General features: G+C 62.2%; 100 protein-coding genes and 1 other RNA gene (2 of these 101 only partly in view). 49 read left to right on the top strand and 52 right to left on the bottom strand.

Going from position 1 to position 114,916, the window contains the following annotated elements:
* From ACFQ95_RS04930 to ACFQ95_RS04915, 4 genes are all read left to right on the top strand, one after another.
* Nucleotides 1-1,310 carry the 3' portion of a GTP cyclohydrolase II gene (locus ACFQ95_RS04930; protein WP_422829700.1) on the top strand. Its footprint begins 16 nt before the window's first position, so only the last 1,310 of its 1,326 coding nucleotides appear in the window; its start codon lies off the left edge, out of view; the stop codon is at nt 1,308-1,310.
* Between the two features lie 56 nt (nt 1,311-1,366).
* On the top strand, nt 1,367-2,587 hold the full coding sequence (locus ACFQ95_RS04925; RefSeq protein ID WP_422829699.1) for a URC4/urg3 family protein: 1,221 nt from the start codon (nt 1,367-1,369) through the stop codon (nt 2,585-2,587).
* 31 nt (nt 2,588-2,618) lie between these two features.
* Nucleotides 2,619-3,248, top strand: a complete 630-nt coding sequence (gene upp / locus ACFQ95_RS04920; protein WP_422829698.1) for a uracil phosphoribosyltransferase — start codon at nt 2,619-2,621, stop codon at nt 3,246-3,248.
* Nucleotides 3,249-3,493: 245 nt separating this feature from the next.
* Nucleotides 3,494-4,438: a BMP family protein gene (locus tag ACFQ95_RS04915; protein WP_422829843.1), complete on the top strand. Its 945-nt coding sequence runs from the start codon at nt 3,494-3,496 to the stop codon at nt 4,436-4,438.
* A 148-nt stretch (nt 4,439-4,586) separates the two neighbouring features.
* Here the strand turns inward: ACFQ95_RS04915 and ACFQ95_RS04910 are convergent, their stop codons facing one another.
* Genes ACFQ95_RS04910 through ACFQ95_RS04900 form a run of 3 tightly spaced genes read right to left on the bottom strand, consistent with a single transcriptional unit; the run spans nt 4,587 to nt 6,680 of the window.
* Complete coding sequence (locus ACFQ95_RS04910; protein WP_422829697.1) at nt 4,587-5,690, bottom strand: diguanylate cyclase domain-containing protein; 1,104 nt, start codon at nt 5,688-5,690, stop codon at nt 4,587-4,589.
* Between the two features lie 10 nt (nt 5,691-5,700).
* Nucleotides 5,701-6,309 (bottom strand): chemotaxis protein CheC, encoded by a 609-nt coding sequence (locus ACFQ95_RS04905; RefSeq protein WP_422829696.1) that lies wholly within the window; start codon nt 6,307-6,309, stop codon nt 5,701-5,703.
* Nucleotides 6,306-6,680 carry a response regulator transcription factor gene (locus ACFQ95_RS04900; RefSeq protein WP_422829695.1) on the bottom strand — a complete coding sequence of 125 codons (375 nt, stop codon included), beginning with the start codon at nt 6,678-6,680 and terminating at the stop codon, nt 6,306-6,308. Before ACFQ95_RS04900 ends, ACFQ95_RS04905 begins: the two co-directional genes overlap by 4 nt.
* Nucleotides 6,681-7,015: 335 nt before the next feature.
* Between ACFQ95_RS04900 and ACFQ95_RS04895 the strand changes: the two genes are divergently transcribed.
* From ACFQ95_RS04895 to ACFQ95_RS04855, 9 genes are all read left to right on the top strand, one after another.
* The gene (locus tag ACFQ95_RS04895; protein WP_422829842.1) at nt 7,016-8,485 is read left to right on the top strand and encodes an ABC transporter ATP-binding protein; all 1,470 of its coding nucleotides are present in this window, start codon (nt 7,016-7,018) and stop codon (nt 8,483-8,485) included.
* The gene (locus ACFQ95_RS04890; protein WP_422829694.1) at nt 8,482-9,543 is read left to right on the top strand and encodes an ABC transporter permease; all 1,062 of its coding nucleotides are present in this window, start codon (nt 8,482-8,484) and stop codon (nt 9,541-9,543) included. Before ACFQ95_RS04895 ends, ACFQ95_RS04890 begins: the two co-directional genes overlap by 4 nt.
* The gene (locus ACFQ95_RS04885; protein ID WP_422829693.1) at nt 9,540-10,463 is read left to right on the top strand and encodes an ABC transporter permease; all 924 of its coding nucleotides are present in this window, start codon (nt 9,540-9,542) and stop codon (nt 10,461-10,463) included. The genes ACFQ95_RS04890 and ACFQ95_RS04885 overlap by 4 nt, the downstream gene beginning before the upstream one ends.
* Nucleotides 10,464-11,933, top strand: a complete 1,470-nt coding sequence (locus ACFQ95_RS04880) for a GntP family permease (protein ID WP_422829692.1) — start codon at nt 10,464-10,466, stop codon at nt 11,931-11,933.
* A 25-nt stretch (nt 11,934-11,958) separates the two neighbouring features.
* Nucleotides 11,959-13,233, top strand: a complete 1,275-nt coding sequence (locus ACFQ95_RS04875; RefSeq protein ID WP_422829691.1) for an amidohydrolase family protein — start codon at nt 11,959-11,961, stop codon at nt 13,231-13,233.
* A 79-nt stretch (nt 13,234-13,312) separates the two neighbouring features.
* Nucleotides 13,313-14,023: a glutathione binding-like protein gene (locus ACFQ95_RS04870; RefSeq protein WP_422829690.1), complete on the top strand. Its 711-nt coding sequence runs from the start codon at nt 13,313-13,315 to the stop codon at nt 14,021-14,023.
* Nucleotides 14,024-14,178: 155 nt separating this feature from the next.
* Nucleotides 14,179-17,136, top strand: coding sequence for a C1 family peptidase (locus tag ACFQ95_RS04865; protein WP_422829689.1), 2,958 nt, complete (start codon nt 14,179-14,181; stop codon nt 17,134-17,136).
* 112 nt (nt 17,137-17,248) lie between these two features.
* On the top strand, nt 17,249-18,265 hold the full coding sequence (locus ACFQ95_RS04860) for an NAD(P)-dependent oxidoreductase (RefSeq protein WP_422829688.1): 1,017 nt from the start codon (nt 17,249-17,251) through the stop codon (nt 18,263-18,265).
* Nucleotides 18,262-19,077: an amidohydrolase family protein gene (locus ACFQ95_RS04855; RefSeq protein WP_422829687.1), complete on the top strand. Its 816-nt coding sequence runs from the start codon at nt 18,262-18,264 to the stop codon at nt 19,075-19,077. The genes ACFQ95_RS04860 and ACFQ95_RS04855 overlap by 4 nt, the downstream gene beginning before the upstream one ends.
* A 60-nt stretch (nt 19,078-19,137) precedes the next feature.
* Here ACFQ95_RS04855 and ACFQ95_RS04850 read toward each other — a convergent pair whose 3' ends face one another.
* From ACFQ95_RS04850 to ACFQ95_RS04820, 7 genes are all read right to left on the bottom strand, one after another.
* Nucleotides 19,138-20,022 (bottom strand): NAD-dependent protein deacetylase, encoded by an 885-nt coding sequence (locus ACFQ95_RS04850; protein ID WP_422829686.1) that lies wholly within the window; start codon nt 20,020-20,022, stop codon nt 19,138-19,140.
* Nucleotides 20,023-20,085: 63 nt separating this feature from the next.
* Nucleotides 20,086-20,391, bottom strand: coding sequence for a putative quinol monooxygenase (locus tag ACFQ95_RS04845; protein ID WP_422829685.1), 306 nt, complete (start codon nt 20,389-20,391; stop codon nt 20,086-20,088).
* A gap of 242 nt (nt 20,392-20,633) precedes the next feature.
* Entirely contained in the window at nt 20,634-22,079 is a 1,446-nt protein-coding gene (gene cls / locus ACFQ95_RS04840; protein WP_422829684.1) for a cardiolipin synthase, read from the bottom strand.
* Between the two features lie 95 nt (nt 22,080-22,174).
* Entirely contained in the window at nt 22,175-23,386 is a 1,212-nt protein-coding gene (locus ACFQ95_RS04835) for an alpha/beta hydrolase family esterase (RefSeq protein WP_422829683.1), read from the bottom strand.
* Nucleotides 23,387-23,510: 124 nt separating this feature from the next.
* Nucleotides 23,511-24,971, bottom strand: a complete 1,461-nt coding sequence (gene sbcB / locus ACFQ95_RS04830) for an exodeoxyribonuclease I (RefSeq protein WP_422829682.1) — start codon at nt 24,969-24,971, stop codon at nt 23,511-23,513.
* Between the two features lie 25 nt (nt 24,972-24,996).
* A complete protein-coding gene (gene rnhA / locus ACFQ95_RS04825; RefSeq protein WP_422829681.1) occupies nt 24,997-25,446 on the bottom strand; it encodes a ribonuclease HI in 450 nt (149 codons plus the stop codon).
* Nucleotides 25,447-25,477: 31 nt separating this feature from the next.
* On the bottom strand, nt 25,478-26,281 hold the full coding sequence (locus ACFQ95_RS04820) for a class I SAM-dependent methyltransferase (protein ID WP_422829680.1): 804 nt from the start codon (nt 26,279-26,281) through the stop codon (nt 25,478-25,480).
* Between ACFQ95_RS04820 and gloB the strand changes: the two genes are divergently transcribed.
* Nucleotides 26,280-27,062 (top strand): hydroxyacylglutathione hydrolase, encoded by a 783-nt coding sequence (gene gloB / locus ACFQ95_RS04815; protein WP_422829679.1) that lies wholly within the window; start codon nt 26,280-26,282, stop codon nt 27,060-27,062. The genes ACFQ95_RS04820 and gloB overlap by 2 nt on opposite strands.
* On the top strand, nt 27,059-28,576 hold the full coding sequence (locus ACFQ95_RS04810; protein WP_422829678.1) for a transglycosylase SLT domain-containing protein: 1,518 nt from the start codon (nt 27,059-27,061) through the stop codon (nt 28,574-28,576). Before gloB ends, ACFQ95_RS04810 begins: the two co-directional genes overlap by 4 nt.
* 31 nt (nt 28,577-28,607) lie before the next feature.
* Here ACFQ95_RS04810 and ACFQ95_RS04805 read toward each other — a convergent pair whose 3' ends face one another.
* From ACFQ95_RS04805 to dnaX, 6 genes are all read right to left on the bottom strand, one after another.
* On the bottom strand, nt 28,608-29,450 hold the full coding sequence (locus tag ACFQ95_RS04805; RefSeq protein WP_422829677.1) for an ABC transporter permease: 843 nt from the start codon (nt 29,448-29,450) through the stop codon (nt 28,608-28,610).
* 4 nt (nt 29,451-29,454) lie between these two features.
* Nucleotides 29,455-30,285, bottom strand: coding sequence for an ABC transporter ATP-binding protein (locus tag ACFQ95_RS04800; RefSeq protein WP_422829841.1), 831 nt, complete (start codon nt 30,283-30,285; stop codon nt 29,455-29,457).
* Between the two features lie 43 nt (nt 30,286-30,328).
* Nucleotides 30,329-31,315 (bottom strand): ABC transporter substrate-binding protein, encoded by a 987-nt coding sequence (locus ACFQ95_RS04795; RefSeq protein WP_422829840.1) that lies wholly within the window; start codon nt 31,313-31,315, stop codon nt 30,329-30,331.
* 215 nt (nt 31,316-31,530) lie between these two features.
* On the bottom strand, nt 31,531-32,121 hold the full coding sequence (gene recR, locus ACFQ95_RS04790) for a recombination mediator RecR (protein WP_422829676.1): 591 nt from the start codon (nt 32,119-32,121) through the stop codon (nt 31,531-31,533).
* Between the two features lie 25 nt (nt 32,122-32,146).
* Nucleotides 32,147-32,479: a YbaB/EbfC family nucleoid-associated protein gene (locus tag ACFQ95_RS04785; RefSeq protein WP_422829675.1), complete on the bottom strand. Its 333-nt coding sequence runs from the start codon at nt 32,477-32,479 to the stop codon at nt 32,147-32,149.
* 42 nt (nt 32,480-32,521) lie between these two features.
* Entirely contained in the window at nt 32,522-34,492 is a 1,971-nt protein-coding gene (gene dnaX, locus ACFQ95_RS04780) for a DNA polymerase III subunit gamma/tau (RefSeq protein WP_422829674.1), read from the bottom strand.
* Nucleotides 34,493-34,600: 108 nt separating this feature from the next.
* Here dnaX and ffs point away from each other — a divergent pair.
* An RNA gene (gene ffs / locus ACFQ95_RS04775) (signal recognition particle sRNA small type) lies at nt 34,601-34,697 on the top strand.
* Between the two features lie 120 nt (nt 34,698-34,817).
* On the opposite strand, the gene ACFQ95_RS04770 is transcribed toward ffs, so the two are convergent.
* Nucleotides 34,818-38,681 (bottom strand): hypothetical protein, encoded by a 3,864-nt coding sequence (locus ACFQ95_RS04770; protein WP_422829673.1) that lies wholly within the window; start codon nt 38,679-38,681, stop codon nt 34,818-34,820.
* Between the two features lie 141 nt (nt 38,682-38,822).
* Nucleotides 38,823-40,130 carry a TIGR03862 family flavoprotein gene (locus ACFQ95_RS04765; protein ID WP_422829672.1) on the bottom strand — a complete coding sequence of 436 codons (1,308 nt, stop codon included), beginning with the start codon at nt 40,128-40,130 and terminating at the stop codon, nt 38,823-38,825.
* A 288-nt stretch (nt 40,131-40,418) separates the two neighbouring features.
* Between ACFQ95_RS04765 and trxA the strand changes: the two genes are divergently transcribed.
* The 5 genes from trxA (at nt 40,419) to ACFQ95_RS04740 (ending at nt 45,940) form a co-directional block, all read left to right on the top strand.
* On the top strand, nt 40,419-40,751 hold the full coding sequence (trxA, locus tag ACFQ95_RS04760) for a thioredoxin TrxA (RefSeq protein WP_422829671.1): 333 nt from the start codon (nt 40,419-40,421) through the stop codon (nt 40,749-40,751).
* 185 nt (nt 40,752-40,936) lie between these two features.
* A complete protein-coding gene (gene rho, locus ACFQ95_RS04755; RefSeq protein ID WP_422829670.1) occupies nt 40,937-42,199 on the top strand; it encodes a transcription termination factor Rho in 1,263 nt (420 codons plus the stop codon).
* 134 nt (nt 42,200-42,333) lie between these two features.
* Nucleotides 42,334-42,606, top strand: coding sequence for a type B 50S ribosomal protein L31 (locus ACFQ95_RS04750; RefSeq protein ID WP_422829669.1), 273 nt, complete (start codon nt 42,334-42,336; stop codon nt 42,604-42,606).
* A gap of 185 nt (nt 42,607-42,791) precedes the next feature.
* Nucleotides 42,792-44,543, top strand: a complete 1,752-nt coding sequence (locus ACFQ95_RS04745; RefSeq protein ID WP_422829668.1) for a hypothetical protein — start codon at nt 42,792-42,794, stop codon at nt 44,541-44,543.
* A gap of 44 nt (nt 44,544-44,587) precedes the next feature.
* On the top strand, nt 44,588-45,940 hold the full coding sequence (locus ACFQ95_RS04740) for an MATE family efflux transporter (protein ID WP_422829839.1): 1,353 nt from the start codon (nt 44,588-44,590) through the stop codon (nt 45,938-45,940).
* Here the strand turns inward: ACFQ95_RS04740 and phoR are convergent, their stop codons facing one another.
* The 7 genes from phoR to pstS form a co-directional block, all read right to left on the bottom strand.
* Nucleotides 45,941-47,302 carry a phosphate regulon sensor histidine kinase PhoR gene (gene phoR / locus ACFQ95_RS04735; RefSeq protein ID WP_422829667.1) on the bottom strand — a complete coding sequence of 454 codons (1,362 nt, stop codon included), beginning with the start codon at nt 47,300-47,302 and terminating at the stop codon, nt 45,941-45,943. It abuts the gene before it with no gap.
* A gap of 45 nt (nt 47,303-47,347) precedes the next feature.
* Nucleotides 47,348-48,085, bottom strand: coding sequence for a phosphate regulon transcriptional regulator PhoB (phoB, locus tag ACFQ95_RS04730; protein WP_422829666.1), 738 nt, complete (start codon nt 48,083-48,085; stop codon nt 47,348-47,350).
* Nucleotides 48,082-48,780, bottom strand: a complete 699-nt coding sequence (gene phoU, locus ACFQ95_RS04725; protein ID WP_422829665.1) for a phosphate signaling complex protein PhoU — start codon at nt 48,778-48,780, stop codon at nt 48,082-48,084. The genes phoB and phoU overlap by 4 nt, the downstream gene beginning before the upstream one ends.
* Nucleotides 48,781-48,793: 13 nt before the next feature.
* Nucleotides 48,794-49,573: a phosphate ABC transporter ATP-binding protein PstB gene (gene pstB, locus ACFQ95_RS04720; RefSeq protein WP_422829664.1), complete on the bottom strand. Its 780-nt coding sequence runs from the start codon at nt 49,571-49,573 to the stop codon at nt 48,794-48,796.
* A gap of 23 nt (nt 49,574-49,596) precedes the next feature.
* The gene (gene pstA, locus ACFQ95_RS04715) at nt 49,597-50,481 is read right to left on the bottom strand and encodes a phosphate ABC transporter permease PstA (RefSeq protein WP_422829663.1); all 885 of its coding nucleotides are present in this window, start codon (nt 50,479-50,481) and stop codon (nt 49,597-49,599) included.
* The gene (pstC, locus tag ACFQ95_RS04710) at nt 50,478-51,443 is read right to left on the bottom strand and encodes a phosphate ABC transporter permease PstC (protein ID WP_422829662.1); all 966 of its coding nucleotides are present in this window, start codon (nt 51,441-51,443) and stop codon (nt 50,478-50,480) included. Before pstC ends, pstA begins: the two co-directional genes overlap by 4 nt.
* Before the next feature lie 110 nt (nt 51,444-51,553).
* Nucleotides 51,554-52,597, bottom strand: a complete 1,044-nt coding sequence (gene pstS / locus ACFQ95_RS04705; RefSeq protein ID WP_422829661.1) for a phosphate ABC transporter substrate-binding protein PstS — start codon at nt 52,595-52,597, stop codon at nt 51,554-51,556.
* A 345-nt stretch (nt 52,598-52,942) separates the two neighbouring features.
* Between pstS and ACFQ95_RS04700 the strand changes: the two genes are divergently transcribed.
* Together ACFQ95_RS04700 and ACFQ95_RS04695 are read left to right on the top strand one after the other, a co-directional pair.
* Nucleotides 52,943-54,457 carry an exopolyphosphatase gene (locus ACFQ95_RS04700; RefSeq protein WP_422829660.1) on the top strand — a complete coding sequence of 505 codons (1,515 nt, stop codon included), beginning with the start codon at nt 52,943-52,945 and terminating at the stop codon, nt 54,455-54,457.
* A gap of 212 nt (nt 54,458-54,669) precedes the next feature.
* Nucleotides 54,670-55,413, top strand: coding sequence for a PEP-CTERM/exosortase system-associated acyltransferase (locus ACFQ95_RS04695; RefSeq protein WP_422829659.1), 744 nt, complete (start codon nt 54,670-54,672; stop codon nt 55,411-55,413).
* A gap of 67 nt (nt 55,414-55,480) precedes the next feature.
* On the opposite strand, the gene ACFQ95_RS04690 is transcribed toward ACFQ95_RS04695, so the two are convergent.
* Nucleotides 55,481-58,033, bottom strand: coding sequence for a DUF3772 domain-containing protein (locus ACFQ95_RS04690; RefSeq protein WP_422829658.1), 2,553 nt, complete (start codon nt 58,031-58,033; stop codon nt 55,481-55,483).
* A gap of 84 nt (nt 58,034-58,117) precedes the next feature.
* Between ACFQ95_RS04690 and ACFQ95_RS04685 the strand changes: the two genes are divergently transcribed.
* The 4 genes from ACFQ95_RS04685 to ACFQ95_RS04670 all read left to right on the top strand — a co-directional run bounded on the left by ACFQ95_RS04685 (nt 58,118) and on the right by ACFQ95_RS04670 (nt 63,112).
* Nucleotides 58,118-58,684 (top strand): DedA family protein, encoded by a 567-nt coding sequence (locus tag ACFQ95_RS04685; RefSeq protein ID WP_422829657.1) that lies wholly within the window; start codon nt 58,118-58,120, stop codon nt 58,682-58,684.
* Nucleotides 58,685-58,838: 154 nt separating this feature from the next.
* Nucleotides 58,839-59,528: a substrate-binding domain-containing protein gene (locus tag ACFQ95_RS04680; protein WP_422829656.1), complete on the top strand. Its 690-nt coding sequence runs from the start codon at nt 58,839-58,841 to the stop codon at nt 59,526-59,528.
* A gap of 82 nt (nt 59,529-59,610) precedes the next feature.
* Nucleotides 59,611-60,741 carry a BamA/TamA family outer membrane protein gene (locus tag ACFQ95_RS04675; protein ID WP_422829655.1) on the top strand — a complete coding sequence of 377 codons (1,131 nt, stop codon included), beginning with the start codon at nt 59,611-59,613 and terminating at the stop codon, nt 60,739-60,741.
* A 25-nt stretch (nt 60,742-60,766) separates the two neighbouring features.
* Nucleotides 60,767-63,112, top strand: a complete 2,346-nt coding sequence (locus ACFQ95_RS04670; RefSeq protein ID WP_422829654.1) for an ATP-dependent DNA helicase — start codon at nt 60,767-60,769, stop codon at nt 63,110-63,112.
* Here the strand turns inward: ACFQ95_RS04670 and ACFQ95_RS04665 are convergent.
* Nucleotides 63,080-63,733 carry a Crp/Fnr family transcriptional regulator gene (locus tag ACFQ95_RS04665; protein ID WP_422829653.1) on the bottom strand — a complete coding sequence of 218 codons (654 nt, stop codon included), beginning with the start codon at nt 63,731-63,733 and terminating at the stop codon, nt 63,080-63,082. The genes ACFQ95_RS04670 and ACFQ95_RS04665 overlap by 33 nt on opposite strands.
* A gap of 236 nt (nt 63,734-63,969) precedes the next feature.
* Between ACFQ95_RS04665 and ACFQ95_RS04660 the strand changes: the two genes are divergently transcribed.
* A complete protein-coding gene (locus ACFQ95_RS04660) occupies nt 63,970-65,673 on the top strand; it encodes a methyl-accepting chemotaxis protein (RefSeq protein WP_422829652.1) in 1,704 nt (567 codons plus the stop codon).
* Between the two features lie 34 nt (nt 65,674-65,707).
* Nucleotides 65,708-67,438, top strand: a complete 1,731-nt coding sequence (locus ACFQ95_RS04655) for a putative bifunctional diguanylate cyclase/phosphodiesterase (protein WP_422829651.1) — start codon at nt 65,708-65,710, stop codon at nt 67,436-67,438.
* 285 nt (nt 67,439-67,723) lie between these two features.
* Here the strand turns inward: ACFQ95_RS04655 and leuD are convergent, their stop codons facing one another.
* From leuD to ACFQ95_RS04640, 3 genes are read right to left on the bottom strand one after another with little or no spacing between them, the layout of a single operon-like run.
* Nucleotides 67,724-68,362, bottom strand: a complete 639-nt coding sequence (gene leuD / locus ACFQ95_RS04650; RefSeq protein WP_422829650.1) for a 3-isopropylmalate dehydratase small subunit — start codon at nt 68,360-68,362, stop codon at nt 67,724-67,726.
* The gene (leuC, locus tag ACFQ95_RS04645) at nt 68,355-69,779 is read right to left on the bottom strand and encodes a 3-isopropylmalate dehydratase large subunit (RefSeq protein ID WP_422829838.1); all 1,425 of its coding nucleotides are present in this window, start codon (nt 69,777-69,779) and stop codon (nt 68,355-68,357) included. Before leuC ends, leuD begins: the two co-directional genes overlap by 8 nt.
* Nucleotides 69,780-69,790: 11 nt before the next feature.
* Entirely contained in the window at nt 69,791-70,756 is a 966-nt protein-coding gene (locus ACFQ95_RS04640) for a tripartite tricarboxylate transporter substrate binding protein (protein ID WP_422829649.1), read from the bottom strand.
* Nucleotides 70,757-70,861: 105 nt separating this feature from the next.
* Here ACFQ95_RS04640 and ACFQ95_RS04635 point away from each other — a divergent pair, with 105 nt between their 5' ends.
* Complete coding sequence (locus ACFQ95_RS04635) at nt 70,862-71,785, top strand: LysR family transcriptional regulator (protein ID WP_422829648.1); 924 nt, start codon at nt 70,862-70,864, stop codon at nt 71,783-71,785.
* Between the two features lie 309 nt (nt 71,786-72,094).
* On the opposite strand, the gene ACFQ95_RS04630 is transcribed toward ACFQ95_RS04635, so the two are convergent.
* From ACFQ95_RS04630 to ACFQ95_RS04595, 8 genes are all read right to left on the bottom strand, one after another.
* Nucleotides 72,095-72,532 carry a DUF695 domain-containing protein gene (locus ACFQ95_RS04630; protein ID WP_422829647.1) on the bottom strand — a complete coding sequence of 146 codons (438 nt, stop codon included), beginning with the start codon at nt 72,530-72,532 and terminating at the stop codon, nt 72,095-72,097.
* Entirely contained in the window at nt 72,498-73,004 is a 507-nt protein-coding gene (locus tag ACFQ95_RS04625) for an ASCH domain-containing protein (protein ID WP_422829646.1), read from the bottom strand. The genes ACFQ95_RS04630 and ACFQ95_RS04625 overlap by 35 nt, the downstream gene beginning before the upstream one ends.
* A 579-nt stretch (nt 73,005-73,583) precedes the next feature.
* Complete coding sequence (locus ACFQ95_RS04620; RefSeq protein ID WP_422829645.1) at nt 73,584-73,742, bottom strand: DUF3309 family protein; 159 nt, start codon at nt 73,740-73,742, stop codon at nt 73,584-73,586.
* Between the two features lie 542 nt (nt 73,743-74,284).
* Nucleotides 74,285-75,025: a maleate cis-trans isomerase family protein gene (locus ACFQ95_RS04615; protein ID WP_422829644.1), complete on the bottom strand. Its 741-nt coding sequence runs from the start codon at nt 75,023-75,025 to the stop codon at nt 74,285-74,287.
* A 9-nt stretch (nt 75,026-75,034) separates the two neighbouring features.
* On the bottom strand, nt 75,035-76,153 hold the full coding sequence (locus ACFQ95_RS04610; RefSeq protein WP_422829643.1) for an ABC transporter ATP-binding protein: 1,119 nt from the start codon (nt 76,151-76,153) through the stop codon (nt 75,035-75,037).
* 38 nt (nt 76,154-76,191) lie between these two features.
* Complete coding sequence (locus tag ACFQ95_RS04605) at nt 76,192-77,274, bottom strand: ABC transporter substrate-binding protein (RefSeq protein ID WP_422829642.1); 1,083 nt, start codon at nt 77,272-77,274, stop codon at nt 76,192-76,194.
* 51 nt (nt 77,275-77,325) lie between these two features.
* Nucleotides 77,326-78,120, bottom strand: a complete 795-nt coding sequence (locus tag ACFQ95_RS04600) for an ABC transporter permease (RefSeq protein WP_422829641.1) — start codon at nt 78,118-78,120, stop codon at nt 77,326-77,328.
* On the bottom strand, nt 78,117-79,019 hold the full coding sequence (locus ACFQ95_RS04595) for an ABC transporter permease (protein WP_422829640.1): 903 nt from the start codon (nt 79,017-79,019) through the stop codon (nt 78,117-78,119). The genes ACFQ95_RS04600 and ACFQ95_RS04595 overlap by 4 nt, the downstream gene beginning before the upstream one ends.
* A 405-nt stretch (nt 79,020-79,424) precedes the next feature.
* Here ACFQ95_RS04595 and ACFQ95_RS04590 point away from each other — a divergent pair, with 405 nt between their 5' ends.
* Nucleotides 79,425-80,195 (top strand): GntR family transcriptional regulator, encoded by a 771-nt coding sequence (locus ACFQ95_RS04590; RefSeq protein ID WP_422829639.1) that lies wholly within the window; start codon nt 79,425-79,427, stop codon nt 80,193-80,195.
* Between the two features lie 924 nt (nt 80,196-81,119).
* Here the strand turns inward: ACFQ95_RS04590 and ACFQ95_RS04585 are convergent.
* The 6 genes from ACFQ95_RS04585 to ACFQ95_RS04560 all read right to left on the bottom strand — a co-directional run bounded on the left by ACFQ95_RS04585 (nt 81,120) and on the right by ACFQ95_RS04560 (nt 87,136).
* A complete protein-coding gene (locus tag ACFQ95_RS04585) occupies nt 81,120-82,346 on the bottom strand; it encodes a mechanosensitive ion channel family protein (protein WP_422829638.1) in 1,227 nt (408 codons plus the stop codon).
* Between the two features lie 99 nt (nt 82,347-82,445).
* On the bottom strand, nt 82,446-83,024 hold the full coding sequence (locus ACFQ95_RS04580) for a dihydrofolate reductase family protein (protein ID WP_422829637.1): 579 nt from the start codon (nt 83,022-83,024) through the stop codon (nt 82,446-82,448).
* A gap of 9 nt (nt 83,025-83,033) precedes the next feature.
* Complete coding sequence (locus ACFQ95_RS04575) at nt 83,034-83,789, bottom strand: sulfite exporter TauE/SafE family protein (protein WP_422829636.1); 756 nt, start codon at nt 83,787-83,789, stop codon at nt 83,034-83,036.
* A 136-nt stretch (nt 83,790-83,925) separates the two neighbouring features.
* The gene (locus tag ACFQ95_RS04570) at nt 83,926-84,351 is read right to left on the bottom strand and encodes a GlcG/HbpS family heme-binding protein (protein ID WP_422829635.1); all 426 of its coding nucleotides are present in this window, start codon (nt 84,349-84,351) and stop codon (nt 83,926-83,928) included.
* A gap of 39 nt (nt 84,352-84,390) precedes the next feature.
* Nucleotides 84,391-86,133 (bottom strand): thiamine pyrophosphate-binding protein, encoded by a 1,743-nt coding sequence (locus ACFQ95_RS04565; protein WP_422829634.1) that lies wholly within the window; start codon nt 86,131-86,133, stop codon nt 84,391-84,393.
* Between the two features lie 4 nt (nt 86,134-86,137).
* Nucleotides 86,138-87,136, bottom strand: a complete 999-nt coding sequence (locus tag ACFQ95_RS04560; RefSeq protein ID WP_422829633.1) for a Bug family tripartite tricarboxylate transporter substrate binding protein — start codon at nt 87,134-87,136, stop codon at nt 86,138-86,140.
* A 137-nt stretch (nt 87,137-87,273) separates the two neighbouring features.
* On the opposite strand from ACFQ95_RS04560, the gene ACFQ95_RS04555 reads away from it, so the two are divergent.
* Together ACFQ95_RS04555 and ACFQ95_RS04550 are read left to right on the top strand one after the other, a co-directional pair.
* Nucleotides 87,274-88,230: a helix-turn-helix domain-containing protein gene (locus tag ACFQ95_RS04555; protein ID WP_422829632.1), complete on the top strand. Its 957-nt coding sequence runs from the start codon at nt 87,274-87,276 to the stop codon at nt 88,228-88,230.
* On the top strand, nt 88,220-89,113 hold the full coding sequence (locus tag ACFQ95_RS04550; protein ID WP_422829631.1) for a LysR substrate-binding domain-containing protein: 894 nt from the start codon (nt 88,220-88,222) through the stop codon (nt 89,111-89,113). Before ACFQ95_RS04555 ends, ACFQ95_RS04550 begins: the two co-directional genes overlap by 11 nt.
* 21 nt (nt 89,114-89,134) lie before the next feature.
* Here the strand turns inward: ACFQ95_RS04550 and ACFQ95_RS04545 are convergent, their stop codons facing one another.
* On the bottom strand, nt 89,135-89,386 hold the full coding sequence (locus tag ACFQ95_RS04545; RefSeq protein ID WP_422829630.1) for a hypothetical protein: 252 nt from the start codon (nt 89,384-89,386) through the stop codon (nt 89,135-89,137).
* Nucleotides 89,387-89,600: 214 nt separating this feature from the next.
* On the opposite strand from ACFQ95_RS04545, the gene ACFQ95_RS04540 reads away from it, so the two are divergent.
* On the top strand, nt 89,601-89,828 hold the full coding sequence (locus tag ACFQ95_RS04540; protein ID WP_422829629.1) for a hypothetical protein: 228 nt from the start codon (nt 89,601-89,603) through the stop codon (nt 89,826-89,828).
* Between the two features lie 197 nt (nt 89,829-90,025).
* Nucleotides 90,026-90,370 (top strand): PRC-barrel domain-containing protein, encoded by a 345-nt coding sequence (locus ACFQ95_RS04535; protein ID WP_422829628.1) that lies wholly within the window; start codon nt 90,026-90,028, stop codon nt 90,368-90,370.
* Between the two features lie 44 nt (nt 90,371-90,414).
* Here the strand turns inward: ACFQ95_RS04535 and ACFQ95_RS04530 are convergent, their stop codons facing one another.
* Complete coding sequence (locus ACFQ95_RS04530; protein WP_422829627.1) at nt 90,415-90,864, bottom strand: SRPBCC family protein; 450 nt, start codon at nt 90,862-90,864, stop codon at nt 90,415-90,417.
* A 255-nt stretch (nt 90,865-91,119) separates the two neighbouring features.
* Here ACFQ95_RS04530 and ACFQ95_RS04525 point away from each other — a divergent pair, with 255 nt between their 5' ends.
* Nucleotides 91,120-91,935, top strand: coding sequence for an endonuclease/exonuclease/phosphatase family protein (locus tag ACFQ95_RS04525; RefSeq protein ID WP_422829626.1), 816 nt, complete (start codon nt 91,120-91,122; stop codon nt 91,933-91,935).
* A gap of 26 nt (nt 91,936-91,961) precedes the next feature.
* Here the strand turns inward: ACFQ95_RS04525 and ACFQ95_RS04520 are convergent, their stop codons facing one another.
* Nucleotides 91,962-93,302 carry an amidase gene (locus ACFQ95_RS04520; protein WP_422829625.1) on the bottom strand — a complete coding sequence of 447 codons (1,341 nt, stop codon included), beginning with the start codon at nt 93,300-93,302 and terminating at the stop codon, nt 91,962-91,964.
* Nucleotides 93,303-93,405: 103 nt separating this feature from the next.
* Between ACFQ95_RS04520 and ACFQ95_RS04515 the strand changes: the two genes are divergently transcribed.
* Complete coding sequence (locus ACFQ95_RS04515; RefSeq protein WP_422829624.1) at nt 93,406-94,014, top strand: YitT family protein; 609 nt, start codon at nt 93,406-93,408, stop codon at nt 94,012-94,014.
* Nucleotides 94,015-94,761: 747 nt separating this feature from the next.
* On the opposite strand, the gene ACFQ95_RS04510 is transcribed toward ACFQ95_RS04515, so the two are convergent.
* Together ACFQ95_RS04510 and ACFQ95_RS04505 are read right to left on the bottom strand one after the other, a co-directional pair.
* Nucleotides 94,762-95,238 carry a hypothetical protein gene (locus ACFQ95_RS04510; protein WP_422829623.1) on the bottom strand — a complete coding sequence of 159 codons (477 nt, stop codon included), beginning with the start codon at nt 95,236-95,238 and terminating at the stop codon, nt 94,762-94,764.
* Nucleotides 95,239-95,364: 126 nt separating this feature from the next.
* Nucleotides 95,365-96,060: a GAF domain-containing protein gene (locus tag ACFQ95_RS04505; RefSeq protein ID WP_422829622.1), complete on the bottom strand. Its 696-nt coding sequence runs from the start codon at nt 96,058-96,060 to the stop codon at nt 95,365-95,367.
* Between the two features lie 416 nt (nt 96,061-96,476).
* Between ACFQ95_RS04505 and ACFQ95_RS04500 the strand changes: the two genes are divergently transcribed.
* Complete coding sequence (locus tag ACFQ95_RS04500) at nt 96,477-96,893, top strand: cupin domain-containing protein (RefSeq protein ID WP_422829837.1); 417 nt, start codon at nt 96,477-96,479, stop codon at nt 96,891-96,893.
* A 28-nt stretch (nt 96,894-96,921) separates the two neighbouring features.
* Nucleotides 96,922-97,707, top strand: a complete 786-nt coding sequence (locus tag ACFQ95_RS04495) for an SDR family oxidoreductase (RefSeq protein ID WP_422829621.1) — start codon at nt 96,922-96,924, stop codon at nt 97,705-97,707.
* A gap of 34 nt (nt 97,708-97,741) precedes the next feature.
* On the opposite strand, the gene ACFQ95_RS04490 is transcribed toward ACFQ95_RS04495, so the two are convergent.
* Nucleotides 97,742-101,782, bottom strand: coding sequence for a hypothetical protein (locus ACFQ95_RS04490; RefSeq protein WP_422829620.1), 4,041 nt, complete (start codon nt 101,780-101,782; stop codon nt 97,742-97,744).
* 327 nt (nt 101,783-102,109) lie between these two features.
* On the opposite strand from ACFQ95_RS04490, the gene dapC reads away from it, so the two are divergent.
* The 7 genes from dapC to ACFQ95_RS04455 all read left to right on the top strand — a co-directional run bounded on the left by dapC (nt 102,110) and on the right by ACFQ95_RS04455 (nt 108,770).
* Nucleotides 102,110-103,384, top strand: coding sequence for a succinyldiaminopimelate transaminase (gene dapC / locus ACFQ95_RS04485; protein ID WP_422829619.1), 1,275 nt, complete (start codon nt 102,110-102,112; stop codon nt 103,382-103,384).
* 52 nt (nt 103,385-103,436) lie between these two features.
* A complete protein-coding gene (gene dapD, locus ACFQ95_RS04480) occupies nt 103,437-104,261 on the top strand; it encodes a 2,3,4,5-tetrahydropyridine-2,6-dicarboxylate N-succinyltransferase (protein WP_422829618.1) in 825 nt (274 codons plus the stop codon).
* 95 nt (nt 104,262-104,356) lie between these two features.
* Nucleotides 104,357-105,499, top strand: a complete 1,143-nt coding sequence (locus ACFQ95_RS04475; protein WP_422829616.1) for a PilT/PilU family type 4a pilus ATPase — start codon at nt 104,357-104,359, stop codon at nt 105,497-105,499.
* A 44-nt stretch (nt 105,500-105,543) separates the two neighbouring features.
* The gene (gene dapE / locus ACFQ95_RS04470; RefSeq protein WP_422829615.1) at nt 105,544-106,731 is read left to right on the top strand and encodes a succinyl-diaminopimelate desuccinylase; all 1,188 of its coding nucleotides are present in this window, start codon (nt 105,544-105,546) and stop codon (nt 106,729-106,731) included.
* Nucleotides 106,732-106,736: 5 nt separating this feature from the next.
* Nucleotides 106,737-107,609, top strand: coding sequence for a 50S ribosomal protein L3 N(5)-glutamine methyltransferase (gene prmB, locus ACFQ95_RS04465; protein WP_422829614.1), 873 nt, complete (start codon nt 106,737-106,739; stop codon nt 107,607-107,609).
* Nucleotides 107,610-107,841: 232 nt separating this feature from the next.
* Entirely contained in the window at nt 107,842-108,348 is a 507-nt protein-coding gene (locus ACFQ95_RS04460) for a hypothetical protein (protein WP_422829613.1), read from the top strand.
* 83 nt (nt 108,349-108,431) lie between these two features.
* Nucleotides 108,432-108,770 carry a hypothetical protein gene (locus ACFQ95_RS04455; protein WP_422829612.1) on the top strand — a complete coding sequence of 113 codons (339 nt, stop codon included), beginning with the start codon at nt 108,432-108,434 and terminating at the stop codon, nt 108,768-108,770.
* A gap of 161 nt (nt 108,771-108,931) precedes the next feature.
* On the opposite strand, the gene ACFQ95_RS04450 is transcribed toward ACFQ95_RS04455, so the two are convergent.
* Together ACFQ95_RS04450 and gnd are read right to left on the bottom strand one after the other, a co-directional pair.
* Complete coding sequence (locus tag ACFQ95_RS04450) at nt 108,932-109,714, bottom strand: hypothetical protein (protein WP_422829611.1); 783 nt, start codon at nt 109,712-109,714, stop codon at nt 108,932-108,934.
* Between the two features lie 538 nt (nt 109,715-110,252).
* Complete coding sequence (gene gnd, locus ACFQ95_RS04445; protein WP_422829610.1) at nt 110,253-111,677, bottom strand: decarboxylating NADP(+)-dependent phosphogluconate dehydrogenase; 1,425 nt, start codon at nt 111,675-111,677, stop codon at nt 110,253-110,255.
* A gap of 290 nt (nt 111,678-111,967) precedes the next feature.
* Here gnd and ACFQ95_RS04440 point away from each other — a divergent pair, with 290 nt between their 5' ends.
* The 3 genes from ACFQ95_RS04440 to ACFQ95_RS04430 form a co-directional block, all read left to right on the top strand.
* The gene (locus ACFQ95_RS04440) at nt 111,968-113,977 is read left to right on the top strand and encodes an ABC-F family ATP-binding cassette domain-containing protein (RefSeq protein ID WP_422829609.1); all 2,010 of its coding nucleotides are present in this window, start codon (nt 111,968-111,970) and stop codon (nt 113,975-113,977) included.
* A gap of 111 nt (nt 113,978-114,088) precedes the next feature.
* Complete coding sequence (locus ACFQ95_RS04435; protein ID WP_422829608.1) at nt 114,089-114,340, top strand: GlsB/YeaQ/YmgE family stress response membrane protein; 252 nt, start codon at nt 114,089-114,091, stop codon at nt 114,338-114,340.
* A gap of 105 nt (nt 114,341-114,445) precedes the next feature.
* Nucleotides 114,446-114,916: the 5' portion of a hypothetical protein gene (locus ACFQ95_RS04430; RefSeq protein ID WP_422829607.1), read on the top strand. Its footprint extends 18 nt past the window's final position; 471 of the gene's 489 nt are visible here — the first part of the coding sequence; it begins with the start codon at nt 114,446-114,448; its stop codon lies off the right edge, out of view.

The raw sequence follows: 114,916 nt of genomic DNA, 5'->3' as shown, positions 1-114,916 counted from the left end.
CAAGCAAGACCCCAGCCTCTTCGGTGCCGCCCTCCTCAACGGCCACCCCCAGCGCCAATACAGCCCAGCCCAACAACGGCGCCCACATCCGCCTGACCTCGCACGCGGGCGGCTTTGGCGCCCTGCCCATCCGTTGGGCCGCCGCCAGCGCCGCCGAACGCGGGCCGGTGGTCGGCACCACCACCAAACGCAGTCACCGCAATGTGATCGGCACCCACAGCGGCTCCTACAGCATTTACCGTGCGCTGGCCGTGGCGGCTGGCGCGCTGTCGCCCAAACACAAGGCCGACCTGACCAACACCGCGCCCACCGACATCATCGGCCCCTATCCACAGTGGAGCGAGCCCGGCAAGATCGTCTCGCTCGACCCCTGGGGTGGCATGGTGCAAGACGCGTTTGCCAGCGAACTGGCCGCGGGCTACGACATCCGCCCCACCATCGCCGTGACCAAGGCCCACGTGATCCTGCCCGAGGTGATAGAGGCGCTGCAAAAGGGGCGCCTCAAGGCCGACGGCAAGTTCCTCACACCGAATGGCGCAGCACTCGTCACCAAGGCCGCGATCGAGCCCGTGTGGTACCTGCCCGAAGTGGCGCGCCGCTTCAATTGCTCGGAAACCGACCTGCGTCGCGTATTGTTTGAAGAAACCGGCGGGATGTACCCCGAGTTGGTGACGCGTTCCGACCTGGAGGTTTTTCTGCCCCCGATTGGCGGCCAGACCATTTACATCTTCGGCAACCCGCGCGACCTGGCCAACCCCGAGGTTGAACTCACCGCGCGCATCCACGACGAATGCAACGGCTCGGACGTGTTCGGCTCTGACATCTGCACCTGCCGCCCCTACCTCACCCACGCGATTGAAGAATGCATTCTGGGCGCCCAGCGCGGCGGGGTCGGCCTGGTGGCCTACTCGCGCAAGGAAGGCCGCGCCTTGGGCGAGGTCACCAAATTCCTGGTCTATAACGCACGCAAGCGCCAGGTGGGAGGCGACACCGCTGACCAATATTTCGCACGCACCGAATGTGTGGCCGGCGTGCAGGACATGCGCTTCCAGGAGTTGATGCCCGACGTCTTTCACTGGCTGGGCATCAAGAAGATCCATCGCCTGGTGTCTATGAGCAATATGAAGTACGACGCCATCACCGGCTCGGGCATCGAGGTCGGTGTGCGCGTGAACATCCCCGACGATTTGATCCCGGCCGACGCCCGTGTCGAGATGGACGCCAAAATGGCCGCGGGCTACTTCACCCCAGGTGCCGTACCCGACGCTGCCGAGCTGAAAATCGCCAAGGGACGGGAACTGGACGCATGACGATCACTATGAATTCAGAAGCATCTTACGCAGACCCGGAGAGCGCTGTAGCCCTTTTGCGCACCACAAAGGCAGTCCGTGCAAGGGCGCAGGCGCTGCTTGCGCGCGCGCGCGCTGGCGAGTCGCGCTGGTTCAGCGTCGACAACAGTGCCATGGCGACTGCGGCGCAGGAAGTGGCTGCCGTCACGCGCTACAACTACCCCGCTCTCAACATCCCGTTCCATAGCCGTTGGCGCCATTTCGAGGCCGGCCAAGTGGACCGCAAGGCCGTGCTCGATTCCGCCATGGGCGCCAAGGGCCACCTACACGCCGCAGACCGCGCGCGCACCTGGATAGACCTGGCCGTGGTCAGTGTTTTGCTGGACGCGGGCGCAGGCGCCGACTGGAAATACCTGGAGGCCGGCAGCGGCAAAAGCTTTAGCCGTTCCGAGGGACTTGGCGTTGCCAGCTTACACGCCTTCATGGCGGGGCTTTTCTCCAGCGAGGCCGAACATCCGCTGCAGGTCGATGCCCAAGGTTTGCGGCGCATCACCAGCGCGCAGTTGGCCGAAGCTTTTCAGGTCACGGCAGACAACCCCTTGGTTGGCCTGGAGGGCCGCGTGGTGTTGTTGCGCCGCCTGGGCGAAACCCTGGCCGAGCAGCCCGCAAGCTTTGGCCCCAAAGGCCGTCCCGGCGGTTTGTTCGATGTATTGGCTGGCGCCAATGGTGTGGCGGTGCCCGCCACGGCCGAGGTCTCGGCGCACGACATCCTGGCCGAACTTCTGGCGACCCTGTCGCCTATCTGGCCGTCTGCCAACCAGCTCGGCGGCATCGCCCTAGGCGACTGCTGGCGCCACGCTGCCGTATCCGGCCCCGGCCTCAGCAACGGCTGGATGCCCTTCCACAAACTCTCGCAGTGGCTGAGCTACTCGTTGCTCGAACCCTTTAGTTGGGCGGGCGTGACCGTGCGTGGCCTTGACGACCTGACCGGTCTGCCCGAATACCGCAATGGCGGGCTTTTCCTGGATGCCGGTGTGCTGCAACTCAAAGACCCGAGACTGGCGCAACAAGCCTGGCAGGCACACGACGAATTGATCGTGGAATGGCGCGCTCTGACGGTGGCGCTGCTCGACGAACTCGCACCGCTGGTACGCAAGGAGCTGGAACTGTCGGCCGACACCATGCCCCTGGCCTGTGTGCTGGAGGGCGGCACCTGGGCCACCGGCCGGGTCTTGGCACAACGCTTGCGAGGTGGCACACCGCCGCTGAACATCGTGAGTGATGGCACTGTTTTCTAAAGACGGCTAAAACAGAGACACAATATTAAATATGAATAACGTACACCTGGTCGACCACCCGCTGGTCCAACACAAGCTCACGCTGATGCGCCGCAAAGACGCCAGCACCAACACCTTCCGCCGTCTGCTCAACGAGCTGAGTTCCCTCATGGCCTACGAGGTCACGCGCGACATGCCCATGCAGGAAGTGGATGTGGAAACGCCGTTGGAGCACATGAAGTCCAACATCATCGACGGCAAGAAGCTGGTCTTCGTGTCCATACTGCGTGCCGGCAACGGCATTCTGGAAGGCATGCTCAGCGTTGTGCCCGGCGCGCGCGTCGGCCACGTCGGTCTGTACCGCGACCCGAAAACCCTGGTCGCCGTGGAGTACTACTTCAAGATGCCCAAGGACATGCAGGAGCGCGACATCGTCATCGTCGACCCCATGCTGGCCACCGGCAACTCGGCCATCGCTGCGGTGGACCGCCTGAAAGAACTGAACCCCAAGTCGATCAAGTTCGTCTGCCTGCTGACCTGCCCCGAGGGCATTGCGGCATTGCACAAAGCCCACCCGGACGTGCCAATCTACACCGCTGCCATCGACCGCCAACTCAACGACCACGGCTATATCCTCCCCGGCTTAGGTGACGCCGGTGACCGCATCTTCGGAACTCAATGACAAGAGTGGCCCGATAGGGGAACATCGCGGAACTGGCTTTGCCAGGCTGCAAATGTTGCCCCCTGCAAGGGGGTGGGGTGGGCGCGACACAAAGTGCGCAACCTGGGAGTGTGCTTAGTTCCGTGGCTCGTTTTTTGCTCGTTGGTTTCTTCAAAATAAATGGAGGTTTTATGACCGGCTTTGCTTCTGATCCGTCTCGGCGTTATCTGCTTGGTGCGTTGAGCCTGAGCAGTCTGGCGATTGCAATGTCCTTGCCGCTGCCCGCCATGGCGCAGGCCAAGTTGAAGGTGGCGGCGGTCTATACCGTGCCGTTTGAGCAGCAGTGGGTGAGCCGCTTGCACAAGGCGCTGAAGGCGGCCGAGGCGCGTGGCGAAATCGAGTACAAGGCCAGTGAAAACGTCGCCAACGCCGACTACGAGCGTGTGATGCGCGAATATGCCACCGGTGGCAACCAACTCATCGTGGGCGAAGCCTTCGCCGTCGAGGCCGCTGCGCGCAAGGTGGCCAAAGACTTTCCCAAGGTGGCCTTCTTGCTGGGCTCGTCCGGCAAACCACAGGCACCCAACTTCTCGGTGTTTGACAACTACATCCAGGAGCCGGCCTACCTCAGCGGCCTGGTCGCGGGCGGCATGACCAAAACCAATAAGATCGGCTTGGTTGGTGGTTTTCCCATTCCTGAAGTCAACCGGCTGATGAACGCCTTCATGGCCGGTGCCAAGGAAGTCAATCCCAAGGTGGAGTTCAGCGTGAGCTTCATCAACAGCTGGTTCGATCCGCCCAAAGCCAAGGAAGCCGCGTTCGCCATGATAGACAAAGGCGCCGATGTGTTGTACGCCGAGCGTTTTGGCGTGAGCGACGCGGCCAAGGAAAAAGGCAAGCTGGCGATCGGTAACGTCATCAACACCCAAGCGCAATACCCCGAAACCGTGGTCTCGTCGGCGCTCTGGAACTTCGAACCTTCAGCCGACCGCGCGATCAAGCTGGTCAAGGAAGGCAAGTTTGCCGCTGAAGACTACGGCCCATACTCGATGATGAAACACAAGGGTTCCGAACTGGCGCCATTGGGCACGTTCGAGAAAAAGGTGCCGGCCGAAATTGTGGCCAAGGTCAAAACACGCGAGGCCGATATTCTGGCCGGCAAGCTCACCATCAAAGTCGACGACAGCCAACCCAAGTCAACAGCCAAGTAACGGCGAAAAGAAGTCCCGGCAAGTACAGTTTTTGCCGGATATGCAGCCCGGTCGCGCCGCTACTGGGAAAAATAAGCCGAACACTGGGCCGCAGCGCTTGCGTTGCGGCCTATCTACCTTCTGCTGCCCCGGCGACTCGCCCTGATCCTCAGAGCCCCAGGCTGTCGCTGCCAGAAACTGAGAAATCTGGCGTAGAGGTCTTTTCCGAAACGGCTGTCATGGAACCGGATGTTGGCACCACCGTTGATTCTGACAGCGCCCCATCACGCATAGGCAACCACAGTGTGGTGTTGCGTCCATTGCGTTTGGCGGCATACAGCGCCTGGTCAACAGACTCCAGCGCGTCTTCGGGGTTGTGCACGCCTTGCGGCACACAAGTGGTCACGCCTAGGCTGACGGTGACGTATGGCGCCACATGCGAGTAAGCGTGGGGCAGCGCCAAAGCCGCAATCGCCAAACGGATTCTCTCGGCCAGTTGCTGAGCCCCGATCTGCTCGGAGCCGGAAAGAATCATGATGAATTCCTCTCCGCCGTAACGCGCCAAAAGATCCGATGGGCGGCTCAACTGCTGCTGCACCGTTTTTGCCAGCGCTTGCAACACACGGTCGCCGGCCGGGTGGCCATAACTATCGTTGTAGTTCTTGAAGCAGTCCACATCCATCATGATCAGCGACAAGGCACTGTCGCTGCGCAGGGCCCGGCTTAACTCCACCGGCAGACGCTGGTTGAAAAACTTGCGGTTGTAGACGCCAGTCAAGCCATCGATCACGACCTCTTTGCTGAGTTGTTCGCTGCGCGACTGCAGCACCTTCTCCCGGTGTATGAACAAACTGGTGTCAACGATTTGGATCACGCAATGCCGTGTTGCCGTGCTATCCGCGGCATCGGCCTGCAGCGGGATCAAGGTGATGGTCTGCGGAATACGGGTGCGCACCCCTACCTCTGGCAGCGCGCCGGCCAGCAGACGAAACAGCGGCAAGGGGTGGCGGTGCAGCACGTTGGACATCACCACGGGCAAGTCGTACTGCAAAGCGTTGCCCAGGGCGCGCAGAAAAGGGGCACTCATGCCCGCACCCCAGATGTCCTGCAGCATACGGCCATGCGCCTCCTCAGGCGTCACGCCGCTGTGCCGTTTCATCCAGGCGTTCCAGTGCTGCACACGACCGTCAGCATCCAAGATCACCACGCCCATGGCGAGCACATCCGACACTTGCCCCCAAGGCAGTGGAACAGCGGCAGAAGAGGCCTTCATGACAACGCGCTCAGATGCGATCCAAAAACCTGTTCAGAGCGTCCAGCAACTCGTTCAAGGAGTCTGAACTCAGCAAAAAAACCAGATAGCCATGGATGGCACGTTTTTCAATCGTCAAATCCATGTGCAACACCAAAATCACCGGCTGCGAGGAACTCGAGGCCAACGTTTTCAGCACCGCACCGGCATCGTCCACCAGATACTCTGGCAGCGTGCTCGCAAAAGGAATGGCCAGCAGGTCGGAGATGGCCGCCATGCAGCCATTCATGATGATGTTGCCCAACTCGCACATGGCCTCTTGCTCAAACTCGACCAGATCTTCCAAGCCCATCTGCGAGTGCAACATGTCTTGCACGATTTCCAGCGCACGTTCTTCGCGAAACATCAGCGAGGCGTCAAGGTTGAGCTGCCCGCTGAAGCGCTGGCGCACGGCCCCGACACGCGCGCCGGTCAGTGAAAGCGTGCCAGCAGAGATGTCGTTGCGATGGTAGAACTTGACCTCGGGCACCGACAACTTGACTTCTTCGCCGACGATTTCGCTCAAACTCGCGGCGGCCCGCCCTGCCCCGACATTGAAGATTTCGGTCAATGCGTCTAGGTGCAAACCGTCGATTTTCATGAGGGGGTGGACTCGAAATACTGCAGCGCTTCGGACACGCTGCGTTCCGTCACGGGTTTGGCCACAAACAACACGCCCAATGCCGAAGCACGCGCCTTCTGGCTTTCCTGCACATTCGCCGAGAAAAGGACCAAGCGTACGGTTGGGTGTTTTTTAAGCAGCCGTTCAGTCACCTCGGTGCCGTCCATGCCGGGCATGTTGATGTCCATCGTGCAGTAGTCAACACCGCCCTCCGCCACGCTGGCCAGGGCTTCATCCCCGTTGGCTGCTTCCAGCAAAGTCCAATGTGGCCGCTTGGCTTGCACCAGGCTGCGAATCATCATGCGCGACACTCGGCTGTCGTCTACGATCAATAGTTTTTTTTGTTCCATGATGCGCTTGGTTTGTACTCGCCTGCCATAACTTGCAGGCGGCACAGGTCTCTCGTAATTCAACTGACTGCAAACGTTTTGAAATGTGCACCGGCCCTTGACATCTACAAGGCACAAGTGCCACACACTTATGTTACGAGCTTACCAGCGTTCGTCCCCATGTCACGCTCGTCAAACTATATGATTGATAACAGATCGGATCAACTTATTAACTAGCCACAAAAGAACACATATTGACCGCCATTCGTTCATATCTACCACCCAATACCTGAGTCAAAGTGTTACGTTTAACGAAAATATCAAAACGCTTCGGAAACGTTCAAGCCAATAGCGATATTTCGTTGGCCTTGGAGTCCGGCGAAGTGTTGGGGCTGTTGGGCGAGAACGGTGCCGGCAAGTCGACACTGATGTCCATACTGTTTGGCCATTACGTGGCGGACAGCGGCCACATCAGTGTGTTTGGTCAACCGCTGCCACCGGGCCAGCCCCGTGCGGCATTACAAGCCGGCGTGGGCATGGTGCACCAGCACTTTGCGCTGGCCGACAACCTCTCCGTGCTCGACAACGTGATGCTCGGCACCGAGGCTTGGTGGCGCCCCGTGTCCGACACGACGGCCGCCCGCGCCAAACTACAGGAGGTGGCGCAACGTTTCGGGCTGCACATCGACGTCGATGCACGTGTCGCCGGTTTGTCGGTGGGTGAACGCCAACGGGTGGAGATCCTCAAAGCGCTTTACCGCGGCGCACGCATCCTGATACTGGACGAGCCCACCGCGGTGCTCACACCGCAGGAAAGCGAGGCCTTGTTCGACACCTTGAGCCACATGGTGGCGCAAGGTTTGGCCATCATCTTCATCAGCCACAAGCTCGGCGAGGTGCTGCGTGTGTCACACCGCGTGGCTGTGCTGCGCCACGGCAAACTCGTGGCCGAAGCCCCTAACACCCCCGAGCAGGCGCTGACACAAAGCCAGTTGGCCCAATGGATGGTTGGCCATGCGGTCGATGCGCCGGTGCGCCGCCCGGCACAAGATGTGGGCGCGCCGGTATGTGTGATGGACCACGCCAGCACGGTATCGGCAGACCCGCTGCGCGATGTCTCGCTGCAGCTGCACGCCGGCGAAATCGTGGCGGTAGCCGGTGTCTCGGGCAATGGCCAAGTGGCCTTGGCCGAGGTGTTGTGTGGCACACGCGCGCTCAGCGGCGGCAGCGTGCAGTTCCTGGGGCAGCCGCTACGCGCCCAGCCGGCTATCTTGGTGGCACAGGGTCTGGCGCGCATTCCCGAAGACCGCCACGGTGTGGGCGTGGTAGGCGATTTGCCGCTGTGGGAAAACGCTGTTTCCGAGCGCCTGCACAGCCGGATTTTTTCACGCTGGGGCTGGATTCGGCGCAACGCCGCGCGCGCCTACGCAGCACGTGTGGTGCAGGCTTTTGATGTACGCGGCGGGGGTTTGTTTTCCCCGGCCCGCGCTTTGTCGGGAGGCAATATGCAAAAGCTGATTCTGGGCCGCGCCCTGCTCGCGCCGGACGGCACGCCGCCTCGGCTGATCGTCGCGCACCAACCCACCTGGGGGCTGGACATAGGCGCCGTGGCCACCGTGCAGCAGCACCTGATCGCCTCCCGCGATGCCGGTGCCGCGGTGTTGCTGATCTCCGACGACCTGGACGAAGTGCTCACGCTGGGCGACCGCGTGGCCGTGATGCACGGCGGCCACCTCGGCACGCCCCGCCCCGCCACCGAATGGAGTCGCGCCGAGATTGGCCTGGCGATGGCCGGGCTTGATGCACAAGAGGTGGCATCAGCATGAGGCTTGAGAAACGCAACAGCAGCTCCGCGCTGGCCTTGCTGCTGGCCCCGATAGGCGCCGCCGTTTTCACCTTGCTGGTGTGTGCGCTGCTGGTGTTGTGGGCTGGCGCACCCGTGGGGCAAACCTATGCCCTGCTGTTCAAAGGCGGTTTCGGCTCGGTGTTCGCGCTCAGCGAAACACTTACCCGCGCCATTCCGCTGATCCTCACCGGTCTGTCGGCCACCGTGGCATTCAAGGCAAGGCTGTTCAACATTGGCGCCGAAGGCCAACTCTACGCCGGGGCGCTGGCGGCGGTGCTGGTCGGCGGCCTGCACGGCGGCACCGGCCTCGAATGGTCGCCATGGGTCCTGTTTCCGCTGATGCTGCTGGCCGCGGCCCTGGCCGGGGCCTTGTTGCTGCTAGGCCCGACCTTGATGAAAACCCGGCTGGGTGTGGATGAGGTGGTGACCACGCTGCTGTTCAACTTCATCATGCTGCTGGGTGTGTCGCTGGTGCTAGACGGCCCCATGAAAGACCCCGGCGCCATGGGCTGGCCCCAAAGCGTGGGCCTGCAGGAGGGGCTGGAGCTTTCCAAGCTGATAGCCCAAACCCGTGTGCACAGCGGATTGCTGATCGCCATGGGCCTGGCGCTGGCGGTGTGGTGCATCTTCAAGTACAGCGTGCTGGGTTTCAACATCCGCGCCGTCGGCGCCAATGCGCGCGCAGCGGCGTTTGCCGGTGTGCGCGTCACACGCACCATGGTGTGGGTGGCCTTGTTGTCGGGTGCATTGGCCGGGTTGGCGGGCGCCATAGAAGTTGCGGGCCGCACCGGCTATGTCACGCTGGACATGTCGCCGGGTTATGGCTACACCGGCATCGTCATCGCCATGCTGGCCGGGCTGCACCCGATTGGTGTATTGGCCGCAAGCGTTTTTGTGGCGGGTGTGCTGGTCGGGGCGGACAGCATGAGCCGCGCCATCAACGTGCCAACCTATATCGCCGACGTCATCGTCGCCGCCTCGCTGCTGTCGGTGCTGGTGGCCAGCATGTTGACGCAATACCGGGTGCGCTGGAAATGAACGCCTTGCTCGAAATTCTGGCCAACCCGGCCTTTTGGGAAGCCACCTTGCGCACCGCCACGCCGCTTTTACTCGGCACCTTGGGTGTACTGCTGTGTGAGCGCGCGGGCGTGCTCAACCTGGGCATAGAAGGCATCATGGTGGCCGGTGCATTCGCCGGCTGGCTGGCGGTGTACTGGGGTGCGCCACTGTGGGGCGGTGTGTTTGTGGCGGCTGCAGTCGGCGCGCTGCTGGGCTTGCTGCACGCATGGCTTACCGTCGGCATGGCCTTGTCGCAACACGTCTCGGGCCTGGGCATCACCATGCTCGCCACGGCACTCAGCTACTTTGGTTATCGCGTGAGTTTTCCCAAGGTGAACACGCCCCCCACGATCACGCCGTTTGCCGACATGGCCTGGCTGCCCATCCCCATACTGCAACACCAGTCTGCGCTGACCTTGCTGGCCTTGCTGCTGGTGCCGCTGATCGCCTACGTGTTGTACCGCACACCGGCCGGCCTGGCGATTCGCATGGTGGGTGAGAACCCGCGCGCCGCCGAAGGCCAAGGGGTGTCGGTGGCGGCCACGCGTACCAGCGCCATCGTGGCCGGTTCGGCGTTGATGGGCGTGGCGGGCGCATTCCTTACGCTGTCCGCCTTCAATGCGTTTTTCTTCAACATGGTCAACGGGCGTGGCTGGATCTGCGTGGCGCTGGTGGTGTTTGCCTCATGGCGGCCCGGCAAGGCGCTGCTGGGCGCGCTGCTGTTTGCCTTTTTTGACGCGCTGCAGTTGCGCCTGCAGCAGTCGGGTGATGCCTGGCTGCCGTACCAGGTGTATTTGATGCTGCCGTATGTGTTGTCCATCGTGGCCTTGATCATGGTGGCGCGCAAAGCCAGCTACCCCCAGGCCTTGATGCAACCCTACCGCAAGGGAGAACGCTGAATGCAGATCTTGGGGCTGCTCGGCATTCTGGCGGCCCTGGCGCTGCTCATAGGCCTGGCCTACCGCGGCTGGAGCGTGTTGCTGCTCGCACCAATGGCCGCGACGGTAGCCGCCGCCGCTGCGGGCGAGCCTCTGCTGGCCCACTGGACGCTGACCTTCATGCAGGGGGCTGCGGGCTTTCTGGCGCAGTTCTTCCCGCTGTTTTTGCTTGGTGCCGTGTTCGGCAAGCTGATGGACGACAGCGGCTCGGTGCGTGCGATTGCCAGCTTCATGACCACCCGGCTGGGCACCCGCCGCGCCATGCTGGCGGTGGTGTTGGCGGGTGCGCTGGTGACTTATGGCGGTGTGAGTCTGTTTGTGGCCTTCTTCGTGCTTGCGCCCATGGCACAAGCGCTGTTTCGCGCAGCCAATATTCCGGCGCGCTTGATGCCTGCCGCGATTGTGCTGGGCACCTCCACATTCACCATGTCGGCCCTGCCGGGTACACCGGCGATTCAAAACGCCATTCCCATGCCTTTCTTCGGCACCACACCGTTTGCCGCACCGGGCCTGGGTATCCTGGCGGCGTTGGTGATGCTGGGGTTTGGCTTGTGGTGGCTCGCACGGCGCGAAGCCGCAGCGCGCAAAACAGGTGAAGGTTTTGAAAACCAGGCATCGCCGCCCAACGTAGGCGCCGATGTAAGCCACAACCCGGCCCTGCGCGAACGCATGAGCACCGCGCGCGAGTTCGACCCCAGCGAGTTGCACCAGGGCCGGCGCAGTGCCGATGAACCCAGCATCACCGTCGCGGTGTTGCCGCTGCTGATCGTGGTGGCGGTTAACCTGTTGATGAGTTTTGCCGTGCTGCCACACATCGATGCGGACTATCTGGCCGAACCACGATGGGGCGGCGCCTCACTCGCCGGGCTTGGCGGTGTGTGGGCGGTGATTGTGGCGCTGCTGGCCGCCATCGTGTGTGTGCTGGCGCTGAATCACCAACGCCTAGCGGCGCTGCGCGAAAGCATGGACGCCGGCGCCAATGCCGCCGTGTTGCCGGTGCTGAGTGTCGCCAGCCTGGTAGGCTTTGGCGCCGTGGTGGCCGCCCTGCCCGCGTTTGCACTGGTGCGCGACGTGGTGTTGAACATTGGTGGCGGCCCGCTGGTATCGCTGGCCGCAGCCACCAATGTGCTGGCGGCGCTCACCGGCTCGGCCTCGGGCGGTTTGTCGATTGCGCTCGATGCACTGGGTGGCACTTATCTGCAGATGGCGCAGCAGCAAGGCATCAACCCCGCGCTGCTGCACCGCGTGGCCGTGATCGGCTCGGGCACACTCGACAGCCTGCCGCACAACGGTGCCGTGGTCACGCTGCTGGCGGTGTGCGGCTGCACCCACAAACAAAGTTATTTCGACATCGTGATGGTCGGCATCGTCGGCGCACTGCTGGCACTCGCAGGCGTGATTCTGCTGGGCACACTGTTCGGCTCGTTCTAGGTTTCTCTTCAAAAAAAGCCCCACCATGCTTGACCTCATCATCCACAACGCCACCCTGCCCGACGGCCGCCAGCACATGGACGTGGGCGTCAGCGCCGGCAAGATCACCACCATCGAGGCTGCTCTTGCCGCGCCAGCGCACGCCACCGTGGACGCCGCAGGCCAGTTGCTTTCGCCACCGTTTGTCGACCCGCATTTCCATATGGACTCGACACTGAGCTACGGCCTGCCACGCGTGAACCAGTCGGGCACCCTGCTCGAAGGCATTGCGTTATGGGGCGAACTCAAACCGCAACTCACGCAAGACACCATCGTGCAGCGCGCGCTGGCCTATTGCGACTGGGCCGTGGCCAAAGGGTTGCTGGCGATCCGTTCACATGTCGACATTTGCGACCCGCGCCTGCTGGCCACCGAGGCGCTGCTGCATGTAAAGCAGTTGGTGCGCCCCTACCTCGACCTGCAACTTGTGGCTTTTCCACAAGACGGCATCCTGCGCAGCCCCGGCGCAGTGGACAACCTCAAGCGCGCGCTGGCCATGGGCGTCGATGTGGTTGGCGGCATTCCACACTTTGAACGCACCATGGCCGACGGCGCGGCCAGCGTCAAGCTGCTGTGTGAATTGGCGGCCGTTCAGGGCAAGCTGGTCGACATGCATTGCGACGAATCGGACGACCCACATTCACGCCACATCGAAACCCTGGCCTATGAAACCCAGCGCCTGGGCTTGCATGGCCGCGTCACCGGCTCGCACTGCACCTCCATGCACAGCATGGACAACTACTACGTCAGCAAGCTGCTGGCGCTGATCAAAGAAGCCGAGGTGAGCATCATTGCCAACCCGCTGATCAACATCACGCTGCAGGGCCGGCACGACAGCTACCCCAAGCGCCGTGGCATGACACGTGTGCCCGAGTTGATGGAGAAGAACATCAATGTCGCCTTCGGCCACGACTGCGTGATGGACCCGTGGTACAGCCTGGGCTCGGGCGACATGCTGGAAGTGGCCCACATGGGCCTGCATGTGGCGCAGATGACCAGCCAGGCCGGCATGCGCCAGTGTTTTGAAGCCGTGACCACCAACGCCGCCAAGCTGATGCACCTGCCAAACTACGGCCTCGCCCCCGGCTGCGATGCCAGCTTTGTGTTGCTGCAGGCGCGCGACCCGGTGGAAGCGATCCGCCTGCGCGCCAACCGCTTGATGGTCTGGAAAAACGGCCGCCTGCTGGCACAAAGCCCCGCAGCCACAGCCACGCTGCATTTGCCGGGACGGCCCACGAGCACCAGCTTCATGCAGGGTTAATACAGCAGGATACGAGCCAGCCCCAGCACCTGCGTTAAGGTGCGTCCCGGTTCGTCATCACTTTTTGAACAACACCACCATGACCGATCTCTCCGCTTTTGCCATCACCAAAAAATGGCCAGCCAAAAATCCTGACATCCTGCAGCTCTACTCACTGCCCACACCCAACGGCGTGAAGGTCTCCATCTTGCTGGAAGAACTGGGCCAGCCCTACGAGGTACACCGCGTGGCGTTCGACACGCAAGACCAGTTCTCGCCGGAGTTCCTGTCGCTGAGCGTGAACAACAAGATTCCCGCCATACTCGACCCCCATGGCCCGGGCGGCAAGCCGCTGCCGCTGTTTGAATCGGGCGCCATCCTGGTCTACCTGGCCGAGAAGGCCGGCCGCTTCATTCCGGCCGATGCCGCAGGCCGCTACGAGGCGCTGCAGTGGGTGATGTTCCAGATGGGTGGCATTGGCCCGATGTTTGGCCAATTGGGTTTCTTCCACAAGTTTGCCGGCAAGGACTTTGAAGACAAACGCCCACGCGACCGCTACGTGGCCGAGTCCACGCGCCTGCTGGGCGTGCTGGAAAAACACCTCACCGGCCGCCAGTGGATGTTGGGCGACGACTACTCCATTGCCGACATCGCCATCTTCCCGTGGGTGCGCAACCTGGTGGGCTTTTACGGCGCGGCCGAACTGGTGGGCTTTGAAAACTTCCCCCAAGTGAAGCGTGTGCTTGAAGCGTTTGTGGCGCGGCCAGCCGTGGCCAAGGGCTTGACCATTCCGCCAGCCCCCACAGCCTGACCCGTAAACACGGGACACCGTCGCCGGTCTCACCTGTCAATACGCATTGCGGGTGAGGCGCTTCAGGGCTATGCTGCCCTGCGCGCAGCCGGCGTCCTGCGCATCGCCTCTCCAGACGCCGAAACAGCGACGCAAAAGCGTTCACGGAGGGGAAGATGAAGCATCTCATTTTCATGGGCGACAGCGGTCCCGATGTCGAAAAACTGCGCAAAGCCCTGGCCGATGCACTAGGTGCGGATGCGGCCTTGTTCCCCGCCTTGAAGAAAACCAGCGGCCCGGTGGACGAAGCCTTTGACGCCGCCATACGCCGCTGGCAAGGCGGCGTGGGCATCATTGCCGATGGCATCGTCGGACCTTATGGGCAAAACCTGCTGGGGCTCACAGCGCCGGCGCCCATGGCATTCACCCCGCCGTTGAACGTGGGCAACGTAAGCCAACTGTTCCCGGCCACCAAGTCGGCCAACATCGCGCGCTACCTGCCCTATGTGATGGCCGCCCTCGGCTCGGCAGGCATAGCCGACCAGGCCATGGTGCTGGGCGCCTTGGGCACCATACGTGCCGAGACAGAAGGTTTTGTGCCCATCTCGGAATTCCAGTCGCGCTTCAACACACCACCGCAAGGCCCGGCGTTCAGTCTGTATGACCACCGGGGCGACATAGGCAACAAGGCTGCGGGTGACGGTGCGCGTTTTCGCGGGCGCGGCTTTGTGCAACTGACCGGGCGCTCCAACTACCGCACCTACGGCCAGCGCATCGACTACCCGCTGGAAAACGACCCGGACCGCGCCAACGCCCCAGAAGTCGCAGCCGTGCTGCTGGCACAGTTTCTGGCCGACAAGGCGACCAAGTTCCGCGCCGCACTGGCCGCAGGTGACCTGCGTGCAGCACGCCGTTTAGTGAACGGTGGTTCGCATGGCCTGGTGAGTTTCTCGGACGTGTTTGAGCGCGCCGAGGACATCTGGGGCCCGGTGGCCCCCACCATCACGGCAGCCGGCAAGGCCGGTGCGGCCAAGCCCCGAAAAGCGCCCAAGGCCACCAAGGCCACGGCCGCCCCGGTGCGCGCCATGCGCACCCGCAAAGATGCCGCCGACCTGCGTGACCGGGCCTTCCAACCCGCGGCTTTTTCGCTGCCTGAAGAGCATCCGCCGCAAATCCATGTCGGCAGGTTTTTGCCCGCTTACAGTGCTGCAGGATTGGTGCTAGACCAGGGCAGCGAAGGCGCCTGCACCGGTTTTGGCCTGGCCTGCGTGATCAACTACATGCGCTGGGTGCGCGCACAAAACCCGGCGAAGATGGAATCGGTCAGCCCGCGCATGCTCTACACCCTGGCGCGCCGCCACGACGAATACGACGGCGAAAACTACGACGGGTCCAGTTGCCGTGGCGCCATCAAGGGCTGGTTCAATAACGGCGTGTGCCTGGAGACCGACTGGCCCTACACCCCAGACAACACACAGGCCGCCAAATACGGCTTTGCCGAACGTGCCGCGCAAAACACCCTGGGCGTGTATTACCGCATAGACACCAAATCGATCACCGACCTGCAGGCCGCCATCGCCCAGCATGCGGCGATTTATGTATCGGCCTTCACACACGACGGCTGGGGCAATGTGGCCAGCAAGCCGATCACGGCCAAGGCGGCCAAAACCACCAAGGGCAAAAAGACCAGCACCGCCACGGTAAGCCACGCCACGCTGCCTGAAATCATTTTCGACGGCCGCCCCTCGCAAAGCGGCGGCCACGCGTTTGCCATCGTCGGCTTCAACACGCGTGGCTTCATCGTGCAGAACTCTTGGGGCCCCGACTGGGGCCAGGGCGGTTTTGCGGTCTTGAGCTACCTGGACTGGCTGGCCAACGGCATGGACGCCTGGGTGGTCGCCATGGGGGTTCCCGGTGTGGTGGCTGGCCGGCTGGCCGTGGTGCAGGGGCCAGATGGCGGGTCCGCGGGCATTGGCTCTGACCGCAGCAAGTGGTGGGACCAGGGCCTGGCCTACCAGCACAGTGTGGTGCTGGGCAACGATGGCCGCGTGAGCCGCTACCTCACCGAAGACGAGCAGCCGCGCAAGCTGCAAAAGCAGGTCTACGCCCTGCCCGATGCCTGGTTCCGCAGCCAGAAAAGTGCCACCAAACGCCTGGTGCTGTATGTACACGGCGGGCTCAACAGCGAAGAGGCGGCCATCAAACGCGTCAGCGCCATGGGGCGGTTCTTTATCGGCAACGGTTGTTATCCGCTGTTCCTGGTGTGGAAAACCGGCGTGCTCGAATCTCTTGGCGGCATTCTTGCGGATGCGTTCCGGCGCCAGCCCGCTGCCGCAGCAGGCGCTGGCGAATGGTTCACTGAAAAGACCGACCTGCTGGTCGAGAAGTCCATAGGCCGGCCTCTGGCGCGCCCCATCTGGAGCGAAATGAAAGAAAACGCCTGCCTGGCCTATGCGCCGCGCCGTGGCGGCGATCTGCTGCTCGACGCCTTGCAGGCCTTGGCAGGCACCTGGGGCAACAAGTTTGAATTGCACTTGATCGGGCATTCGGCCGGAGCGATTGCACTCGGCCATCTGCTCGGGGCGCTGCAGAAACGCGCGACGGCCGGGCAAGACGGCGGGCTGAACGCGCGTGTCGTGTCCACCCACCTCTACGCCCCGGCCTGTAGCGTGGCCTTTGCCAACACTCACTACGCCAGCAACGAAGAGGTGATGAAACGTCTACACCTCGATGTGCTGGCGGACACTGTGGAACGCGACGACACCGTGGCCTCGGTCTACCGCAAGTCGCTCCTTTATCTGGTGGCCAATGCTCTGGAGACCGATCTGCACACCCCCATCCTCGGCCTGGCACGCGTTTTTGAGCCCAACGATGCGGGCTGGGATGGCTCGTCCGACACCAACGAAACCTTGGCCACCTGGCGCGCCGCAGCGGCCAATGTGCAACTGGCAGAACGCACCACCCAGGTCACCAGCAGCGCCATCACCACGGCCATCGGTGCCGACCAAAAGCCGGTACAGCAACCCGCCGCCCACGGCAGTTTCGACAACGACATCACGGTGCTGACCCGCACCCTGGAGCGCATCACTGGCGGGCCGCTGAGCATGCCGATCGACGACTTGCGCGGCTACTAGACCGCGCCGGCGGCCAGCCGTGGTATCGTTAAATTTTCAAGAAGAATAGCCGGCTCACGCACTTTTCATCGGCGTGAGCCGCTATCTTTTTCAATATTCTGTAAAACGATCGATGACCACCGCTGCCAGCGTTTTCGTGACCCACCCGGCCAACCGGCTAGACCAATACTTTGGCGCCAAAGCCACCCAAGCCCTGCGCAATGTGGCGGAGGTGCGCTTCAACCCTTATGAGCGCGACCTCTCGGCCGAGGAACTGGTGCAGCTCGCGTGCGACTGCGAGTTCATCATTGCCTACCGCCAAACCGCAGCCGATGCCGCGCTGTTTGCCGCCCTGCCTAAGCTGCTGGCCATGTTGCGCTGCGCGGTCGACATCCGCACCATCAACGTGCCGGCTGCGAGCGCCCACGGTGTGCTGATCACCCAGGCCAGCGCGGGTTTTATGGCGTCGGTGTCGGAGTGGATCTTTGGCGCCTTGATCGACCTGTGCCGCAACATCGGCGGCGCCAGCGGCGAGTATCACGCGGGCCTGACTCCCGTGCCACGCATGGGCCGCGAGCTGCGCGGCGCCACGCTTGGGCTCATAGGTTATGGCCAGATCAGCCGCTACAGCGCCAAGCTGGCACATGCATTTGGCATGCAGGTCTTGGTGACCGACCCCTATGCCGATCTCTCAGCCGAGCCCGGCATCACCGCCTGCAGCTTGCCCCAACTGCTGCAGCAGGCCGACCACGTGGTCTGCCTGGCTCCGGCCAATAGCGACACCGAAAACCTGATGAATACACAAGCCTTCGCCCAGATGCGCCAGGGCGCCACCTTCATCAACGCCTCGCGTGGCAACCTGGTGGATGAGACTGCGCTGCTGGCCGCGCTCGACAGCGGCCAACTGAGCGGCTGCGCCCTAGACGTAGGCCGCGCCCCCGACCAGATGCCCTCGCCCGCGCTGGCGCGCCACCCGCTGGTCGTCGCCACGCCGCACATTGGCGGCCTCACGCCCCCGGCCATAGAACACCAGGCCATAGAAACCGCGACCCAGGTTCAAGCCCTGCTGCGCGGCGAAATGCCCTTAGGCGCCGTGAACGCCGCAGATGCCAAACGCCTGGCCGCATGGCGCAAAGGCTTGCCATCATGACCACACCGCCCCTGGCCTGCGACTGCCATATCCACATCTTCGAAGATGGCCACCCGCTGGCCGCCAGCGCCAGCTTTCAACCGCCCCACGCCCCGGTGAGTGCCTACCGGCGCGTGCAACAAGCATTGGGCCTGCAACGCGCCGTGGTGGTGCAGCCCACCGGCTACGGCAACGACCACGACGTGTTGTTGAGGGCTTTGGAGCAATTCGGCGAACACGCACGCGGCGTGGTGGTGCTCACGCCCGAGCAACAAACCGAAGAGCAATTAAAAGCCTTGCAGCAACGCGGCGTGCGCGGCATCCGCTACATGCTGCTGGCGCCCGGCCAGTTGGGCTGGGACACGCTGGAGGCCACTGCCGCACGCATCGCGCCACTGGGCTGGCACATCAACCTGCAACTCGATGGCCGCACACTCCCCGAACATCTGGCCGTGTTGCAGCGCCTGCCGTGCCGTCTGGTGATAGACCACACAGGCAAATTCCTCGAGCCCGTGGGCATGGAGCACCCAGGCTTCCAGGCACTGCTGCAACTGCTGGAGGCTGGCAACTGTTGGGTCAAACTGTCGGCGCCATACGAAACCTCCAAGACCGGCGCCCCTGATTACGCCGATGTTTCGCTGCTCGCCCGCACGCTGGCGCAGCGCTTCCCCGAGCGCTGCCTCTGGGCCAGCAACTGGCCGCACCCGAATCGCCAGCCGCTGCCATCAGATACGGCGCTGCTGGGCTTGCTGCAAAACTGGGCGGCATCCGCCGAGGTGCGCGAGAAGATTCTGCTCAGCAATCCGGCGGAAATTTATGGGTTTGCGCGCTGAGATCAGCGCGCCACGATATCGCCTTTAATCACTGCAAGAGCTTCGTCTTTTGCGGCCTGGTCAATCCTCCAGCGCCGCAAGCAAGGCATTCAAGGTGGCGCCGATAGGCTGCGCCACCTTCAGCGACAGCAGCGCATCGGCCCGTGTGCGCCCAAGGTTCACGGCGGCGATGGGCTTGCCCGCTTCATGCGCGGCCAGCACAAAACGAAAGCCCGAATAAACCATCAGCGACGAGCCGACCACCAGCACCGCGTCGGCGCGATCAAGTGCTGCCATGGCTTGTGCCACACGTTCGCGCGGCACACTTTCGCCGAAGAACACCACGTCCGGCTTTAACAAGCCTGTGCCACACACGGGACAAGGGGGAATGTCGAAGTCGCTGAAGTCCTGCCCTTCCAGATCGGCATCACCATCGGGTGCGGCGCGTGCGCTGAGAGCCGCCCAATGGGGGTTGCGGCGCATCAGCTCCTGCTGCAATTCGGCGCGTGGCAGCCGCGCTTCACAGGCCATGCAGCGCACGCTGTCGATGCGGCCATGCAGATCTATGCTGCGTTGGCTGCCCGCGGCGTTGTGCAGGCCGTCGACGTTTTGCGTCAGCAGCAGTTCCACACGGCCCGCCGCTTCCAGCCTGGCCAGCGCAAGGTGCGCGGCGCTGGGCTGAGCCTGGCCGATCACGCGCCAACCAATGAGGCTGCGCGCCCAGTAACGTTGGCGCACCGCCTGCTCCCCCATGAAGGCTTGGTAGGTTACCGGCGACGGTCGCTTCCAATCACCATTGGCGTCGCGGTAGTCGGGTATGCCGGAGTCGGTGCTGCAGCCCGCGCCGGTGAGCACCAGCAGGCGCGGATGGCGTTGAGCGAAGGTGATCAGTTCAAGCGGCGCGGCGACCTCAGGTGTGGCCGTGAATGGTGTATGGGAGGTGATGTGGGGCAATGTGGCTGCCATAGGGCTAAAGCATACGGCCCCTGGCACTTGTGTGCAGGCGCCAGCGCCGAAGGCTGAACGATTTCAGCAGACGCTCAGTGTCAACTCTTCGGCTGCATACATCTTCAGCGCCGGCAACTCGGCCACCAAGGCCCCCATGCGTTTGATGAAATCGCGCGAAGCCGGCTGGGCAAAGTGCGCCATCAAGGCTTCTTTGCTGCTCCAGCGCTCCACAAACACCAGGCGCAGCGGGTTGTCGGTGTCATGGTGCAGTTCGTTGGCCAGGCAGCCGGGTTCGGTACGCACGCGGTAAACGTGGGTCTTGCACAAGGCCAGCAACGCAGCGGCGTGCTGGGGTTTGGCAACAATGGAGCCGTGGACGACGATCATGGTGACGATCTCCCTTCCCTCCGGCTTGCTGACGGGCGCTGTGCGTCGTCTCTCTCGACATCGTTGGGGCTACAAATTCGCTAGCACGCACCGCACATTCAACGCCACTCATACAAGTCTGAGGCTTCCACTTTTCCACACTTCAGAGGCGGCTGCAAGCCTTAGTGGCGGAATGTAGACGCGTGGTTTCCCCAGTCACCACAGGGCACGGTAGTGCGCCACGATGCTGGGTGTTTCACACGCTACAACAGGGGCGACAACAACCTGGCGGAAGCCACCCCCAGGCGCGGCCAAAATGGCAGGCGCCTATGGAGCTGCACCTCAGTGGCGTGGGTTGAATCTTCGTGAAACTGTGCGGCCAACGGTTTCGCAAGGGCGGGCCCGAACACCACGGCCATGACTTCAAAGTTGAGCCTGAAGCTGCGGTTGTCGAAATTGGCCGTGCCCAGCATGGCGCAGTGTTCGTCCACCAAAAGCGTCTTGGAATGCAGCATGCGGGCCTCGTATTCCCAGATCTTCACTCCGGCTTCTATCAATTTGTCGTAGTAGGAGCGTGCGGCGGCGGTCACGAGCCGGCTGTCGCTCATACGCGGCACCATCAAGCGCACATCCACGCCGCGCAAGGCGGCATTGGTGAGCGCCATCAGCGCCGACTCGCTGGGCACAAAATACGGCGTGGTCAGCCAAGCACGTTGGGTGGCGATGTTGATGGCCGCCACGTGCATGCGGTGAATCGCCTCGTGTTCGGAGTCGGGGCCGCTGGTGACGATTTGCACCGGGATGTTGCCGGGCTTGAGCGGTGGCAGCAACTGCTCCACCGCCTGGCCCAGCACTTCGGCGTTTTGCCCGGTGCTGTAGAACCAATCTTCGAGAAACACCGTTTGCAGCCAGCGCACGGCGCAACCTTCTATGCGCAGGTGCACGTCGTGGTAGGCATCGTCGCGGGTGCGCGGGTCTTCTTCGTCGGTGATGTTCACGCCGCCGGTAAAACCCACGCGGCCATCACAGACCACAATTTTGCGGTGGGTGCGGAAATTGGTCACCGGGCGCCAGCGGCGGCCAATGCGGCTTTCATGAAAGAACGCGACATCCGCACCCGCGGCAACCAGTGGCGCCAGGAATTTCTTGCCCACGCGCTTGGAGCCCAGCGCATCGACCAGCAGGCGCACCTGCACACCCGCCTGCGCCTTGCCCACCAGCAGGTCACGCAAGGCCGTGCCGATCTTGTCGGGCTCGTAGATGTAGTACTCCAGATGCACGTGATGGCGCGCCGCACGAATGGCCTCGAAGATGGCGTCATAGGTGCGGTCGCCGCCTGAGAGCAGCAACACGTCGTCGGCACTCGAAACCGGAATGCCCGAGGTCGCCGCGCCCAGCGTGACCAACTGCAGCAGTTCCTGCGGCGCCTCCTGCTCGACGTCGCGCAGGCGCGCCATGTCCTGCATGGCCTGTGAAGAAGCCTGGCCGCGCAAGCGGCGCATGCGTTGTTTTTCCAGGCGCTGGGGGCCAAAGTAGTAATACACCACAAAGCCGAAGACCGGCATCAGCAGCAAGGAAAGAATCCAGCTGAGCGTAGACACCGGCGCGCGCTGTTGCAACACCACCCAGACAATCAGCACAAGCATCTGGAGACTCCAGAGCAAGCTCAGCAGCGACAGCCACTCGGCACTCAAAGAAGGGATGATCAAGATGTGGTTTGCCTCGGTTTGAGAAAAATCGCCCCGCAGAGCAGCTTGCATACGCGGCAGAAGCTATCAAGCTTATAGCAAACGAATGACAATGATCAAGCGGTTAAAGGCGTTGCCGCCAGCGCGCGTCGGTGCATGCGAAAGAAATTCCAGATCAACTGGCTGGCATCCGGACCGGGCGCCGCGTTGAACGGCAGGCTTGCATCGCCGCCACTCCAGGCATGGTCCAGCCCTTCGATGCGGCACACGCGCACCAGGGCCTTGCGGCTCCTGCCGTAGTCCTTCACCTCATAGGCGTGGCGTGGTGCGCGGCCCGTGGGCCGGGCTTCAAAGGACTGTTCAGCCAGCGGTGCGGCCGATGGGTCAACCTTGTTGAGCCAGCAGAACTGCTGCGTCAACTGGCCGAGGTTGATGGCCCGCACCACCTTGTCGTCTTGGCCGTGCAGGATGATGGCCGGCATGCCGGGAAAATCGGCACGTGTCGCCATCTCGCGCACAGCCTCCGACAAACTGTGGCTGGAGCCATGCTGCATGGCCGAAAACGCACCCAAGCGTGAATCCACCGTGCCGTACACCGGACTCGAATGCAGTCCCACCGCAGCCACATATTCGGGGTAACGCAGCGCAATGATGTTGGCCAATGCCGCTCCGGCCGACATGCCGGCCAGGTAGATGCGGCTGCGGTCTATAGGTTGGCCGGCCAGCACCTTGCGCACCGCGCCGACCACCCAGGGCACTTCGCCGCCGCCGGCCTGTGTCGCACGCTGATGCCAGTGCCAGCAGCGGTTACGGTCAATCGAGATGGATTGTTGCGGGTACAGCACCGCAAACCCTTCACGCTGGGCCAAGGCATTCATGCGTGTACCCTGCGCAAACGCCACCGCATCCTGAGTGCAGCCATGCAGCATCACCACCAGGGGCATTGGCGCCTGGGCCTGGGCCAGCGGGCGATCCGGCAGAAACAGCCAGTAGTCCATGCGGCGTGGCACACCGCTGCCGCCCTCGGCACGGGCCTGGTAGTAGGAACGCATCCAGCGTCCGGAGCCAGCCAGAGCCGCCGGACGCGTGGCCACACGCGCTGGGCGAGTTGGCGCCACCGGGCGAATACGTTTGGCCTTGGACTTGGCAACGGGAGTGGGCAGCGACGCCGAGGCCGCAGCCTTGGCAACAGACTTGGCCACGGCTGTGGCCGTACGCAACATCGGCGGGGCGAACAGACTTTGCAGCAGCCTGCGCCCCTGGCGTTGCTGGGCCTTGTTGATCTTTGTGAAGCTTTTCAGCCACAAACTGCTGAGGCTTTTGGTCATGAGCCTCAGTTTAGTCTTAAATGCTGCACTGCAGCATTTAACCAGCCTGGATTAACCCCAAGCCTGCGTTTGTCAAGCTTTTGGTCGCGGCTGAGGTAGACGGTGCCAAGACGGTGCTGACGATTTAATCCGCTTCCGGTGCAATCATTTCGGCATAGTCGTACAACGTGCCCAGAATTTCCTCGCCGCGTTCGTCCGCCTGCGCGCCGAGTTCATCGATTTCGGCAAACAGTTGGTCTATGGTGCGCACCCCGCCCTCACCATCAAACAAACAGGCCACACGATGCTCCAGCCAGCGTTGCTGCTCCACATCGTTCAGCGTGTCAGCAAAGTTGCGCGCGCGGTAACGAAACAACAACTCTTCCAAACGCGGGTCGTCAAAACTGCTGCGCGCCTCGGCCAGTTGCTGCGGCGACAAACTGCGCAGGTGGTCGAGCCGGCGGCGGTCGTCGCGGCCGATGAAACCGCCATAAAGGTCCTGGTCAATGTCGGTCACAGGCTTGTCTGCGCTCTCGGAACGCTGAAACACTTCGGGCCAGATGGCACTCATGTCCGGCAATTGCGCGGCCATGGCAGCGTGCTGCAGTTGCGCCGCCACATCCACGCCCCACTTTGCCGCCATGGCCGGTGTGAGTGTGTTGAGGTTGCCAATCACCATCGGTGATTTATTGAGGTGTATGGTCTTGATCGGCAGGCGCTCTACCCCTTGGGCCAAGGCCTCGCGTTTGCTGAACAGCCGCTCGCGTATGGCGGCCGCGCCGAGTTCGCCCAGTTCACCTGGGTCGTGTGCCAGATCCCAGGCAATCAGTTCGTTGCGGTTGCTCGGGTGCATGGCCAGTGGCCACATCAGCGCCAGGCAACCGCGCTCCACCCCGAACATGCCGGAGATGTGCAGAAACGGCCGCGCCTCGGGCTGGGTGGTGGGCAAGCGCAGTTCCGCGGCCACACGCTCCTTCTTGTGCAGCCCCAAGCAGAAGTCGAACAGGCGCGGCTGCGTTTGTTTGATCAGCCGGGCCAACGCAATCGTCGCCCGCACGTCAGACAAGGCATCGTGTGCGGTTTCGTGCACCAAGCCGTTGGCCGCACTCAAATGCTCCAGCCGGAAGCTGGTGCCGCCCTCGGCGCGCGTCGGCCAGGTGATGCCGTCGGGCCGCAGGGCATGGGCCGTGCGCACCACATCCAGCAGATCCCAGCGGCCACAATGGTTTTGCCATTCACGCGCGTAGGGGTCGACGAGGTTGCGCCACAACATGAAGCGTGTGATCTCGTCATCAAAGCGTATGGTGTTGTAGCCCACCCCAATGGTGCCCGGGGCGCCCAAGGCGTCGTTGATGCGTGCAGCAAACTCGAACTCGGGCACACCTTTTTCAAGGCACAGCTGCGGCGTGATGCCGGTGATCAGGCATGACTGCGGATCCGGCAGGTAATCTGGCGCGGGCTGGCAATACAGCATGATGGGCTCGCCGATTTCACGCAGCTCAGCATCGGTGCGAATGGCGGCAAACTGTGCCGGCCGGTCCATGCGCACACGCGCGCCAAAAGTCTCGTAATCGTGCCAGAGGAAGGTGGTGGCGGGTTGATCCACAGCAGCTTGGGCTTTCTTTAATATTTCAAGCGCGCCCCAGCGCCTTGTCGACACCGCGGTTGGCCAGCATGTCGGCGCGTTCATTGCCCGGGTCTCCCGCATGGCCCTTGACCCAGCGCCAGTCGATCTTGTGGCCTTTGCCCGTCACCAGCGCATCCAGTTGCTGCCACAGGTCGACGTTTTTCACCGGTTCCTTGGAGGCGGTTTTCCAGCCGCGCGCCTTCCAGCCGGGCAACCATTCGGTGATGCCCTTGAGTACGTATTGGCTGTCCAGAAACAAACGCACGCTGCAGGGCTGCTTGAGCGCCGCCAGCCCCTGGATCACCGCCATCATTTCCATGCGGTTGTTGGTGGTGCCCAGCTCGCCGCCAAACAGTTCTTTCTCCAGCGTGCCCCATTTCAGGAACACACCCCAGCCACCAGGGCCTGGATTGCCCTTGCAGGCGCCGTCGGTGTAGATCACAACTTCGTTCAAAACCATCTTCCTCAAAACTAAACTCAAAAAACTAGCTACGCGGGCCACTATGCACACTGTGGCTGCCGCGGTTGGCCACCGGCACCGGGGCATTCGCGCCGACCTTGGCCGGCTTCCAGTTCGTGCCCAGCAAACGCATGCCGCGCACCCGCTTCACCGCTACCACGCAATACACCGCGCCGAAAATCGGCCACCAGCGCGCGCCGGCCTGGTCCATCCATTCAAAACGACGCAGCCAGTTCTCGCTCGCCACCGATGGCCGGTAACAACCAAACTGGCTGGATTCGACCTCGAAGCTCAGCAGCCGCAGCCAGTCGCGCAGCCGCCAGTAGCCGATCATGTCTTCCACCCCCGGCAGATAGGCCTCGCCGAAACCCATGCGTTTGTATATCCGCTCACGGCGCCGGGAAAACCCCCAGAGGCTGGCCGGGTTGAAGCCACAGATCACCACCCGCCCTTCGGGTACCAGCACACGCTCCACCTCGCGCAGCGTGCCATGCGGATCGGCGCCCAACTCCAGGCTGTGCGGCAGCAGCACCAAATCCAGGCTGCCCTCGGCGAATGGCAAGGCACCAAAGTCCGTCAGCAAAACCACACCCGGCGTCATGCCCGGGCCACCCTCCGTAGCGGGGCGCGGAAAGCGGTCACCGGCCACCCAGCGGTGCGGCATGCGGTTGTTACGCAGGCCCGGCAAATCGGGCAAACCCAGCTGCAGCGCGTGATAGCCAAACACGTCGGCCACCACGCTATCCAACTGCTGGCACTCCCAATCCAGCAAATAGCGGCCGGGCGGGGTTTTGAACCAATCCTGCAAACCTATAATTTCACCGCTCATGAACTTACTTCCGCTACCCGCCTTCACGGACAACTACATTTGGCTTTTGCATGATGGCCGCCAGGCATTGGTGGTCGATCCGGGCGAGTCTGGGCCGGTGTTTGAGGCTCTGCAACACCTGGGACTGCAGCTTGCAGCCATTCTAGTCACCCACCACCATGCGGACCATGTCGGCGGTGTTGATGCGCTGCGCGATGCCACCGGTGCAACAGTGTACGGTCCAGCACGCGAAAAAATCCCCGCGCCGCTGCAAGCTTTGTCTGATGGCGAGCAGATCGAAGTGCTGGGTATCAAGTTTGCCGTGATGGAAGTGCCGGGCCACACAGCCGGGCATATTGCATACTACGCGGCGCAAGCCTGGGCCAATGGCCAAGGCGCGCCTATCCTGTTCTGTGGCGACACCTTGTTCTCCGGTGGCTGCGGCCGGCTGTTTGAAGGCACGCCGGCCCAAATGCTGGCCTCATTGCAGTCGTTCGCCCGCTTACCCGACGAAACCCGCGTATGCTGCGCCCACGAATACACCCTGAGCAACCTGAAGTTCGCCGCTGCCGTGGAGCCGGCCAATAGCGAACTCGCCCGTTACACCGCCTGGTGTGTGGCGCAACGCGAACGGCGGGAACCAACCCTGCCCTCCAGCATCGGACAGGAAAAACAAGTGAACCCCTTTATGCGCACAGCCGAGGCAACAGTCCGCAGTGCAGCCCTGGCATTTGATGCCGGCGCACTGTCCGAAGCCGCTGCGCTGGGTGCCTTGCGCACCTGGAAAAACCAATTCAAATGAAATTTCACCACCTGGCGGCCTGGGCCGCTATTCTCGTCCTGAGCGGTTGCGCCAATATGGCGCCCACCAAGGGCCCCGACGCCAGCAGCACCAGCCCACCCGCCAACACACCAGCCGTGCAACCGCACGTGGCGGTGTACCCGTCTGGCCAGCTACGCCCGATCTCCGCAGCCGAAGCCAGCTCGCGCGGTGTGGCGCAACTCACGCCACCCGCCGATTTGTGGGAACGCATTCGGCGTGGTTATGCCATGCCTAACCTGGAAAGCGACTTGGTGATAGACCGCGAACAGTGGTACGCCACCCGCCCCGATTACATGCTGCGCATGACCGAGCGTTCCAGGAAGTACCTGTTCCACATCGTTGAAGAACTGGAACGGCGCAACATGCCAACCGAGTTGGCGCTGCTGCCTTATATCGAGAGTGCGTTCAACCCGCAGGCCGTGTCCAGTGCCAAGGCCGCCGGCATGTGGCAGTTCATGCCGGCCACGGGCAATTATTTTGAACTGAAACAAAACATCTTTCGCGATGACCGGCGCGACGTGTTGGCCTCGACCCGCGCCGCACTCGACTACCTGCAAAAACTCTACGGCATGTTTGGCGACTGGCAGTTGGCGCTGGCCGCCTACAACTGGGGCGAAGGCAGCGTGAGCCGGGCGATTGCGCGCAACCAGAAACTCGGGCTGGGCACCAGCTACGCCGAGCTCAACATGCCAGCCGAGACCCGCTTGTATGTGCCCAAGCTGCAGGCCGTGAAAAACATCGTGGCGAATCCGGACCTGTTCAATGCCGAACTTCCGCTGATCGAAAACCACCCCTACTTCCAGTCGGTGGACATCTCGCGCGACATCGACGTGGAGCTGGCCGCCAAGCTGGCCAACGTGGAACTCAGCGACTTCAAGGCGCTGAACCCTTCGGCCCATAAACTGGTGATTCTGGCCTCGGGCACACCGCAGATCTTGCTGCCCTGGGACAGCGCCAACGTCTTCAGGCGGAATCTGGAGGCCTATAACCAAGGCCAGTACGCCAGTTGGACCGCCTGGACCGTGCCCGTCACCATGAGTGTCAGCGCAGCCGCCAAGCAAGTGGGCATGAACGAGGCCGACCTGCGCAGCCTCAACAACATTCCGCCGCGCATGTTGATCAAGGCCGGCTCGTCGTTGATCGTGCCGCGCTCGGCAACCAATGGGCAGGATGTGGCCGAACACGTGGCCGACACGGCCCATCTGAGTCTGGCACCGGAGATCGTCACCCGCAAAACCACCGTCAAGGCGGGCAAACGCGACAGTGTCGCCAGCATCGCCGCCCGCTACCGCGTCAGTGCGGCCAACGTGGCCGACTGGAACGATGTCAAAGCCAACGCCAGTTTCCGCGCGGGTGAGTCTGTGGTGGTCTACCTGCCGGTCACGGTCAAATCGGCCAGCGCTTCACGCTCTAGCAATGCGGCCTCGAACAAGGTGCAAAAAAGCCCGCGCAACGCTGGCAAGGTTGCCGTAGCGCCGCGAAAAAAGAAGTAACGCCAGGCCGAATACCGTTGGCGCGGTGGGTCTACAAGGTTTCGCTGACGGCAGCGCGCGGCTGCCAGCGCATCAGCCGGCGCTCGGCCAGGCCCACCAAGGCGTCCAGCACCAGGGCACAAACCGTCAACACCACAATGCCGGCAAACACGGTGTTGACGTCAAACGTGCCCTCGGCCTGCAGGATGAGATAACCCACGCCCCGCGCCGAACCCAGGTATTCACCCACCACCGCCCCCACAAAGGCCAAACCCACCGAGGTGTGTAGGCTGGAGAACACCCAACTCATGGCACTTGGCAAATACACCGTGCGCAGCAACTGGCGCGGGTTGGCGCCCAACATACGCGCATTTGCCAACACCACAGGGCTGACTTCGCGCACACCCTGGTAGACGTTGAAAAACACCACAAAAAACACCAGCGTCACGGCCAGTGCGACCTTGCTCCACACACCCAGGCCGAACCAGAGTGCAAAGATGGGTGCCAGAATCACGCGCGGCATGGCATTCGCCGCCTTGATATAGGGCGCCAGAATCGCACTGGCCGTGGGCGCCAGGGCCAGCCACAAACCACAGGCCAAGCCCCCCACAGTGCCAATGCCGAAGGCCAGCACCGTCTCCAGCAGAGTGGTGGCCAGATGTTTGTAAATGTCGGCGCGGCCCGCCAGCCCTTCTGGAAACAGCCCACCGGGCGGCCAGGCCCACGGCAAGAACCACGACCAGATCCGCCCCGCGACCTGCAAAGGCTCACCCAGAAAGAAGGCGATTTTCTGGTCGCGTGACAGCAGTTGCCAAACCGCCAAGCCGAAAACCAGCAATGCCAACTGCCACAGGCGCATGTTCTTGCTGGAGGGCTTGAGCGTGTTCCAGACCATTGGGCTAAGCCAGCTTGCGGAGTTGCTGCGTATACCCCTTGAGCACTTCGTCGCGCAGCACCGCCCAGATACGGGCATGCAAGTCGACGAATTCGGGCAACATGCGCACCTCGGCCACATCGCGTGGACGCGGCAGATCAACCTTGAAGTCGCCTATGGGGCGGGTCGCCGGCCCGGCAGACAGCACCACCACCCGGTCGCTCAAGGCAATGGCCTCTTCCAGGTCGTGTGTGATGAACAGCACGGCTTTCCTGCGCGCCGCCCAGATGCCGAGCAACTCGTTTTCCATCAACTGCCGGGTCTGCACGTCGAGTGCGCTGAAGGGCTCGTCCATCAGCAGGATGTCGGGGTCCACGGCCAGCACCTGCGCCAGCGCCGTACGTTTGCGCATGCCACCCGAGAGTTGATGCGGAAAGTGCGCCGTGAACGCCCCCAATCCGACACGGTTGAGCCAATCCAGCGCCTGCTGCCGCGCCTGCGCGTCCGGCACACCCCGGTACTGCAGGCCGAGCAGCACGTTGTCCAGCGTGGTGCGCCAAGGCATCAGCGCTTCGCTCTGGAACATATAGCCCGCCCGGCGGTTGATGCCTTGCAGCGGCGCACCCATCACACGCACCTCGCCGGTGGTCGGCAACAGCAATCCAGCAGCCAGGTTGAGCAAGGTGGATTTGCCACAACCCGTGGGCCCCACCACCGAGACAAATTCGCCGGCGGCAATGTGCAGCGTGGTATCGGCGATTGCGGTATAGCGGCCGCGCTCGCGGTCTTTCTCGCCCCCCTCTTGCGGTGCAAAAGTGCAACTGACATTCAGCAGTTCCAGCGCCAATGCATCCAGCGGCAAACAAGCGCCAGAACCCCGATCGGGTGTGAATGCTGCCTCAGGCCTGGAATTTCTCTTTTGCACGCAGCGCGAATTCGTTGGTGTAGGTTTTGTTCAAGGCGATTTTGTCGGGCTTCACCGTGGGGTCAAAACTGGCCAATGCCTTCAACGCCGTCACAGTCCCTTGCTCGGGAAGGACACCGTCCAGCGAAATCGCCTCACGGATCTTGGCAAACGATGCCAAGTACAGCGCCCGGTCGCCCAGCAGGTACGACTCCGGCACGGTTTTGATAATGTCACTCGGCCCGGCGGTTTGCAACCACTTCAAGCCGCGCACGATGGCATTGGTCAAGGCCTGCACCGTTTTCGGGTTCTTGGCCACAAACTCGGCCGGTGCATACAGGCAACCGGCCGGCATCGTGCCGCCGAACACTTCTTGTGTGCCTTTGAGCGTGCGCGTGTCGCAGACGATGCGCACGTCGCCCTTTTGCTCCAGCATGGTCATCACGGGGTCGGTGTTACACATCGCGTCAATCTGGCCCGAGCGCAAGGCGGCCAAGGCGCCGGCCGAAGTTCCCACGCCCACAAACGCCACGTCGCTGGGCTTGACACCTGCGCGCGACAACACCAGATTGGCCACCATATTGGTCGATGAGCCGGGTGCCGAAACACCGATTTTCTTGCCCGCCAGGTCGGTCAGCTTCTGGTAGCCGGGCATGGTTTTGTTGGAGATGCCCAGCGCAATTTGTGGTGCCCGGCCTTGCAGCACAAAGGCCTGAAAAAACTGGTTCTTGCTCTGCAGGTTGATGGTGTGTTCATAAGCGCCGGAACACACATCGGCCGAGCCCCCCACCACCGCCTGCAATGCCCTGGCACCACCCGCGAAGTCACTGATTTCAAGCTCCAGGCCTTCCGTCTTGAAGTAACCCAGTTGCTCGGAAATCGTCAATGGCAGGTAATAGAAAGCCGCCTTGCCGCCCACAGCCAAGGCAATCTGCGGCTTTTCCACCCCAGCTTGCGCCAGCACTGCGGGCACGGCCACCATGCCGGACACGGCGCTGGCAGCCAGGACATTGAATCGGCGACGGCTCACAAGAGGTTTGTCCATGGTGGTGCTCGCAGAGTCCAAGGAATAAGGTTCCATGACCCAGCTTACGTGCAGCCACCACAGCGTCGTATCCGGATCATCCCGGGCAGGGGCTGCGCCTATTGACCCAGCCAAACGCTCTGGCAGCGCGGCTGGCGTGTGACTTGAGCCGGCTAACGCCGGTCCACAAAAGCGTGGGCGATGGTGCCCAGGTCAACGTACTCCAGCTCGCTGCCGACGGGTACGCCACGCGCCAGGCGGGTCACGTGCACACCGCGGTTTTTCAGGCCTTCGCTGATGACGTGGGCCGTCGCTTCACCTTCAGCGGTGAAGTTTGTGGCCAGAATGACTTCTTGCACCACACCATTGCTCGCACGTTCGAACAGTTTTTGCAAACCAATGTCTTTGGGGCCAATGCCGTCCAATGGGCTCAACTTGCCCATCAACACAAAATACAGGCCACGGTAAGCGGCGGTGCGCTCTACCGCCGATTGGTCGGCCGGGGTTTCGATCACACACAGCTTGCTGGGATCGCGCGTGGCGTCACTGCAGGTTTCGCAAATGCTGCTCTCGGTGAAGGTGTGGCACTGCTCGCAATGCTGCACTTGCAAGACCGCCTGCTCCAGTGCGCGCGACAGCAGTTGCGCCCCGTCGCGGTCATGCTGCAGCAAATGAAAGGCCATGCGCTGCGCGGACTTGATGCCCACGCCGGGCAGGCGGCGCAGGTTCTGGATCAAAGCGCTCAGCGCATTGTTGTCGGCCATTCCGGGCTAAAGCTGCAAACGCGGATCAGAACGGGAACTTCATGCCACCAGGCAGGCCTGGCATGCCGGCGGTCAACTTGCCCATTTTCTCCTGGCTGGTTTCTTCGGCTTTGCGCACGGCGGCATTGAAGGCGGCCGCCACCAGGTCTTCCAGCATGTCTTTGTCTTCACCCAGCAGGCTGGGGTCTATGGTGATGCGTTTGACGTCGTGTTTGCAGGTCATCAACACCTTCACCAGGCCAGCGCCCGATTCACCCGTGACTTCGATGAAGGCCAGTTCGTCCTGCGCCTTTTTCAGGTTGTCTTGCATGGCCTGGGCTTGTTTCATCAGACCGGCGAGTTGTCCCTTGTTGAACATGTTGTTTCCTCAGATAGGTTTAGGTTGAATGGGGTGAATTGTTTACAGCGGCTTGATGCTGCCTGGAACGATTTTCGCCCCAAAGTCCCGCATCATCGTCTGCACGAAGGGGTCTTCGCGCAAGATCTCCTCGGCCACACGCAGCCGCTCCTGTGCGGCGGCGGCGTTGCGGCGCGCGGGGGTATCGGTCAACAGGCCGACTTCAAAGTTCAGCGCACTGGCCGCGGGCGAACCATCTGCCGGAGGCGACGCCATCAAAGCAGCGCGCAAACGCTCGCGGCAACTCGGCTGCATCAAGGATTCGCGCTCCACCCGCAGTTGCCATTCGCCACCGTTGCGCGCCAGCAGTTGCGACTGCAGGGCAAGTTCGCGCGTCATGGCGCTGATGGCTTCGGCGGCAATCAATTGCTGTACCGTGGCATGCCAAAAATCGCCCTCGGGGGTAGCCACAAAGTCCTTGGCCTGCGGCCGTGCGCCCGGCGCCACATCGACGCGAGGGCGCAAACGTTCGCTGGACTCGGATTGCTCGCGTACCGGCATCGCCAGCATTTGTGAGGTGTGGGGAGCGGGCACGGGCGCGGCCAAGGCGGGGTCTTCGTCAGGAATATCTTCCCAAGGCGGCACTTCGGAGCGGCTGGGAGCGGCGGCGATTGGCGTGACAGGCGCCGCGACGGCCGGTGCGGGAACCGGGGGCCGCGCCGCCACAACGACCGCAGGCGGCTGCACTGTCGGCGGCTCAGCCACAGGCGCAGCGGACTGAATCGGTGTTGCCGCGACGGGTGGTGACACCGGTCCGGCATTCACCGGCACGGCTTCCGGGCGAACCACTGATGGCGCCGGCGCCTGAGAAACAGCCCTTTCAGGCCGGTTCAGAGTTTTTTTTTCCCCGGGGGCCTGGCCCAGCGCGTTGGGTTTAAAAGCCAACAAGCGCAGCAGCGCCATGGTCAACGCTGCGTACTCGTCAGGCGCCAGACCCAGCTCGGCGCGGCCGTGCAGGCAGATCGAATACAGCAACTGCGTTTCGTCTGCGGGCATGGCTTCGGCCAGCGCGGCGATTTCACCCGCATCGGGGTCGTCTGCGGGCGCGGGTGCGGCCTGCGCACCCACCGCCTGCTGCACCGCCATGCGCTGCAGCACCATGCTCATCTCTTCCAGCGTGGAAGCGGCATTCAAACCGTTTTGCCGCAACGTGTTGACGGTTTCCACAACCGCTTGGCCATCGCCCTGTGCCAGCGCAGCAATCAAGCGAAACACATAGGTGTTGTCCACGCTGCCCAACATCTGGCGCACCTGCGCCTCCTGCAGCTTGCCGCCACCAAAGGCAATGGCTTGATCGGTCAGCGACAAGGCGTCCCGCATGGAGCCACGAGCCGCACGCGACAACAAGGCCAGCGAAGGCCCATCGGCCTCGACACTTTCTTTGGCCAGCACGCCGCGCAAGTGCGACAGCACGGTTTCAGGGGCCATGGGCCGCAAATTGAACTGCAGGCAGCGCGAAAGCACGGTCACCGGCACTTTTTGCGGATCGGTGGTGGCCAGCACGAACTTCAGGTATTCGGGCGGTTCTTCCAGCGTCTTCAGCATGGCGTTGAACGCCGTGTTGGTCAGCATGTGCACTTCGTCGATCATGAAGACCTTGAAACGCCCTTGCACCGGTTTATAAACCGCTTGCTCCAGCAGCGACTGCACTTCGTCCACACCACGGTTGGAAGCTGCATCCAGCTCGGTGTAATCGACAAACCGGCCGCTATCGATGTCCTGGCACGCCTGGCACACACCACAAGGCTCAGCCGTGATACCGCCCGTTCCATCCAGGCCCTGGCAGTTGAGCGACTTGGCAAGAATCCGCGACACCGTGGTCTTGCCCACACCACGGGTGCCGGTAAACATATAGGCGTGGTGCAGACGCTGGGTGGTCAACGCATTGCCAAGCGCCTGGACAACGTGCTCCTGACCAACCATTTCGGAGAAATTGCGGGGACGGTACTTGCGGGCGAGCACGAGATAAGACATCCTCTGATTCTACGGTGGCCCTCACCCGCTCCCGCCCATCGATTCCAAACTAGTGTTAATTCCCCTGCTAGCCGGTCAACTGGCTTTTCATCCACTACAATTGCAATCGACGGGCCTTCCCGCATGGTAAAGCGGCCAACCGGGTCAGGTGGGGAACCAAGCAGCCCTAACTGTGGAGCCAGTGCCGGGGTCAAGGCTCGTCAACTTCTTCTAAAACCCATCCAGCCTCAAGCGCTCATCAACGGCCTTGCAAACTGGATGTGTACATCTCAGGCCAGCCTTTAATGCCGGCCTCCCCATTTTCTGGCTAGCGCCCTCAAGTCGTTCATCGGTCCTGGCTGGGAGATGGCCCCATGTAAGCCGCCTTCTGCGCATACGAGGCCACGGGGGGCAGCCAAAGTTCTATCACCCCCGGGTTGGCCTGTAGCCGGCTGGGCAGGCCACGGATCCAGGGTGGATCGGCCTCGCCGCCCGACTGTTGCGCCCAGGGCGGGCCCACCAGCTTGGCCAGCGCACCTGCGCAAGCGGTACTGCCAGGGTCGTGCACCACGAATGTTGCCTTGGGCCAAGGCACGGCGCGGCGCTGCTGGCGCAACTCGGCACTGCGCACCACGTTTTCAATCGGTGCTACCTGCAGCACATTGCCAGCCTGCTTGAGATAGGCCTCACGTAAAGCCGTGGCGGCCTGGCGCGAGGCTTCGTCATAAACCTGCAGATAGACCGTGGTGTAAGCGCCGCCCGCGCGGGCGCAGAGCTCGGCGATACCGCGCCCGGCTCCTGCGGCAGGCGGGGCTGCGACGCCGCTGCCCACCCCCAGCGCACTGCCGCCGGTCGCCACCGCCTGCCCCATCTTGGACGGCGCTTGTGCCCCCGCAGATGCACCGGCCACGCCGCCCACACTGCCTGCCCCCCCACCCATACCACCAGGAAGACCGGCCACCTGCACCCCGGGCGCCTCGGTCCAGGCCAGCGGAATGGGCACATAGGCCGCAACGCTCTGCCACACCTTGGCGCCCGCACGCGCCTGCTCCAGCCGCGTGGCCGAGGGGTTCCAGTAGCTGAAAGAGGTGGAACTCTTGATATTTTTCTTGCCCACTACCGTGCAGAGGTCGCGTTGCATGCGCTGATGGCCGGCGGCACAGACGGCATCGTCGCGTGCTGCTTTTTTGCATTCATCCGCCACACGATCGGCCATGCGGTCCAGGCCCTCGCGCTCCAGGGCGGACAAGGAACTGCCGCCCCGCAAGGTGAACAAGGTGGCGGCGGTGGTTACCGTGTGCTCGGGTATCTTCGGGCAGGCACCGTCGAGTTCCTGCAAGCGCAGAGAAAAATCGGTGAACAGTTTGCGCGCCTCGTTTTGTTCGTCCGTTTGACTGCGCTGCACCTGGTCCTGCACCTGCCACAACGACAGCAGCAGCGTGCCCGAGGCCCCCAGGCCGAGGGTGGTGCCAATCGCCGTGGCGCGCGCACCGCGACGCCAAAAGGGTTCGGTGCGCGGTGCCTCCAGCGTTTTCAAGCCGCTGAGCCGGGCGACGGCGTGCATATCGTGCTGCGCCGGGGCCAGCCAGCCCGGCAGGCGGCTGAGCCAGTCGTTACTCAAGACACGGCCAAAATCCTCGCCCAGGCGGTGGTAGCTTTCCCACTGAGCTTCGTCGAAGGACTGGTCACCGGTCGATTCGTGTGGAAAGCTCTGGTGCTTCTGCGCATAGGCCAGCAGATCGACATCCAGCGCGTCGTGCAGGTTCGGCTTGACGACAAGCAGGGTTCCCTCGGGGCGGTAGGCTGGGCCGGGTCGACCATCCGCGCCCATGGGCCCTGGGCGCTCGCGGTACCGAATGCGCGCAATCATCACGCCGCGGCAGGAATGGTTGTCGGCCATGTCCTCAGGCGAAAGCACCGTGAGGTCCGGCGACTCCGTGGCGAATAGTCGCGCCGCCTCGTGCTGGTTGTAGAAGTCGATCTCGGCGCCGAAATCGATGCGCGCCTTGCGCACCAGATTCTCCAGATCCGCAAACTCGTAGCGGGCATCACAGCTTGCGTCCGACAGGATGATGAAATCGAGTTCGCGCTTGAGCAGCGGATAAACGCCGGTGTTCTCAAAATGCCCGCCATCCGACAAATACCACCAGGGCCGGTCCAGCCCAAAGAAGGTGGCCGAGGCTTCGCTGCTGAGCATCAGCGGCTTGGGCCAGCAGCGCCAAGCCAGGTGACTGAGCCAGCGCAGTGCGGCGCGCTCACGCGGCGCGCGCATCCAGTAGCCCAGCCGCACGCCCAAAAAATACACCAGCAAAGCCAGCCCACGCGCGGTATACGAGCCGGCACCGGGCGAAGCGGCGGCCCCGGACACCGCCACCCAGCGGCCCAGTGTGCCCGCGTCGTAGTCATCAGCCAGCGCCATGAACTCACGCGGGCCGATCTCGAAGCCGCGCCAGGTGGCGGTCACGGCCGTGCCTTTGCGGTCAGCGTTGTACAGGCCACTCTGGTCGTCGCGGGTCTGGTTCAGGCAGGTATTGATGAGATGAATCGGGCCGCCTGCGGCTTCGGGGCGGTAGTGGGCCAACCGTGTGTCGTCGCCCTCAACCACGGTGGTCACATCGGTCTTGCGCGGGTGTTCCGGGTCTATGCTGCGCTGCGGATTGCCCACGGCCAGATAGGCGCGCGTAAGGCGCGCACGGTAAAAGCTGTGCAGCGACGAGGTGTTGGCCATTTGGGCATTGCCGCCGGTGGTCAGCATCCAGCCAGCCCAAGCCAATGCCAGCAAGCTCGCGCGCATCCAGGCGGGCACGTCGCGCAGGCCGACAAAGGGATCGGGCGCAAAAACAAACCACTGCAGCACCACGGTCCACGCCGTCACCAGCGCCAACAAACCAATGATGCTGCCGATGTTGAGCAAACGCGGCAACCATTCCACCGCGCGACGCGTGGTGTCGGCCGCGATCTGCTGCAGCGGCTGCATCAACGCGCGCAGCAGCACCAGGCCAATGCTGCCCACGCCCACACCGCGCCAGAGCCAGACGTTGTTGTCGGTGAGGAACTCCTCCAGAATCCACCAGCTCAGCAGATCGAGCGCCCCCAGGCCCACCAGCGCCAACGCGGCCAGCATGACCCAGCGCAACGCACGCGTGAGCCCGTTGCGCACACGCGCCACGTTCAGCGCATAAGACTCACGCGTCACGCCCATCCACAGCATCACGCCCAGTTGCCCGGCCACCACCGACGTCAGGCCACAACACGCCACCAGCGACCAATTCATGCCATGCCGCACCGGGTCCAGGCCATCGCCCTCCCCCAGCGTGCCCCACAGAATCCAGGCCACCACGGCCAGCACCAGCAGCAGGAAACCGCTCTTCAACGGCCGCAAGATACGCCTCAACGCATCGCTGCGCTCGGGTGCATCACGTGCGGTCCAGTAACCGACGATCAGCCCCGGCGACAGCAGCACCCAGACCCAGGCCGCCAAAGTCCACCAGGGGCTGAACCAACGCGACCAGCCCAGAGGATCGAGCAATTGATAGCTGTGCTGCCACAAGTGCGGTGCGATCACCAGCAAGCCCAGCAGCATGCAGGCAAACATGAACTCGACATGAATCGCCAACCAGGCGCGCAGATAGGTGACAACTGCGATGCCGGTGTCGCGCGAGCCCGATGGCGTGAGGTAACGGCCATTGCGGCGCAGCCATTCGAGCACCACCGAGCCGCTGGAGGCCATCAACTCCTGGGCGCGCGCCATGCCCACACGCTGCATCAAGCGGCCATACATGGCGCCGACGTAGCCGCCGCCGGACACCGTGGACAAATAGTCGACACGTTCTAGCGGGCCTGGGTCGGTTGTTGTCGCGGATACGGTCGGCAGCCCGGTCAGCAGATCAACCGTAGGTTCAGGGAGGGATGGCGCAGCCTGCGCCCCACCCGCCGGCCGGCCGCTTTGGGCCAGCCCACGCATCAGTCCCAGCGCGAAGGTTGCGCTGCGCACGCCGCCACCCGAAAGGGCCAGGCCCACACGCGGCAGCGACTGGACTCGCGCCATAGACTCGGCCGAGGAAGCCCCCAGCAGGGCACGGCGCTCTTGCAAAGCCGCATTTTCCGCTTGGGCCAGCGCGGCCAAATGGTCAGTGAGTGGCGGTGTTGGCGGCTGCGCCAACGAAGGCGGCGTTGGTGAAGAAGACGCTGGGGGCTCCACAGGCGGCATGCTGCATCCTTGGTTGCGCCTGGGTTGCGGCACGGGCCGCATTGATTCACACCACAGAGCTCTTCACCAAGGCGCTGCCTGATTTTGGTAACTAAAGCAAACAATAGCAAGCCTGGCACAGCCAGACAGCGATTCCGTGCCCTAAGACGGTGCAGATTGATTCAAAAACTGCAGCGCGCCACGCCCGGCCACACGCCCACTGGCCATGCTGGCCGTCAACAAATAGCCGCCTGTAGGAGCTTCCCAATCGATCATCTCGCCCGCGCAGAACACACCGGGCAAGGCCTGCAGCATCAACTGCGCATCCATGGCCTCGAACGGAATACCACCGGCGCTGCTGATGGCTTCGTCGATCGGCCGTGCGGCCAGCAGGTGCAGCGGCAAGGCTTTGATGCTGCGTGCCAGCACGGCCGGGTCGTGCATCTGCTGCTTGCTCAGGCGTTCGTTGAGCAAGGCCAGCTTGATGCCGTCCAGACCCAAACGGCTCTTCAAATGACTGGACAAAGAACGCGAACCACGCGGATGGCTGACTTCGGCCAACACCTGCGCATCGGTCTTGCCCGGCAGCAAATCCAGCTGCAGCAGCGCATGGCCCTGGGCCGCAATGGCATCACGCAACAAGGCAGACGCGGCATACACCAGGCTGCCTTCAATCCCGGCGGCGGTAGCGACAAATTCGCCCCTGCGGCTGAAGGTGCTGCCGTCTGCGCCGATGCAGGAAATGGCCACGGTCTTGAAGGGCTGGCCCGCAAAACGCGTGGCAAAGTGCTCACTCCAGCCCAAGGCGGGACGGTCTGGCACACCCTCGGGTACACCCACATCAAAGCCGCAATTGGCTGGTTTCAACGCAGACACGGCCACGCCCCGACCCTGCAGCAGCGACACCCACGCGCCATCGGAACCCAGGCGCGCCCAACTGCCGCCGCCAAAGGCCAGCACCACGGCGCCCGCCTGCATGCTGACCTGGGCCCCATCGGGCGCCGCGAAAGTCCACTGGCCCGCATTGTCCCAACCCGTCCAACGGTGACGCATATGAAACACCACACCCGCCGCACGCAAGCGTTGCAGCCAGGCGCGCAGCAGCGGTGCCGACTTCATGCTGACCGGGAACACCCGGCCAGAGGTGCCGACAAAAGTCTCCACCCCCAAACCCTGTGCCCAATCGCGCAGTTGAGCCGCGTCCATTTCATCCAGCCAGGGCTGCACCTGCGCCTGGCGCGCGCCAAAACGTGAGGCAAACTGCGCCATGGGCTCAGAGTGTGTGAGATTCAAGCCGCCCTTGCCTGCCAGCAGAAACTTGCGTCCCACCGATGGCATGGCATCAAACACGTGCACGGTTTTGCCGGCCTGGGCCAACACTTCAGCCGCCATCAATCCCGCAGGACCAGCCCCTATGACCACGGCCGACTGTTTATCGGGCCACACGGCCCGGCTTTCATCACTATTCACGTCAAAACCCTGCTGATTCAAACCGTGGATTGTCAGGCCCAGCAACACCCTGGCAAGCCCGGAAACAAAGCATCTTGAAAAATGCTCTGTTTTAGGTAGTGGCTCAGAGCCTGCATTGGCTGCGTGGTTGCTACGCACGGATTTACGGCGCTCCTGCAAAAAACGTCGCCAAGCATTACATTTACGCTATGGTGCCGATAGCAAAATGGGCCACCTAGACGGCTATTGGTTTCTGTCACAATGCCGCAACCTTAGTCGTACCAGCACTCTGCCCCTTAAGGAAATCCCATGGCAAGCGAACTCATCAAACACATATCCGACGCGACTTTTGAATCCGACGTATTGAAATCCGACACGCCCGTGCTCGTGGATTACTGGGCCGAGTGGTGCGGCCCTTGCAAAATGATTGCCCCCATCTTGGACGAAGTGGCCACCGGCTACCAAGGCAAGCTGCAGATCGCCAAAATGAATGTCGACGAAAACCGCGACATCCCCGCCAAGTTCGGCATCCGTGGCATCCCCACGCTGATGTTGTTCAAGGGCGGCGAATTGGCGGCCACCAAGGTCGGCGCCATGAACAAGGCCCAATTGACGGCCTTCATCGACCAGCAACTGGCCTGATTGGCACGCTCGCCAAAACCGTCGCGACGACGGTTTTGGCTCCTAGAATTTTCCTGTCATAATCTGTCAACTCGCTGATGACTGCCTTGGGCAGCTTGGCTCGAGCACCCGGTTTGTGAGGCCCCTCTAGCCTCCTCAAAACCCCCCCGAATTTTCTTCTTTGAACTCCCTTCCGGAGTCACTCCATGCACTTAAACGAACTCAAGGCACTGCACGTGTCTGAAGTCCTCAAACAGGCCGAAGAGCTTGAGATTGAGAACACTGGCCGCATGCGCAAGCAGGAGCTGATGTTTGCCATCATCAAAAAGCGCGCCCGTACCGGCGAGCAAATCATTGCCGATGGTGTGCTGGAGATCTTGCCCGACGGTTTTGGCTTTCTGCGCAGCCCCGACACCAGCTACACCGCCAGCACCGACGACATCTACATCAGCCCCAGCCAGGTGCGTCGTTTCAATCTGCACACCGGCGACATGATCGAAGGCGAGGTGCGCACGCCCAAGGACGGTGAGCGTTACTTTGCACTGAACAAGCTCGACAAGGTCAACGGTGGCGGGCCCGAAGAAAACAAGCACAAGGTGCTGTTTGAAAACTTGACGCCGCTGTTCCCCAAGGAACAGATGAAACTCGAGCGCGACATCAAGGGTGATGAAAACATCACCGGCCGCATCATCGACATCGTCGCGCCCATAGGCAAAGGCCAGCGCGCCTTGCTGGTGGCCCCGCCCAAGAGCGGCAAGACGGTGATGATGCAGCACATCGCCCACGCCATCGCGGCCAACTACCCCAACAGCCACATGATGGTCTTGCTGGTGGACGAGCGCCCCGAAGAAGTGACGGAAATGCAGCGCTCGGTCAAGGGCGAGGTGATTGCCTCCACCTTTGACGAACCTGCAGCACGCCACGTGCACGTGGCCGAGATGGTGATCGAGCGCGCCAAGCGCCTGGTCGAACTAAAAAAAGACGTGGTGATCCTGCTCGACTCCATCACCCGCCTGGCCCGCGCCTACAACAACGTTGTGCCCTCTTCCGGCAAAGTGTTGACCGGCGGCGTGGACTCCAACGCCTTGCAACGCCCCAAGCGTTTCCTGGGTGCGGCGCGCAACGTCGAAGAAGGCGGCTCGCTGACCATCATCGCCACGGCCCTGGTCGACACCGGCAGCCGCATGGACGAAGTGATCTTTGAAGAATTCAAGGGCACGGGCAACTGCGAAATCCACCTGGACCGCCGGCTGTACGAAAAACGCGTGTTTCCGTCGATCCAGCTCAACCGCAGCGGCACGCGCCGCGAAGAGTTGCTGCTGGCCCCCGAGATCCTGCAGAAGAGCCGCATCCTGCGTCAGTTCATGTACAACATGGACGAAATCGAATCAATGGAACTCATGTTGAAGAACATGAAGGCCACCAAGACCAATGTCGAATTCTTCGACATGATGCGCCGCGGCGGCTAAGGCAACCGAAATTGCATACGCCCTGCGATTTATGCCATAATCGCAGGCTATTCGCGAAAAGTGGCCGTGCTTTTCCATGTGTAAATCGATTACGCAGGGCACGACCGGCTAGCGCAACTGAACAAGGAAAAAACATGAAAGACGGCATTCACCCTAACTACCGCGAAGTTTGCTTCCTGGACTTGTCCAACAACTTCAAGTTTGTGACCCGCTCGTGCGTCAACACCAAGGAAACCATCAAGCTGGATGACGGCCGCGAACTGCCGCTGTACAAGCTCGATACCTCCAGCGAGTCGCACCCCTTCTACACCGGCACGCAAAAGTCTGTGGACAACATGGGTGGCCGCGTGGAGCGCTTCCGCAACCGTTTCGGCAAGACTGGCGCTACCGCCAAGGCTGCAGAATAAGCGTTTGCCTCCCCCAAAAAGGCAGCCCGGTGTTTACCGCGCTGCCTTTTTTGTTGCCTGCCTGATTCACAAGCCTGGCAATCCCAAGCGCTGATGTATGCCCGCACTGCCCCAGCGCACGCGCTCAGGCAAAATTCGGCGGTTTTTCTGACGCCTGCACACCAACACATTACATTGCGACTTCTGTGAACCATCCAACCCCTGCCATCGTGGCGCAAAGCGCCGTGCGCCGTCTGCCCCGGCTGGCGCTGTTGCTGTTCTGCATCGCCTATGTGTTGTCCGGCTTCTTTGGCCGCGAGCCGTGGAAGACATCCGACATGATGTCGTTCGGCTATATGCTGGAGTTGGCGCAGGGGCACAGCGATTGGTTTCAACCGTCCATGCAGGGGCTGCAACCTGAAATTGAAGCCCTGGTGCCTTATTGGCTAGGTGCGTGGGCCATGCAATCGGCTCCGGCCTTTGTGGCGCCCGACTTTGCAGCCCGTATTCCATTCGGCTTGCTACTGACACTGAGCCTGGTCGCCACCTGGTATGCCGTCTACTACCTGGCCCGCAGCCCCAGCGCCCAGCCGGTGGCATTCGCCTTTGGTGGTGAGGCCCATCCGGCCGACTATGCGCGCGCCATGGCCGATGGCGGTCTGCTGGCATTGATCGCCTGCTTGGGCCTGGCGCAGCTTTCACACGAAACCACGCCCGCACTGGCACAACTTGGCTTCACTTCGCTGACCTTCTTCGCGCTGGCCGCCATGCCGTACCGGCTGGTAGTGCCCGCCATCGGGATTGCCCTGGGGCTGATAGGCCTGGCGCTTTCCGGCGCACCCGCGATGGCCGCGTGGCTGGGCCTGGGGGGATCGGTGATCACCGTGCTGGACCGCCACGAGCGCCGCACCTTGGCCGCGCAAGCCACCGGCTGGGCGCCACTGGAAACACCATCCGACTACCGCAGCCTGGCTTGGACCGCTTACGTCCTGGCTGTCACGCTTGTGGCCTCGGGCCTGGCCTGGCACTGGAACCAATGGATTTGGCGCATAGACCTGCCACAAGCCACATGGCGCGACTGGGGCAGCCTGCTGCGCCTGTTGTTGTGGTTTGTCTGGCCCGTCTGGCCGCTGGCGCTCTGGACCTTGTGGCGTTGGCGCAAGCAGCTGTTCAGCGGCCCTCTGGGACGCCATCTCATGCTGCCCCTGCTGTTTGTCGCCGTGGGACTGGGCACCACCATCACAACCCACTCGGCCGACCGCTCCCTGCTCCTGGCCCTGCCTGCGCTGGCCACACTGGCCGCCTTTGCGCTGCCCACTTTGAGCCGCACCGTGGCGGCAGCGATCGACTGGTTCACGCTGCTGTTCTTCACGGTGTCAGGGATTTGCATCTGGGTGATCTGGATCGCGATGCAGACCGGTTTTCCCAAGCAGCCCGCCGCCAACGTGGCCAAGCTCGCGCCCGGCTTTACACCGACGTTTTCACTCTTTGCCTTTGCCGTGGCCCTGGCCGCGACCCTGGGCTGGGCATGGCTGGTGAAATGGCGCGTGGGGCGCCACCGCTCAGCCATCTGGAAAAGCCTGGTGCTGCCGGCCGGCGGCACCGCGCTGTGCTGGCTGTTGCTCACCACGCTATGGATGCCGGCGCTCGACTTCGCCCGCAGCTACGCCCCCATGGTGCGCCACATCATGCCGGTGATCCAGGCCGAGGCGCCGCAGAGCTGCGTCGAACGTTTTGGACTAGACCGCGGACAGATCGCCGCGTTCAAGTTCCACGGCCAGATCAAGCTGCAGCCCGCGCGACGCCAGGCACAGTGTGAGTGGCTGCTGGTGGATCCCGCCGACATGAGCTTGCTGCCGCAGCACGTTGACATGTCCCAGTGGAAGCTGCGTGTCAACCTGAAGCGGCGCACACAAACCAACGACGATATGCAGCTGTACCGTCGCGTGCGACCTTGACGGACACGGGCGCCAAGCGCGCCGTCGAACACGCAGCAAAAGGCATCACCGAGCGCAACACCATCGCCCGCCATGCGGCCACCGTGCTGGCGGGCCAATTGGCCGTGATGGCCTTCGGCGTGACCGACACCGTGGTCGCCGGACGTTACTCCGAACACGCCCTCGCAGCGCTCTCCGTCGGCTCGGCCACCTTTGTCAGCGTCTACGTCGGGCTCACCGGCATGCTGCAGTCCATGCTGCCGATCTGGGCGCAATTTCACGGCGCCAACCGTCCCTTGGAACTGGGCCGGGCCTTGCGCCAAACCCTCTACATCTGCCTGGTCGGCGGCTTGTTGGGCATCTGGCTGCTGCTCAACCCCGGCCCCCTGCTGCGTTGGGCTGAGGTGCCGCTAGACCTGCAACAAGAAGTCAGCCGCTACCTGGCGGTGCTGGCGCTGGGCCTGCCACCGGCGCTGCTGTTTCGGGTTTACAGCACGCTGAACCAGGGGCTGGGCCGCCCGCGCCTGGTGACCTGGGTGCAACTCGGTTCACTGGCACTGAAGATTCCGCTCTCCATATGGTTCACCTTTGGTGGCTGGGGCCTGCAGGCGCAGGGTGCCGTGGGCTGCGCCTGGGCCACGGTGCTGGTGAACTACGGCATGCTGATGCTGGCCATCTTCAACCTGCGCACCCAGCCACTCTACAGGCCCTACGCGTTATGGCAGAAGCTGGAGGCGCCGGACAGGCAGCAACTCGGCCCCTTGCTGCGCCTTGGCTTGCCAGGAGGCTTGTCCATCATGGTGGAGGTCACCTCGTTCACCTTGATGGCCTTGTTTATTGCGCGCTTGGGGAGTGTGGCCTCGGCCGGCCACCAGATCGCCGCCAATGTGGGCGCCGTGTTGTACATGGTGCCGTTGTCACTGGGCATTGCCACCAGCGCCCGTGTCAGCTACTGGCGTGGGGCTGGGCAGCCAGACCTGGCCAAACTCGCGCTGCGCAGCGGTTTCTGGCTTGCCGGCGGCTGTGCACTGGTGTTGGCCGGCACGATGTGGCTGGCCCGTGTGCCGCTGGCCGAGGCCTATAGCCGCAGCCCCGCCGTGGTACTCACCGCCAGCAGCCTGCTGGCCTGGGTGGCGCTGTACCACCTGGCCGATGCCATACAGGCGGTGGCGGTGTTTGTGCTGCGCAGTTATGGCATCACCTTGTGGCCATTGCTGGTCTACAGCGTAATGTTGTGGGGCGTGGGTTTGCTGGGTGGATTTGCGCTGGCCTACCATGGCATAGGTGCCTGGCCCGCCATGCAAAAGCCTGAAGCTTTTTGGGCTGCAAGCGCCGCAGCACTGGCGGCAACCGCTATCATTTTTGCAATTACGCTAGCGCGCGCCGTGCGCCGCGACGAAGCAATCAGTGCAGCTTGATTAAGCCAAGACCGCTTTTTCTTTGCTGGTAGCCAGCCGCAGGCGGTTTGCCGGAAAGAGAATCGCAAAGCGTGAGCCCTGCCCCAGCGTGCTTTCGATACGTAACTCGGCGCCATGGCGCTGCAGCACGTGTTTCACAATGGCCAGGCCCAGGCCTGTGCCGCCGGTCTCGCGCGAGCGGCTGGTGTCGACACGGTAGAAACGTTCGGTGATACGCGGGATGTGCTCGGCCGCAATGCCCGGGCCGGTGTCTTGCACGGAGAACGCCAGGCGTCCATCGGCCTGGGTTTGCCATTCCACATCGATGCGCCCGGGCGCCGGGGTGTAGCGCACGGCATTGCCCACCAGGTTGGACATGGCGCTTTGCAGTTCGCTGGACACACCGCTGATCTCGCCTTCAGGCACCGGTCCAAAATGCAGCATATGGGACTTGCCCTTGCCTGCGGTCAACAAGGCCGACAAGGCCTGCGCCTCGTGTGTGCATTCGGCGTAAAGCTTGCGCAGACTGATCCAGTCGCTGGAGCCGGGCATGGGACTGCCCTCGATACGCGACAGCGTCAACAAGTCTTGCACCAGCGACTGCATACGGTCGGCCTGTTGCGCCATATGGTCGAGGTAGCGCCGCCGCTCGGCTTCTTCGAGCGGGAAGTTCTGCAGCGTTTCGACAAAACCCGACAACACCGTCAAAGGTGTGCGAATCTCATGCGAGACGTTGGCAACGAAGTCTCGCCGCATCGCCTCGGCCTGCTCCAGCGCCGTCACGTCATGCGACAGCAGCAGCCGGTGGCCGTCGCCATAGGGGTGCATCTGCACCGCCAGACGCACGGGGCGCGAAGCCGTGCTGGTGCGCCCCAGCATCAGAATGCGTGCGCCCGGCACGGCACGCGCGTAACCGGCGGCAAACGCCGGGTCGCGCACCAGGTTGCCAATTTGCTGGTGCACATCGCGCTCCAGGTCCAGTCCAAAATGCTCCGCCGCGACTTGGTTGCACCATTCGATGTGACCTGTGGGATTGAGCAGCACCACACCGTTGGGCGACGCCTGAATGGCGGCCAGGAACTCTCTGAGCTGGCGCTCGAAATCGGTGGATACCTGCTCCGATTGGCGCAGCAGCCGGCGCATGCGGTCGGTGGCCTCGCCCCATACGCCATGCATCTGCGGCGCTTCGCGTACATCGCCGACACGCAGCCAGCGCAATACGCGCCCGGCACGGATCAGGTCAATCGCCAGCCAGACCACGCTGGACAAGGCCAGCCCGACCAAGGCACCACGATCATGGCCCAGATGCCGCCCCAGAAAATGCCAGCCGATCACGCCGCCCAACAGTTGGCAGGCCAGAAAGTAGAAAGAGCGGTACAGCATCGCCTAGGTGTTCAGCACAAATCAGAAACCGCAAGCAATCGCGGATCAGGCGACGGTTGCCGAGGACTTCTCCGCAACGGGCGCCGCCTTGGGTTGTGGCTGCGAGGTGATGCGGTAACCCGCGCCACGCACCGTCTCTATCATCACACCACCGGCGCCCAGCGCTTCGCGCAGGCGCTTGACGTGTACGTCCACCGTGCGCTCTTCGATGAACACATGGTCGCCCCACACGCGATCCAGCAGTTGTGCGCGGCTGTGCACACGTTCGGCATGCTGCATCAGATAGTGCAGCAGCTTGAATTCGGTCGGGCCCATCTTCACCAGGTTGCCCTGAAAGCTGACCCTATAAGTGCCGGCGTCCAGCACCAGTTCGCCAATCGTCACCTCGCCACCGGCTTGCTCGGGCGCACGGCGGCGCAACACCGCGCGGATGCGGGCGAGCATTTCCTTGGTGGAAAAAGGTTTGGTGATGTAGTCGTCAGCCCCCGCATCCAGGCCGGCCACACGATCCGTCTCATCGCCGCGGGCGGTGAGCATGATGATGGGCACAGCCTTGGTGCGTGGGTCGGCACGCCATTTGCGCGCCAGCGACAAACCGCTTTCACCCGGCAGCATCCAGTCCAACAGGATGACATCGGGCAGGACGGCGTCGAGTTCGCATCGCGCGGTGACGCTGTCCATGGCCCAGGTGGGCTGAAAGCCGCTGTGGCGCAGGTTGACCGAGATCAGCTCGGCAATCGCCGGCTCATCTTCAACGATGAGAACCCGAGGTATGTTTCTCATTGAACCGCAGACTCCACTTGAGCCATCGTCGCATGGCGCACGTCTTCGCCCTTGACGATGTAGATGATGCATTCGGCCACGTTTTTAGCATGGTCGCCAATACGTTCAATGGCCTTGGCCACAAACAGCAGGTCCAGGCTGGCGGAGATGGTGCGCGGGTCTTCCATCATGTAGGTGATGAGCTTGCGCACAAAACCGTCGAATTCCTGGTCGATCAGGTCGTCTTCCTTCAGGATGCTTACGGCCGCCACGGTGTCGAGCCGGGCAAACGCGTCCAGCGCCTTGCGCAGCAGGCCCGAGGCCAGATCGGCGGCCACATTCAGGTCACGCGTGGGCAGCGAACGCGAGGCGCCACTCTTGATGATGGACTGCGCCATGCGTGCAATCTTGTGCGCTTCGTCGCCGGCGCGCTCCAGATTGGCGGTGGTCTTGGAGATGGCGATCAGCAGGCGCAGGTCGCGGGCGGTAGGCTGGCGGCGGGCGATGATGCTGGAGAGGTCGCGGTCGATTTCGACTTCCATGGCGTTGACACGCTGTTCACCGTCGTTGACCTGGGCCGCCACGTCATCGCTGAACTGCGACAAGGCATAGATGGCATTGCGGATCTGGGATTCGACCAGACCGCCTAGCTCCATCACGCGGGCGGACACGCCATTGAGTTCGCTGTCGAACTGCGTGGAAAGGTGTTTGTCCATTGATTCTTGCTCCTTAGCCGAAACGGCCCGTGATGTAGTCTTCGGTCTCTTTGCGCTTGGGCTTGAAGAACATTTCTTCGGTGGGCCCAAACTCCATCAGATCACCCAGATACATGTAAGCGGTGTAGTCACTGCAGCGCGCGGCCTGCTGCATGTTGTGGGTCACGATGACCACGGTGTAATCGGCCTTCAGCTCGGTGATCAACTCTTCGATCTTCGAGGTGGAGATGGGATCCAGCGCGGAGCATGGTTCGTCCAGCAGCAGCACTTCAGGCTTGATGGCAATGCCGCGGGCAATACACAGACGCTGCTGCTGACCGCCGGACAGGCCCGAACCGCTTTGCTTGAGCTTGTCTTTCACTTCGTTCCACAGCGCGGCCTTGCGCAGGGCCCATTCCACACGCTCTTCCATGTCGGTGGCGCTCAGATTCTCGAACAACTTCACGCCGAAGGTGATGTTGTCGTAGATCGACATTGGGAACGGCGTGGGCTTTTGAAACACCATGCCGACCTTGGCGCGGATCAAGGCCACGTCGCTCTTGGATGTCAACAGGTTCTCGCCGTCGACCACGATGGCGCCTTCGGCACGTTGCTCGGGGTAAAGCTCGAACATGCGGTTGAAGGTGCGCAGCAGTGTGGACTTGCCACAGCCCGATGGGCCGATGAAGGCCGTGACCTTCTTCTCTGGGATTTCCAGATTGATGCCCTTCAGAGCATGAAACTTGCCGTAATAGAAGTTCAGGTCTTTGACCGAAATCTTCGCGGTTTCATTCGATTGGATGGTCGCTTGCATATTCGCTTAGATGTTGAGGTCTATCAGTGTTTTTCGCGGGTCAGCACACGGGCCAGAATGTTCAGGCCCAGCACGGCGATGGTGATCAGGAACACGCCAGCCCAAGCCAGCTTCTGCCAGTTTTCATAGGGGCTCATGGCGAACTTGAAGATGGTCACGGGCAGGCTGGCCATGGGGTCGGTCATGCTCGAAGTCCAGAACTGGTTGTTCAGCGCGGTAAACAACAGTGGTGCGGTCTCGCCGGTAATACGCGCCACCGCCAGCAGTACACCGGTCACCACACCTGCACGCGCAGCCTTGAGCGTGATGCTGATGATCACCTTCCACTTGGGCGTGCCCAAAGCGTAGGCCGCTTCGCGCAGGCCGGCCGGCACCAGTTGCAGCATGTTTTCGGTGGTGCGGATGACCACTGGAATCACAATCAGCGCCAGGGCCAGGCCACCGGCCAGACCGGAGAACGACTTGAACTGCGACACCACCACGGCATAAACAAACAAGCCTATGACGATGCTGGGTGCCGACAGCAGAATGTCGTTCACAAAACGTGTCACATGGGCCAGCCATCCCTTGGTGTCATATTCCGCCAGGTAGATGCCGGCCATGATGCCTATCGGTGTGCCAATAAACGTGGCCATGCCCACCATCAGCACCGAGCCGTAAATGGCGTTCGCCAAGCCGCCGTCTTCGTTCGGCGGAGGTGTCATTTCGGAGAGTGTGCTCAAGGCCAGGCCACCTAGCCCCAAGCGCACGGTTTCCACCAGGATCCAGACCAGCCAGAACACACCAAAGGCCATGGCCGCCAAAGACAGCACCAAGGCCACCTGGTTGACACGTTTGCGCTGGTTGTATTTGGCTTGGCGCGTGCTCGCCAGATCGGCCGCACGCAACAGGTTTTCGCCAGTACTCATGACTTGGCTCCTTCATTCTTCTTCAGACGCACCAGCAACACCTTGGACAGCGACAGCACCACAAAGGTGATGAAGAACAGCACCAGGCCCAGGTACATCAAGGCCGCCTGGTGCAAGCCAGCGCCGGCTTCGGCAAATTCGTTGGCCAGGGCCGAGGTAATGCTGTTGGCCGCCTGAAACAGGCTCAGCGAATCGAGTTGGTTCATGTTGCCGATGACAAACGTCACCGCCATGGTTTCACCCAAAGCACGCCCCAGTCCCAGCATGATGCCGCCGATCACACCGGTTTTGGTGTACGGCAAGACCACACGGTAAACCACTTCCCAGGTGGTGGAACCCAGGCCGTAGGCCGATTCCTTCAACAGCGGCGGGGTCACCTCGAACACGTCGCGCATTACCGAGGCGATGAACGGAATGATCATGATGGCCAGGATGATGCCGGCCGACAAAATGCCTATACCCACGGGCGGGCCGGAGACCAGCGCACCAAGAAACGGCACACCGTTGAGCAGACTCTGCAGCGGCTGCTGCACATAGGTCGACAGGATCGGACCGAACACCAGCAGACCCCACATGCCATAAACGATGGACGGCACAGCTGCCAGCAGCTCGATGGCGGTGCCCAGCGGGCGCTTGAGCCAGGCCGGCGAGAGTTCGGTCAAAAACAGCGCAATGCCGAAGCTCACCGGCACGGCGATCAGCAGCGCGATGATGGACGTCATCAACGTGCCGTAAATCATCACCAGACCGCCGTACTCGTTTTGTACCGGATCCCAGACCGTGCTGGTGACAAAGCTCAGGCCATATTTGGAGATGGCGGGCCAGGCACCCACCACCAGAGAGAACAGAATGCCGATCAGCAGCGCCAAGGTCAGCAACGCTGCCCCTTTGGCCGCCATACCGAACAGCCGATCAGCCAGCGGGCCCGCAATACGGGCGCGAGGTGCAGGAGGAATGGTCATAGATCGCTCACCCCCCCGCCCGGCCGATGAGCCAGGCAACCCCAGGGCGGTTTCGTTGAGCGGTAGTGTAGAAGACACTTGTGAAGTCCCCAGGGTTGTATGTTCAGGAATTACTTGAAGTCCACGGACTTGCCGGAGCCGTCCTTGATCTCACCCCAGGCCTTGGCAATGATTTGCTTCACGCTGTCGGGCATGGGCACGTAGTCCAGGTCGTCGGCGGTCTTGTCGCCTTGCTTGTAGGCCCAGTCGAAGAACTTCAACGAAGCCGAGGCTTGGGCTGGCTTGTCCTGCACCTTGTGCATCAGGATGAAGGTGGCGGTGGTGATAGGCCAAGCGTCTTTGCCAGGCTTGTTGTTCAGGATTTGGTAGAAGCTCTTGGCCCAGTCGGCGCCGGCAGCAGCAGCCTTGAAGGCGCTGTCGTCAGGCGACACAAAGGCACCCGAGGCGTTCTGCATCAAGGCGTAGGTCATCTTGTTTTGCTTGACGTAGGCGTATTCCACGTAGCCGATGGAGTTTGGCAGGCGACCGACAAATGCGGCCACACCTTCGTTACCCTTGCCACCCGCGCCGGTAGGCCAGTTCACGGCCGTGCCTTCGCCAACCTTGCTCTTCCACTCGGGGTTCACCTGGCTCAGGTAGTTGGTGAAGGCAAAGCTGGTACCGGAACCGTCAGCGCGGCGCACGGGTGCGATGGCGGCATCAGGCAATGCCAAGCTGGGGTTCAGCGCCTTGACCGCAGCGTCGTTCCACTTGGTGATCTTGCCCAGGTAGATGTCGCCCAGCACTTGGCCGTTCAGCTTCAACTCGCCGGGCTTGATGCCAGCGATGTTGACCACGGGCACCACGCCACCAATCACGGTGGGGAACTGCACCAGGCCCTTGGCCTTGAGTTCTTCGTCGGTCAAAGGTGCATCGGAAGCGCCGAAGTCAACCGTCTTGGCGTCGATTTGCTTGATGCCAGCGCCCGAACCCACCGACTGGTAGTTGATCTTGGCACCCGTGGCCTTGTGGTAATCGGAAGCCCACTTCGAATACAGCGGCGCGGGAAAGCTCGCACCAGCACCCGTCACGTCCTGCGCGCTGGCCACGCCAGCAAACGACAACACAGCGGCACCAGCCAGGCTGGTCAGGGCGATTTGGAAGGAAGATTTCATCTCAGTACCTTTTCGGTAAGTTAGGCAAAGGGGTCAAAACAGCGAGAGCGCTCAGCTCACTCTCCACGCAGCGTGAACTGCGATGAAGAGAATTTAAGACGCTTGTATGACAAGCATGTGACAAATTCACCCTCTTGCGTGGACGAAGCAACGGCCGTTGCCGCACGGGCACGCGCCTTTTCGAGGCGAGGCTGTTGTATTCAAGCGTCATGGAATAAAAAAATGCGCCGCAATGCCCGCCATTCATACGCAGACAGCTACGCAATAGATAGCATCCACAGGCTGGAAAGCCCGCATCCCTTCAGCCTGCAGGTGCTATGCTGCGCACAAAATCGGCCTCATTTCATGAAAAACGGAACTCTTCTCGCAGCACTGGACCTTGGCTCCAATAGTTTTCGCCTGGAAATCGGTCGCCTAGACAACGGGCAAATCCACCGCACCGAATATTTAAAAGAGACCGTGCGCCAGGGCAACGGACTGGATGCAGAACGTATGCTCTCGCAAGAGGCCATGCAGCGCGGCTGGGACTGCCTGGCACGTTTTGCCGAACGGCTGGCGGGTTTTGAGCGCCACCAGGTACGCGCCGTCGCCACCCAAACCCTGCGCGAAGCACGCAACCGTCAGGAGTTTCTCGACCGCGCGGCGGAAATCCTGGGCTTTCACGTCGATGTGATCCCCGGCCGCGAAGAGGCCCGGCTGATCTACCAGGGCGTGGCGCAACTGCTGCCGCAATCCGACGAACGCCGGCTGGTGGTCGATATCGGCGGGCGCTCCACCGAGTTGATCCTCGGCCAGGGCTACGAGGCGGAAACCACCGAGTCCTACCGCGTGGGCAGTGTGTCGTGGTCCATGCATTATTTCCCTGACGGCCTGCTCACACCTGAGACCTTTCGTGTCGCCGAAATCGCTGCCAAGGCGGTGCTTGATGAGGCCATCAGCATCTACCGCCCCAGTCAGTGGGACACGGCCTATGGCGCCTCGGGCACCGTCGGTGCGGTGGCGGATGTGTTGAACGCGGCAGGCTGGCCCAAAGACACCATAGACCGGCACGGCCTGAACTGGATCATGGAGCAATTGCTCAAGGCCGGCCACGTCGACAAGCTGCGCCTGGAAGGCATCAAGGACGATCGCCGCCTGGTGATAGGCGGCGGCATCAGCATCCTGTACGCGCTGTTCGACCTGCTGGGCATAGAGCAGATGCAGGCCGCCGATGGCGCCCTGCGCCATGGTGTGCTCTACGACCTGGTGCAGCGTGAACAGGTGCACACCGACCTGCGCGCCGCCACCGTCAACCGTCTGGCCGAAAAATTTGACACCGATGCCGCCCAGATGGCCCGTGTGCAAAGCACCGCCACCCTGCTCTACGGCCAGCTCCAGCACCCGGCTGGTGTGCCCACGGATGGCGATGTGGAGTTCGAACAGGCGCAACGCAAACTCGCCTGGGCCGCGCAATTGCACGAGATCGGCAGCCACATCTCGCACAGCGACTACCACCGCCATGGCGCCTACATCCTGGAGAACGCCCACGCACCGGGTTTTTCGCTGCCCGAGCTGCACCGCCTGAGCCAGTTGGTGCTGGGCCATCGCGGCAAGCTGCGCAAGCTCGAGATCGACCTGCTCGACCCAGGCTTCATCCACCAACTGCTGGCGCTGCGCCTTTCGGTGATCTTGTGCCATGCTCGGCGCGATCCCGAAGTCGCCGGACTGCAGTTGGCCGCTTCGCCCGCGCAGAAACAGAAGTTTGTGTTGTCCTGTCCCGATGGTTGGGCCGATGCCTACCCGCAGTCGGCGCATCTGTTGCGCGAAGAAGTCGCGGCCTGGCAGAAAACGCCCTGGACGCTGCTGGTCACGGGGGTTTGACGCGCCACCGCAACGGCCATGGCCACAACTGTCACCAAGGTACGCGGACTAGGGCCCGCCCCCTTGAAATCCAACGCCTGGCTGAGTAAAACAATTACAGATTAAGAACGACTTTTTTGGGTATATAAGCACGAGGCGGCGGCACATCTTGCACGCGGCCCAGAGATTTCAAACAAGAGAACGTGGCATCACCAAGCCATTCAGAGGATTGCATGTCCGAGAGCAGAAGAGCCAATTTAAGCGACGGTTACAAGAGCTATTTTTCGATTGCCCCGGCACTCGATCCCAGCAGTGTGGACGAAGTCTTTTTCATCCGCCACGATGTCTACGCCCGCGAGTTGGGCTTTGAGCCTGTACGGGCCGACCAGCGCGAGACCGACCAATACGACCAGCGCTCGAAACATTGTTTGTTGCGTACCGCGCGTGAACCACTTCGCCCCGTAGGCTGTGCCCGCGTGGTGTTCACCGACCCCAACGAACGCAACGCGCCTCTGCCCTTCGAGCTGACCTGCCGTAACACGCTGGACCGCTCCATCATAGACCCCGCCAAGCTGCCGCGTGACCGCATTGCCGAGGTATCACGCCTGGCGGTGCTGGCCGAGTTCCGCAGACGCAAGGGTGAACAGAACAGCGCTGCCGTCATCTCCGACGGCGATTTCGGCGACGACAAACAACCGCGCTTCCCGTTCATTCCCGTCAGCCTGTACATGGGTGCCGTGTTGTTGGCTCAGCGCCATGGCATTGAATATCTGTTCACACTCACCGAACCCCGTCTGGCCGAACACTTTGGCAAGCTGGGTGTGCATATCCAGCCCATAGGCGGCCCGGTGGAGCATCGCGGCCAACGCATTCCATCGGTGATGCGGGTGCAAGGCATGTACGACGATTTGCGCCTGCTGATCAAGCCGCTGTGGAACACCATCCACGAGCAGCTGGACTCGGCCTACAAACACTAGGGAAGCGCCGCTCAAGCCTTCGCAGTGTGTGAAGGCGTGGGCTCGGCCCTGGCTTCAGATGTTTACATCAACCGCCAGGGCTGTCCGTCTTGCCCGGGTCTGAAGATACCAACGCTGCTGGCGGCCCAAGCTTGGACGCAGCCGCATCGGTTGAGTCCTCTGCCGCGCCGCTGAGCTGCATGCGCTGGGTCGGGTGCAGCGGCAGGCCGGCCAGACGCAATTGCTCCAGCACCACGAACCATAACGCGCTGCGTGTGTTGTAGGCATTGCGCGGCGAATCCACAAAACAGGTGGCCATGAACATCAGCCGCCCCTGCGCATCCAGCCCTTCCAGCGCGACCGACGGCTCAGGCGTGCTCAACACCCCCTCTTGCGCGGCCATGGCCGCCAGCAACAGGCTGCGCACCTGAGCGGCATGGGTGTCCAAGGGCATGGGCAGCAAGACCTGCACACGGCCCAGCGGGTTGGCCATGGTGATGTTGCGCACGGCCTTGGTGATGAGTTCGGAGTTCGGCACGATGACCGTGGAGCGGTCGCCCAACTGGATCTCGGTGGCGCGCACATTGATGCGCCGGATATCCCCCTCTACCGTGTCCAGCTTGACCCAATCACCCACCTTCACCGGCCGTTCGGCCAGCAGGATCAGGCCGGAGACGAAGTTCTGCACCACCGCCTGCAGGCCAAAACCAATGCCCACAGACAAGGCGCTGGCCACCCAGGCAATCCCCTGCAGGCTGATGCCCACGGCGGACAAGGTGAGCGCCACGGCGGCCACGATGCCCACGTAGTTCACCAGGGTCAGCACCGAAGTCCGCATGCCGGCGTCCATGCGGGTGGTCGGCATCAGGCTGTCACGCAGCCAGCGGCGCAGCAAGCGCACCAGCACCAGGCAGACCACCAGCACCAACGCGGCCTGCAGCAGCAAGCCGGGGCGCAGGCTGACCTGGCCTATCATCAGCCCCTGGCCCAGGGTATTGCCCCGCGCAAACAGTTCCAGCGGCCCCTCGCCCACGGGTGCCACCACCAGCAGCATGGCCAGGGCCAGTAGCACCAGACGCAGCCCACCGCTAACCCACACCGCCAACTGACGGTGCAGGCGCAGCTTGGTTTTTTCGTCTTCTGTGGCTGTGTTATCCGGCAATTGGCCTTGCCAGGCTTCGCAGACATCCACAATCAGCACGCCCAACAAATAAGCCGTGGCCACAACCAAGGTGCTCCAGACGACCTGACGCAACATGAACGAGCCAAACGCCACGTAGCCCAGCAGCAGGCTGGCGATGCCGCCCAGCAGCACCAGCCACACACCAATCGCCGCCAGTTGCAACCACAAAGGCGGCTTGCGCAGCTTGGCGCTGCCCACGCGGCCATCGGCGCTGTCGCTCCCGTCGCGACCATCATTGGTTTCGCCCTGGGCGCCATCGGCAGACGCAGACTGTTCGGCCAGATAAGCGTCACGCAGGCGGCGGCCACGCATCACCGCCAACACCAGCACCCCACCCATGGCCAGCGCCAGAATGCAATGCACCGCCACGGTTGTCGCCAGGCTGGTGTCCAGCAGGCCATAAAAGCGGTCAGCCAGCCAAGCCAGCACCATCACCGACGCCAATACCAGCGGGAAATAACGCAGCCCATTGGCCACGTTGTCCGGCATGGGCAACAGCCGCCAACTGGGCCGTTCGGCAGACAGCAGGGCCTGGCCCAGCCCCGCCACAAAACCGCCAAAACACAAGGGGCCGGACAGTATGCGCAGCAGGCGCTGCGGTTCGTCATCCTGCGTGGCCAGCCAGCTCAAACCCAGCGCCACCACTTCGATCAGCACCAGCGGCGTCAGCGCGCTCAACACCACATGCAAAAAAGCATACAAAGAACGGCGCAAGCGCCCTGCCGGTACCCGCGCGGCCAGCAAACGCGGCAAGCCGCGGCCAAGCCAGAAGCGCAGCAGCACCACCAGTGCAGCCAGTACCAGCGCACCAACAATGGCCGTGGCGGGAATCGCCCTGGCCACACGCCACGCGTTCTGTACCAGATGTTCTGTGCGCTGAAAGTCCTCTTTCGAGCCTGACTGCAGTTCACGCCAGAAACGATCGGACAGGATGGACGGCGTGCGGCTGCTCAATTCGCTCTGGAAGGCCGAGCGGCGTGCCACCCGTATCTGCTCTTCGGCCTGCTGGCCTTCCACCGCCAGCAGTTTCGCCAGCTTGACCTTGGTGTCCAGCGCCGCCACCTCGTCCTGCGACTCTTTGCGCAGGCGCGCGATTTCTGGCGCCTCCTTGCCGGTCGTCGGCGCTGCGCCCAGTTCCGCCAGGCGTGCCTTGGCCTCGGCCAGCTTGGGGGCGAGCTGCACCGCCGCCGCCTGGCCGTCGACCACGCTGCGTGTGGCCACCTCGCGCAGTTCCTGCATGCGTTCTTCAGGCTGCGGGCTGGCCAACTCGGCCTGAACTTTGTCGAGCTGACTGCGCAGCTTCTGCAGGTCTATCTCTTCGCGGACCGAAGTTAATTCACTTGCTGCCGGGGCCGCCAGAGCCAGGCGCCCCGCCGGGTGCAGCCATATCGCCGCCAGCAGCAACAGCCAGCACGTCCGGGAGAACAGGGAGAAAGGCGTCTTGAACAATCGTTTCATGTCTGGGCATTCTGGCATGTCGGCACCGGAAACCGATCACGCCCCATACCACTCGCTGCAACACTTTGTCGGCACAATCCGCGCATGCATCTCCCGGACCTGATACAGCAGTACGGCTACTACGCCATCGCCAGCATAGGCATTTTCGAGAACGACACCATGCTGCTCACCGGCGCCTACGCCGCGCGCCAGGGTTATCTGCAATTGCACTGGGTCATGGCCTGCGCGGCGGGCGCGGCCATGGTCAGCGACCTGCTGTATTTCTACCTGGCACGGCGCCATGGCCAGGCCGTGCTGCAACGTTATCCGGCCCTGCAAACCAAGCTGCTCAGAGTGCTGGGCCCGGCCGAGCGCCACCCGGTGCTGGCAAGCCTTGCCATCCGCTACGCCTGGGGCTTGCGCGCCATACTGCCGCTGGCCTTGGGCCTAGGTCGCTTGCCGGCGGGGCTGTTTGTGCTGCTGAGCGCAGTCGGTGCGGTGGTCTGGGCGATTGTGTTCGGCCTGTTCGGCACTTTTTTGGTGGCGCTGGCCCACCAATGGCTAGGAGATTTGCGGCCGCATGAACATTGGCTGTTGTGGCTTTTGGCGGGGCTTGTGCTGCTGGGGCTGGGCGCCCTGGTCTGGCGTTTTCGGGCCTGGCGCAAGCTCTGACCAAGGCTTGAGAAAAAACCGGCTCGGCAGCGCACGGAATGTGCGTCAACAGCTATGGATGCCATAGCAGCTATAACCGGAATCGCATCGTTCGGCGGTGCGGGATGTGCTGTAATTTCCGCCCACCCCCGACGTTTTTCCAGGAGCTTGCCGCATGGCATCACAGATTCGCCTGATTTCCTCCATGGCCACCAAACAGGTGTTGGCCGAACTCATCTCTCAATACCAGGCCCAGACAGCGCATACCGTGCAGTTGGAGTCGGTGGGCGGCGTCGATGCGGCCAAACGTGTGCAGGCCGACGAAGCCTTCGACGTGGTGGCCCTGGCATCCAACGCCATCGACCAACTCATCGCCGCCGGCAAGCTGCTGGCGGGCAGCCGCGTGGACCTGGCGCATTCGGGCGTCGCCATTGCCGTGCGCGCAGGTGCACCGAAGATCGACATAGGCTCGGAACAGGCGGTCAAGGCCGCCGTGCTGGCCGCCAAAAGCCTGAGCTACTCCACCGGCCCCAGCGGCGTGCAACTGGCCAAGCTGTTCGAGCGCTGGGGCATAACCGAAGAAATCAGCAGCCGCATCGTGCAGGCACCGCCGGGCGTGCCGGTGGGCTCGCTGGTCGCCAAGGGCGAAGTGGAACTCGGCTTTCAGCAACTCAGCGAACTCATCCATTTGAGCGGCATCGACGTGCTGGGCCCGCTGCCACCGGCGATCCAGATCACCACCACCTTCTCTGCCGGCGTGGCCAGCAGTTCGACACAACCCGAGCTGGCCAAGGCCTTGATCGCCTTCATGGGCGCGCCCACCGCCGCGGCGGCCAAGCGGGCACAGGGGATGGACCCGGCCTGATGGCCACGTAATGGGCGCGCCGGACGCTGGTTCCGAGCGCACGCCCGGCACTATGATGTTGGAACAACTCTAGGGCCGCATCATGTTACAAATGCCACGACCCAGGCACCGCGCCGGCTGCTGGATCGGCCTAGGTCTTCTGTCCTTGGTTTTGCATGCGCCAGTCGCCCAGGCCCAAAGCGGCAACACAACACCGGCGACCACGGCCAACACGACTGAAGACAGCAGCCTCGCGGCGCGCCACGAGCGCTCACCCTGGCTGCTCGTGCCCTTGGTCAGCAGCAGTCCCAAGCTGGGTTCGTCGCTGGGCTTGATGGCCGGTTACGTGACGCGCTTCGACGCCGCATCCTCACCGTCCATGGTGGGGCTGCAGGCCAAGCGCTCCGACAGCGATTCGCAGGTCATGAGTGTGTTTGCGCGGCTGTACTTCAACGAGGATCGCGACCGCGTGATCGCCGCCGTCTTCAACGGCAAGATCCACAACGACTACCAGGACTATCTGGGCAGCGGCATCGAGGTGCACGCAGAAGAAAACATGCATGGCTTCTACACACGTTATCTGCATGCGTTCGCGCCGCATTGGTACATAGGGGCTCAGTTGCTCAAGGGCAACTTCGCCATCGACGGCGAGGACCCGATCTCCAGCGACGTGCTCGACCAGGTCGGCGTCACCGGCAGCGACTCCGCCGCGCTGGGCCTGAGCTTGCTTTATGACACACGCAACAACGTCAACAACCCCACCGATGGCGTGATGGCCAGCCTGAACAACAAGGCCTTCCGCAAGTTCATGGGAGGCGAGAACCAATACGACAGTTATGCCGGCGACCTGCGCTGGTACCAAAGCACCTCGCCACGCAATGTTGTAGCTCTGCATGGCAATGCAGGCTGGACACATGACGCCCCGGTCGCCAACCAAAGCTCCATCTCCATGCGTGGCTATACACGCGGCCAGTACCTTGGCCAGAACGTGCTCACGCTGGAGGCCGAGAACCGCTACATGTTCCAGGCCAAGTGGGGCGCCAAGGCTTTTGCCGGGTTGAGCTGCCTTTATGGCGGTGGCCAATCCTGCAGCGGCGACAACCTGTACCCCATGGCCGGTGTGGGTGTGTTCTACATCCTCAAGCCCAAGGAAAACATGCTGATCAGCGCCGAGTTCGCCAAAGGCAACGGCGACAACCAGGGTTTTTATTTACGCTTCGGGCACCCGTTTTAAACGGCCCCGAAGTACGACCAAGCGCATGCACACTCCCCCCATCACCGTCAGCGTGCGCGCGTTGTGCGAGTTCACCGCCAAGGCCGGCGACCTGGACCTGCGCTTCACCCCCAGCCCCAGCGCCATTGAAGGCATGTTGGGCCACGCCAGCGTGCGCCGCCGGCGCGCGCCGGCTTACGAGGCCGAGATCAGCCTGCAAGGCCAGCATGGGCCGCTGCTGGTGCGTGGCCGCGCCGATGGTTTTGACCCGGCGCTGCAACAGCTGGAAGAAATCAAAACCTACCGCGGCGATCTGGCAGCGCAAGCGGCCAACCAGCGCGCCCTGCATTGGGCGCAACTGCGCATCTACGGCTGGCTGCTGTGCCAGCAACGCGGCCTTGTGCAACTGCAGTTGGCCCTGGTGTACTTCAACATCACCACCCAACAGGAAACGCTGGTTTCTGAGACCGCCACCGCCGCGCGCCTGGAAGAACACTTTCACACCCAATGCGCGCGTTATCTGGACTGGGCAGAACAAGAAAAAACGCACCGAACACAACGCGACCAGGCATTGGCAGCGTTGGCGTTTCCGCATCCCGCGTTTCGAACCGGCCAGCGCGAACTATCGAAGGCCGTCTACCAGGTACAGCGCGCCGGGCGCTGCCTGCTGGCCCAAGCGCCCACCGGCATTGGCAAAACCGTGGGCACGCTGTTCCCGGCGCTCAAGGCCATGCCGGGCCAGGACGTGGACAAGCTGTTCTTTCTCACCGCCAAAACCTCTGGTCGGCAACTGGCACTGGACGCTGCGCAGCAACTGCAGACCAGCCCCAAGCAAGCCATTCGCATCCTGGAACTGGTGGCCCGCGACAAAGCCTGCGAACACCCCGACAAAGCCTGCCACGGCGAATCGTGCCCGCTCGCCAGAGGTTTTTACGACCGCCTGCCGGCCGCACGCCAAAGTGCCACCATCCAGCCCTTGCTGGCCCGCAACGCCCTGCGTGACGTGGCGCTGCAGCACCAAGTCTGCCCCTACTACCTGGGCCAGGAAATGGTGCGCTGGAGCGACCTGGTGGTCGGCGATGTGAACTACTATTTCGACAGCAGCGCCCTGCTCCACAGCCTAGCGCAGCAAAACGAATGGCGCGTCACGCTGCTGATAGACGAAGCGCACAACCTGCTGGAGCGCGCGCGCCAGATGTACAGCGCCACGTTGGATCACATCGCCCTGCGCCTGCTGCGCCGAACGGCCCCCGCAGCACTGCAAAAGCCGCTGGACCGGCTGCACCGCCAGTGGCTGGCCTTGCTGAAACCGCTGACCCAGGCCTACACCGCGTTCGACACTGTTCCGGCCAAGTTTCTCGGCGCGCTGCAAAACGCCAGCAATGCCATAGGCGAATATTTCGCCGAGCACCCGACCGAGGTCGAGCCCGCATTGCAACGCTTTCAGTTCGATACTGCGCAGTTTGTGCGCCTGGCGGAGGGCTTGGCAGATGGCTTGGTGGACCCGCTCCAGGGTGAAGCGTCCGCCGCATCGGACACAACGCCGCCGGCACCCTTGCGGCAGCATTCGCTGTTCGATATTCAACGTCCGGCCGAGGACCCGGCCGCTTCGCGCCTCACACTGCGCTGCGTGGTACCGGCGCCGCACCTAGCGCAGCGCCTGGCGAATGCCCATGCCGTGGTGTTGTTCTCGGCCACACTCAGCCCGCGCCACTTCTACCAGGACATGCTGGGCCTGCCCGCCAACAGCGCGTGGATAGACGTGGCTGCACCATTTAGCGCAGACCAATTGACGGTGCAGGTGGCACGCCATATCTCCACGCGCTACAACGACCGCGCGGCCTCCCTGCAGCCCATGGCGGAACAAATGGCCGCGCAATACAGCCGTTTGCCGGGCCACTACCTGGCCTTCTTCAGCAGCTACGACTACCTGCAGCAAGCCGCCGATGCGTTTGCGCTGCACGCCCCCGACGTGCCCATCTGGCGCCAATCGCGCCGCATGCTGGAGGCTGAGCAAACGCAGTTTCTCGCGCGCTTTGTGCCCGGTGGGCGGGGCATTGGTTTTGCGGTGCTGGGCGGCGTGTTCTCGGAAGGTATAGACCTGCCAGGTGACCGCCTCATCGGCGCCTTCATCGCCACACTGGGTTTGCCCCAGGTCAACCCTGTGAACGAGCAGTTTCGCGCACGCCTGCAAGCCACTTTCGGCCACAGCGGTGGCAGCGGCTACGACTACGCCTACCTCTTTCCCGGCCTGCAAAAAGTGGTGCAGGCCGCCGGCCGCGTGATCCGCACACCCCAAGACCAGGGCACGCTGTTGTTGCTCGACCAGCGCTTTGCGCGCGCCGAAATTCGGCGGCTGCTACCCGCCTGGTGGTCGCTGCACAGGCTGTAGCAGCTCACAGTGCCACCGGTCTCGGCGCACCAATTGCTGCTGCGCTTCCAGCACACGCAGGCTGCGGGCCACCGTTTCACGGGTGGTACCGAGCAGCTCGGCCAGCACGGTTTGGCTGGGCAGGCGCACACAGCTACTGCCTTGTTCAAGACACAGCAACTGCAACACAGCAAACAATTGATCACGCGCGCCGCCCATGCGCATGGCGTGGGCCCAATCGGTGAGCTTGCCAAACTCATGCATGTGCGCCAGCGCCAGACCCGACATGAAGCGCCCGCTCAGCACTCCCTGCCCACGCGCCACGGCAAAGTCGAGTTCGCAGCAACGCCCGGCCGTGCTGCTCACATACGACAATGGATTGGCTTGCGCCAGCAGCGCAAACGTACCCAGGGTCTGGCCCCGGCCCGTCAAACCGACCACGCGTTGGCGGCCCTCGCGGCTGCGCCGTTGCAGCAAAAGTGTGCCGGTCTTGAGGATGCGCAGGCTAGGTGACATCTCGCCTTGCGCCGCCAGCACCTGCCCTTTGCGGAAAGCAAACTCACGCATCAGTGGCACAAAGCCTTCACGCTCGGGCAGAGGCAGCCGGCCCACCGGACAAAGGTCCCGGCATGCACAGTCCATGCAGCGTTTCTGCGGCGGCCGCACACGCGCGCCGGCGCCGCCCATAGTCTCAGTCCCCGTTCCCAGCCCCTCCTGCTTCACAAACGTCTCCAAAATTTTCAGCGTAACCGCCTACTCTGCGGTTCACGGTTCGCAAACTGGCTGATTCGTCACATTCAGATCAAATTGCTGTTACTTTAGAACTAAATTTTTGCGCATCATGCCCAGCTTCATCCATTCGTTGTGACTGTGCGCCGATGAGAACCAATTTGCCAGTGAGCCAGCGCGAACATCAGATTGACGCTGGTGCGACGCTGTTGTCCACCACCGATCTGCAAAGCCGCGTGTGTTATGCCAACGCCGCTTTTGTGCAAGCCAGCGGCTTCGACCGCGCCGAGCTGATGGGTGAACCACACAACCTGGTGCGGCATCCGGATATGCCGCGCCAGGCTTTTGCCGACATGTGGGCCACGCTGAAGTCAGGCCAGTCCTGGTCGGCTCTGGTCAAGAACCGACGCCGCGATGGCGACCATTATTGGGTGCGCGCGAATGCCACGCCGGTGCTGCGTGGCGAGCAGGTGGTGGGTTATATGTCGGTGCGCACGCGGCCCGGCGCCGAAGAAGTGGCCGCCGCCGAATCGCTGTACCAACGTTTTCGCCAGGGGCGCGCCGGACGTCTGGCCTTCCGCCAGGGCCTGGTGGTGCGCACGGGCGTGCTCGCGCTCGGGTCGGCGCTGCAAACCCTGTCTTTGCGCTGGCGCATCAATCTGCCACTGTTGATCCTGTGGCCGCTGTTGCTGCTGGCCGTGATGGCATCGGGCGTGCCCCACGCCACGCTGCTGCTGTGGTGCGCGGGCAGCAGCATCAGCCTGCTCGCCTATGGCCTCTGGCTGGAGCGGCAGATCACGCGGCCTTTGCAGTTGATACTCGGCCAGGCGCGCCGAGTGGCCGCCGGCCAAGTCACCGTCCCCCTTCAGTTGAACCGTATCGACGAGGTCGGCATGCTGCTGCGCGCCGTCAACCAGTCCGGACTCAATCTGCGTTCGCTGGTCGACGATGTCAGTCTGCAGGCCACCGGGGTGCTGCACGCCAGCAAAGCCGTGGCCGAAGGCCACCACACGCTGCGCAGCCGCACCGAAGAAGCCGCCGCCAGCCTGGAGCAGACGGCCGCGGCCGTGGCCGAAATCACCGCCAATATCCAACACAATGCCGCCAACGTGCGGGCATCGGCCACGCTGGCCGGTTCTGCCGTGCAGGCCGCACATGCGGGCGACAAAGTGGTCGGCCAGGTGGCGACCACCATGGCGCAGATTGCCGAAGCCAGTGCTCATATCGGCAGCATCATAGGCACGGTCGAAGGCATTGCATTCCAGACCAATCTGCTGGCCTTGAATGCGGCGGTGGAGGCTGCGCGCGCGGGTGTGCAGGGACGTGGCTTCGCGGTCGTGGCCGCAGAGGTCCGGGCCCTGGCGCAACGCAGTGCCGCCGCCGCCAAGGAAATCAAAACCCTGGTCGGCCAAAGCGAGGCCCGCGTGTCTGACGGCGCACACCTGGTCGAGTCCGCCAGCGCCACCATGCAGTCCATCGTTGTACAGGTGCAGCAGGTCGCCGAGCTGATGGCGCAATCCAGCCTTGCCACCGCGAGCCAGGCCGGAGTATTGACCGAGATCAACACGGCCATTCGCCAACTTGACACCATGACGCAGCAAAACGCAGTGCTGGTGGAGCAAGGCTCGGCGGCGGCAGATGGACTGAAACAGCGCGCGGGAGAGCTGGCAGAGGCCGTGAATGTGTTTCGCAGCCATCCGGTGGCCGCACCTGCAGCGAACGTCAGCGCGCCCTCGGCGGGGCGATCAGGTGGCACCACTGGGGCACAACGCGCTTCGCTGACCTTGGTGTCGGACGGCTCGCCACCCCCAGGCCGACGCAGCGCCCCCATGGCCACGGTCACAGGAACTTGAACTGATGTACGGAGACCTTACCCCTTGCCCCCCTTTGGTTCGGACCACCGAATACTATGGTGAACACAGCCGCAGCAGCGGACTGCTGGACAGTGTGGCCGGGGCCATCATTGCCTCGGCACCAGACGGCATCATGTTGGTGGACCTGAATGGCACCATCTTGCTGGCCAATGAGACCATGGCACAAATCTCGGGTTATAGCGCCGAGGCCCTGGTCGGCCTGCCGGTGGAGGTATTTCTGCCACCGGCCATGCACACACGCCACCATGCCAACGTGCGCAGCCACGCCCAGCACCCCATGCGGCGCCCCATGGGCCGGCTGGGCAACCTGTCGCTGTTGCGCCGCGACGGCATTTCCGTACCGGTGGACATTTCCTTGAGCCAATGCCAAACCGACAAACGCATCGCCACCGTGGTGTTCGTGCGCGACATGACAGGCGTGAAGCGCATGGAGCAGCAGATGCAGTACCAAGCCACACACGACAGCCTGACCGGCCTGGTCAACCGGTGGATGTTCCACCAGCACCTGAACCTGGCACTGGCCCAATCGCTGCGCCAGCGACGGCCCCTGGCGCTGTTGCTGCTCGACCTGGATGATTTCAAATCCATCAATGACGGTTATGGCCACGCCGTGGGCGACAAGATTCTGCTCGAAGTCGCCCACAGGCTGGCCGCTGTGCTGCGTGGTGCCGACACCTTGGCCCGGCTCGGTGGTGATGAATTCATCGTGTTGCTGCCCGAGATACTGGAGGTGGCCGATGCCACCCAGGTCGCCAGCAAGCTGCTGGCCGCGCTGGGCCGCCCGGCCCTGGTGGACGGCAACGAAATCCAGCTCGGTGGCAGCATTGGCCTGGTGGTGTGCCCGCGCGACGCGCAAGACGCAGAGACCTTGCTGCGTTATGCCGACATGGCCATGTACCGCGCCAAGGCCGCAGGCCGCGGCACCTTCGCCGTCTACTCGGCCAGCATGGGCGCGCAGATGCGAGAAAAGCTGCAGTTGCAGGAACGGCTCAAACTGGCCTTGGAGACCGGAGGTCTGATGCTGCACTACCAGCCGCAAGTGGACGTGCTCAGCGGGCGCATCATCGGCGCCGAAGCACTGCTGCGCTGGCATGACACCGAACTCGGCGAGATCGCGCCCGCACGCTTCATCCCCATCGCCGAAGCCTCGGGTTTGATCCTGCCGTTGGGCGAATGGGTGATGCGTTCGGCGTGCCAGCAAGCCGCCGCCTGGGCGCGCGCGGGTACACCGCTACGGGTCGGCATCAATCTGTCGGCGCGGCAGTTTCGCCAGCAACGCCTGGCGCAGCGGCTGGGTGAACAACTGGCCGAGTTCGGCACCCCGGCGGAACTGATAGAGCTGGAGATCACCGAATCCGAAGCCATGGCCGACCCTCAGCAAACCAAGGACCTGCTGCGCGAGTTATGCCAACTTGGCGTTGGTATTGCACTCGACGACTTTGGCACCGGCTACTCCTCACTCGCCTATCTGCGTGAATTCCCCATCACCCGCTTGAAGATCGACCGTGCCTTCATCCAACCGATTGCCGAACGCGAAGCCGACGCCACCCTGGTGCGCGCGGTGCTGGCACTGGCCCATGCCATGCACCTGAGCGTTGTGGCAGAAGGTGTGGAGCAAACCAAGCAACTCGACTTTCTGCGCGAGCACGGTTGTGACTGCTACCAGGGTTGGTTGTTTTCCAAAGCCCTGCCGGCGACGCAGTTTGAGGCGTTGTTGGGACTGCAGCTCGTGCAAAAGGTTTAGCGTAGATAAGCGGGGAACGTCAGCCGGATGGGGGTAAGGTTTATGGAGCTGGCTCAGGAGCAGCTTGGTGACCGACAGCTTTGGGAAAGCGTGAGTGTCGCAAACGAGCCCCAAGCAGCTGCACGTTTTCCTCACAAGCGGACATTGAAATCGACACTTTCGTCCAGCGCTTCATTCATGCCGGGGCAGCAAGCTATCCACCAGCGCCTTCGGATAAAGACCTGCGAACAGCATCAGAGAAAGTAAGTTGACCGACGCATCTGCGACGGTCGAGTGCACATCGCGCTAAACGCGGATGTCTTTCATCCGCTTGGCCACGTCCCGAATCCATGGCTGCTTCGCCCAAAGCTGCTCGGCAAAGGCATTGATTTCATCCTGATGGTTGAGCGTCAAACCAATCACATCAACTCCCTGGAGGAACATGGAGCGGTGCCTATCCGAGATGGGAAAGCTAGCTTTCACACCGCCATAATTCACTTGCTTCTTGTCCACATCAATGGTCATCGGTGGCGCATTCTTCAGCTCGGCAGTAGTCATCATGGTGGCAACTTCATCTTCGGTCAGTTGCACTAGCAGCAAGCGATTTCCCATGGCATTCGAGTAAAAAATTTCGGCAAAGCTCGACGCTACGATAGCCTGCACGCCGTACTGCAACATTCCCCATACGGCATGTTCGCGGCTGGAGCCGCAACCAAAGTTTGAGCCGCCGATGATGATGTTGGCGCCGCGATGGGCGGGCTGGTTCAGCACAAAGTCTGGATTCAGTTGACCGGCTTTGTCGTGGCGCAAATCGTAAAGCACCCCTGGAGCCAAACCCGACTTGTCGATGCCGCGCAAAAACTGCTTGGGCATAATTTGGTCAGTGTCGAGGTTGTCGATACGCAGGGCCACGGCCTGCCCGGAAATCAGTGCGTTCTCAGACATGGTTCAACTCCATCGTGCGGACATCGGTAATCGCCCCGGTGACCGCAGCGGCGGCCGCCATGGCAGGGCTCATCAGATGCGTGATGGCCCCTCGGCCCTGGCGCCCTTCAAAATTGCGGTTGGTGGTGGAGGCACAGCGGATACCGTCCATCAACACGTCGTCATTCATCGCGAGACACATCGAACAGCCAGGTTTGCGCCACTCAAAACCGGCGGTCTTGAAAATCACATCCAGCCCCTCGACCTCGGCTTGCTTCTTCACCGCACCCGAACCGGGGACCACCATGGCGCGAACGCCATCGGCCACGTGCCGGCCAGCCACGACTTCGGCGGCTGCGCGCAAATCCTCGATTCGAGCATTGGTGCAAGAGCCGATGAAGACGTGGTCGATGGGCGTACCGGCAATGTTGGCACCGGGCTTCAGGGCGGTGTACTGGATGGCTTGCTCGGCGCTCCTGCGTTGCTCGGCACTCACGCTGCCAGGCAAAGGCACGGTTCCTGAAATCGGCACCACCTGGTCCGGACTGGTGCCCCAGGTTACATAGGGTTCCAGGTTTGAGGCGTCGAAGGTATGTTCCTGGTCGAACCGAGCATCCGCATCGCTATAGAGCTCATTCCAAGCAGCCAGGGCCGCATCACGTGTGGCGCCGACGATATCCGGGCATTTTTCCAGCACGTATTGCAGCGAGGTGGCATCGGGCGCAATCAGAGCACCACGTGCGCCGGCCTCTACCGCCATATTGCACAGGGTGAAGCGGGCTTCTACCGACAACTGGCTGACGGTCTCACCGCAGAACTCGACGACATAACCACGCGCTCCTTGGGCGCCAATCTGGCCAATCATCATCAGCACGAGGTCCTTGCTGGTAGTGCCCTTGGGCAGCACCCCGTTGACTCGGATACGCATGTCTTTTGCTGGGCGGTAGACCAAGGTTTGGGTGGCTAGCACGTGTTCGACTTCGGAAGTGCCGATGCCAAAACCCAGGGCCCCAAGTGCTCCATAGGTGGTGGTGTGGCTGTCGCCACATATCACCACCATGCCGGGGCGAATCATGCCGTGCTCGGGCGCGACCACGTGCTCGATACCCTGCATCGCGTCGTTGGTGTCGTACAGCGGAATCTGATGACGGGAACAGTTGCGTGCCAAGTTGCTTGCCTGCAGCGCAGAAGCGGCATCTTGGATAACACGAATCGACGTCGGGTGCGTCGGAATAATGTGGCTGACCACGGCAACGTTTTGGCCCGGCACGGCCACCCGACGCTTCTCATCGTGCAATCCAGCAAAGGCTTGTGGACTGGTGTATTCGTTCATCAGATGCAGATCGCAGAACAACAAAATGTTGTCAGCATCCAGACGCCGCACGGTATGGCTGTCGACCAGTTTCTGATAAAGCGTCTGAGGGTGGGGCGAACTCATGAGGGACATTTTTATTCTCCGGTGATGCCCCGCTCTTTGACCAGCTTTGCCCATTGCGGCAGCTCACGCTCCAGGCGGGTACGGGCTTCAGCGGGGGTTGAAGTGTGTGGGTCGAAGCCCTCTTTCGACATGCGTGTCTTGACGTTGGGGTTCGTCAACGCCGTACGTAAAGAAACATTCAGCTTGTCGATGACGGCAGCCGGGGTACCCGCTGGCGCAAAAACCATGAACCAGGTCTCGAACGCATAGTTGGGCAGACCTGCCTCGGCAATGGTGGGCACATCGGGCAAAAGTGCCGAACGTTTACCGCCTGTCACCCCAATGGCACGCAGCTTACCGGCTTGAACATGCGGGACAGCTGCCGATACGACGGGAAAGCTCATCTGCACTTGGCCGCCAATGGTGTCGACCAAGGCTGGGCCACCGCCACGGTAGGGGATGTGTACTACCGCCACATTGGCCGCACTCTTGAAGAGTTCTGCGGCGATGTGAAAGGTACTGCCCGAGCCGGCCGAGCCGTAACTGAACTGACCTGGTTTGGAGCGCAATACGGTCAACAGTTCATTGAGATTTTTCGCGGGGAAAGCGTTGTTGACCACGAGCACGTGCTGCGAGGTTACAACCATGCCGATGGGCGCCAGGTCCTTCAGCGTGTCATAAGGCATCTTGGGCGTAAGCGCTGGGTTGATGGCCAGCGACACGGTTTGCAGCCCGATGGTGTAGCCATCGGGTGCGGCCTTGGCAACGAAGTCCACGCCCAGGTTGCCGCCAGCGCCGGCACGGTTCTCGATGTACATAGACTGGCCGGTGGCCTTGCCCCATTCCTCGGCGACCAGCCGCGCCGCGATATCCGCGCTGCCGCCAGGTGCATAGGGCACGACCAGCTTGATGGGCTTTTGGGGAAAGTTGTCTTGTGCCAAGGCATGGGAAAAGGGCAGCACGGCAACCAAGGCTGCGACAAGGGCTCTGCGTTTCATCGATGTCTCCTGTTTATTGATTTGCTATCTCTGAAGCGATAGTAATAATCAACAAGGAATTAACAAAATACCTGTACTTCATTCTTTGTTGTGCTGAGAACAATAATGGACGCCTTCTCGGATTTGAATCTTTTCGCCCTTATCGCAAAGCTGGGCAGCATGGCGGCCGCAGCGCAAGAGGTCGGTGTCACGCCGCCTGTGGTTAGCCGTCGCCTGGCAACTTTGGAGGCGCGTTTGGGCGTGCGGCTCATGAACCGCACCACGCGGCGCATCAGCCTTACGCCTGAAGGCGAGGCCTATTTAACCGATGGCGCTCGCATCCTGGAGCAGCTCGCGGCGCTGGAGCATCGCATCGGCGGAGGTAGTCATCAGCCGCAAGGCATTCTGCGCGTGGGGGCGACACTCGGCTTCGGCCGCTCATACGTTGCTCCGCAACTGTCGAAGTTCACACAAGCCTTCCCGCAGGTCGAGGTACAACTGCATCTGACCGACCGCGCCATTAACCTGGTAGACCAGGGCTTCGATGTGGTGATTCGCTTTGGTGAGCAAGCGGATAGCCGTCTTACGGCTCGCCTGCTGGCCCACAACCGCCGAATCCTCTGCGCATCACCTGCCTACATTCGGCAACACGGCCTACCCCTCGCGCCGCGCGACTTAGGGAAGCACAATTGCATCTTTATCCGTGAAGGCGATGAGACCTACGGCACCTGGCACCTGCGCAAAGGCGACGACGTCAATTCGGTGAAGGTCCGCGCCAATCTCAGCTCAAATGACGGCACTGCGGCCTTGGCCTGGGCGCTCGATGGCCAAGGCATTCTGCTGCGCTCTCAATGGGATGTGGCTGAGCACATCCGCAAACGGAAGCTGGTACCGGTGTTGACGGAATGGGCACATCCGCCCGCCGATATCTACGTGGTGTTCCAAACATCCAATCAGATGCCAGCGAAGATTCGCTCGCTGGTCGACCGACTTGTGGCTGCATTTGCGCCATGGAGGCGGAAAGGGTCGGAACCCTTTGGCCCCTGGTGAAAACCAAAGAACACGGGGGCATGAAGCTCCACGCGCGCATTAGAGTTGCCGTGTTTCAGTTAAGCATTGCTCAGGACTCAACCCTAGGCGACGCACTGTTTGATGGCGGATGGTAGCAACTCGCATTTGGTGTGAACGCTGGGCTGTAGTTCCTTGCAGTGTTCGTGACTTGATTGACTGCGCGACGTGCAAATTTGCAATAGGCGAGTTCACGAAACCAGAACCTGCTCCTGGCCGAATTGAGGCATCGTATCAATTGCCCCAATTGGCCGCGCCAAGCCTATACACAACAAGCCAAGTAAGGCCGGCTTAGTCTCGTACCCCTCTTCGGAACTCCTCATACATCGACCAGCTGGCATCGGGCTCCACATGAATTTCGATAGGGAAAGGCGGCTTCCCCGCAAGTGCGGAATTCAGTGCAGAAAGAAACGCTTCTTCGGATTGAGCGTAGTAGGTCCATTCACGCAGGTTTTCACCAGTGGACACGAGTGCAAGCAAGCTAATCCCTGATTTCTCAACGCACGGACTCAACTCGTCTTCCATCCAATCCATGGCCTTGCGCTCCTCCACGACCGGCATGCCCGACTCAGACTTGTACCGCCACACCAAAATAACCCGAGACGAAAACTTTGCGCGGTCCAATTCCGGTTGAAATTTTTGAGCGTATCGAAAGACGATTGCTCGTCCGGTGTCTGCTTGTTTGGATACCGACTCAACCTTGGAGCTGAGTGGACGGTTTGGCCGCATTTGTGCCGGGACTGTAGACCACCGCGAAGCGCTCGCAGGCGACGAGCATGTTTTCGCTGAACTCTCTGCCGGCGCGAGCGCACTCGCGCTTGAAGTACATCCTGTGCGCCTCTTGCCAGAAGGACAGCGAGCCGTCGCCTTCTCCCTCCGTGGCCGCAAACTCCGCCGTGACCTCCAGGAAGGGCACGATTTCGACTGATTGGGTTTCGATGATGCACAGCGGCCGCCCCGACCAGTCTGTGACGATGCTCAGGTCGCCGGGTTGAGGAAGAGGTTTTCCATCCGCTTCGTATGACCACACCGCTCCAGCGGTTGCGCGCTTAGTGCCGCTTAACACAAGGGCCGCAAGCTCGTTGGCAAGTTCCTCACTGTCGCCGAAGAAGCAGGCTTCGTAGAAGCGCCCTTCGTCCACGCGGCCGGTGGACTTGGCGAAGCCGCTCCAGAACGGCGCAAGATGTAGCGGAATGGACATAGAGTAAATGGCGCGACCTAACGATAGAAGTAAGCGACTGGCTGCGGGCGGAACAACCAGCCCGCTGGACACCCTGGGCTTCGAAGCATGGCCGGCAGCTTGGTGATGGCTGGATGCATGTCCCTGGTGGCCGACTGTAGCCCAAAGCCTAGTCATTCCACTCTGGGCCGCTGCAGTGCCGCCCCGTGCGCGAATGCACTACTTAGGACTTGGAGTTAACGCCAGAGACGTTTTGCCATGCCCGTGGCTTTAGCGTAAATCGGAACGCCTGAGAACTCTGTCTCGACTGGAACCATGAGCGCTCGCCTACGCCATTGCCTGTGCGCCTGAAGGTAGAAGGAGTTCACCCAACATCGTCGAGAACACACTCACTTGACCGTACGGGCAGTTCAAACTCTTTTTCCCTATCAGAACTGAGTCCGGATCGATAGGGCATCCGGTGCAGCGGGTCTTGAGTCCATCTGGCTACCGTCACGCTAGCGCACTTAAACGCACTCAACCATCTGCGCCTCAACCAATGCCGTAAGCGCGCAAAAATGAAGATGCCGCACAAGCCCCAAGACTCGCGCAGGATATGGGTTAGATATAGCCCATCAACAGCAGGATCACCAGAATAAGCACGACCAGGCCCACACCACCGCTGGGCCCGTATCCCCATGCACGGCTATGCCCCCAACTTGGCAAGACGCCGATGAGAACCAGGATCAATATGATCAAAAGAATGAGTGAAATGGACATGGAATGTCTCCTGCGGGGTCGTTGTATATGAACGTGATGGTCGCTGCCTTGCGACGCGCCGTCAGCCGGAGTCCATCGCGCCACACGGTCAGGGTTTTCCTACGGAACAACGCTGGAGCACCGAGGTAAACGCGACTGGGTATGCACCAAACCCAGATCTATATTGAGCTTGGCCCGCTAGGCCCATATACAAGGGAGAGCCACGTGGCGATCAAAATGGCCTCTGGATTTCGAGGCTGGGGCCTGCAACATGTGTTCTGGTGCCCCCTTGTGGCCGAACAGCCGCAGATGTTTTCTCGGCCCACCTACGGCAAACGCCGCCCGGCGCGATTTGCAGCCGCTCACCTTTATAGACCGGGGCCTCTTCCCTGAAATTCGCCCCCGCAGCCGGTCTACGGTCTCTGTCCGTGTTGAACAGCTTCGCCATGGCGCGGGACATCAAGCGCCACAGCCAACAGACCTTTGACGCCCTGACACGCCACTCACCCCTATGGCTCACGCAATAGACAACGCGATGCTAGCGGACAGTCAAAGGCTGCGACTCACCCAAACAGGCGCCCCCAGGCGCGCGCCGGGGTCGTGTCCAAACCGAGCAGCTTGAGCCCCGCCCAGACCCCCAGCGCAGTAGAGTCCAAAGTCAGAATGTCGAACTCTTCTTCCAGCGCCGGCACCACCGGGGCGGCGGGCAAGTTGGTGCACAGCACCAGAATCGCATCTGGTTTGCTCGGTGCCACTTTGCGCACCAAGGCCCCAATCTCCGCAGCACTGATCGATGCAAACGAGATGTTGTCCTTCTGCGCCGCGTGGCTTTCACCCACCACGTCGTACCCGGCTTCAACCAATGCGGCGATGAGCTTCTCTTGGTAGACGTCGTCGTACGGCGTCACCAGCGCCACACGCGTGAGCTTGCGCTCGCGCAGCACCTGCTCCATGGCGATGATGGAGGTGCTGCACGGAATGCCGGTTTCCGCCAACACCTTGGCTGAAAAGTCGTGATCACAAGCCACCCCAATCTTCGCGCCCTTGCTACCGTTCCACACCATCACGTCGGGCTTGGCATGGGCCAGCAAACGCGCCGCGCCCAGCATGCCGGGTTCGTCGTAGCTGGTGGGGTAAGCGTCGGTCTCGCCAAACACCGGTGTGCGCGAAAACAGTGGTGTGACCTGGGGAAAGTTTTCCAGAATCGCCAGGGTCACGCGCTCAACCACGGTATTGCCCGAGGGTGTGATCACGCCCATGAACTTAGGCTCGGCCAGAAAAACTTGGTGCAACGTTTTGGGCATTGTTTTCCTTCAAGCGGGAACCAGCAGCGTGCGCTCGGGCGACCACACGGCCTGCCAGGTTTCACCCGGCTGCGGTGTCACGGTGCCGGTAGCTTCCACAGGCACGGTGCAAACAAAATGCGCGTCACCCGGCAGCTTGAGCCAGACCGACAAATACTGCCCAACAAACACCGATTGCGTGACCGTGCCGTTCACATGGTTGCCATGGGTGTGGGTGGAGTCTGTGGGCACCAGGCGAATGCTTTCGGGACGAATGGCCACCTGCACCTGGCTGCCCACGGGTAGCGCCGTGGGCACGGTGGAGGTCCACTCCACACCCGCAGCCGTGCGCAGGGTGGCCACGCCACTGGCCACACCAGCCAGGGTGGCGGGCACAAAGTTCGACGTGCCGATAAAGCCGGCCACAAACGCGTTGCCAGGCCTCTCGTACACCGTGCGTGCGGGCCCCACTTGTTCGATACGACCACCGCGCATCACCGCAATCTGGTCGGCCAGCACCAGGGCTTCTTCCTGGTCATGCGTCACCAGCACGGTGGTCAAACCAAGCTGGTTGCAGAGTTGGCGCAGTTCGATCTGCATGGTCTCGCGCAGCTTCTTGTCGAGAGCGCCAAAGGGCTCGTCCAGCAGCAACAAACGCGGCTGGTAGACGATGGCGCGCGCCAGCGCCACGCGCTGCTGCTGCCCGCCCGAGAGTGCAGCCGGCATACGCTCGGCGTAGCCGCCCAGCTGCACCAGCTTCAGCGCCTCATCGCAGCGCGCCATGGCCTGGTCTTTGGCCACACCACGCATGCCCAAACCAAAGGCCACGTTGTCGCGCACGTTGAGATGCGGAAACAGCGCGTAGTTCTGGAACAGCATGCCCAGGTTGCGTTGGTGTGTGGGCAGCCGGGTGATGGATTCACCATCGATGCGGATGTCGCCTGCCGACGGCGCCACCAGCCCCGCGATCATGCGCAGCGTGGTGGTCTTGCCGCAACCCGAGGGGCCAAGCAACGCCAGGATCTGCCCTCCCCCCACATGCAGGCTCACGCCATCCACCGCTGGCGGGCCGCTGCCGTAGGTGCGGCTCACCTGATCGATCTGCAGCGTAGCGCCAGGTGTGGGGTTTTCTGAAAGCGTTGCCGTCATGGGGTTCTCCGCATCAATTCAAATCAGCTCAACACCGTTCAAACCGAGAAGATCTTGTTGAGCTGCTCGGTCCAGCGCGCGCGGTTGGCGTTGATATGCGTCCAGTCGGGCACAAACAGGCCGCGCTTGTCCATCTCTTCTACCGGGTAGGCCAGGTACTTGCTTGTCTCGGCCGAGAACTCTATGCCCGACACCGGTGGCGAGGTGAACGCAAATTCAGACAAGCCTTTTTGCACACCGGGCTCCAGCATGCGGTTCATGAAGGCCACGGCCAGGTCTTGGTTCGGCCCGTTCTTCACCAGCACCTGGCAGTTCACACCAGCAAAGCTGCCTTCTTTGGGGAAGCTCATGGTGACGGGCACGCCCTTGGCCGTAGCGGGGTAGATGTATTTCGACAAGTCCATGAAGCCGATGTCGGCCTGGCCCTGTGCAATCTCGTTGGCGGCTTGCGGGCCGTTGTCAAAGATGTTCTGGATGTTGGGCTTTAGCGCGGCCACCTTGTCGAACGCGTTGTCGATTTCGTACTGCGCCTGGGCAAAAGGTTTTCCGGTCTTCACGGCGGCCGCCACGATCAGGAAGAACACCGATGGTGTGTTCTTGGGCGTGACCAGTTTGATCTTGCCGGCGTACTTCGGGTCCCACAGTTCGGCATAGCTGGTGGGCGCTTTCACGCTGGTGTTGTGGAACAGGCTGGCGATGGAAATGCCAAGCGCGCTGCCGTAGCCGTCGTACGCAAAACGCGGGTACAGCCTGGCCAACGCCGGCATATTGGCCTTGGGCAACTGGGCAATCAGATCTTCGGTGCGGCACATCGGAATGGCCACGTCGTCGATGAACATCACCGAGAACTTGGGGTTGGCCTTGGTGGCGCGCATCTTCTGCACGTTGGCCAGGGTGAAGCCCTCTTCAGCCACCACCTTGCAGCCGAAGTCAGATTCAAACTTGGGAATGATGTTGCGGCGCACGAACTCACCCTGCGCCCCTCCCCAGATGCCCACCTGAATTTGCTTGCCTTGGGCCCAGGCGTTGCGCATCAAGCCCAGCGGCGCAGCCACGGTGGCGGCGGTGCCGAGCGCGAGTTTGCCGAAGCTGCGGCGGGAAGTGGTGGGGAGTTGAGTCATGGCAAGTCCTTTGGATGAAAGATGGAGAGACTGACGGGACGGGTTTAAAACTTAGGTTGCTAGACGGGCGATGCTGACGCCCAACACTTTTTCGATCAGCAGTACCAGCAGCAGCGCAAAGAAAATCATCAGCGACGAGATGGCGGCAATCGACGGGTCGAACGACAACTGAATCTGGCTGTCTAGATACAACGGGATTGGGAAGTGGTCGCCATCGGCCAGCCACATCGAGATGGGGTAATCGTCAAACGACACGATGAAAGCGAACACCGCACCGGCCAAAACACCCGGACGCACCTGCGGCCAAATCACCTTGCGCGCCACCGTCATGGGCGCAGCGCCCAGCACTGCAGCGGCGTCTTCCAGGCTGCGGTTCACCAACATCAAGCTGGCCGTCACTGCGCGGATCACGTAGGGCAAACAAATGATCATGTGGCCCACGACCAACTGCAAAAACGTGGCGTGCGAGCCGAGCATAGAAAAGACCTGCAGCAGCGCCACGCCCGTCACCAGCAACGGCACCACCACCGGCGACAGTACCAGGCCCAGAATGAAGCCACGCCCTGGCACGCGGTAGCGCACCAGCCCCGCAGCGGCGGGCACGCCAATCAGCACCGAGAGAAAAGTGACGATGGCCGCGAGCTGCAACGAAAACGAAAAGCTGGCCTGCGCATCGGGGTTATGCAGCACCTTGCCAAACCATTGCAGCGTAAACCCGCGCGGCGGAAACACGATGTTCGGTGTGTCGGATATCGCCATCATCATGGGTACCACCAAGGGCGCCACGACCACCAGCAAAATGGCGCCAATCAGCACCTTGAACCCAAAACTTGTGGACTCGTTCATGCAGCACCTGCCGTCCAGCGGGCAAAGCGCCGGTTCAAAAGTTGAAGGAAAACCAGGTTGATGGCCAGCACCATCACGATCAACAGCCCCGAAAGCGCCGAGCCAAAAGGCCAGTCACTGAGAGACACCACCTGTTGCTCGATCAGCGTGCCCAGCAGCGGCGAGAAGTTGCCACCCAGGATTTGCGGCATCACGTAGGCAGCAGCGCTAAGCGAGAACACCAGCGACACCCCTACCGACAAGCCCGGCAAGCTCAGCGGCAGCACCACCTTGAAGAACGTGGCCACACGTGAGGCGCCGGCAATACGCGCGGCCTCTTCCAAGGAGCGGTCGATGCGCCCTATGGCTGTCGCCAAAGGCATGACCATGAATGGCAGATAGACGTGCACGCAGGCGATCAACACCGCCCATTCGGTGTAGAGCAGCTGCGGTGGGTTATCTGAAATACCCAGCGCCTTGATGACGTAGTTGAGCGCGCCGTTGCGACTCAAAATGGCCGACCAGCCGTAGGCCCGGACCACCACGTTGACCAGCAGCGGCGCCACGATGGTGATGGTGACCAGGCGCGCCATGCTGGGGCCACCGCGTGCAATCGCCAACGCCAGCGGGTAAGCAAACAACACCGAGAAGAAACACGCCGCTGCCGCGATGCGCAGCGTGCGCAGCAGGATGCGCAGGTACAAATCGCCGGTAAACAGGCGGATGTAATTGTTCAAGGTCCAACCCGGCACGGCCACGCCATCGACGTTGTGCGATGTCACGCTGAGCAGCAGCATTTGCAGCACCGGCCAGACGAACCAGACCAATAGAAACACCACCGCCGGTGCCAACAACAGCAGACCCGGCAGGGATTGTTTTTTGTCCGACGAAAGAAAGGCCATGGAAGTACCGCGTTTCAACTAAGGCTCCACAAGAACTGGACAACTCTTGCGACCACTGCCGCAAAACGCCCGACTTGTTAAGCACACGCATCTTCCATGCCAAGAAGTTTAAAGATTACACGCAATAATTTTTAAGATTGCATGCGATTTTTAAAACGATTGTGGTGCATTTTTCGAAAACCATTGCAATCTAATGGTGCACGGCCAGTCCTTTGCAGTGCACGGCTTCGCGCCAGGACAGGCCTAGCCCCCTGAACCACAAAACGCCATTTTCTGGGTATGGCTTGGAACTTGCTCAGGCCTATTCATACACCATATGCCGACATATAGTATGCAATCCAAAGACACACAAGAACGCCTGTCACCGCGTCTCACCTACACACTGTTGGCTCTCGCTCCACTCCACGCATACACGGCTTGACCATGCCCACTGATATAAGCCCATCCTCCACAAGCTTGCGCCGCAAACCTGCTGCGGCCAAAGCGCTTTCCAGCAACACCAAGGCCGCCAAAGGCGCTTCCAGCGCTTCGGCGCTGAGCACCGACCAGATTTACCAGCGCATCCTCACCGCGGTGTTGGAGCACCGCCTGGTGCCCGGCACCCAATTGGTGGAAGACAAGCTCGCCACCATCTTTGAAGTAAGCCGCACCAAGGTGCGTGAGGCGACCGGTCGCCTGGTGCACGACCGCATCGCCATCAACATTCCCAACCGGGGCGCCTTTGTGGCCAGCCCCACACCACAGGAAGCGCGTGACGTGTTCACCGCACGCCGCCTGATCGAGCCCAGCCTGGTTCGCACGGCGACCGAAGTCGCCACACCTAAGCAGATTGCCACCTTGCGCGCCCATGTGGCGCGCGAGAACAAGGCGCGCGCGGCAGGCGATGCCACGGCCTTGATCGTGCTGACGGGCGAGTTCCACTTGATGCTTGCCGAGATTGCGGGCAACGGCTTTCTGGCGCGTACGCTGCGCGAGCTGGAGTCGCTCACCTGCCTGTGCATCATCTTGTACGACGCGCCTGGCAGCCCGAGCTGCGCGCCAGACGAACACGAGCAACTACTCGCGGCGGTGGAAGCACGCGATGCGGACCGCGCCGCCGCCTTGATGCTGCACCACTTGGCACACATCGAAGCCGGATTGAACCTCACGCCTCGCGTGGAAGCAGAGAACTCGCTTGAAGACGCCTTCCGCTAAGCCCTGCCCGCACGCCACGCCACCTCATACCATGCCGCTCACCGCCTTTCCTCTGCGCCGACAGGCGCCGCTACCCGCAAACCCCCATCACCGCTAGTCCCCCCCTTCTATTGGCCCGATCGTGAGGGTCTGGCGGTCTTTGTGGCTTTGAAGCTGTAGCAATATGCATTTGGCGAGGGTTTGGTCGAAGACCTGGTACCGGGCATTCCCGCGCCAGATGTACTCAACCACAATTGGCGCGAATACGGCAACCGCGTGGGCGCCTTAGCGCTTGCTGGACTTGTTCAAATGACAAAATCTGCCGGTGTCTCTGCTCATCAACTCCGCGCTGTATGCCGAGCCTGCGCGTAGCGGTCCGCTGGTGATGGGCATTGCTCTGCGCTCGATGGTTGCGGGCCAGCCAACCGCATCCGCCATCTGTGCCGCGCACCGGCGCACATTGCGGGGCAACGTTAAACGTGCTGGCTCACGAACGCTTGTGCCATTGCCAAGGTGGCCGCTCCGGGCTTGGCAACCGAGGCGGCGTAAAGCCAGGACTTGAGTGCTGCCCGGTGGACGGCAGCACCGCGCCTGGCTGGAAACCGGGCGCATCGTACCTGACCCAAGGATCACGTCCACGCAGCGGCTGCGAGCTCTGGCGGCGCACTCGGGTAAATGTTTCCAGGCGTCCAGATGGGCTTGCGTGTCGAAGGACTAGACCGGGTGGTAGCGGCCATCGTTCAGCCCATGGTCTTCGTACGGCTGCACCAATTGCGCCCCAGACAACCGGAAAAGCGCGCGGCAGCTCCCATGGTTTGCGCGGTCATGCGCTCAAATTCGACCGCGTACCCGGCTTTGACGCTGCGGCTGATCAACACCGTGACGCCTGCTCTGCCAATTTGCGATTTGCGATTTGCGATTTGCGCATAGTGAAGCGGCTCAAGGTCAAGCAGCCTCTAGGGCGTGTGATGCTCGCGCCGGCCGCGCGGTTTCGCCAGACCGCGGTTGCAGCACCACGGTACGCGTGGGGTAAGCGAACTCCACACCCATGTCGGCCAATGCCTCCATCAACGCCAGGTTGACGGCCTGCTGCGTGTCCATGTAGACCCCGTAGTCGGCGGTTTGCATCACATAGACCACCACGTAGTTCAGCGCACTTTCGCCAAAGCTGGTGAAGTGCGCACGGTCAAACTTCACCTGGGGCTGGGCCTGCAGAATGCGTTGCACCACCTTGGGAATTTCGGCGGCTTGGTGCGTGGTGGTGTTGTAGGTCACGCCAAAACTGAACTCTATGCGCCGCGTGCTCATGCGTTTGTAGTTCTTCAGTGAGTCTTTCAACAAGCCGGTATTGGACACCACGATCTGCTCGCCGCTGGCGCTGCGCAAACGAGTGGTCTTCAATCCCACATGCTCCACGGTGCCAGCCACACTGCCGGTGGCCACGGCGTCACCGACCTCGAACGGCTTGTCCAGGGCAATCGACACCGAGGCGAACAGGTCGCCCAGGATGTTCTGGGCCGCCAACGCCACAGCAATGCCGCCAATACCCAAACTCGCCACAAAAGCGGTGATGTTGAAGCCCAGGTTGGACATCACGGCCAACGCCACCACGGCCCACATCGCGGTTTGCAAAGCCCAACCTATGAGTGTGGCCGACACCGTGGCGGGCGCGGGCTCGCTGGCCGACGGCAATCTATGCAGGCCGGCCTGCTTCAGCATGTAGAACTGCACCCACAACTGAATCATGCGGGCGCCCCATAACGCCAGCTGCAAGGCCACCGTGACAAACCACAACTGCGACACACGCCCCTCCCAGCGCTCGGGCAACACCAGCAGATGCAGGCCTATCAACACCGCCCCCGCCACCAGAAGCCAGTGGCGTGTGGCGTCCAGCGTTTGCGCCAATATGGGCCGAATCGCCGAACCCGCATGGCGTGCGGCGGCATAGGAGGTTTGATCGGCCTCAGAGACATCAACAGATACCGGCGAGAGGGCATCCACCGAGCTTGTGCCGCCCGACCTGAGAGCCAAGCGCTCGCGCACCAGCCGCAGTGCAAAGGTCATCAGCCCATAGGCCAGCAAGGCACTGGCCAGCGCCACGCCCCATTGCTGCAGGCTATTGTTCAAAAACGTGGTGTCACGCAAAAAGTTGAGTAGGTTTTCAATCAGCATGCATTCTTATAACGCGCACGCCGCAGCCGCCCTATCGGCTCAAAAGGCACATGCCCGTCAGACAGGGACTACACACCCATCCAAAGGTTGGGGCAGCGCTCAGGCACTGGGGGCTGTTTGCTCGGCCGCCTTGTCGACGGCGTAACGCAGTTCCACCATGCTGGTGCCGATCTGGCGCACCGCCTGCAGCTTCAACACCGGGCTGAACACACGGCGTGGGAACAGTGGTTTGCCTTGACCCAGGGTGACCGAGCCCACCTGGAAGATAAATTCATCCAGCAAACCCGCGTCATAGAACTGGCCCGCGAGGTCGCCGCCACCCACAATCCAGATGTTCTTGTCGCCTGCTGCGGCGCGCATGTCCGCGTGGATGGGCCTCACGTCACCTTGGGCGAAGCGGATGTCGGCTCCCTCCACCAGCGGCAGTGTGCGGCTGGTGAAAACCCACACCGGCTGGCTGTAAGGCCAAGCTGAGCCCACCTCTGCGGCCACCGTGTCCGCATGGCGCAGCATCCACTCATAGGTCGAGGAACCCATGACCAGCGCCCCAACCTCGGAGATAAACGCGGGGTAGCTGGAGTTGTTCAGATCGCCCAGAGGGAAAAGCCACTCAATCGAGTCGTCTTCCGTGGCGATGAAACCATCCAGGCTTGTGGCGCTGAAGTACTGTGTTTTCATGGTGCGATTTTAGGAAACTTGGCGCAGCATCATGTGCAAGCCCAGCATCCCCAGGCCGATGAAAAAGCACAGGCGAAAACGCGCTGGTGATAAACGGCTGCGCAGCATTTGCCCCAGCAGCATACCCAGGGCTGCGGGCAGCAGCATCAGCAGCGAAACCATAACCTCGGCAGAGCTGAAGCCCGCGTGTGATGACAGGCCTGCGGCCAGCGCCACGGTGGACACGCTGAACGACAAACCCATGGCCTGCATCAAGCTCTCACGTGGCAGACCCAGCGCTTGCAGGTAGGGCACGGCCGGCAGCACAAACACGCCGGTGACGGCCGTGACCAGGCCGGTGAGCGCGCCCACGCAGGGCCCCAGCCACTTTTCCACACGCGGTGCCACCCGCAGCTGCGCCCCCGCCAGGCCCCAGGCGGCATACACCAGCAGCGCCGCGCCCAGCGCAACCGAAGCCCATGCGCCCGCTGGTGCGCCCCAGCACCAGCCTCCGACCAGGGTGCCCAGCACCACGCCTATCTGCATAGGCGCCAGACGCCACAACAATGGCCGCAGCGTGGCCCACCGGCCCAACTGCCACAGGTTGGTGATCAGCGACGGCGCAACCAGCAGTGCCGCCGCCTGAGCGGGCGGCATGGCCAAGGCCAGCAAGCCCATGGCCACCGTGGGCAAGCCCAGGCCCACAACACCTTTGACCAGGCCCGCCAGCACAAAGACAGCGGCGGCCAGCAGCAGAAACTGAGATGGGAATGGAGATGAAAACATGGATGGCGTGGGAGTTGAAAACACCTTGAGCGGTGTTCCGGCTGATGCAAGCCGCCATCCTAGGGAGCGCCACGCCGCATGGAAATGCGGCATTCGCGAAGCCAGGCTCAGGCCAGGCCTGAGCCTTGCGCAAGCCTCAGCCCGCGCGCAAGCCCGCCGCCACCACACCCGCGATGCAGATGGCCTCGTCTTCATCCCCCGTGCCGCCGCTGGCGCCCACCGCGCCCAGCGTGCGGCCATCGGCATCCTGGATCAACACAGCGCCGGTTTGTGGCAGGAACTTGCCCTCGGCGGTGGCGGCCAGCGACAGAAAGAAGTTGGGGTTGTCCTTGGCGCGCTGGCCCAAGACGCGGCTAGAAGCGCCCATGCCCACCGCCCCCCAGGCCTTGCCGCGCGCCACATCGAAGCGGAACATGCTGGCGCCGTCTTCTCGCGCAAAGGCTTTGAGATGGCCGGCCTCGTCGAGCACGGCCACCGCCATCGGTTTGTAGCCCGAGGTTTTGGACTGTGCCAGCGCGGCGCTGAGTATGGTTTGGGCTTGCGCCAGGGTCAGAGTGGTCATGAATGTGATCCAGAAGTGAAGGTAAAAATACGGTGGCGGCTAGGTTGGCAATTGTGATTGCGACAGGCCCTCAAAGCCAAATTTGTTCATGCTGCCAAAGTTGGGCCCGGCCGGGTGCGGCGTGAAACGTGTGCGGCAGTCCAGCACCGCGGGCAGGCCGGACGCCAGTGCGCGCGCCATCGCGGGCGCAACCTCTTCGGCTTGTGTCACGGTCTCGCCAAAACAACCAAAGCCACGCGCTATGGCGGCGTAGTCGCTGTCCGCCAAGCCGGTGGCGAACTCAAAGCCGAGCTGCGACTTTTGCCCCGCGCGGATGATGCCCCAGGCCGCGTTGTTGTGGATCAGCGTGACCACCGGCAGGCCATAACGCCGCGCCGTGTCCAGCTCGTTGAGCGTGAAGCCGAACGAGCCGTCACCGGTGATGTTGAACACCGGCCGCCCGGGGTGTTGCGCCTGCAGCGCCAGCGCGTAGGGCAAGCCGAAACCCAGGTGGCTCATGCCGGGTTCGTGGAAACGGGTACGCACGTTTTGCACGGGCGTGGCGTCGTTGCTCCAGAAGCTGGTGTGGCCACCGTCATACACCGCCAACGCGTCGCCTGGCATGGCGTCGGCAATGGCACGCGCCAACACGGCCGGGTGCATCACCGGATCACCATCCTGGCCCAACGCGGCCAGGCGGGCTTCGTAGTCCAGCCGCACGGCACGTGCGCTGGGCAGCCAGTAGGGGTCAACGGCCAAGGACGCGCCACCGGACAAAGCGGCCAGCAAATCCTGCACCGCCAAGCCCGCATCGGCTTGTATGGCCACGCTGTGTAGCGCCGGGTGGCCCAGCGCGCCGGGGTCGATGTTGATGTTGATGTGCTGGTGCTGCGGCCTGGTGAACGGGCCATGCACGTCCCACATCCACGACGAATAACGGCAACCTATGCTCAGCACCACATCGGCCCTGGCAAAGGCTTGGCGCACGGCGTCGCCGGCGATCAAGCCGCCCTGCCCAACGGCGTGGGGGCTGTCGCTGGGCACCACACCCAGGGCCATTTGTGTGGGCACCACGGGCGCGCGCAGCAACGCGGCCAGCGCGCGCACGGCCTGCGCCGCGCCACTGGTGACCACACCGCCACCGGCCACGATCAGCGGCCGGCGTGCCTGGCGCAGCAGGGTGACAGCGTCTTGAACCAGCGCATCGGCCGGGCGCGGGCCGGTGCTGGCACGGTAACGCGCGGGCGGCACGTGGAACTCGTCTTCGGCAAAAAGACACCTGGCCGACAACACATCTTGCGGAATATCCAGATGCACCGGCCCCGGCCGGCCCGACAAGGCTTCGCGGAACGCACGCCGCGCCAGCTCCGGGATGCGGCGCGGGTCGTGCACCACGGCGTTCCATTTGGTGATGGGCGCGAGCACGGCGCGTGTATCCAGGTCCATGAACATGCCGCTGTGCGGGTAGGCCGCAGCGCGGTGCTGGTTGGTGGTGATGGCCAGCAAGGGCAAGTTGTTGTTGAAGGCAACCCCCACACCCGAGGCCAGGTTCAAACCACCTGGCCCCATCTCACCCAGCGCCACGGCCATGCGGCCCGAGCCCGCGTGCACGGCGGCGGCCATCATCGGTCCGGCAGCTTCATGGCGCACGCCCATGAAGCGGATGTTTTGCTGCTGCGATAGCGCATGCATCAACGGCGCCAGCTTGCCCCCCACAATGCCAAACGCAAACGGCACTCCCTCGCCTGCCAGCACCTTCACCAGCGCCTCGGCGCCCGTCATCTCCCCAGTCCGTTCCTGCACGAAATCAATCCTCCGCAGTGAAACCAGTGGCGCGCACCAGCGGCGCCCAGCGGTCAAAATCGGCCTTCACCACGCGCGCAAACTCTTCCGGTGTCTGGTGCAAAGGCTGCAAGCCAAAACCGGCCAGCGCGGCCACGTAATCCGGCACCTGCAGCGCCTCGCGCACCTGGGTGTTGAGTTGACGTACGGTATCGGCCGGCGTGCGTGCGGGCACAAACCAGCCCAGCCACTCCTGGATGGCGATGTCTTTGAATCCCTGCTCGGCCAGCGTGGGCACATCCGGCAAAAACGGTGAGCGTTGTGCACTGGTGACGCCCAGCGAGCGCAGCTTGCCGGCCTTGATGTAGGACATCACTTCACCGATCACGTTGAAGCTCACTGGCACCTGGCCGCCCAGCACATCGTTGAGCAGTGGCGCACCGCCACGGTAGGCCACACTGGTCATGTCTATGCCCGCCGCCTTCTGCAGCAACATGCCGGCAAAGTGCAAGGCCGAACCGGCGGCCGGAATGCCGTAGTTCGCCTGCTTGGGGTTGGCGCGTGCCCACTTGATGTAGTCGGCCACGGTTTTCACCTCGGCCGGAACACCCGGGCCCGCGGTGAAGGAGAACGCGTAGCTCACGGCAGAGCTCACCGGCACAAAATCGACCAGCGGGTCGTAGTTGAGCTTTTTGTAGATATGCGGGTACAGCACCATGGGTGAACTCGGAATTTGCAGGATGGTCAGCCCATCGGGTGCGGCACGTTTCACGTATTCGACAGCGATGCGGCCACCCGCACCGGTGCGGTTGTCGGCCAGCACGGCATTGGCATAACGGCCGCGCAGTTTTTCGGCAATCGGCCGCGCCACGTTGTCGCCCATGCCACCGGCCGGAAAGCCGGACACGATGGTGGCATTGCCATTGAGCAACGCGGGCTGGGCCCGCGCCAAGCCGGACAAAGTCAAACCACCCGCAGCGGACAGGCACACCCCGCCGCGCAGTACTTCACGCCGATTCCACATCTCTTGTCTCCTGGTTGTTTTAAACAATCTGGGGCTGATGGTAGGCGCGCTGATGGCAAACCACCATGGACGAAAGAAACCGCGGCATGTAGATTTCCGGCATAGGTTTAATCTTTACTTTCTACCCATTCGAATCCATGCCCACTGCCCCCCTGCTCGTGGTTCCGTTCTCCGAGGTCCAGCATTACCAGCCCGACGATTGCCTGCACTACGAGTCGATTGGTGTGCGTGGCCAGGCACACCACTGGACAATTCCGGCCCACCGCCATGAAGGGCTGCATCAATTCCAGTTGCTCACCCAGGGTGCCGTGCAAGGCACGCTAGACGGTGTGCCGCACGCGCTGCAGGCGCCTGTGGCGCTGATGGTGGCGCCGGGCACGGTGCACGGCTTTGTGTATGCGCCGCACAGCGTGGGCTGCCAGGTCACGGTGCCCAGCAGTGCACTGCGTCCGCTGGCGCAACATGCGCCCGCCATGGCGCAGCGCTTGCAGCAAACCCTGGTCTTGGGTGGCACACCGCTGCCGCAGGATTTGTCGGCCGGTGAAAGCCTGTTCGCGCTGCTGGGCCAGGAGTTCCAGCAAACCAGCGTGGGCCGCGCCGAGGCGCTGCACTCCTGGGTGCAGCTGCTGGCGCTGTGGTTTTTGCGCCAGCACACCGCCGCCCACGAAACCAGCCCGCGCCAAACCCCGCGCGACGCCTTGCTGCAACGTTATCTGGCGCTGGTGGAGCAACATTTCCGCAGCGCCCAGGCTTTGGGCTTTTACGCCGAGGCGCTGAACGTGACGGCCGACCACCTGAGCCGCGTCTGCCGCAATCTCGCCGGCCAAAGTGCGCTGGAGCTGCTGCACCAGCGCCAGGTGCTGGAAGCGCGACGCCTGCTGGCCTATACCCAAGCGCCGGTCAACACCATTGCCGAGCAACTGGGCTTTCAGGACACGGCGTACTTCAGCCGTTTTTTCAAAGCCGCACAGGGTTGCGCACCATCGGCCTACCGGCGCGGGGTGGTCGAGGGGCTGATGGCCGTGCCCGGTGGGCCATCACAGGCCATGGGGCAGCCAGCGCAAGCAACACCAGGGCGGCTCCATGCATCTTGACCTGACCGACCTGCGCCTGTTTGTCAACGTAATGCAAGCCGGCACACTCACGGCCGGCGCCGCAGCCAGCCACATGACCCTGGCCTCGGCCAGCGAACGTATACGCGGCATGGAGGATTCACTGGGCACACCCTTGCTGGTGCGCGCGTCGCGCGGGGTGTCGGCCACACCCGCAGGCCACACCCTGTTGCAACACGCGCGGCGCATATTGCAGCAGTTGGCGCAGCTGCAGGGCGACATGGGCGACTACGGCCGGGGCCTCAAGGGGCACATCCAATTGCTGTGCAACACCTCGGCGTTGAGTGAACATCTGCCCCAGGTGCTGGGGCCATTTCTTACGCAACACCCTGGCATCGCCATCGACCTGGAAGAGCGCGCCAGCGCCGACATCGTGGATGCCGTACGGCGCGAGGTCTGCGACATCGGCATCGTCTCCGACACCGTGGACCTGAGCGGGCTGGAAACCCGCGTCTTCCGCCCCGACCCGCTGGTGCTGGTGGTGCCACAAGCCCACGCGCTGGCGCAGCATGCGCGCCTGGGTTTGGCCGATGTGGCGGACCAGGCCTTTGTCGGCCTGTCGGCCGGCAGCGCTTTCCATGAACACCTGGCGCAACAAGCGCGCCGCATCGGCAAACGGCTGCACTACCGCATACGCCTGGGCGGCTTTGAGTCGGTATGCCAGATGGTCGGCCAGGGCATTGGGGTCGGCATCGTGCCGCTGGCGGTGGCACAACGCTGCGGCCGCCGCGCCAAACTCAAACGCATCACCTTGACCGACAGTTGGGCCAAGCGCCACTTGGTGCTGTGTGTGCGGCAACTCGACGCCCTGCCCGCCCACGTGCAGCAATTGGTGCAGTGTGTGCTGGCCCAGCGGCCGCAATAGCGGCACGGCTTGCGCTGCGGCTCATTCCGGCGCTGATGCTGCCAGGGCTTGTTGCGCAAGCACCTTGGCGGCCGCCAAAGCGGCCTCTTCCGTGGCATAGGGGCCGCCGGCTGGCTGCACCAGGTCCTCCACGTCGACCATTTCCAGGTCTATGGTGTCAATGTCGAAATGCTGCGTCTGGCGCAGCGTCACGGTGATGTCGGCGCCACTGTCCAGCGCGATGCTGCGAGAAAAAAACCGACCCGGGGTGGTGATGTTGGTGGAAGTGGCCATCTTAGGCTCCATTTTTTGAGTGCCGAGTATCTCCCAGGTGAACAACACTCTCTAAGACCATAGCAGCCGGCGCCCCACAGCGTAGGTAAAGCTCGCATTTTGCTGGAACCATACAGAGCAAAGGGTTGTCAGAAAGACTGCTTTGAAGCCATTCAACGTGAACATATCATTTACTGGCTTCGCTGTTCGCCTGCTCGCAAAACCGGAGACACCTATGTCCATCGAGATGCTTCAAGAGCTTACGAAAGAGCCATTGCCACGCGCCTTCATCGCGCCCGAAGAAATCGATCAGATCACGTTGTGCAAAGCCATGGGCTATGTAGACGCGCAACTTCCCTCGAAAATCCGCGACGGCGGCCCGGCGCGGGTGCTGCGCATACGGCCTGCGGGCTACCAGGCGCTGGCCTTGTTCTACCGCGAAAGCCAGCGCGCGGATCTCTGAATCCTCTCGACCTCGTGACCAGGTTTGCCACGCCCCGCGCGCAGAGCGTGGTGCGCGCTTGAGCGACCGGTCCTAGGCGCTATCACCTACAGGCGCTCCACCTCTGCGCTGATCGTCCTGCGCCGCCAGAAGACGGATAAACAAACTTCAGACTGGCCGGCACGGTGTCGACTGGCTGTACCTGAAGGAGATGCAAGATGATTGGCAACCCCGTTATTTCGTCCGACAAGGTGGAAGGAACCACCGTCTACAACACCAATGGCGACAAGCTCGGCTCCATTGATGACCTGATGATAGACAAGCGCTCGGGCCTGGTGCGTTACGCCGCACTCGAGTTTGGCGGTTTTCTCGGCATGGGTACCGACCGCTACCCTATCCCCTGGAGCATACTGAAATACGACACCACGCTAGACGGCTATGTCGTGCCCATGGACAAGTCGCAACTCGAAAACGCGCCGCACTATGAGCCCACGGCCACCCCGGACTACACCGACGAATACGGCCGCAAGATTTACGACCACTACGGCGTGAACTGGATGTAGCCAAACCGCCAGGCGCCGGGGCTCATGCAGGCCCGCCGGCGGCATTATTCGGCAGGGATATCCGGCTCCACCAGCAAAGCCAGCTGGGCCAGAGATTCCTGCCAACCCAGATAACACATCTCCACTGGAATGACGGCAGGAATACCCTCCTGAACCGCCATCAGCTCGGTGCCACACAGCACGGCTTTCAGGGTCACGGTGGTGATCATCTGGCCAGGTAGCTTGGGATCGTCAAAACGGTCTGTATAGCGAATCTTCTGGTTGGGCAACAACTCCAGGTATTCACCACCGAATGAATGCGCCAGCCCTTTGGAAAAATTGCTGAACGACATCTTGAACGTACCGCCGACTTTGGCGTCCATGTGGTGCACTTTGCAGGTAAAGCCGTAGGGCGGCAGCCATTTGGCCAAGCCGTCGGCATCAAGAAACGCCTTGTAGACACGTTCTGGCGGGGCCTTCAAAACACGGTGTAATTGAACAGTGCCGGTGGTCATGTGATATTCCTTTCATGGGGATTGTTGCCGCGAGGCTGTGCCCACTACTTTCAACGCAATGCGGCATTTTTTCAAGCGGCCGAGCATCCGCGAGACACGGATTTTTTGAGTTGGAGAAGCGGCCAGGAGCTGAAGCCTTTGCGGCCACGGAGACCGCGCTCGACAGTTGGTCGCAGTCCCCGAGCTGGCGTCATCCAGCCAAGGGCGCTGCTGATGGCGTTACGATCAAAGGCTCAAGTTTTGCAACGGCCAAACATGCAACTCTCCGTACTCACTTACAACACCTTGTTTGGTGGCCGGGATGGCACAGCCAGCACACGCGCCACCGCGCAGATGCAAATCATCCTAGGTGTGCGCCCGGACGTGCTTCTGCTGCAGGAAGCCACGGGATTCGACGGCCATGGGGGCGCGTGGCTGCATGAGCTGGAGGCGGCGATTGGCATGCGTGGCTTCCTGGCCCCGGCGGCAAGAACCGGGTTTCATGTCGCCGTATTTTTGCGGGCGCCCCTGCGCCCCATCGCCTTCCATCCCGACCCGGCGAACTTTCACCATGCGCTGGCGACGCTGCGGGTTGCGGTCCCAGGCCTGAAGCAGCCCATGGACTTCAGCAGTGTGCACCTATGCCCCTTCGGGCCGGAGGTGCGCCGACGCGAGGCCAGTTATCTTTCGGCCATGGCAGCCCCGCAAGCGCTGAGCTTGCTCGCGGGGGACTTCAACTCCTGCTCACCCCACGACCCTGAGCCCGCAGACTGGCCGACTTTGCCAGCCCACTACCAGTCGCGCCATCTGGTAGACGGCTGCGAAGGCGTGGACCGCAGCGTGATGGCGCGGCTTGAGCGTGCCGGCTGGGTGGACCTGGGGAACCAATTTGGCGCCAACGGCAAAGCCACCGTGCCCACACCGGCCTACCGCAACGCCGAGTTCGCCACCATGCGCTGCGACTACCTGCTGGCCTCGAAGGCGCTGGCGCCGTTTGCGGTGGCGTACGAAGTGATACAGAACACCGCGACAGAGAATGCATCCGACCATTACCCGGTCTTGGCGCGCTTCGCCTTGCCTGCAACGGCCTGAGCCTCTCCCGCAATGCGCTGCGGGCATTAATGCAACACGGCCTCCAGCGCAGCCGCCAGGCTGAGCAACACCGCGTCGCCCCCACGCCTACCCACCACCATCAGCCCCACAGGCAATGCGCCAGGCGCCACTGGCAATGGCAGCGACACGGCCGGCAAGTCATAGAAGTTGAAGACCGATGGGTTGCGCAGCACCAGGTTGTTGGCCTGGCCAAACGCCGCTTCGTCAGCCAGCGCAGCCATGGATGGTGCGGTGATCGGCACGGTAGGCAGCAGCAACACATCCAGGCCGGCCAGTTGCGCGTCCAGCGCTGGCAGCAGTGCCGCGCGGGCTTGTTGCACCCCCACGTAGCCCGCACCATCCAGGGTGCCGCTGCGGCGCAGGCGCGAGAGCACCATGGGGTCGTAGGCGGCCGCGTGCTCGGCCATCAGTGTGTGATGGATGTAGCTGGCCTCGGCACCTATCATGGTGCCGCGCTCTTGCAGCCGAAACGGGGCGCTGAGCCATTCGTCAAGCGCCACGTCATCCACCTGCGCGCCCGCGCGGGCAAGGGTTTGCAATGCAGCCTCGATGGCGTTGGACACCGCCACTTCCATCTGGGTGAACAGCAGCCCGCGCGGCACGCCCGCCCGCAGGCCACGCACGGCACGTGGCGCCAGCGGCGTGAAAGGCTGCGCCGCCAGCACGGCATCGGCACGCGCGCAGTCGAGCACATTGCGCGCCAGCGGGCCCAGGGTGTCGAAGGTGAACGACAAGGGAAACGCGCCGTCGCGCGGCACGCGCGCCTGCGTGGGCTTGAAGCCGGCCAAGCCGTTGAGCGCAGACGGAATGCGCACCGAGCCACCGGTGTCGGAGCCAATGGCGATTTCGGCCATGCCACGTGCCACCGACACACCCGCGCCCGAAGACGAGCCGCCCGGAATACGCGTGCCATCGACCGCATTACCCGGCGTGCCGTAATGCGGATTCAGGCCAATGCCCGAGAACGCAAACTCGGTCATATTGGTCTTGCCGATGATGACAGCGCCGCCCGCGCGCAGGCGTTGCACCACGGGCGCGTCAACCGTTGCCGGCGGCGCTTGTCGTAACAGTACCGAGCCGGCGGTGGTGGGCTCGCCGGCCACGTCGAACAGGTCTTTGATGGAGACGATGCGGCCGTCTAGCGGGCCCAGGCTGATGCCACGTGACGCGCGGGCGTCAGCCGCCACGGCGGCTTCACGCGCGGCATCGGCATAAACGCGGGTGAAGATGCGGCGGCCTTCATCACCTGCGGCTTCAATCGCGGCGAGGGCCCGGTCGAGTCGGGTCGTGGCGGAATCAGAAATCTTCATAAGCAGTGGATTTAATCGTTGAGTGGCTTGCGGCATGGAGCTTGCTTGAACCCAGGCACCGAAAAATGCCCAGGCGCAACGGACACGCGGTTACCGCCGCACGTTACCATCTGCGCCCCTTCACACCATGCCCGCTGTCATGTCGCCGCCCATTTTGCAACGCCACACCATGGTCGATGATGCACAAGGCATCTTCACCGGCACGCTGTTCGTCTCGCTTGCACTGATCCTGCTGGGCCAGGCCGGGCTGCTGACCGGGGGTACGGCGGGCGCGGCGTTTTTGCTGCATTACGCCACGGGCGTGAGCTTCGGCAAGCTGTTCTTCTTGTTGAACCTGCCGTTTTACTGGTTCTCGTGGAAGTACATGGGCCGAGAGTTCACCATCAAGACCTTTCTGGCGATTGCACTGCTGTCGGCGTTGACCGAGTGGACACCCCAGGTCTTCAAAGTGGCCGCCATGCACCCGGCTTACGCCGCTGTACTGGGTGGTTTGCTGCTCGGCTCGGGTTGCCTGTTCCTGGCGCGCCACCGCGCCAGCCTGGGCGGCGCCACCATCGTCACGCTGTACCTGCAGCAGTACAAAGGCTTTCGCGCGGGCCAGGTGCAGCTGGTGATCGACTGCACGGTGGTGGTGTTGGCGCTGTTCGTCATTCCTGCGGAGCGTGTGGCCTACTCGGTGCTGGCGGCGGTGCTGATGGGCGTGTTTTTGTGGATCAACCACAAGCCGGGGCGCTACGCCGTGACCTGAGGTGGAGAACAAAAGCCAGGCTTTCAGGCCTAGCCCCAAGCCGTAGTCTGCGTGATTAAAGTCGTCCGCCACATCTCATGGAAGCTGGTGCCGTCACTGACTTGTCACCGCGCACTGCGGGCCGCCCGTCTACCCAAAGCAAGCAAGGTGTGGCGGTGCAAAGGCTTGACGGCATGGTGGCCAGCAGTACCCAAAGTTCGCATGGCTGCCCCTTTATGCAGTCCATACTTTGCGTTTGCAAAGGCGCTAAATCAATCGCGCCCAGTCCTTGTTAATCGCGCACGGGTGTTTTCACCTCGACTAGAGAAATGGCCCGCCCCTCGAACGCCTGGGAACATTTGTCGACCGGCAGCGGGTGTTGCGTACGTCCGGCCACATCTAGGCTGAAATCTGAGTTCACTGTGCTGAGCAGTGCCTTGGATGGAAGCAAACGGCTGTGTCATCCCTCAGCCGCCAATAAACCTTCGCATGCTCAACCGTCGTTCCGCCCCGTGCCATTTCGGGGCGATGGCGTCTTTTCTGGGCCAGGCCCACTAGGATTCTTATTCGGTGGGTTTGGCGTTCTGGGCATTGGCTTAGACATGGCGAACTCCTCTTATCTTGAAATTCATGCGCTTCCCCGCGTCTGGGGACGGTTCATTGTGAGAGCTGCACCAGAGCGGCGGTGTAAGCCTCAGCCGATTCCCCGGTCGGGAACACGCTTGAGGTTAGAAGCCGCCGTGGCTTACCGTACGATGCATCGTGCGATTACGAACGGCTCTTGGAGCTGACCGCCAGCGCCACAATGGCCACACCCGCGGCAACGATGAGCGCGTCCTCCATTAAGCCGCTGCGCGTCTGGCCGATTCGTTGCATGGCGTTTTTGCGAATGTCCAAGCCCACGTAGGCCAGGGGCACGGCCGTCGCAATCGCCGCTACGGCACCAGATGGCTCGCGGCCGCGCGGGGCTAAGGCCGCGCCGGCAATCCCCGCGCTCATGACGCGTGCCAAAAGCCCCAGAAAAACGGTACGGTCCGGTGCCGTCTTCATCTTGTCGCCGAACAATTCGCCGGCGCCCAAGACCAAGGCGCCCAGTCTGAACAGCGGCCGGTCGAGCAAGGCGAGCCGCCCCGGTGTACTGCGGCCTAGAAGCCTAGCCGCCGAGATGGTGGCCATGGGTGTCATGGAGCGCGCGCTGGCCACGACGCCGATCAGCGCAGACGCAAGCAAGGTGTGATGTTTCATGTTCATCCCAAGAGGCATGGAGACAAGTCATGATGCTTTGTCTTGTGCACGCGGACGAGGCCGAACAGCGTTATCGGTTGTAGGAATTCAGCGGATAGCGCCGCGCAGGCACCCGGGATGAGGATGTCAGTCTGTGATGGTCTCTACAGTGCGCTGGTCTGTCACGGGGCGGACCGCGGCCGCCAGCGGAAACTGAAGCTGCTCCTCGGCCACCAATTGCACGGCCTTGTTCAGCAATTCCAGGTCGCCCATTTTGGTGAGCACGTGGTAGGCCAAGGCCGCCAGTTCAGACATGTCAGTGATGAGCCGCGCATCTTCTGCGTCGAACTTCTTGTGACCTTGCGAAATTGCCCAAACGGTTCCCACGGCTTGTCCGTTCACATGGAATGGCACCAATAAAACCTCTTCGATGGGAGGCTGGACCTGGGCGGCAGTTTTGTAGGCCTCGCCGGGGTTGAGCATCAACATCGTTTTGTCGGTGCTGATGACCAAGCCACAAGGGCTTTCCTCGTAGGGGACCACGGCGCCAAGGTACTTTTCAAACAGACCGACGGCCGCCTGCCAAAGAAACACACGATTGCCATTTGCACGGCCAAACAAACTGACGCCAGCAGAGTCGGCGCCGGTCAGTTGCAGAACGCCCTGCGACAGCTTGGCGAGCACGGAGTCAGGCGTCTCCGCCAGCGCTTTCACCACGGTGGTCGTGGCGGCCACTTGCGCGGCATAGTCTGGCTGTCGAGCAGACCGTTCGTTAAGCCGCTGGTTGGCGATGACATTCTGAACTGCCAGGGCGACATCGGGGAATTGAACTTCGAAAGCCATGAGACACCTGTGACCGTTAATTGGGAGCCAGCCGAATCGTCTCTCGACGAAAAGAGACATCAAGGGGAGATTTTTTGCGTCTAGCGTCAAATGTAGGCGCTGAATGTACACAGCACAACAAAGTCGGCAGCCAGCGTGTCTGGCCGCCAGCCGCTGAAGAACGCGTTTCGCAGACGGCCGTCAAAGCTGCCGATGACTTCAACCGCTCATGAAAAGATAGCACCTAGCGCTTTCTGCATCAGTGCCAAAGCCATATTTCCTTTAAGAACATATTCGTCCTGAGGGGCTGAACCAAGGCCATTTGCCAACATTTCGACACCAGAGGCCGCAGTGGGCTGTCACAAACCGAGCTGCTCCTGCGTCTTATGTGGTGTGGGCGCCTGCTGCGCCTTTCACACCACCTCATCGAAAGGCTGATTTTGTTAAACCTCAAAAAACTCGGGGCACTGTTGTGCCTCTGCGGCGCTACCTTGCTTGCGCCACCACCGGCTTGGGCCGGCCCACATGACGCAGCGGTCACTGCACTCATGTCCAAAGCCCTGGCCGACATGCCCGGCAAAGAGCTGCTGGCCATCACCGTGGCCTACCCGCCGGGCGGCTTCGACCCCGTGCACCGGCACGACGCACACGCTTTTGTCTACGTGCTCGAAGGCAGCATCGTCATGCAGGTCAAGGGCGGCAAGGAAGTGACGCTCACACCCGGCCAGAGCTTTTACGAAGGCCCGGAAGACGTGCACACCGTGGGCCGCAATGCCAGCAAGACCAAACCGGCGAAGTTTCTGGTGCTGCTGCTGAAGAACAAGGACACCCCCGTTGTTTTGCCCGCGCAGTAAGACCTTCACCCCACTCAAAGGACACACCATGAAAATCGTCGTCATCGGAGGCACGGGCCTCATAGGCCGCAAGCTGGTTCAAATCCTGCGCCAGCCAGAGCGTGGTACGCACGAGGTGATTGCCGCCTCGCCGTCATCCGGCATCAACACCCTCACCGGCGCTGGCCTGGCCGAAGCGCTGGCCGGCGCGCAGGTGGTGGTGGACGTGGCCAACGCCCCGTCGTTTGAAGACCGCGCCGTACTGGAGTTTTTTGAGACCTCGGGGCGCAACCTGCTGGCCGCCGAAGCCCAGGCGGGGGTGCAGCACCACGTGGCGCTGTCGGTGGTGGGTACGGACCAGTTGGCCGCCAGCGGCTACTTTCGCGCCAAGATTGCGCAAGAGCGGCTGATCCGCGCCTCCAAGCGGCCCTACACCATCGTGCAGGCCACGCAGTTCTTTGAGTTTCTAGGCGGCATCGTGCAGTCGGCCGGCGACGCACAAGCCGTGCGCCTGCCCTCGGCCTATGTGCAGCCCATCAGTTCCGACGATGTGGCCGCGGCCATGGCCGACTTTGCGTTGGCGGCGCCACTCAACGGTGTGGCCGAGATTGCCGGGCCCGAGAAGATACGCATGCCGGCCCTGGTCGAAAAGTACCTCGCCGCAATGGGCGACAAACGACAGGTGATAGCCGCCCCTGAGGCCTTGTACTTTGGCGCTGCCTTGCTGGACGGCACACTGGTGCCTGCGCACCCCAACCCACGTCTGGGCAGGGTGAATTTCGACAGCTGGATGACGCAGCAGTTGGCCGGCCAGGCGGCTTCAGGCCAGAGCTAAGACAGACAACACCCTGGCCTCCACACCTTACACCTCACTCCAGCTTGATTTCGCGCAGGATGTAGGGCGTGAACTTGAACACCACCTTGCCGTTGCTGCCGGCCTTGATCTGCCCGTCCAGGCCTATGCTGCTTTCAATGGTGAACAAGGACAGCAGGCCGGCGACGGCAGCCGCCTGCGGCGCCTTGATCTTGCCGAACAGTGCGGTCGCCAATTCGGACAGCTTGGCCGAATTGAACTGCACCTTGTTGGCATTGGTCAGCGTGAAGTCCGAGCCCTGCGTGAACTCCATCTCAGCCGAGGCGATAGGCGACGGCACGATCACCGCTTTGATGACCAGCGGCACATGGGTGGTCTTGCTGTCTACCGTCACGGTGGCGGCCTCGATTTCGGTGCCCAGGCGCATCTGGCTGGCCAGATCTCTTTGGAACATGTCCATCGCCCATTCGACAATGGGCTGGCCGTTGATGCCCAGGCTGTCGCTTTGCGGCTCGCGCATCAGCGCCAGATCGGCGGGGCTGGAGGCGACGTAGTCTGCGCGCACGGTGTAGACATCGGGCGGCAGACTCAGCCGCTTGGCGTTGGAGCCCTGGCGCACCAGCATCGTCAGGCCGGTGGTGGGAGACTCCTGTTGGTCGCCGGGCGGGCTGAAGGTGATGGTGTAGTTGCCGTTGAGCGCGCGCTTCACGCCGGTGACAACGTCTACCGAGGCATTCAGCGAGACCACCAGCGGTTTCACCGTGGCCGTCGCCGGTACCTTTTTCACCACCCCCGAGGTGCCTTTGACGTAGCCCGAGATCACGTCGTCTACCTTGTCCTGCGACATGCCCGAGCCGCTGAGGCTCTTGGCCAGTTCGGGCGCGAGCTGGAAGCGGTCGCTGTCGTCGGTGAGGCGGTAGTTGCGGTATTTCTCGGCCAGGAAGGATTCGCCGCCACTGGTGTCGCTGACCTGGCTGCCGAAGGGGTTGGACCATTCGCCGGCGCTGCTGCCGCTGTCGGCACTCACCATCGGTGGCGCGCTCAGCCCGCCACTCGATCCGCTGCCACCACTGCCGCCACCAATGGCCGAACCGATGTTGCTGCCGCTGAGCTTGGGCGGCTGGGCGCTTTCGATCAGCTTGCCCATGATCTCGGCCACCTGTTCGCGTGTCGACTGGTCGCGGAAGATGTCGGGCTTGGCCAGCAGCTCCAGCGCCTGGGCGATGGCCTCGCCAGCGGCTGGCAGTGCGGGTGTGTCTTGCACACTCAAAGAGGTGTCGCCCATGCTGTCGGGCGTGACCGTGGCCTGGCTGCCGCGCGGGCCTGCGGTCAGCGCCTCGATGTTGGGCAGCAGCGAGACCGGCAACTCCTCAAAATTCCACAGCCGGGTGATGTCGCGTTTCTCAGCCGCGTTGCAATGACCCAGATGTGCTTCAGCAAAGATGCCGCGCGTGGGCAAGGTGACCACGGTTTCCGTGGCTTTCAGGTCCAGCTTCAACTCCGGCAACCTGGCCGCCACGTCGGCGGGCACCTCGCCCGAATAACGAAACGCCAGGTGGTTGCCCGACAAGGCCAGCGGCACTTCGCCCAGCCCGGCCAGCAGCGGCCCCAACATGGGCGCCAGGCGCAGGCGGCGTTCGCGCGCATCCATGTTGAGCCATACCTGGGCGCTGTAGTAGTGTTGGTTGGTGTTCAGGTGGTGCATCAGCAGGCGCACCCACTGGTGGCTGTCTATGCCCGGGCTGGCACTTGTTGCGGGCGTGGCCGGGGCGGGTGAGGCCGCCGGGGTGGGCGCAGGGGCCGGCTCGGGTGCGGGGTTGAGCTTGTCGGTGTTGACCAGCGCCACGCCTTGGTTCTGCGTGGGCACGGGCAGGCCGACGCGTGGCGGCGGCTGGTAGCGAAACAGCTCGCCAGTGCTGTTGGTGAACTGGAAATAACCAAACAGAAAAGCACCGCTTTGCAGCATAGGGCGGATCGATACCTCCTGCAGGTTCCAGCCATCGGCCACGTCCACCACCAGGTTGCTGTTCGGCGTCCACTCCACCGCAAACGACTGCACCTTGCGCAGGTCTATGGCGGGAATGTTGCCGGTGCAGGTGGCGAAGCAAAAGCCGCGCTGCGGGCTGTCGTAGCTCACCGTCCAGAGCTTGTTGTTGGCGCCGAGTATGCTGCCGCCGGCAAAGTCGAAGATGTGCGCAAAGTTGGCCACCACCGGGAACAGGAATTCGTCCAGCCGCACCAGTTCGATGTTGCTGCCGTCGCTCATGCGGGCGATCACGCGCAGGTGGCCAGCGGTATCGGCCGGGCCCGCATATTTCTGGCCGTTCCAGCGCCAGCCGGTTTTCAGCGTCACCTCGAACTGCGAGGCCATCACCGGCTGCGGCGGGCCCGCCGGTGCTGGTGGCGGCGCGGAGGTGGTGGGTGGCGCGCTCACCGGGGGCGCGGCGTCGCCAATGCCGGCGTTGATGCGCTCCAGCGCCTCAAAACCCTGGGCATATTTGCGGTTCAGCAGCGTAGGCTCCAGCTGGCTGCGAAAACGCGCCGCCAGATCCTGCGTGAAGTAAATCGTCTCCACCGGGATCAACACCGCCATGTCGGCCCGCTGAAACCGCGTGCGCACCGCCAGGTGGCGCAGCACCTCGTAATAAAGCACGGTGAGCGAATGCCCACGGTTCATGTTGGCGATGATGCGTGTGGCCAGGTAGTTGCTCTCGGCCTGCGTGGCCTGCACCACCACCGAACTGCTTTGGCTGCGCACCAGGTTGCTGCGCTGCACGGTTTGCAGGTGCACATTGTTCTGCGCCTGGGCCGACACATCGCGATTGCCGCGGGTGCTGGACATGCCAAAGCCCACCGAATGCCGGCCAGCCGCCGAAATGCCGAACTGCGGCAGTTGAAAGTCCATCGCCCCGGCCAAGCCGGCCATGAAGCTTTCACCCGACTGCTGCTCCGACACATTGCCGTTGACGATGTCGTCGATGTCGCGGTCGACCACCTGTTCGTGCAGCAGTTGCTCGCTGGAGGCATTGGCGCCTAGCCGTGCGGCCGCGTCGCTGCGCTTCCAGTCGATCACGGCAATCTTCACCGCCTCGCCCGGGGCCAGCGGCAGGCTGTACTTCACCTCACCCAAGGAATGGCCGAGCGCGTTCCACGATTGGTCGAACTCCAGAATGCGGCCCCAGCGGATGTCGCGGTATTCGACCAGCGGATCGCGCACCGATGGGATGCGGCTGCCCGCCGCCTTCACCTCGCCGTTGCTCGCGACCGGCACGGCCTTGCCTTCGTCGTGCACCACCACGTGGTAGATCGGGTATTGGCGCAGCGCCAGCGTGGCCGGGGTCAGGTGTTCGCAGCCATCGGCGCCCACCTTCACGTCGCGCCGCGACACAAAAGAGTCCGGCGAAAACGCATAGTCGGTGGCGTCTGGTTCACTCACATGGCCTGCGGGCCCAAGCAAGGTGCCCAGCCCGGCGAAAAGTGTGAAGGCGTCGGTGCGCTCCGCCAGCGCGTCTTCGAGCATGGTCATCAGCGCCTGTCGGGCATCTGCGGCACCGGCCGCCACCAAAGCGGCCAAGGTGGCGCTGTCTACCGCACCCGCCTGCAGCAATTGCAGCAGGGAGCCGTCCAGCAACGACACACTGCCCGTGCCGCCCACCACGCGCAGCCGCAGGTCACCCTTGCCGCCCAGCACCACACTGATCACCACCAGGCTCACCAGGTTGCGGCTGCCTTTGGGCAGGCGGCCCAGGTCGATGACGCCGTAGCCGCAGCGGTCGCTGCGGGACTTGCCCAGCACCAGTTGCAGGTCGCGGCTGGGGCTGCCGCCGCCCTCTTCCTCGCCGGTCTCCAGCAGCTTGGCCAGATCTAGCGGGCTTGTCTCGGCCGGTTTGCTGCTGCTTTTGCTTTCATGGACCTTGGCGTTCACCGCAGCGCTCTTGGCCGCGGTCTTGGCCTTGGCCTTGGGCGCGTTTGGCCCGACTTCGGGATGGTCGGGCTTGACCCCCTTTTCCGGCGCCTTGAACTCCAGCACCGCTTCCACACTGCAACCCACCAGGGGTTTGCCGCTGCCATCGAGCACAAAATGACGTAAACGCATTTGGCCTCCCATTTGTGGAGTGGCGCACACACGACGATAGGAGCAGGCGCGGCGCCGGGCGCCCATCCTGCGACAAATCCTGGCAAACAACAAGCCTTCGTGGCGGCCCGCCTGTCCTGTGTATCCGGTACAGATGACAGACGCCGGCACGGCAAGCAGTGCCAAGCGTGCACCTTGGCCTGGTGCTCCGCAAGCTATCAAAAACAGTAGCAATCATCGCTTGGCTGCCAAGCCTTTAGCGCCAAATTTTCTTAGAGACTAACGCGACATCTAGACATTTGCAGCACGGCGCGCCGACGGCGATTTGTTACCGGATAATCACCCACCATGAATCCCTTGCTCGCCAAACTCCAGCCCTACCCGTTCGAGCGGCTGAAACAGCTTTTCTCCAGCGTCACCCCCAACCCGGCCTACCGCCCCATCAGCCTGGGCATTGGCGAGCCTAAACACGCCACACCGCCGTTTCTGCAAAAGGCCATGGCCGAGGCCATCACCGCGCCCATCGCATCGTCCGGCGCGTCCAGCGGTTTGGCCGCTTACCCGGCCACGGCGGGCGACCTGGCACTGCGCAAGTCGTTCACCGACTGGATTCAAGGGCGCTACCAGTTGGCGCTGAACCCGGCCACCCAGGTGTTGCCGGTCAACGGTTCGCGCGAAGCGCTGTTCGCGTTTGCGCAGACGGTGATTGATCCAAACAAAGCTGGCGCCACCGTGGTGTGCCCGAATCCGTTCTACCAAATCTACGAAGGCGCGGCCCTGCTGGCCGGCGCCACGCCCTACTACGCCCCCAGCGACCCGGCGCGCAACTTTGCGGTCGACTGGGACAGCGTGCCGGCCGAGGTCTGGGCGCGCACGCAGTTGCTGTTTGTCTGCTCGCCGGGCAACCCCACCGGCGCGGTGATGCCGCTGTCTGAATGGGAAAAACTGTTTGCGCTGAGCGACAAACATGGTTTTGTGATCGCCTCGGACGAGTGTTACAGCGAAATCTACTTCCGCGACGAGCCGCCCCTAGGTGGCCTGGAAGCCGCCGCAAAACTCGGCCGCAGCGACTTCAAGAACCTGGTGGCCTTCACCAGCCTCTCAAAACGCAGCAACGTGCCCGGCCTGCGCAGCGGCTTTGTGATGGGCGACGCCGCCTTGATGAAGGCCTTTTTGCTCTACCGCACCTACCACGGCAGCGCCATGAGCCCGGTGGTGCAGGCCGCCAGCATCGCCGCCTGGGGCGACGAGGCCCACGTGGTCGACAACCGTGCCCAATACCGCGCCAAGTTTGCCGAGGTCACCCCCATACTGGCCGAAGTGCTGGACGTTGCCTTGCCCGACGCCGGTTTCTACCTCTGGGCCAAGGTGCCCGGACCGGCCGTGGTCGATGGCATCGACAGCGACGCGGCCTTCGCACGCGACCTGTTGGCTGCCTACAATGTCACGGTGCTGCCTGGCAGCTACTTGGCCAGAGAGACCGCCGATGCAGCCAACCCCGCGAGCAGCCTGAACCCCGGCCGGCAACGCATCCGCATGGCACTGGTGGCCGAAACCGCCGAGTGTGCGGAAGCCGCCCGGCGTATTGCCCTGTTTGTGCAGTCGCGCGCAGCCAAGGGCTGAGCTGCATCAGCCGATCACCATCATTACTAGTTTTAAACCTGAGCTCAACATCATGACCCAGCAACTGCAAACCATCATCGACGCCGCGTGGGACAACCGCGCCAACCTCTCGCCCTCGCTGGCCCCCAAGGAAGTGGGCGAAGCCGTGGACCACGTGATCGAACAACTGAACAACGGCACGCTGCGCGTGGCCACGCGCGAAGCCGTGGGCCAGTGGACGGTGCACCAGTGGATCAAGAAGGCCGTGCTGCTGTCGTTCCGCCTGAAGGACAACGAAATCATGAAGAGCGGCGACCTGGCCTTCTTCGACAAGGTGCAGACCAAGTTCTCCAACCTCAGCGCCGAAGAAATGAAGGCCACCGGCGTGCGCGTGGTGCCGCCTGCCGTGGCGCGCCGCGGCAGCTTCATTGCCAAGGGCGCAATCCTGATGCCCAGCTACGTGAACATCGGCGCCTTTGTCGACGAAGGCACCATGGTCGACACTTGGGCCACCGTGGGCTCGTGCGCGCAAGTTGGCAAGAACGTGCACTTGTCTGGCGGCGTGGGCCTGGGCGGCGTGCTCGAGCCGCTGCAAGCCAACCCCACCATCATTGAAGACAACTGCTTCATCGGCGCACGCTCGGAAGTGGTCGAAGGCGTGATCGTCGAAGAAAACTCCGTCATCTCGATGGGTGTGTACATCGGCCAAAGCACGCCGATCTACGACCGCGCCACCGGCGAGATCAGCTACGGCCGCGTGCCTGCGGGCTCAGTGGTGGTCAGCGGCAACCTGCCCAAGGACAATGGCCGCTACAGCATGTACGCCGCCATCATCGTCAAGAAGGTGGATGCCAAGACGCGTTCGACCACCAGCTTGAACGACCTGCTGCGCGAGTAATGTCGCCGTTGGCTTGAAGCGACTGTCTCGCTTCAAGCCAAACTCTCGCGCTAAGCTTCAGCCTCGTTTGCAATCTGGTTCACCTGGGAAACTTCATGAGCACGATGGAACGCATTTTGCGGTTGATGCACGAGAAGAAGGCATCCGACCTGTACCTCTCGGCCAACGCGCCGGCACTGATCAAGATCAACGGTCAGACCGTGCCGATCAACAGTCAGATCCTGACCGTGGACATGCCGCGCAGCCTGCTCGCCGAAGTGGTGGCGCCGGAGAACATGGCCGAACTGGAAACCTCGGGCGAACTCAATATCGCCCTGTCCATGGTGGGCGTGGGCCGCTTCCGCGTCAGCGCCATGCGCCAGCGCGGCACCTACGCGGTGGTGATACGCTACATCAACGGTGAAATCCCGTCACTCGACTCGCTCAACGTGCCGCCGGTGCTCGCCGAACTGATCATGGCCAAGCGCGGTTTGCTGCTGGTCGTGGGCGCCACGGGAGCCGGCAAATCGACCACGCTGGCGGCGATGATTGACCACCGCAACCAGAACGTCACCGGCCACATTCTCACCATTGAAGAGCCGGTGGAGTATTTGTTCCGCAACAAAAAATCGGTGGTCAACCAGCGCGAGATCGGCACCGATACCGCCTCGCTGCAAGTCGCCCTGAAGAACGCGCTGCGCCAGGCGCCGGACGTGATTCTGATCGGCGAAATCCGCGACCGCGAAACCATGGGCGCGGCCATTGCCTACGCACAAACCGGCCACCTTTGCATCGCCACCCTGCACGCCAACAACAGCCACCAGGCGCTGAACCGTATTCTCAACTTCTACCCGGTGGAAGTACGCCCCACCATGCTGGGCGACTTGTCGACCACGCTGCGCGCCGTGGTGTCGCAGCGCCTGCTGCGCACGCCCACCGGCGAGCGTGTGCCGGCGGTGGAGGTGCTGCTGAACACCGCCTTTGTGGCCGACCTGATCGCCAAGGGCGACTTCTCGGGCGTGAAAGAAGCCATGGAAAAATCGATTGCCGAAGGCTCGCAAACCTTTGAGGCCGATCTGGCGCGCCTGATTGCCGAAGGCCGCATAGACCGCAAGGAAGGCATTGCCAACGCCGATTCGGCCAACAACCTGATGTGGCGGCTGCAAAACGACTTCACCCGCAAGCCGGCGCAGGTACCGGCGGACGAGCCCGAAGACGAGGCCTCTTTCACCGAAATCACGCTAGACGTGAAGTCCTGATCCGCTCTCCCCCAAAATTTGACTGCCTGCATAAGGACCCCGGCATGAGCCGCACCCTGCACCTGACCGAACAACTCATTTCGCGCCACTCCGTCACGCCGGAAGACGCGCATTGCCAGAAGATCATTGCCGAACGTCTAAAGCCGCTGGGCTTTGTGTTCGAAACCGTAGAGAGTGGCCCCGACGACTTCCGCGTGACCAACCTCTGGGCCATTCGCAAAGGTTTCGGCCCCAGCGAAGCCGCTGCACTCACGCCCGTAGAGACCAAACTTCTGGTGTTTGCCGGCCACACCGATGTGGTGCCCACGGGCCCGCTCGACCAGTGGACCAGCGACCCGTTCACACCTACACACCGTGACGGCAAACTGTTTGGCCGTGGCACCAGCGACATGAAGACCTCGATTGCCGCGTTCGTTGTGGCGGTGGAAGAATTTGTCGCCCAGCATCCCGAATCCTATCTGTCGATTGCGCTGCTGCTCACCAGCGATGAAGAAGGCCCGGCCACCGATGGCACGGTCATCATGTGTGACTGGCTGCAGCAGCACGGTGAACAAATCGACTACTGCATCGTCGGCGAACCCACATCCGTGCTGCGCACTGGCGACATGATCAAGAACGGCCGCCGCGGCACCATGGGCGGCAAACTCACGGTCAAGGGTGTGCAAGGCCATATCGCCTATCCGCAACTCGCCAAGAACCCGGTGCACCTGGCCCTGCCCGCGCTGGCCGAGCTGGCCGCCATCAACTGGGACGAAGGCAACGCCTTCTTCCAACCCACCAGCTGGCAGATCAGCAACATCCATTCGGGCACAGGCGCGACCAACGTGATTCCCGGCACGGCCGTGGTGGACTTCAACTTCCGCTTCTCTACCGCCTCCACATCAGACGGCCTGCAAAAGCGCGTGCACGAGGTGCTGGACCGCCATGGGCTGGACTACAACCTGGCCTGGACCGTGGGCGGCCAGCCTTTCCTGACCGAACCGGGCGACCTGGTGGACACGGTACGCCAGGCCATACGTGATGAAACCGGCCTGGAGACGGAAATCTCCACCACCGGCGGCACCAGCGACGGACGTTTCATCGCCAAGATTTGCCCACAGGTGATAGAGCTCGGCCCGCCAAACGCCACCATCCACAAGATAGACGAGCACATTGCGCTCACCGACATCGAACCGCTGAAAAACATTTACCGCCGGGTGCTGGAACTGCTGGACGCGCAGTTGCAGCCCTGAAATTTATGACGCTGATTGAACTGATAGAACAAAGCGCCAAGCAACTGCGCGAAGCCGGCGTGGCGTTTGGCCACGGCACCTTGAATGCCTTTGACGAAGCCGCCTGGCTGGTGTTGTGGCGATTGGGTATGCCGCTCCATGAGCTGGACGATGTGAAAGAAACCCTGGTCACGCCCGAGCAGCAGGCGCAGGTGGCCATACTTTTGGAAGAACGCATTCACACCCGCAAACCCGCGGCCTACCTCACGCGCGAGGCCTGGCTGCAAGGGGTGCCGTTCTACATCGACGAACGCAGCATCGTGCCGCGCTCCTTCATTGCCGAGTTGCTGAGCGACGCCAGCATCGACCCCTGGCTGGGTGAACACACACAAAACGTGCTCGACCTGTGCACCGGCAACGGCAGCCTGGCCATACTCACCGCCATGACCTTTCCCGATGTGTTGGTGACCGGCGCCGACCTGTCGCCCGATGCGCTGGCCGTGGCGCGCATCAATGTAGACAAGCACAACCTGGCCGACCGCGTACGCCTGGTCGAATCGGATGGCCTGGCTGCCGTGGACGGCCCGTTCGATCTGATTCTGTGCAACCCACCCTACGTCAACAGCACCAGCATGGCCGCCCTGCCCGCCGAGTACCTGGCCGAGCCCCAGCTCGCACTGGACGGCGGTGCCGACGGCATGGACTTCATACGCCAACTGCTGGCCGGCGTGGCGCAGAAGATGACCCCGCACGCTGTGTTGGTGCTGGAGATCGGCAACGAACGCGAACACTTTGAAGCCGCATTTGACGGCCTGGAAGTGGTCTGGCTAGACACCAGCGCGGGCGACGACCAGGTACTGCTGGTCACCCGCGAGGCCTTGCTGGCCTACGCGGACTGAGTACGCGCTCTCTAGCCACTCTTCAAATGAGGGTGATGTTTTCAAATATCACGTCTCAAGATCGGCGAGAGTTCGACTCAGGGGAGTTGTGCTTTAAGGCGACTCTCGGCCATTAGCCAACATTCCCAGCCGCCGTCAAGCCACCCAAGAATGGGCGCCTTTGCAATCAATGAAAAAGCCCTTTGAACGACGGTCCGCACCTAAACGACCACGAGTTGCGGCAATACTCGCGATGGCTTTCGTGTTGTGGAGCTTTTTGCAAGCGGCCCTTGGTTTGCCTTATCAATTGCGGTTTGAAAATTCCGCCGCCAACTATTGGGCAGTTGTGATTGGCAGTCTGATGATTCCTTTTCTCCTGCTGCGGCTTTCACGCCCGCTCGCAGAACCCGGACCACGTCAACTTGGGACGGCCATAGCGATTCTGCTGGCAGTCCCTTGCTTGCTGCTTTCAAGTTGCGCCGCGTTCCTTGCGCCTTCGGCGGGCCTGCCTGACGATTCATACGAACTGATTAGCGAAGTTCAGTCGGACAAAACAGCCTATCGGCTATATCGAACTAATTGTGGCGCCACCTGTGCTTTCGGCCTTAACCTCAGAGAGGAGCGAGACTTGTTTGGCGGTCTTAAGTTGGTCTCGCAAAAATGGAGTCTGTATCGAGCTTCAAAGGGCCAGTTGAAGCTGAAGCAGGCTTCTGTTGTCGTTGTTGATGGCGACCAGGTTTTGGCTAGGATTTCACTCTAAGTTTCGTTAGTCTGGACCCTGCTACAAACGATGGCTGTCGGCCAGCAGCAGGCCTAAATTTGACCGCTCAAGTGGAGACCGCAGTGACAAAATTTACTCAAGTAGTGGTTGCGCTTTTTGTTGCGTTCTTGTTCGTCGGAGCAGTCTTAATGGCTTCTAACGGAAAGTTTAGTGGCGCCATTTTTTTGATCGTAATTGCAATGTTCTTTGTCATAGTTGCCAGAATGGCGACATTCGAAGCTCGCTATGGCATAGCTAAGCCCGAACCAGGAACACCGCGAGCTGACCTCACAACCCAAGTGAAACGGCTATGGAATGCGCCCGGATTGGAGGGGAAGTTCTACGTGGTGTTTCTTGCTACCGTCTTGTCAATCTGGCTCTTGCAACAAGTTCTTGGGCTCATTCTGAAAATAGCCAAGTAACTCATCTTGGGTGTCCGCTTTTGTGAAAAACAAGAGACCGCTGTGGGCCCAAAGCGGGCTTCGTCCTCGCTTTAAAACCGTCATTGGTCTTTTGGCAACTGACCGTTTTGAGCCGGCTTTGTTGTGTTAGCCAGGGCAGGACAAAGCGCCCACACTCAACACTATCTTGCACTAGGGTCTGTCTCAAAGCTAAACACCAGTCGGCGAACCGAGTCCTGAATGCCGCGCCATTCGGACAACAAACTTCGACGATAGCTAACGTACACCCACGCCTTAGCCTTTGGGTCCAAGTTAAAGTAATGTTTGCAAGGGGGGGCAGCTACGGGACGGTTGGAGCACTTAATTTCCGCTTCAACCCTTCCAGCGTCATCCCTATAAATGAAAATGTCCTCAGCGAAACGGTGCTCTCGATAGGGCTTTTTTGATTCTGGGTCAACACCCACCTGAACATAAACCTCTAAGCCATGCTCTTTCGCTGACATCCTTTCATAGCGCGACGGGAGGTTGCCAATTGCCCCTCTGCTTAACCACCCGTCTGCAATTCTGTCCAAAAAGCCGTCACTTGAATAGCTTTCGCCTGTGTTGAATCCAACAAGAATCCATGGAGTTTCAGCACTTCGATAGCGCCTTTTTTCTTCGAACAGTTCAGGACTGCTCAGGCCTGCCATGTCTGGGTAACGCACATCGAACCCAAAGCTTCTTAGTCGTGATGCAGGCGTACGTTGGGGAGTTTTCCCTGTCCTCTTTTCTCCCCAGCCCGGGTCTCCGTCGTACTCTACGTATGTTGCAAAATATGCTGGGATGGAGACCCGCATGCCGCCGAGGTCTGCCTGCAACATTCGGTCCAAATGTCGGGGGGCAGCTAATTCAGGCTCATCAGGTTTGAAGGGGGCCTTATCGGAGGGGGCCGCGTACAGCCCCACAACAAAGGCAATGACTGCCATCAAGACAACAGGTAGCAGGAACGCCAACTTCCCGATTTTTCGAGGAAAACACTTCATCCAAGAATTACTTCAATGTATGGAATTGGCCGAGTTGAGTGATGTCGGTGAATGGCCGGTTATGGCCGATTTCTGCCATCGTGGCTGAGACGGAAACTTGACTAACGCTGGCTGATAAAAATGGCTAACGGGATGACGCAAAAGAAGATTGCCCAAGCCCAGTTCCATGCCTTTCGACGAAAGGCGCAACGATCACAGAATCGTACAAATTTCGGTGGCGTAGGAAATTTGAAATGAAGCCGGACGGGCTTCGCTGAAAAACTCGGAAGGTTTCCACATCGGTAGCAGAGATTTTCCGTCCGCCACTTTTCTCGGCGATGTTCCAGGCGAACCAGCAGTGCCATGCACACACCGATGACCACAACAGTTGAAATTGCCGCAACCCACAAAATCGCTCACCCCTAAATGTCTTCTTTTGGCCGTCAGCAGCCGTCACCCTGCACACGACCAGTGCACATGCGATGCAACTGACGGCAAATCATCAACCAATCACTTCAGGCCATTCGGTATGGAAGAACTCACCCGCTGGCTTGTCGGTGCGTTCGTAGGTGTGCGCACCAAAGAAGTCGCGCTGCGCCTGCAGCAAATTGGCTGACAGGCGTGCCGAGCGGTAGCTGTCGTAGTAGGCCAGCGACGCGCTGAAGGCCGGCACCGGAATGCCATTGCGCACGGCCAGGGCCACCACTTCGCGCCAGTTTTGCTGCGTGCTGTTGAGCAGGTCTTTGAAGAACGGCGCCAACATCAAGTTGACCAGCGCCGGGTCGGTGCGGTAGGCATCGGTGATGTGGTTCAAAAAGCGTGCACGGATGATGCAGCCGCCGCGCCAGATGGAGGCGATGCCGCCAAAGTCCAGGCCCCATTGCTTCTTCTCACCCATGGTCTTGATCAAGTCAAAACCCTGGGTGTAGCTGATCACCTTGGACGCGTACAACGCGTCGTGCACCTTGGCGACCAGCTCTTTTTTCTCGGCGCTCAGGTTGGCTTTCGGGCCCTGCAGGTGTTTGCTGGCCTCGACACGTTGCGCCTTCTGCGACGACAACACACGTGCTTCCACGGCGGCGTTGATGGTGCTGATGACCACGGCGTTTTCGGCGGCGTTGAGCAGTGTCCACTGGCCCGTGCCTTTTTGGCCGGCCTTGTCGAGAATCAACTCCACCAGTGCACCACCGGTTTCCGGGTCTTTTTGCTCCAGCGCCTTGCCGGTGATCTGGATCAGGTAGCTCTGCAGGTCGCCTTCGTTCCACTCGTTGAAGATGGAGGCCATCTCGTCGGTGCTGAAGCCCGCCGCCTTGAACAGGCTGTAGGCCTCGCAGATCAACTGCATGTCGCCGTATTCGATGCCGTTGTGAATCATCTTCACGTAGTGGCCGGCGCCGCCCGGGCCAATGTGGATCACACACGGCTGGCCGTCCACCTTGGCCGAGATGCTCTCGAAGATGGGCTTCATCACCTCCCAGGTGGAAGCCGGGCCGCCGGGCATGATGGCCGGGCCCTTGCGCGCGCCCTCTTCACCGCCCGACACTCCCGCGCCAATGAAACGCAGGCCCTTGCTGCTCAGGTAGGCGTCGCGGCGCTCGGTGTCGGTGTAGAGGCTGTTGCCACCGTCAATGATGATGTCGTCTTTGTCGAGCAGCGGGATCAATTGCTCGATCACGTCGTCCACCGGCTTGCCGGCCTTGACCATGATCTGGATCTTGCGTGGCAAGGCCAGGCTTTGCACAAACTCCTGCAGCGTGGTGCTACCCACCAGCTTTTTGCCGGGATTGGCAGCCAGGAAGGCCTCTGTCTTGTCCGGGGTACGGTTGAACACGCTGACCTGGAAGCCGCGGCTCTCCACGTTCAACACAAGGTTTTGCCCCATCACGGCCAAACCGATCAGTCCGAAATCGCTTTTTTTGTTGCTCATGGATCTTTCCTGCAGATTGCTTGGTGAAGAGATTGATGAAGAGATTGCTGCCATTTTGTCAGCAAGCAAAACCCTGCTGGGCAAGAACACAATAAAATACCTTGCTGCCACAGATACCAATTGCGTAACACGCTATGTTTAGCGTAGCAACCTAGCCCCTTGGGCTTTGTGTCGAACGATTTCAGCCACCTTGTTTGCTCTTGTTAGCCCTAGGTGCCGCCCCAGCCCTGGTCCTCACCTCGGCGCCAATTGTTTCCGTTTTCTTGGCCGCCCCGGGCGGCCTCATTGCCATGATCACCCTGAAAAACGTCGTATTGCGCCGAAGCGCCAAAGTGCTGCTCGACAGCGCCAACCTCACCATCAACCCAGGTGAAAAGGTTGGCCTGGTGGGCCGCAATGGCGCGGGCAAGTCAACGCTGTTTGCGCTGCTCAATGGCACGCTGCACGAAGACGGTGGCGACTTCAACGTCCCCGCGCAATGGCGCTTGGCCCAGGTGGCCCAGGACATGCCCGAGACCGATCAGAGCGCCACCGATTTCGTGATCGACGGTGACACCACGCTGCTGGCCGCGCGCGAGGAAGTGGCCGCCGCCGAGGCCAGCGACGACGGTGAGCGCATGGCCAACGCCTACATGGCGCTCTACGACGCAGGTTCTGGCGATGCCCAGGCACGCGCGCAGGCGCTGATCCTGGGCCTGGGCTTCAAGACCAGCGAACTCGACAACCCGGTGAACAGCTTCTCGGGTGGCTGGCGCATGCGCCTGCAACTGGCCCGCGCGCTGATGTGCCCGTCCGACCTGATGCTGCTCGACGAACCCACCAACCACTTGGACTTGGACGCCCTGGTGTGGCTGGAAGCCTGGCTCAAGCGCTATACCGGCACGCTGCTGGTGATCAGCCACGACCGCGAATTCCTGGACGCCATCACCGACGTCACGGCGCACATCGAAACCGCCAAGCTGAACCGCTATGGCGGCAACTACAGCAAGTTTGAAGACATGCGCGCCGAGAAGATCGAATTGCAGCAGGCTTCCTACGCCAAGCAGCAAGACAAGATCGCTCACCTGCAGAAGTTCATCTCGCGCTTCAAGGCCCAGGCCAGCAAGGCCAAGCAGGCGCAAAGCCGCGTCAAGGCCTTGGACCGCATGGAAAAGATTGCGCCGCTGCTGGCCGAGGCCGAATTCACCTTCGAGTTCAAGGAGCCGGCCAACCTGCCCAACCCCATGCTGTCGATGGCCGATTGCACCTTTGGTTACCCCGCACCAGAAGATGCCGCGCCCGGCACGCCGCCCACCGTCATCGTGCAAAAGGTCAGCAAGTCGGTGCTGGCCGGCCAGCGCATAGGCATTTTGGGCGCCAACGGCCAGGGTAAATCGACACTGGTGAAAACCGTGGCGCGTGCGTTGCGCCCTATCGAGGGCGAAATCACCGAAGGCAAGGGTCTGAACATCGGCTACTTCGCCCAGCAGGAACTGGACGTGCTGCGCCCGGCCGACAACCCGCTGGAGCACATGATCCACCTGGTGAAGGAAACCACCGCCGCCGGCCGGCTGGCGGGTCAGGCGACACGCGAGCAAGACCTGCGCAGCTTTCTGGGCACCTTCAACTTCAGCGGCGACATGGTCAAACAGGCCGTGGGCAGCATGAGCGGCGGCGAAAAGGCGCGCCTGGTGCTGTGCATGATCGTCTGGCAGCGCCCCAACCTGCTGCTGCTCGATGAGCCGACCAACCACTTGGATCTGGCCACGCGTGAAGCGCTGGCCATGGCGCTGAATGAGTTCGAAGGCACGGTGATGCTGGTGAGCCACGACCGGGCGCTGTTGCGCTCGGTGTGCGACGAATTCTGGATGGTGTCGCGCGGCGGTGTCGCGCCTTTTGACGGCGACCTGGACGACTACCAGCGCTACCTGCTCGACGAAAGCAAACGCCTGCGCGAGGAAGCCAAGAACGCATCGGCTGCAGTTGCCAAGGCCCCCGCAGTGGCTGCGGCTCCCGCCCCGGTTGCCGCCCCGGCAGTCAACCCCGCCGAACAACGCCGCGTCGACTCCGCGCGCCGCCAGCAACTCGCCACCCAGGCCAAGCCGCTGCAAAAGCAACTCGACAAGGCCGAGCAAACCATGGCCGCGTTGCAAAAGGAGAAAGAGCAACTGGAAACCCAGATGAGCACTCCGCTCACGCCAGCCGATCTGGCCACTGCGGGCAAACGCCTGAAGGCCGTGGGCGACGAGTTGGCGACGCTGGAAGAACAGTGGCTGAGCCTGTCGGAACAGATCGAAGCCATCCGCACCGCCGAGGTGTAAGTGTTGGTTACCTCGCCCTGGTTTTGCCGGGGCGAGCGAATCATAAAGTCACGCCAGCAGCGAGCTGAGACAGTACAGTCGGCATTTCCATAACTCATCCCGGAACTGCATATGTTGTCTTTGATTGGAACTGTGATTGTGGGCTTTGTGGTGGGTTTGATCGCCCGCGCCGTCAAACCTGGCGACGACAAGCTGGGCCTGCTCATGACCTCCGTGTTGGGCATTGCGGGCGCGTTCGGTGCCAATTTCCTCGGCAGCAAGCTGGGCTGGTACGCCCCCGGCGAAGGCGCCGGCTGGATCGCCTCGGTGGTGGGCGCCGTGGTGCTGCTGTTCATCTACGGCATGATCGCCAAGAAGTCCTGATCAGCCCCAGGCTGCGCCCCTTCACTGGCGATCCCCCTCGGTACATCAGAGTAATCCTTTGGCTGTTAGGCTTCTGGCTTGAGTCACATCAGAGGGTCGAATCAAATGCCCACAGCCCTGCAACTCGCCGACGGAGATCCCGCACTGGTGCATGCCGTGCGCCGCAGCCGGCAAATGCTGCACCGCCAGGCCCTGCTCGCCGCTGGCGCCAGCATGGTGCCGATTCCAGGCCTTGACTGGGCGGTGGATGCGGCCTTGCTCAGCAAGCTCATCCCCCAGGTCACGGCCACCTTTGGCCTGGCGCCGGAACAGCTTGACCGGCTCAACCCTTCGCAGCGCGAGCAGGTACAGAAGGCGGTCACCATGGTGGGCTCGGTACTGATAGGCAAACTCATCACCCGCGAACTGGTTGTCAGTGCCGCGGCCAAGGTCGGCATGCGCATGACGGCCAAACAAGCCGCCAAATATGTGCCCTTGGCCGGGCAAGCCGTCGCCGCACTGATGGGTTATACGGCCATACGTTTTCTCGGGGAAGAACACTTGAAGGACTGCGTGCGCGTTGCGCGCTCGGCCCAA

This window comes from Variovorax sp. HJSM1_2 (genome assembly GCF_049316285.1).
Classification (GTDB): Bacteria; Pseudomonadota; Gammaproteobacteria; order Burkholderiales; family Burkholderiaceae_C; genus Rhodoferax_B.
This window is presented reverse-complemented; position numbering and strand designations above follow the sequence as displayed.

What these genes read in the sequence shown, in the direction of transcription:
- upp (WP_422829698.1), top strand. Translation starts at nt 2,619, where the DNA reads ATGAATAACGTACACCTGGTCGACCACCCGCTGGTCCAACACAAGCTC.
- ACFQ95_RS04915 (WP_422829843.1), top strand. Translation starts at nt 3,494, where the DNA reads ATGTCCTTGCCGCTGCCCGCCATGGCGCAGGCCAAGTTGAAGGTGGCG.
- ACFQ95_RS04910 (WP_422829697.1), bottom strand. Translation starts at nt 5,690, where the DNA reads ATGAAGGCCTCTTCTGCCGCTGTTCCACTGCCTTGGGGGCAAGTGTCG.
- ACFQ95_RS04905 (WP_422829696.1), bottom strand. Translation starts at nt 6,309, where the DNA reads ATGAAAATCGACGGTTTGCACCTAGACGCATTGACCGAAATCTTCAAT.
- ACFQ95_RS04900 (WP_422829695.1), bottom strand. Translation starts at nt 6,680, where the DNA reads ATGGAACAAAAAAAACTATTGATCGTAGACGACAGCCGAGTGTCGCGC.
- ACFQ95_RS04890 (WP_422829694.1), top strand. Translation starts at nt 8,482, where the DNA reads ATGAGGCTTGAGAAACGCAACAGCAGCTCCGCGCTGGCCTTGCTGCTG.
- ACFQ95_RS04885 (WP_422829693.1), top strand. Translation starts at nt 9,540, where the DNA reads ATGAACGCCTTGCTCGAAATTCTGGCCAACCCGGCCTTTTGGGAAGCC.
- ACFQ95_RS04880 (WP_422829692.1), top strand. Translation starts at nt 10,464, where the DNA reads ATGCAGATCTTGGGGCTGCTCGGCATTCTGGCGGCCCTGGCGCTGCTC.
- ACFQ95_RS04875 (WP_422829691.1), top strand. Translation starts at nt 11,959, where the DNA reads ATGCTTGACCTCATCATCCACAACGCCACCCTGCCCGACGGCCGCCAG.
- ACFQ95_RS04870 (WP_422829690.1), top strand. Translation starts at nt 13,313, where the DNA reads ATGACCGATCTCTCCGCTTTTGCCATCACCAAAAAATGGCCAGCCAAA.
- ACFQ95_RS04865 (WP_422829689.1), top strand. Translation starts at nt 14,179, where the DNA reads ATGAAGCATCTCATTTTCATGGGCGACAGCGGTCCCGATGTCGAAAAA.
- ACFQ95_RS04860 (WP_422829688.1), top strand. Translation starts at nt 17,249, where the DNA reads ATGACCACCGCTGCCAGCGTTTTCGTGACCCACCCGGCCAACCGGCTA.
- ACFQ95_RS04855 (WP_422829687.1), top strand. Translation starts at nt 18,262, where the DNA reads ATGACCACACCGCCCCTGGCCTGCGACTGCCATATCCACATCTTCGAA.
- ACFQ95_RS04850 (WP_422829686.1), bottom strand. Translation starts at nt 20,022, where the DNA reads ATGGCAGCCACATTGCCCCACATCACCTCCCATACACCATTCACGGCC.
- ACFQ95_RS04845 (WP_422829685.1), bottom strand. Translation starts at nt 20,391, where the DNA reads ATGATCGTCGTCCACGGCTCCATTGTTGCCAAACCCCAGCACGCCGCT.
- ACFQ95_RS04835 (WP_422829683.1), bottom strand. Translation starts at nt 23,386, where the DNA reads ATGACCAAAAGCCTCAGCAGTTTGTGGCTGAAAAGCTTCACAAAGATC.
- gloB (WP_422829679.1), top strand. Translation starts at nt 26,280, where the DNA reads ATGAACTTACTTCCGCTACCCGCCTTCACGGACAACTACATTTGGCTT.
- ACFQ95_RS04820 (WP_422829680.1), bottom strand. Translation starts at nt 26,281, where the DNA reads ATGAGCGGTGAAATTATAGGTTTGCAGGATTGGTTCAAAACCCCGCCC.
- ACFQ95_RS04810 (WP_422829678.1), top strand. Translation starts at nt 27,059, where the DNA reads ATGAAATTTCACCACCTGGCGGCCTGGGCCGCTATTCTCGTCCTGAGC.
- ACFQ95_RS04805 (WP_422829677.1), bottom strand. Translation starts at nt 29,450, where the DNA reads ATGGTCTGGAACACGCTCAAGCCCTCCAGCAAGAACATGCGCCTGTGG.
- ACFQ95_RS04795 (WP_422829840.1), bottom strand. Translation starts at nt 31,315, where the DNA reads ATGGTGGCCGTGCCCGCAGTGCTGGCGCAAGCTGGGGTGGAAAAGCCG.
- recR (WP_422829676.1), bottom strand. Translation starts at nt 32,121, where the DNA reads ATGGCCGACAACAATGCGCTGAGCGCTTTGATCCAGAACCTGCGCCGC.
- ACFQ95_RS04785 (WP_422829675.1), bottom strand. Translation starts at nt 32,479, where the DNA reads ATGTTCAACAAGGGACAACTCGCCGGTCTGATGAAACAAGCCCAGGCC.
- dnaX (WP_422829674.1), bottom strand. Translation starts at nt 34,492, where the DNA reads ATGTCTTATCTCGTGCTCGCCCGCAAGTACCGTCCCCGCAATTTCTCC.
- ACFQ95_RS04770 (WP_422829673.1), bottom strand. Translation starts at nt 38,681, where the DNA reads ATGCCGCCTGTGGAGCCCCCAGCGTCTTCTTCACCAACGCCGCCTTCG.
- trxA (WP_422829671.1), top strand. Translation starts at nt 40,419, where the DNA reads ATGGCAAGCGAACTCATCAAACACATATCCGACGCGACTTTTGAATCC.
- rho (WP_422829670.1), top strand. Translation starts at nt 40,937, where the DNA reads ATGCACTTAAACGAACTCAAGGCACTGCACGTGTCTGAAGTCCTCAAA.
- ACFQ95_RS04750 (WP_422829669.1), top strand. Translation starts at nt 42,334, where the DNA reads ATGAAAGACGGCATTCACCCTAACTACCGCGAAGTTTGCTTCCTGGAC.
- phoR (WP_422829667.1), bottom strand. Translation starts at nt 47,302, where the DNA reads ATGCTGTACCGCTCTTTCTACTTTCTGGCCTGCCAACTGTTGGGCGGC.
- phoB (WP_422829666.1), bottom strand. Translation starts at nt 48,085, where the DNA reads ATGAGAAACATACCTCGGGTTCTCATCGTTGAAGATGAGCCGGCGATT.
- phoU (WP_422829665.1), bottom strand. Translation starts at nt 48,780, where the DNA reads ATGGACAAACACCTTTCCACGCAGTTCGACAGCGAACTCAATGGCGTG.
- pstB (WP_422829664.1), bottom strand. Translation starts at nt 49,573, where the DNA reads ATGCAAGCGACCATCCAATCGAATGAAACCGCGAAGATTTCGGTCAAA.
- pstA (WP_422829663.1), bottom strand. Translation starts at nt 50,481, where the DNA reads ATGAGTACTGGCGAAAACCTGTTGCGTGCGGCCGATCTGGCGAGCACG.
- pstC (WP_422829662.1), bottom strand. Translation starts at nt 51,443, where the DNA reads ATGACCATTCCTCCTGCACCTCGCGCCCGTATTGCGGGCCCGCTGGCT.
- pstS (WP_422829661.1), bottom strand. Translation starts at nt 52,597, where the DNA reads ATGAAATCTTCCTTCCAAATCGCCCTGACCAGCCTGGCTGGTGCCGCT.
- ACFQ95_RS04700 (WP_422829660.1), top strand. Translation starts at nt 52,943, where the DNA reads ATGAAAAACGGAACTCTTCTCGCAGCACTGGACCTTGGCTCCAATAGT.
- ACFQ95_RS04695 (WP_422829659.1), top strand. Translation starts at nt 54,670, where the DNA reads ATGTCCGAGAGCAGAAGAGCCAATTTAAGCGACGGTTACAAGAGCTAT.
- ACFQ95_RS04690 (WP_422829658.1), bottom strand. Translation starts at nt 58,033, where the DNA reads ATGAAACGATTGTTCAAGACGCCTTTCTCCCTGTTCTCCCGGACGTGC.
- ACFQ95_RS04685 (WP_422829657.1), top strand. Translation starts at nt 58,118, where the DNA reads ATGCATCTCCCGGACCTGATACAGCAGTACGGCTACTACGCCATCGCC.
- ACFQ95_RS04680 (WP_422829656.1), top strand. Translation starts at nt 58,839, where the DNA reads ATGGCATCACAGATTCGCCTGATTTCCTCCATGGCCACCAAACAGGTG.
- ACFQ95_RS04675 (WP_422829655.1), top strand. Translation starts at nt 59,611, where the DNA reads ATGTTACAAATGCCACGACCCAGGCACCGCGCCGGCTGCTGGATCGGC.
- ACFQ95_RS04670 (WP_422829654.1), top strand. Translation starts at nt 60,767, where the DNA reads ATGCACACTCCCCCCATCACCGTCAGCGTGCGCGCGTTGTGCGAGTTC.
- ACFQ95_RS04665 (WP_422829653.1), bottom strand. Translation starts at nt 63,733, where the DNA reads ATGGACTGTGCATGCCGGGACCTTTGTCCGGTGGGCCGGCTGCCTCTG.
- ACFQ95_RS04660 (WP_422829652.1), top strand. Translation starts at nt 63,970, where the DNA reads ATGAGAACCAATTTGCCAGTGAGCCAGCGCGAACATCAGATTGACGCT.
- leuD (WP_422829650.1), bottom strand. Translation starts at nt 68,362, where the DNA reads ATGTCTGAGAACGCACTGATTTCCGGGCAGGCCGTGGCCCTGCGTATC.
- leuC (WP_422829838.1), bottom strand. Translation starts at nt 69,779, where the DNA reads ATGAGTTCGCCCCACCCTCAGACGCTTTATCAGAAACTGGTCGACAGC.
- ACFQ95_RS04640 (WP_422829649.1), bottom strand. Translation starts at nt 70,756, where the DNA reads ATGAAACGCAGAGCCCTTGTCGCAGCCTTGGTTGCCGTGCTGCCCTTT.
- ACFQ95_RS04635 (WP_422829648.1), top strand. Translation starts at nt 70,862, where the DNA reads ATGGACGCCTTCTCGGATTTGAATCTTTTCGCCCTTATCGCAAAGCTG.
- ACFQ95_RS04630 (WP_422829647.1), bottom strand. Translation starts at nt 72,532, where the DNA reads ATGCGGCCAAACCGTCCACTCAGCTCCAAGGTTGAGTCGGTATCCAAA.
- ACFQ95_RS04625 (WP_422829646.1), bottom strand. Translation starts at nt 73,004, where the DNA reads ATGTCCATTCCGCTACATCTTGCGCCGTTCTGGAGCGGCTTCGCCAAG.
- ACFQ95_RS04620 (WP_422829645.1), bottom strand. Translation starts at nt 73,742, where the DNA reads ATGTCCATTTCACTCATTCTTTTGATCATATTGATCCTGGTTCTCATC.
- ACFQ95_RS04615 (WP_422829644.1), bottom strand. Translation starts at nt 75,025, where the DNA reads ATGCCCAAAACGTTGCACCAAGTTTTTCTGGCCGAGCCTAAGTTCATG.
- ACFQ95_RS04610 (WP_422829643.1), bottom strand. Translation starts at nt 76,153, where the DNA reads ATGACGGCAACGCTTTCAGAAAACCCCACACCTGGCGCTACGCTGCAG.
- ACFQ95_RS04605 (WP_422829642.1), bottom strand. Translation starts at nt 77,274, where the DNA reads ATGACTCAACTCCCCACCACTTCCCGCCGCAGCTTCGGCAAACTCGCG.
- ACFQ95_RS04600 (WP_422829641.1), bottom strand. Translation starts at nt 78,120, where the DNA reads ATGAACGAGTCCACAAGTTTTGGGTTCAAGGTGCTGATTGGCGCCATT.
- ACFQ95_RS04590 (WP_422829639.1), top strand. Translation starts at nt 79,425, where the DNA reads ATGCCCACTGATATAAGCCCATCCTCCACAAGCTTGCGCCGCAAACCT.
- ACFQ95_RS04585 (WP_422829638.1), bottom strand. Translation starts at nt 82,346, where the DNA reads ATGCTGATTGAAAACCTACTCAACTTTTTGCGTGACACCACGTTTTTG.
- ACFQ95_RS04580 (WP_422829637.1), bottom strand. Translation starts at nt 83,024, where the DNA reads ATGAAAACACAGTACTTCAGCGCCACAAGCCTGGATGGTTTCATCGCC.
- ACFQ95_RS04575 (WP_422829636.1), bottom strand. Translation starts at nt 83,789, where the DNA reads ATGTTTTCATCTCCATTCCCATCTCAGTTTCTGCTGCTGGCCGCCGCT.
- ACFQ95_RS04570 (WP_422829635.1), bottom strand. Translation starts at nt 84,351, where the DNA reads ATGACCACTCTGACCCTGGCGCAAGCCCAAACCATACTCAGCGCCGCG.
- ACFQ95_RS04560 (WP_422829633.1), bottom strand. Translation starts at nt 87,136, where the DNA reads ATGTGGAATCGGCGTGAAGTACTGCGCGGCGGGGTGTGCCTGTCCGCT.
- ACFQ95_RS04555 (WP_422829632.1), top strand. Translation starts at nt 87,274, where the DNA reads ATGCCCACTGCCCCCCTGCTCGTGGTTCCGTTCTCCGAGGTCCAGCAT.
- ACFQ95_RS04550 (WP_422829631.1), top strand. Translation starts at nt 88,220, where the DNA reads ATGCATCTTGACCTGACCGACCTGCGCCTGTTTGTCAACGTAATGCAA.
- ACFQ95_RS04545 (WP_422829630.1), bottom strand. Translation starts at nt 89,386, where the DNA reads ATGGCCACTTCCACCAACATCACCACCCCGGGTCGGTTTTTTTCTCGC.
- ACFQ95_RS04540 (WP_422829629.1), top strand. Translation starts at nt 89,601, where the DNA reads ATGTCCATCGAGATGCTTCAAGAGCTTACGAAAGAGCCATTGCCACGC.
- ACFQ95_RS04535 (WP_422829628.1), top strand. Translation starts at nt 90,026, where the DNA reads ATGATTGGCAACCCCGTTATTTCGTCCGACAAGGTGGAAGGAACCACC.
- ACFQ95_RS04530 (WP_422829627.1), bottom strand. Translation starts at nt 90,864, where the DNA reads ATGACCACCGGCACTGTTCAATTACACCGTGTTTTGAAGGCCCCGCCA.
- ACFQ95_RS04525 (WP_422829626.1), top strand. Translation starts at nt 91,120, where the DNA reads ATGCAACTCTCCGTACTCACTTACAACACCTTGTTTGGTGGCCGGGAT.
- ACFQ95_RS04520 (WP_422829625.1), bottom strand. Translation starts at nt 93,302, where the DNA reads ATGCCGCAAGCCACTCAACGATTAAATCCACTGCTTATGAAGATTTCT.
- ACFQ95_RS04515 (WP_422829624.1), top strand. Translation starts at nt 93,406, where the DNA reads ATGTCGCCGCCCATTTTGCAACGCCACACCATGGTCGATGATGCACAA.
- ACFQ95_RS04510 (WP_422829623.1), bottom strand. Translation starts at nt 95,238, where the DNA reads ATGAAACATCACACCTTGCTTGCGTCTGCGCTGATCGGCGTCGTGGCC.
- ACFQ95_RS04505 (WP_422829622.1), bottom strand. Translation starts at nt 96,060, where the DNA reads ATGGCTTTCGAAGTTCAATTCCCCGATGTCGCCCTGGCAGTTCAGAAT.
- ACFQ95_RS04495 (WP_422829621.1), top strand. Translation starts at nt 96,922, where the DNA reads ATGAAAATCGTCGTCATCGGAGGCACGGGCCTCATAGGCCGCAAGCTG.
- ACFQ95_RS04490 (WP_422829620.1), bottom strand. Translation starts at nt 101,782, where the DNA reads ATGCGTTTACGTCATTTTGTGCTCGATGGCAGCGGCAAACCCCTGGTG.
- dapC (WP_422829619.1), top strand. Translation starts at nt 102,110, where the DNA reads ATGAATCCCTTGCTCGCCAAACTCCAGCCCTACCCGTTCGAGCGGCTG.
- dapD (WP_422829618.1), top strand. Translation starts at nt 103,437, where the DNA reads ATGACCCAGCAACTGCAAACCATCATCGACGCCGCGTGGGACAACCGC.
- ACFQ95_RS04475 (WP_422829616.1), top strand. Translation starts at nt 104,357, where the DNA reads ATGAGCACGATGGAACGCATTTTGCGGTTGATGCACGAGAAGAAGGCA.
- dapE (WP_422829615.1), top strand. Translation starts at nt 105,544, where the DNA reads ATGAGCCGCACCCTGCACCTGACCGAACAACTCATTTCGCGCCACTCC.
- prmB (WP_422829614.1), top strand. Translation starts at nt 106,737, where the DNA reads ATGACGCTGATTGAACTGATAGAACAAAGCGCCAAGCAACTGCGCGAA.
- ACFQ95_RS04460 (WP_422829613.1), top strand. Translation starts at nt 107,842, where the DNA reads ATGGCTTTCGTGTTGTGGAGCTTTTTGCAAGCGGCCCTTGGTTTGCCT.
- ACFQ95_RS04450 (WP_422829611.1), bottom strand. Translation starts at nt 109,714, where the DNA reads ATGGCAGTCATTGCCTTTGTTGTGGGGCTGTACGCGGCCCCCTCCGAT.
- gnd (WP_422829610.1), bottom strand. Translation starts at nt 111,677, where the DNA reads ATGAGCAACAAAAAAAGCGATTTCGGACTGATCGGTTTGGCCGTGATG.
- ACFQ95_RS04440 (WP_422829609.1), top strand. Translation starts at nt 111,968, where the DNA reads ATGATCACCCTGAAAAACGTCGTATTGCGCCGAAGCGCCAAAGTGCTG.
- ACFQ95_RS04435 (WP_422829608.1), top strand. Translation starts at nt 114,089, where the DNA reads ATGTTGTCTTTGATTGGAACTGTGATTGTGGGCTTTGTGGTGGGTTTG.